The organism is uncultured Duncaniella sp., from assembly GCF_910578445.1.
Classification (GTDB): Bacteria; Bacteroidota; Bacteroidia; order Bacteroidales; family Muribaculaceae; genus Duncaniella.
In genome coordinates this window covers 1-113994 of sequence record NZ_CAJTQC010000007.1, presented here as the reverse complement: position 1 = coordinate 113994, position 113994 = coordinate 1, and the positions used below count along the sequence as shown (strand labels likewise).

General features: G+C 48.8%; 65 protein-coding genes and 1 pseudogene. 53 read left to right on the top strand and 13 right to left on the bottom strand.

Translation table 11 applies throughout. The features are described from left to right. Window positions 1-494 precede the first annotated feature (494 nt). From QZ311_RS05050 to QZ311_RS05040, 3 genes are read left to right on the top strand one after another with little or no spacing between them, the layout of a single operon-like run. Window positions 495-797 (top strand): nucleotidyltransferase domain-containing protein, encoded by a 303-nt coding sequence (locus tag QZ311_RS05050; protein WP_297064854.1) that lies wholly within the window; start codon window positions 495-497, stop codon window positions 795-797. A gap of 46 nt (window positions 798-843) precedes the next feature. Then, window positions 844-1125: a HepT-like ribonuclease domain-containing protein gene (locus QZ311_RS05045; RefSeq protein ID WP_363323599.1), complete on the top strand. Its 282-nt coding sequence runs from the start codon at window positions 844-846 to the stop codon at window positions 1123-1125. A 21-nt stretch (window positions 1126-1146) separates the two neighbouring features. Next, window positions 1147-1641, top strand: coding sequence for a hypothetical protein (locus tag QZ311_RS05040; protein ID WP_297064852.1), 495 nt, complete (start codon window positions 1147-1149; stop codon window positions 1639-1641). 334 nt (window positions 1642-1975) lie between these two features. On the opposite strand, the gene QZ311_RS05035 is transcribed toward QZ311_RS05040, so the two are convergent. Next, entirely contained in the window at window positions 1976-5950 is a 3975-nt protein-coding gene (locus tag QZ311_RS05035; protein WP_297064850.1) for a helix-turn-helix domain-containing protein, read from the bottom strand. A gap of 246 nt (window positions 5951-6196) precedes the next feature. Between QZ311_RS05035 and QZ311_RS05030 the strand changes: the two genes are divergently transcribed. The 16 genes and pseudogenes from QZ311_RS05030 to QZ311_RS04955 all read left to right on the top strand — a co-directional run bounded on the left by QZ311_RS05030 (window position 6197) and on the right by QZ311_RS04955 (window position 35325). Beyond that, window positions 6197-7792 (top strand): glycoside hydrolase 43 family protein, encoded by a 1596-nt coding sequence (locus QZ311_RS05030; protein WP_297064847.1) that lies wholly within the window; start codon window positions 6197-6199, stop codon window positions 7790-7792. A gap of 446 nt (window positions 7793-8238) precedes the next feature. Next, on the top strand, window positions 8239-9915 hold the full coding sequence (locus QZ311_RS05025; RefSeq protein ID WP_297064870.1) for a glycoside hydrolase family 43 protein: 1677 nt from the start codon (window positions 8239-8241) through the stop codon (window positions 9913-9915). Window positions 9916-10008: 93 nt separating this feature from the next. Continuing rightward, complete coding sequence (locus QZ311_RS05020) at window positions 10009-13146, top strand: TonB-dependent receptor (RefSeq protein WP_297064844.1); 3138 nt, start codon at window positions 10009-10011, stop codon at window positions 13144-13146. 14 nt (window positions 13147-13160) lie between these two features. Further along, a complete protein-coding gene (locus QZ311_RS05015) occupies window positions 13161-15032 on the top strand; it encodes a RagB/SusD family nutrient uptake outer membrane protein (protein ID WP_297064841.1) in 1872 nt (623 codons plus the stop codon). A gap of 21 nt (window positions 15033-15053) precedes the next feature. Continuing rightward, the gene (locus tag QZ311_RS05010; RefSeq protein ID WP_297064838.1) at window positions 15054-17855 is read left to right on the top strand and encodes a SusC/RagA family TonB-linked outer membrane protein; all 2802 of its coding nucleotides are present in this window, start codon (window positions 15054-15056) and stop codon (window positions 17853-17855) included. A gap of 19 nt (window positions 17856-17874) precedes the next feature. After that, a complete protein-coding gene (locus tag QZ311_RS05005; RefSeq protein ID WP_297064835.1) occupies window positions 17875-19632 on the top strand; it encodes a RagB/SusD family nutrient uptake outer membrane protein in 1758 nt (585 codons plus the stop codon). A gap of 31 nt (window positions 19633-19663) precedes the next feature. Further along, entirely contained in the window at window positions 19664-20740 is a 1077-nt protein-coding gene (locus QZ311_RS05000) for a DUF5627 domain-containing protein (protein ID WP_297064833.1), read from the top strand. A gap of 22 nt (window positions 20741-20762) precedes the next feature. Further along, complete coding sequence (locus QZ311_RS04995) at window positions 20763-22892, top strand: endo-1,4-beta-xylanase (protein ID WP_297064830.1); 2130 nt, start codon at window positions 20763-20765, stop codon at window positions 22890-22892. A gap of 159 nt (window positions 22893-23051) precedes the next feature. Then, the gene (locus QZ311_RS04990; protein WP_297064827.1) at window positions 23052-25523 is read left to right on the top strand and encodes a TIM-barrel domain-containing protein; all 2472 of its coding nucleotides are present in this window, start codon (window positions 23052-23054) and stop codon (window positions 25521-25523) included. Window positions 25524-25534: 11 nt separating this feature from the next. Further along, window positions 25535-26860 (top strand): glycoside hydrolase family 43 protein, encoded by a 1326-nt coding sequence (locus QZ311_RS04985; protein WP_297064824.1) that lies wholly within the window; start codon window positions 25535-25537, stop codon window positions 26858-26860. Between the two features lie 5 nt (window positions 26861-26865). Beyond that, window positions 26866-28038, top strand: a complete 1173-nt coding sequence (locus QZ311_RS04980) for an alpha/beta hydrolase-fold protein (RefSeq protein ID WP_297064821.1) — start codon at window positions 26866-26868, stop codon at window positions 28036-28038. After that, window positions 28028-29401: a glycoside hydrolase family 43 protein gene (locus tag QZ311_RS04975; protein ID WP_297064818.1), complete on the top strand. Its 1374-nt coding sequence runs from the start codon at window positions 28028-28030 to the stop codon at window positions 29399-29401. The genes QZ311_RS04980 and QZ311_RS04975 overlap by 11 nt, the downstream gene beginning before the upstream one ends. 12 nt (window positions 29402-29413) lie before the next feature. Next, window positions 29414-31459 (top strand): cellulase family glycosylhydrolase, encoded by a 2046-nt coding sequence (locus QZ311_RS04970; protein WP_297064815.1) that lies wholly within the window; start codon window positions 29414-29416, stop codon window positions 31457-31459. Between the two features lie 16 nt (window positions 31460-31475). Further along, a pseudogene (locus QZ311_RS04965) lies at window positions 31476-33416 on the top strand (glycoside hydrolase family 97 catalytic domain-containing protein); the annotation flags it as partial. Then, window positions 33408-34187, top strand: coding sequence for a sialate O-acetylesterase (locus QZ311_RS04960; RefSeq protein WP_297064867.1), 780 nt, complete (start codon window positions 33408-33410; stop codon window positions 34185-34187). The pseudogene QZ311_RS04965 and the gene QZ311_RS04960, both read left to right, overlap by 9 nt. 280 nt (window positions 34188-34467) lie before the next feature. Further along, window positions 34468-35325, top strand: a complete 858-nt coding sequence (locus QZ311_RS04955) for a carboxymuconolactone decarboxylase family protein (protein WP_297064812.1) — start codon at window positions 34468-34470, stop codon at window positions 35323-35325. 133 nt (window positions 35326-35458) lie between these two features. On the opposite strand, the gene QZ311_RS04950 is transcribed toward QZ311_RS04955, so the two are convergent. Continuing rightward, window positions 35459-36688: a DUF4861 domain-containing protein gene (locus tag QZ311_RS04950; protein ID WP_297064806.1), complete on the bottom strand. Its 1230-nt coding sequence runs from the start codon at window positions 36686-36688 to the stop codon at window positions 35459-35461. A gap of 305 nt (window positions 36689-36993) precedes the next feature. Between QZ311_RS04950 and QZ311_RS04945 the strand changes: the two genes are divergently transcribed. The 29 genes from QZ311_RS04945 (at window position 36994) to QZ311_RS04805 (ending at window position 92714) form a co-directional block, all read left to right on the top strand. Then, the gene (locus QZ311_RS04945; RefSeq protein ID WP_297064803.1) at window positions 36994-41100 is read left to right on the top strand and encodes a two-component regulator propeller domain-containing protein; all 4107 of its coding nucleotides are present in this window, start codon (window positions 36994-36996) and stop codon (window positions 41098-41100) included. 157 nt (window positions 41101-41257) lie between these two features. Next, window positions 41258-43279, top strand: coding sequence for a glycoside hydrolase family 88 protein (locus tag QZ311_RS04940; protein ID WP_297064800.1), 2022 nt, complete (start codon window positions 41258-41260; stop codon window positions 43277-43279). Window positions 43280-43413: 134 nt separating this feature from the next. Then, window positions 43414-44646, top strand: coding sequence for a glycoside hydrolase family 88 protein (locus QZ311_RS04935; RefSeq protein ID WP_297064797.1), 1233 nt, complete (start codon window positions 43414-43416; stop codon window positions 44644-44646). A 165-nt stretch (window positions 44647-44811) separates the two neighbouring features. Then, window positions 44812-47166: a glycoside hydrolase family 2 TIM barrel-domain containing protein gene (locus QZ311_RS04930; RefSeq protein WP_297064794.1), complete on the top strand. Its 2355-nt coding sequence runs from the start codon at window positions 44812-44814 to the stop codon at window positions 47164-47166. A 2-nt stretch (window positions 47167-47168) separates the two neighbouring features. Next, a complete protein-coding gene (locus tag QZ311_RS04925; RefSeq protein ID WP_297064792.1) occupies window positions 47169-48341 on the top strand; it encodes an alginate lyase family protein in 1173 nt (390 codons plus the stop codon). A 45-nt stretch (window positions 48342-48386) separates the two neighbouring features. Continuing rightward, a complete protein-coding gene (locus tag QZ311_RS04920) occupies window positions 48387-49682 on the top strand; it encodes a glycoside hydrolase family 88 protein (protein ID WP_297064790.1) in 1296 nt (431 codons plus the stop codon). Between the two features lie 27 nt (window positions 49683-49709). Beyond that, window positions 49710-51575, top strand: coding sequence for a TonB-dependent receptor (locus QZ311_RS04915; protein ID WP_297064787.1), 1866 nt, complete (start codon window positions 49710-49712; stop codon window positions 51573-51575). A 100-nt stretch (window positions 51576-51675) separates the two neighbouring features. Beyond that, window positions 51676-53205, top strand: a complete 1530-nt coding sequence (locus tag QZ311_RS04910) for a hypothetical protein (RefSeq protein WP_297064864.1) — start codon at window positions 51676-51678, stop codon at window positions 53203-53205. 10 nt (window positions 53206-53215) lie between these two features. Further along, on the top strand, window positions 53216-54652 hold the full coding sequence (locus tag QZ311_RS04905) for an alpha-L-fucosidase (protein WP_297064784.1): 1437 nt from the start codon (window positions 53216-53218) through the stop codon (window positions 54650-54652). A 61-nt stretch (window positions 54653-54713) separates the two neighbouring features. Next, window positions 54714-57257, top strand: a complete 2544-nt coding sequence (locus QZ311_RS04900) for a glycoside hydrolase family 95 protein (RefSeq protein ID WP_297064781.1) — start codon at window positions 54714-54716, stop codon at window positions 57255-57257. Window positions 57258-57276: 19 nt separating this feature from the next. Beyond that, entirely contained in the window at window positions 57277-61299 is a 4023-nt protein-coding gene (locus QZ311_RS04895) for a DUF362 domain-containing protein (RefSeq protein ID WP_297064778.1), read from the top strand. A gap of 225 nt (window positions 61300-61524) precedes the next feature. Continuing rightward, the gene (locus QZ311_RS04890; RefSeq protein ID WP_297064775.1) at window positions 61525-63375 is read left to right on the top strand and encodes a DUF362 domain-containing protein; all 1851 of its coding nucleotides are present in this window, start codon (window positions 61525-61527) and stop codon (window positions 63373-63375) included. 64 nt (window positions 63376-63439) lie between these two features. Beyond that, entirely contained in the window at window positions 63440-64810 is a 1371-nt protein-coding gene (locus QZ311_RS04885; RefSeq protein WP_297064773.1) for a glycoside hydrolase family 28 protein, read from the top strand. A gap of 88 nt (window positions 64811-64898) precedes the next feature. Beyond that, window positions 64899-66782, top strand: coding sequence for a glycoside hydrolase family 97 protein (locus QZ311_RS04880; protein WP_297064862.1), 1884 nt, complete (start codon window positions 64899-64901; stop codon window positions 66780-66782). A 42-nt stretch (window positions 66783-66824) separates the two neighbouring features. Beyond that, window positions 66825-68975 (top strand): TIM-barrel domain-containing protein, encoded by a 2151-nt coding sequence (locus tag QZ311_RS04875; protein WP_297064769.1) that lies wholly within the window; start codon window positions 66825-66827, stop codon window positions 68973-68975. A gap of 58 nt (window positions 68976-69033) precedes the next feature. Further along, window positions 69034-71202 carry an alpha-galactosidase gene (locus tag QZ311_RS04870; protein ID WP_297064766.1) on the top strand — a complete coding sequence of 723 codons (2169 nt, stop codon included), beginning with the start codon at window positions 69034-69036 and terminating at the stop codon, window positions 71200-71202. A 25-nt stretch (window positions 71203-71227) separates the two neighbouring features. Then, on the top strand, window positions 71228-73258 hold the full coding sequence (locus QZ311_RS04865; RefSeq protein WP_297064764.1) for a hypothetical protein: 2031 nt from the start codon (window positions 71228-71230) through the stop codon (window positions 73256-73258). 99 nt (window positions 73259-73357) lie between these two features. Continuing rightward, window positions 73358-75394: a polysaccharide lyase family 8 super-sandwich domain-containing protein gene (locus QZ311_RS04860; protein WP_297064761.1), complete on the top strand. Its 2037-nt coding sequence runs from the start codon at window positions 73358-73360 to the stop codon at window positions 75392-75394. A gap of 53 nt (window positions 75395-75447) precedes the next feature. Continuing rightward, window positions 75448-76452, top strand: coding sequence for an SMP-30/gluconolactonase/LRE family protein (locus QZ311_RS04855; protein ID WP_297064860.1), 1005 nt, complete (start codon window positions 75448-75450; stop codon window positions 76450-76452). Between the two features lie 42 nt (window positions 76453-76494). After that, window positions 76495-77631 carry a glycoside hydrolase family 88 protein gene (locus QZ311_RS04850; protein WP_297064758.1) on the top strand — a complete coding sequence of 379 codons (1137 nt, stop codon included), beginning with the start codon at window positions 76495-76497 and terminating at the stop codon, window positions 77629-77631. A gap of 15 nt (window positions 77632-77646) precedes the next feature. After that, window positions 77647-78939, top strand: a complete 1293-nt coding sequence (locus QZ311_RS04845) for a BNR-4 repeat-containing protein (protein WP_297064753.1) — start codon at window positions 77647-77649, stop codon at window positions 78937-78939. A gap of 9 nt (window positions 78940-78948) precedes the next feature. Next, window positions 78949-80361, top strand: coding sequence for a polysaccharide lyase 6 family protein (locus QZ311_RS04840; RefSeq protein WP_297064751.1), 1413 nt, complete (start codon window positions 78949-78951; stop codon window positions 80359-80361). A 162-nt stretch (window positions 80362-80523) separates the two neighbouring features. Further along, window positions 80524-83616: a TonB-dependent receptor gene (locus tag QZ311_RS04835; RefSeq protein WP_297064749.1), complete on the top strand. Its 3093-nt coding sequence runs from the start codon at window positions 80524-80526 to the stop codon at window positions 83614-83616. Between the two features lie 29 nt (window positions 83617-83645). Then, window positions 83646-85112, top strand: a complete 1467-nt coding sequence (locus QZ311_RS04830) for a RagB/SusD family nutrient uptake outer membrane protein (protein WP_297064746.1) — start codon at window positions 83646-83648, stop codon at window positions 85110-85112. A gap of 325 nt (window positions 85113-85437) precedes the next feature. Then, entirely contained in the window at window positions 85438-88608 is a 3171-nt protein-coding gene (locus QZ311_RS04825) for a TonB-dependent receptor (protein WP_297064743.1), read from the top strand. Between the two features lie 12 nt (window positions 88609-88620). Beyond that, window positions 88621-90189 carry a RagB/SusD family nutrient uptake outer membrane protein gene (locus tag QZ311_RS04820; RefSeq protein ID WP_297064740.1) on the top strand — a complete coding sequence of 523 codons (1569 nt, stop codon included), beginning with the start codon at window positions 88621-88623 and terminating at the stop codon, window positions 90187-90189. A 30-nt stretch (window positions 90190-90219) separates the two neighbouring features. Further along, window positions 90220-90906: a fasciclin domain-containing protein gene (locus QZ311_RS04815; protein ID WP_297064738.1), complete on the top strand. Its 687-nt coding sequence runs from the start codon at window positions 90220-90222 to the stop codon at window positions 90904-90906. Between the two features lie 24 nt (window positions 90907-90930). Then, window positions 90931-92019: a hypothetical protein gene (locus QZ311_RS04810; protein ID WP_297064735.1), complete on the top strand. Its 1089-nt coding sequence runs from the start codon at window positions 90931-90933 to the stop codon at window positions 92017-92019. After that, window positions 92016-92714, top strand: coding sequence for a TonB-dependent receptor plug domain-containing protein (locus QZ311_RS04805; RefSeq protein WP_297064732.1), 699 nt, complete (start codon window positions 92016-92018; stop codon window positions 92712-92714). The genes QZ311_RS04810 and QZ311_RS04805 overlap by 4 nt, the downstream gene beginning before the upstream one ends. Window positions 92715-92996: 282 nt before the next feature. Here the strand turns inward: QZ311_RS04805 and QZ311_RS04800 are convergent, their stop codons facing one another. Continuing rightward, on the bottom strand, window positions 92997-95156 hold the full coding sequence (locus tag QZ311_RS04800; RefSeq protein ID WP_297064729.1) for an elongation factor G: 2160 nt from the start codon (window positions 95154-95156) through the stop codon (window positions 92997-92999). Window positions 95157-95414: 258 nt separating this feature from the next. Between QZ311_RS04800 and QZ311_RS04795 the strand changes: the two genes are divergently transcribed. From QZ311_RS04795 to QZ311_RS04785, 3 genes are all read left to right on the top strand, one after another. After that, window positions 95415-95837 (top strand): FdtA/QdtA family cupin domain-containing protein, encoded by a 423-nt coding sequence (locus QZ311_RS04795; RefSeq protein WP_297064726.1) that lies wholly within the window; start codon window positions 95415-95417, stop codon window positions 95835-95837. After that, window positions 95834-96973: a DegT/DnrJ/EryC1/StrS family aminotransferase gene (locus QZ311_RS04790; protein WP_297064722.1), complete on the top strand. Its 1140-nt coding sequence runs from the start codon at window positions 95834-95836 to the stop codon at window positions 96971-96973. Before QZ311_RS04795 ends, QZ311_RS04790 begins: the two co-directional genes overlap by 4 nt. An 80-nt stretch (window positions 96974-97053) precedes the next feature. Beyond that, entirely contained in the window at window positions 97054-97935 is an 882-nt protein-coding gene (locus QZ311_RS04785) for a DNA/RNA non-specific endonuclease (protein WP_297064720.1), read from the top strand. Between the two features lie 136 nt (window positions 97936-98071). Here QZ311_RS04785 and QZ311_RS04780 read toward each other — a convergent pair whose 3' ends face one another. From QZ311_RS04780 to QZ311_RS04760, 5 genes are all read right to left on the bottom strand, one after another. Further along, window positions 98072-99367, bottom strand: a complete 1296-nt coding sequence (locus tag QZ311_RS04780) for a TolC family protein (protein WP_297064717.1) — start codon at window positions 99365-99367, stop codon at window positions 98072-98074. Window positions 99368-99385: 18 nt separating this feature from the next. Continuing rightward, on the bottom strand, window positions 99386-100483 hold the full coding sequence (locus QZ311_RS04775) for an efflux RND transporter periplasmic adaptor subunit (protein ID WP_297064714.1): 1098 nt from the start codon (window positions 100481-100483) through the stop codon (window positions 99386-99388). Between the two features lie 62 nt (window positions 100484-100545). Next, the gene (locus QZ311_RS04770; protein ID WP_297064711.1) at window positions 100546-101790 is read right to left on the bottom strand and encodes an ABC transporter permease; all 1245 of its coding nucleotides are present in this window, start codon (window positions 101788-101790) and stop codon (window positions 100546-100548) included. A gap of 31 nt (window positions 101791-101821) precedes the next feature. Beyond that, on the bottom strand, window positions 101822-103048 hold the full coding sequence (locus QZ311_RS04765) for an ABC transporter permease (RefSeq protein ID WP_297064708.1): 1227 nt from the start codon (window positions 103046-103048) through the stop codon (window positions 101822-101824). Between the two features lie 62 nt (window positions 103049-103110). After that, window positions 103111-103767, bottom strand: a complete 657-nt coding sequence (locus tag QZ311_RS04760; RefSeq protein WP_297064857.1) for an ABC transporter ATP-binding protein — start codon at window positions 103765-103767, stop codon at window positions 103111-103113. Between the two features lie 220 nt (window positions 103768-103987). On the opposite strand from QZ311_RS04760, the gene QZ311_RS04755 reads away from it, so the two are divergent. Beyond that, entirely contained in the window at window positions 103988-104740 is a 753-nt protein-coding gene (locus QZ311_RS04755; RefSeq protein WP_297064707.1) for an exodeoxyribonuclease III, read from the top strand. 113 nt (window positions 104741-104853) lie between these two features. On the opposite strand, the gene xyl3A is transcribed toward QZ311_RS04755, so the two are convergent. Then, the gene (gene xyl3A / locus QZ311_RS04750; RefSeq protein ID WP_297064704.1) at window positions 104854-107421 is read right to left on the bottom strand and encodes a xylan 1,4-beta-xylosidase; all 2568 of its coding nucleotides are present in this window, start codon (window positions 107419-107421) and stop codon (window positions 104854-104856) included. A 169-nt stretch (window positions 107422-107590) separates the two neighbouring features. On the opposite strand from xyl3A, the gene QZ311_RS04745 reads away from it, so the two are divergent. After that, window positions 107591-108904 carry a glycoside hydrolase family 88 protein gene (locus tag QZ311_RS04745; RefSeq protein ID WP_297064701.1) on the top strand — a complete coding sequence of 438 codons (1314 nt, stop codon included), beginning with the start codon at window positions 107591-107593 and terminating at the stop codon, window positions 108902-108904. Between the two features lie 348 nt (window positions 108905-109252). Here QZ311_RS04745 and alaS read toward each other — a convergent pair whose 3' ends face one another. The 4 genes from alaS to QZ311_RS04725 form a co-directional block, all read right to left on the bottom strand. Further along, window positions 109253-111874 carry an alanine--tRNA ligase gene (gene alaS / locus QZ311_RS04740; RefSeq protein WP_297064698.1) on the bottom strand — a complete coding sequence of 874 codons (2622 nt, stop codon included), beginning with the start codon at window positions 111872-111874 and terminating at the stop codon, window positions 109253-109255. Between the two features lie 178 nt (window positions 111875-112052). Continuing rightward, window positions 112053-112652 carry a bifunctional phosphoribosyl-AMP cyclohydrolase/phosphoribosyl-ATP diphosphatase HisIE gene (hisIE, locus tag QZ311_RS04735; protein ID WP_297064694.1) on the bottom strand — a complete coding sequence of 200 codons (600 nt, stop codon included), beginning with the start codon at window positions 112650-112652 and terminating at the stop codon, window positions 112053-112055. Between the two features lie 26 nt (window positions 112653-112678). Then, a complete protein-coding gene (hisF, locus tag QZ311_RS04730) occupies window positions 112679-113443 on the bottom strand; it encodes an imidazole glycerol phosphate synthase subunit HisF (RefSeq protein WP_297064691.1) in 765 nt (254 codons plus the stop codon). Between the two features lie 217 nt (window positions 113444-113660). Then, window positions 113661-113994: transposase (locus tag QZ311_RS04725; protein WP_297064688.1), on the bottom strand; the 334-nt coding region annotated here is incomplete at its 5' end.

The following is a 113994-nucleotide window of genomic DNA, read 5'->3' as shown; positions in this document are numbered from 1 at the left end:
CGAACAGATACAGACATTAAGGGACAACCTCGCCGACAAGGACGAGCTGATCCAAGTATATAAACAATCAAAATAGAATAGCCCATGAAATAAGAAACTGTAGTTGAACTGCAAGGTTAACGATTCCAATGCGGTTCAGTTGCGAGAGATAAATCCTCCTTCCCGATAATAAGGCTTGAAGTCCGCTTAGACCCTGCTTAGATAGTGTTTCTAAACCTTCTGAAATGAAGTTCTAAATTATAGCGGCGCAAGCAGCCATCGAGGACTAAGCTGCCTAAACACCAGCAAACCACCAATCAAACAAAAAAGTGCTTAGAGAGCGCTTAGATCGTTCATTCAAACACTTGATATTATGCGATTGTTGTTTGCGGCGCAGGCTGCCATCGAGGAGTAATTCTCTTCGAGATTAACGACTGAATAAGAAGGGCTGTGAAGTCTTGTCACAATCATGGATTGAGACTTCACAGCCTTTATTTTTAACAAACCAAACGGGTATGCATCTGATCACCGACAATCTCCAGAAGATTATTGCCTTATGCAAAAAGTATAAGGTCAAGACGCTGTATGTATTCGGTTCAATTCTGACTCCTCGCTTCAATGAGAATAGCGATGTTGATTTTTCCGCTACTTTTCATCCGGAAGAAGACCCGCTGGTCGCCGGAGAGAACAGAATCCAATTTTATATCGGATTACAAGATTTAATGGGACGAAAAATAGATCTCGTCGATGAGGATTGTATTCGGAATCCATATTTTAAAGAAGAATTAGAGGAAACCAAACAACTCATCTATGGATAGGACAATCAAGAAATATCTCCACGATATTCTTTTGGCAATAGAATAGATTGAGTTTTTTATTAGTCAAAGACCACGTCAATATCAGGTTTATCTTGATGACCTCATGTTCAAAAGAGCCATCGAGAGGAATATTGGCATTATCGGCGAAGCAATGTCTAAGATTCTTCAATTAGATGCAGACATAGCAATAACTAACGCAAAAAACATCAAAGGCACTCGCAATTATGTCGTTCACGCCTACGACACCCTCGAGCCTCACATCATCTGGAATATCGTCATCAACGACCTTCCTAAACTGAAAGAAGAGGTGATTCTATTGTTAAAATGAAAGGGAAAAATAAGGAGAAGAATGGCTAAGGATATAAAAGAAACGCTACAATCTTTCTTAGGATTGATTGCGTTTATTGCAATATTTGGCTTCGGAATATATTCCTTGATAACAGAAGGTCATTGGATAATTCTAAGCATTATCGCTTTGGGTATAATTTTAACTGTCATTTTCTTCATTCTTGTTTTAGTTCCAGGCTTGGAAGCTGGTTTTAGAAATAGATTTCCATTGGATTATTTAATTCATATAAACGCTGAAATCGATTTCTTTACGAGTAGTGGTTTTACTGTGAAGGAATATTTAGATTCTGGTTCTGAAAATCCGGGAGTAGTTTTAGAAAATAATGGCAAAGTAATTGTAATTAAATTAGATGCTCCTGTAAATGCATCTAAGTACACAATACAGATTACATCTCCTACTGGTGAATTAGATACTTTGGAATATGATACTTCTACGGAAGAGTCTGAAAAAGCAAGCAAATTAATACGATTCTACGAAGAATTGATTTCGGCATAGGAATAGGAATTTAAAGTTTAATTGATTAATGATTAACTTTGTCCTTAGAACAGAGATTACGACAGATTTCACCAGATTGCTTTTGTTTAGAAATAAAGTATGCTACTAATACTCTGACTATCTGAATGAAATTACTGTGGTGCAGGCTGCCATCTAGGAGTAAGATAAGACATACTAATCGCTAAAATAGGCGATAACTCACTGTAACAAGGTGGGTTATCGCCTATTATATTATCGGGCTATAATTATCGGACTATACCGGTTATCATTCTCTACGGAGCATCCTATATCTGAGCAACCATGTGTGGTTCTGGTCTATAGTTGCGCAAAGGTGTCAGACGGCTGATGTCGAATTTCTCTGGCGGTATTCAGTCGGGGATATTCCTGTGAAACGCTTGAATGCGGTCGAGAAGTGTGGTTGCGATGAGAAGCCGACGCTGTAGGCAATCTGTGATATATCTACATCCGGCTGGCGTAGAAGTTCGCATGCCTTTCTCAGACGTACGTTCCTTATAAACTCGCTCGGTGTCAGTCCGAAAAGTTCTTTCATTTTGCGGTTGAGATGCGCACGGCTCAGGCCGACTTCCTGACAGAGTTTCTCGACATTAAGATTTGGGTCGTCGAGATGACTGTCTATCTCGCTGACAATCTTGTCGATAAGTACTTTGTCATTGCCTTTGAGGTCGGGCGTTTCAATCTTGCCGTCCTGCTGCTGTGTGCCGGAGAATTTTCCTTTTAGCCTCAGACGGTTGTCAATGAGATTGTCGACCATCGCCTGAAGTTCTTCGACGATAAAAGGTTTACCGATATATCCGTCAGCGCCTTTATCCCAGCCGGCCATACGGTCGGCGACATCGTTTTTAGAGCTTAGGAGTATTACCGGGATATGGTTGGTATCGACATTACTCTTAAGTGTTTTCAAAAGAGTGAGGCCGTCCATACATGGCATCACGACATCAGAGATTATGAGATCGGGCATTGATTCCATGATGCTCCTCATAGCTTCCTCTCCGTTGATAGCCTCTGTCACTTTTCCGAATCCTGAAAGAATATCGTTGAGGAAAGAGCGGATTTCAGCGTCGTCGTCAACCACCAGTATTCTCAGCGATGAGTTTTTAGTATTCCTTTTGGCTTCAGCGGGCAGAATATGGCTCACGGATGGTGTGATGTTGCGGTCGGTAGCCGTCTGTTCAGTTTCGGCTGCAGTCTCGTCAGTGTCCATACATCTTATGGGGATGCGTACGGTGAAACAGCTGCCCTTGCAATCCGTGCGGTTTTCGGCAGTGATGACTCCGTTGTGTAGTTCGACGAGTTGACGGCACAGATCAAGCCCGATTCCGAATCCGAGTGGAATGTCACCATGATTGAATTTGCCCTGATAGAAACGGTCAAACAATCTGTCGATGTTTTTCTCGTTGAGACCAATGCCTGTGTCAAGCACTTGGATTTCAACACATTTGACCCCCCCTAATTCTTTTGCAACACACTGGCTGACAGAAACTTGGATGTTGCCTCCTGACGGTGTGTATTTTATGGCGTTCGATATGAGATTGACAAGGACCTTGTCGAAATTATTCCTGTCAATCCACACTGTCAGGTGAGTCAGAGACGGATCGTCGGTGACAAATCTGAGTGTCAGGCCTTTTTCTTCGGCCTGAGGTTTGAAGATTTCGACAAGCTCGCGTGTGAAACTGATAAACTCTGTTTCCGAACGCCTGATTTGCATTTTGCCCTTATCAATCTTTCTGATGTCAAGCAGCTGGTTGATGAGGCCGAGAATCCTGTTGGCATTGCGGTGGATGGCATTCAGGTTTTTAGTTGTTTCAGGGTCATGCTCCTTTTTCATGATCCGTTCGAGCGGACTGATTATCAGAGTCAGAGGCGAGCGGATTTCATGTGAGATATTTATGAAGAACTTGATTTTTTCTTCATTGACGCGTTCTGTGTTTTTATGTTTCATGGCCCTCCATGCGAGGATTATGAAGCAGCAAATCAATATCAGATATATGATTTTGGCCGGGATAGATAGATACCATGGATATGAAACGGATATGTTGACGGTCTTTATTTCGGAGTAAAGTCCGTTTTCAGTTGCGCGGAGTTCCAGCCTGTGGTTGCCTGATTGCAGGTGGGGCAGCACTATGATTCCACTGCCGGGAGTGGTCGAGGCCCAATGGTCGACAAATCCCGGAATGCGCCATTGGAATACCAGATTGTCTGTGTCGCTGAAATCCTTGGTCGACATGCGGAGAACCAAAGAATTGTCTTTGAACGAGAGACGAAGATTGTCGGGATTAGATTTCATATTGGTCATCACCTTCTCTCCTGACGCATTAAGGGTGGTGCTGTTTATTCTTGTGCCGTTGAGGTCTATGCCTGATATGAAAATATCACGTTCGAACATCGGCTTTTTCAACTTTGCTGGTTCAAGGATTGTGATGCCTTTTTCACCGCTGAAGAGTAGTTTTGATTTGTCAGACGAAGCCGTCGCGGAGAAATAGTCGCTGTCCGACATGTCGTTCTTGCCATAGAACGGAATGACGTTGAAGTCGCGGTCTATCTGGTTGAGGCCGTCGTGAGTTCCGGCCCATGCATAGCCGTCGGCATCGAATACGATTGTCGATACATTGATGTCTGATAGCCCTTCGTTGGGGGTCAGTCGTTCATATGTCAGATTGTCGGGGTTGATGATGAAAAGGCCTATGCTTGTCGCATCCCAGATGTTGCCGTCGGAATCTTCGGCTATATTGTTGTGTACGCCTTTAATCATCTGTTGATGTTTTTCACTAAGATATGTCAGTTTCCCCGTTGCATTGTCGTAGATAGACAGCGCACCAAACATTCCGATCCAAATTCTGTTGCGAGAATCGCAGAAAAGCGAAGAGGTCCAGCGGAATTTATTGTTGCCGGCATTGTCGTGAAGCCAGTTTGTTTCACCGGTGTCAGGGTTTACCTTCACAACTCCTTCACCGACTATTCCGAGATAGAGATTTCCTTGTTGGTCTTCTGTAAGCGCGTTTGCCAGATAGTTTCCTTTGACTTTGATAAGCTGGCGCATAGCTCCTGTCACGGGATTCAGTTCATATAGGCCGTGGTTGTCAACCCCGAGATATAGTTTGCCTGTGTCAGAGGCTTTCATTGAACTGATGCCTCCGCCCAAGCGGTATCTTGAGTGTAGTTTGCCATATTCATCCACTGAGATGAGACGTCCGTCGTCAAGGCCTATCCAGATGTCGTCTGAATCGGGAAACATGGCGATATTTGTTTTCCCTCCTGAATAATCAGTAATAGCGCGAGAGATATTGACGAAATTAGATGGGATTGGTTTCTGAGGGACCATGAGTACGCCCTGATGCGAACAGCCCATCCACAGATTTCCTATGGAATCTTCATAAATGGTTGAAATGCGCGTTTTGTTGAGATTTGTAATCGGGTTGTTGAACTCATTGTTTGGCCGGAGTTCGTTTGTGGCTTTATCAAGATAGAACACACCGTTGCCTATGGTCCCGATAAGTATATTGCCGTTTTTGTCCTGCACCGCACATTGCAACACAGGTTTTATATTGTCAGGCATGCTGACCGGTATAAATTCGTCAGTCTTGGTGTTCCAGCGCCATGCCTCGGTTGTAGTTGATACAAAAAAATATCCATCGTTGTCACGGAGCACAATTCGGATATATGAATCTGTTACTTTGTAGATATTTGACTGTCCGTTGGACGATATTTTTATTATGTCGCCGGCGTGGTTGCCGCAGACGAGTTCTCCTTTTTCGGTCACACCGAGAGTGTTGACAGTATTGGTTATCTCAATCTGTGGCATGAATCTGACTGCAATCGGTTTCTCCGACGAAAAATCAAGAATGTAGAGTCCGAATCCGGAGGCCATGAAGATTATATCGCCGTTTGGCAGCTGGCATATATCACAGATATAGCCATAAAGGTTAAGACTGGGAAGTGTAATGCGGGTGAAACTGTCGGTGTGCGGGTCATATAGATTAAGACCCTCGCATGTCGCCACCCACATCCGGTCTTCGTTGTCATAAAGGATTTTCAAGATTCGGTTATCGCTGAGCGAGGTTTCTGAATTTTCATCGTGGAGATACCTGTCGATATTGATACCATCGAAACGCAGGAGTCCGTATTGCGTGCCTATCCATAGATATCCGTCTTTATCCAGGCAGAACCCTCCATAGTTTGATGAGACAAATTCCTTTGAGTTAAATAGCCGTGTGTTCTGTATGGCATCCATGCTGAAGACGGATGCCAGTAGCAATAAAAAAAATGTCAGGATTCGTTTAATGTTGTTCATGGCAAAATTTCTTACACACAAAAATAGACAAAAACAGTGACAGCAGAAATAAAAACAGATATAAATTTGAATGGTGCGACAAATTTGTATGGAAATAACACAAATGGACAAGTGGTGTTGTCATGGACTTATCTTGATGATTTGTAGCATAATTGCGCATACGTAATATAATTGTAATTTTGCAACTGTTAAATCGGACGGCGTTGCAGGCCGTTGCCGACATTTTCAACTTAAAAATCAGATTCCATGATCAAGACAGTAAAAATTTCACTAATAGCAATGCTTGCGTCACTTGCATTGCCGGCTGTTGCCTCAGGTGATTCAGTCGACGGATTCTCCAATCCTGTCATTTGGGCGGATGTCCCCGATCCCGATGTGATCAGGGTCGGTGATGATTTTTATATGGTCAGCACGACCATGCATCTGATGCCGGGATGTCCGGTCATGAAATCGAAAGACCTTGTAAACTGGGAGACCATCGGATATGTGTTCGACACGCTCAACGACACTCCCAGCTATGACCTTGAGGGTGGCACAGTCTATGGGAAAGGACAGTGGGCCACATCGCTCCGTTATCATGACGGGCGTTTCTACGTGCTTTTTTCGCCTAACGACGCTCCTTATAAATCATATATATATTCAGCGGAAGATCCCGCCGGAAAGTGGGAACTCGTCAGCCGTACCGACCATTTCCATGATTCGTCGCTTCTGTTTGACGATGATGGCCGTGTGTATGTGTTCTATGGCGGAGGTCAGATCCGTCTCCGAGAGCTTAACCCCGACCTTTCAGGCGTAAAGGAGGGAGGAGTTGACACGGCCGTGATTTTCCCTGACGCCACAGAGACCGGGCTTCACGAAGGAAGTCGCGTTGTGAAACACAACGGCAAGTATTATGCACTTGTCATTTCATGGCCTGCCGGCAAACCTCGTCGCCAGCTGTGCTACCGTGCCGATAACATATGCGGACCATACGAAAAAAAGGTCATACTTGAGTCGGAATTCGGTGGTTTCCCGTATGTCGGTCAAGGATGTATAGTTGATGATTCCGAAGGCGGCTGGTGGGGAATGATATTTCAGGACCGTGGCGGAGTGGGGCGCATACTCACGCTTAATCCATGCCGGTGGGTCGACGGATGGCCTATGCTTGGCGATGAAAACGGAAAAGTGCCTGATTTCATAGCCAAGACAACAGTCGGAGTGGATGGCGACGGAATTGTTGCTGCCGATGAATTTTCCGACGGTAGAAAATCGTTGCTGTGGGAATGGAATCACAATCCGGTTGATTCCGCATGGTCGCTTACGGCACGGCCGGGGCATCTGAGGCTTTCAACTTCGCGGATTGTCGGAAATATTTTTGAAGCGCCTAACACGATTACCCAACGCATGGAAGGCCCGGTGTGTGAAGGCATCGTGAAGATGGACATCTCGAACATGAAGGATGGCGATGTTGCCGGATTTGCGGCTATCAACGGTGATTCCGGTTTGCTGTCTGTGTCGCGTGAGGGTGGTCGCAGGTGGCTGTCGGCAGTGGCTTCATCTGTGAGCCTCGGGAAGCATCACGAAGTTGTCGCTGTCAATGACCGGGAGATGGAGCGTGTCGCCCTTACCTCCGATGACATCTACCTGAAGATAAATGCCGATTTCAATCCCGGCCGCGACATAGCCACATTTGCCTATAGCACTGACGGTGTAAACTGGACTCCGATCGGCTCGGAATTCAAGATGGTGTTTGACTATCGCAGGTTCTTTATGGGGACGCGATTTGCAATCTATAATTATGCCACCGCTACTCTCGGAGGCCACGTAGATATCGATTTTTTCAGATACAGTAAAGGCTTTTGATGTCTTTCGATTATATTACAATAGGTGATAGGTATTCTAAGCTCTATTTAGATGATTGTTTTTTGGTTTTTGGAAGCACTTAGATTTCTTTATTCTTTTTTCACAATCAAAACAAGTTTTTTCACACCTTTGGTCTTAATTGATTAATAAGTTTCAACACACTTATCTGTCTAAGGGAAGCCGCGCGCGGAGCGTAGCTTCCCTTTATTTGTAAACGATTGATATTCAGTGTTGACGAATTGTCGATAGATTCAAATATTAACGAAAATGAGACATCTGTGAATGTCTCATGTGATAAATATGAATCTCTTGGAGCCACCGTTAAATGCCTGTCTTGTTGCAATGAGATAAATTTGCAATGTTTAACCATTTATTACAATCATTACCGAATCAAAACTAAGTTCATGAAAACAAAACTAACCTTAATGGCAGTTTCGGCAGGATTTATGACACTTTTCGGCAGTTGTGCGGCAACGTCGGGCAAGAACATAGAACCACAGAAATCTGTAGCGATTTTTGACTCGTTTACCTACGATGGTAATGACGACTATTACGCGGCAAATCCGCTTGCCGATGAAAGCTCGTTTTACAATCCGATTCTTCCCGGATGGTATTCCGACCCGACAATCTGTACAAATGGGGACGGAGATTATTTTCTGGCCACATCGACTTTCACCTATTTCCCCGGTGTGCCTCTGTTCCACAGTCGTGACCTTGTCAATTGGAAGCAGGTCGGGCATGTCCTTTCACGTCCCTCACAGCTGCAGAACATGGAGAAGCAGCATGTCAGCGGCGGTATCTTTGCTCCGGACATAGCCTACAATCCGGCAAACAAGACCTACTATATGATTACGACCAATGTCGGTGCGGGAAATTTCTTTGTCAAGACTCAGGACCCGTTTGGTGAGTGGTCAGACCCCATCATGCTCCCCGACGTGCATGGCATCGACCCGGCTTTCTTTTTTGACGAGGATGGCAAGGGCTATATTGTCAACAACGATGACGCTCCCGACGGCAAGCCCGAATATCCCGGCCACCGTACGGTGCGCGTGGTTGAGTTCGACACTGCTTCCGACAAGTGTGTGGGCGAACGCAAGATTGTTGTCAACAAGGGCTGTCGTCCGGAGGAGAAACCGATCTGGTGCGAAGGCCCTCATATATATAAGGTCAACGGACAGTACTATCTCATGACTGCCGAGGGTGGCACAAGCACATGGCACAGCGAGGTCATCTATCGTGGTCCGTCGCCTTTCGGACCGTTCACACCGTGGGAAGGCAATCCTATCCTCACACAGCGTACGCTCGACAAATCGCGTGAGAATCCTATCACCTGTGCCGGACATGCCGACCTTGTGCAGACCAAGGAAGGCGACTGGTGGAGTGTGTTTCTTGCATGTCGACCTGTCAGCAACGACATGGAAAATCTCGGTCGCGAGACTTTCATGATGCCTGTCAAGTGGACTGACGACGGTTGGCCTTACATGACTCGTGAAGGAGAGACCGTCCCGATGCAGTTGCGTCGCGAGGGTGTCAAGCGAGAGGCCGACGTTACATTCGGCAATTTCAGCCGCCGTGACGAATTCTCTGATTCGGTGCTCGGTATGGACTGGATGACATTGCGAGGCACTGCCGCTGATCTCTATTCGCTCACTACCAACCCCGGCTATCTCACCATCAAGTGTGCTGATGTGACATCGGCTGACAAGGCTGTGATACCGTATGTCGGCCGTCGTGTCCATCACCACAATTATACGGCCACTACCAATGTCACTTTCGATCCTGAACACGAAAAGCAGTGTGCCGGCATGCTTCTGATGAAAGACGAGACTCATCAGTATCTTCTCGCCAAGACACGCAATGGCGAAGGTCACAGTGTGGTACTCCGCAAGATAACTGAAAACGGTCATGAAGACATCGCTTCGAAACCGATTGCCGACGGGACACACCATCTCGGCCTTAAAGTCGAATCGAAGGGGCTTGACCTCAGCTTCTCGTATTCCGCCGACGGTGGAAAGACTTGGGAAGAAGTCGCAACGGGTATAGACGGAGGATTCACTTCGACAGCCAAAGCGGGCGGATTTACAGGAACTACTATCGGACTCTACGCATCAAACAGCATTTAACCTGCTCTCTATGCACTCATGCAGTAACAATCTGCTTCCCTATGCACTCACGCAGTGACAATCTATCAATTATATTACTTTAAATTAATAACAATGGAAAATGTAAAGAAACTATTTCGATGCATTTCACTCCTGATGCTTCTTGTGGGCTTTGGTCCAGCTTGGGCATATGCCGATACGGTCAGGGGTACGGTGGTTGACGATACAGGTGAACCACTCGTGGGGGTTTCAGTAATCCTCAAAGGCTCTTCACAAGGTGTGGCTACTGACATCGACGGTCAGTATTCGCTCAATGTTCCTAATCTGAAAAATGCCGTTCTGGAATTTTCCTATGTCGGCATGATTTCTCAGAGTGTCAAGGTCAACGGCCGTACGGTGGTTGATGTGACCCTTACGACTGACACTGAAATGCTCGATGAAGTTGTGGTGGTCGGCTATGGCCAGCAGAAAAAGGCTTCTGTTGTCGGTGCGATTACCCAGACCACCGGCGAGACTCTCGAGCGTGCCGGAGGTGTCAGCAATGTCGGTGCGGCTCTCACTGGTAATCTTCCCGGTGTCGTGACATCTTCGTCGACCGGTATGCCCGGTGATGAAGACCCGCAGATTATCATCCGCAGCGCAAGCTCTTGGAACAATTCGCAGCCTCTTGTGCTTGTCGATGGAATCGAGCGTCCGATGAGCTCGGTCGACATCAGCTCTGTCAAGACAATCTCGGTTCTCAAGGACGCATCGGCCACTGCCGTTTACGGTGTGAAAGGTGCTAACGGTGTCATCCTTATCACCACCAAACGCGGTGAAGAGGGTCGCGCCAAGATTTCTGTCGGCATGAATGTCACAGCCAAGGTCGTTTCGAAACTTCCCGACACATTCGGTTCGGCCGATGCTATCCGTGTGCGCAACCGCGCTATCGAACGCGAACTTGGTCTCTATCCTGATTCGTGGAATGACATCTATCCTGAAGAGGTGATCCAGAAATACATCAACCCCGGTGACGAGTGGGAACGTTATGTTGATGTTGACTGGCAGAAAGAACTCTTCAAGGACTATGCGATGGCCTACAATCCTAACATCAATGTGGCCGGCGGTACAAAGAATGTGAAATACTTCGCCGCTGTCGATTTCCTTCATGAAGGTGACCTTTTCCGCGAGTGGGATAACGGGCGCGGATATAAATCAGGTTATGGATATAACCGTGTGAATGTCCGCTCGAATCTTGACTTCCAGATTACTCCGACAACCGTTTTCAAGGTCAATCTTTTCGGTATGAGCGGCGAGAAAAAGCGTCCATGGAACATGAAAGACTCCGACTGGGATACGACACAGCTCTGGCAGGCCGCTTACAGCGCACCTCACGACACATTCCTTCCTCGTTATTCCGACGGAACATGGGGCTACTATCCTCTTGACACACAGGGCTCGCCAAACTCTGTCACAAATCTCGCTCTGGCTGGTGCGGAGAAGGTCACTACAACCCGTATCAATACAGACTTCACTCTTGAACAGGATCTAAGCTTCCTTCTTAAAGGACTCCGTGCATCGGCACTCGTGTCGTGGGACAATGTGTTTGTCGAGACCGGCCGCGGCATCAATGACCTCTACAACGCCTATCAGCAGAAATGGATCAATCCTCTCACTGGTGAGGTGACCTATTCGCAGGTCGGCGACACCAAGACCGGCTTTGACTTCAACGAGGGCATCAAGTGGAAAACCAATGGCGGTGCGGTCGACAACAATCAGACTGTCCGCAACCTCTTCTATCAGGGTCAGCTCTACTGGGCAGGAAAATTCGGACAGAATGAGGTCTCGGCAATGGGTGTGTTCAACCGTACAGAAAACACCTACGGCTCACAGTTCACCAACTATCGTGAGGACTGGGCTTTCCGTGCCACATATAACTATGCCGACAAATATTTTGCCGAATACAACGGTGCTTACAACGGTTCGGAACGCTTCGGCCGTAAAAACCGTTTCGCATTCTTCAACTCCGGCGCTGTGGGCTGGATGATTTCACAGGAAAATTTCATGAAATTCTCCCGCGGATGGCTTGATCTTCTTAAAGTCCGTTACTCTTACGGTGAGGTCGGCGACGACTATGTGCCCGCACGCTGGCTCTATGCGACACAGATGGGCTACGGTCCGATCAACGATTCAAACGGACAGTCGTTCCAGGGCATCAACCGTCAGGTGGACTCACCCTATGTATGGTATTACGAGAAGGCCGTCGGCAACGCTGATGTTCACTGGGAAAAGGCCATCAAGCAGAACCTCGGTATCGACTACTCGTTCTTCAACCATTTCGCAGCCGGTAGCCTCGAGTTCTTCCGCGACAAGCGCAGCGATATCCTTATCACAGGTAATAACCGCGCCGTCCCCAGCTATTACGGAACTACCGCTCCCACCGCCAACCTCGGCCGTGTGCGCACATCAGGTTTCGAACTTGAACTGCGTCTCAACTACACCTTCAACAACAATCTCCATCTCTGGGGTAATTTCAACATGACCCATGCGACCAATAAGGTGCTTTCATACGATGATCCCGAACTGACTCCCGCCTATCAGAAGAGCACAGGTTTTGCCATCGGTCAGGACCATGCCACCTATACCGCAGGTATCGCCCAAGACTGGAACGAGGTTATCGGTATGACCCAGCATAACACCAACAACAATCATAAGCTTCCCGGTCAGTTCATTTCGGTCGACTATAACGGCGACGGTGTCATCGACACCAATGACAATGCTCCCTATGGCTACACAGGCACTCCGCAGAACACCTACAATGCCACTATCGGTTTCGAATGGAAAGGCTTCTCGGCATTCGTGCAGTTCTATGGCGTGACCAATGTCAGCCGCTATGTCGGTTTCAAGTCGCTCAACAACCACCTCAACAATGTTTTCGATGAGGGCGCTTACTGGTCGGCTTCCAACCCTCATGCCGAAGTGCCGCTGCCGCGCTGGAGCTCGACTCCGTCCTACTATGAAGGTACGCGCTATCACTACGACGGCTCATACATCCGTCTGAAGAACGCGGAGATTGCCTATACATGGACAGGCGGTTGGGTCAAGAAACTCGGCATGAGCATGTTTAAGCTTTATCTCAATGGCAACAACCTCTGGCTCTGGTCTCGCATGCCTGACGACCGCGAGTCGAACTTTGCCGGAACAGGTCTTGCCTCTCAGGGCGCTTATCCGACAGTGCGCCGTTTCAATCTTGGTTTTAAGTTTGACATCTAACCGACTGACTTATCATGAAAAAATATGTAACATATATAAAAGCGGCATGTCTGGGCACAGCTCTTATGCTTGGCGCGACTGCATGCTCCGATTATCTTGACAAATCGGAAGAATCAGACATTTCTGCTAACGAACCTTACAAGAATTTTACCAACTTCCAAGGTTTTGTGGAGTTGCTCTACAACAACATCCCCCTCTTCGACAAGGGCTACTGGACCAACTCCTTCAACTGGGGTGATGACGAGGTGACAAGCGCCAACATCAACTACCACATGGTCTACAAGATTGACCAGGGTGACTTCTGGGGATGGCAGAAGGAGTTCGACGGCTGGGGAACCGGCTGGCTCGACCGCGGGGCCTTCGACGCATACAAGAAGGACCGTTTCAACAAGGGTCTCTGGCCATGCGCATGGTGGGGCATCCGCCAGTGCAACATGGGTCTTGAAAATCTTCACCTCCTCACCGACGCGACTTCCGAACAGAAGAAGGCCATCGAAGGCCAGCTCCTCTTCTTCCGCGGATGGTATCACTTCATGCTGATGAACTATTTCGGCGGTCTTCCCTATATCGACGAGGTTATGAACGCAAACGGTCAGCTTACACGTCCGCGTCTCTCCTACAGTGAATGTGCCGACAAGGCAGCCGCCGATTTCCGTCGCGCAGCCGACCTCCTTCCCATTGACTGGGATAAGACTTCAATCAGCGTCATAACCAACGGTAACAACCAGCGCCGTATCAACAAGGTGATGGCTCTCGCTTATTTAGGCAAGAACTATCTCTGGGCAGCCTCGCCACTGATGAACTATGAGTCAACCGGTTCTCGTGAATATAACCGCGACTATGCACAGAAGGCTGCCGATGCGTTCGGAGAGCTTCTGGACCTTATCGAGAGAGGTGCGACGCAGTATGAGCTTGTCAGCTATGACAAGATAGGTGAGGTCTTCTACTCCTACGGACAGAATGGCCGTATGCCCGGACTGACCGAGGTCATCTTCCGCGGACCGGAATGGGATCCGTGGCAGAACACGCGCTATGGTCTGGCTCTGCAGTATGTTCCGACTCCCTACCATCCCGACGGTGGTGGCAATAATCTCAGCCCCTGCGCCAATTATGTCAACAACTACGGTATGGCCAACGGCCTTCCCCTTGACGATCCGCAATCAGGCTGGGACAAGACCCATCCTTGGAAGGACCGCGACCCGCGTTTCTACAATGACATCGTGTTTGACGGCTGTCTGATTACAGACAATTATCAGAATCCGCTCCCCAACATCGAGCTGTTCACCTCAGGCGCTTCACGCGACATCAATACGGCTTCGCGTACAGGCTATGCACTCAAGAAATTCCTGCATCCCACATGTAACCGCTACGATGACGGCTGGGGTTACTCTCCACAGTTCACAATCGGCATCAGCTATCTGCGCCTCGCGGATGTCTATCTGATGTATGCTGAAGCTGTCGCTCAGGCAACTGGAACTCCTTCGGGCAAGGTGTCTGCCTGTCAGCTCTCTGCTCTCGATGCGGTCAACAAAATTCGTGAGCGCGCCGGCGTGGAGGGTGTGAATGCCAAATTTACAGGCAATCTCGATTCGTTTATGAGCGAGGTGCGCCGCGAGCGTGCAGTCGAGCTTTCATATGAAGGCCATCGCTTCAACGACCTGCGCCGCTGGATGCTCATCGACAAGCCTGAGTATGCCGACAAGACTTCCGTTGAATTTACACGTAGCGGTGACTTTGACCCTGCACATCCTGAAAACAACGCTGTCAGCGGTTATCATGAAGAAGTCATCGTCACTCGCAATTATACCGAGAAACACTACTGGATGCCTCTCAAGAAGTCTGACTGCAACATGTCGGCAGAGTTCAAACAGAACCCCGGTTGGTAATAACCTTATAATTAAAATCTCATGAAACAGATATATAAATTTGTAACTATAGGAGCATTCGCGTTGCTGTCGGCCGGGATTTCGAGAGCCGACGAGCTTCTCGACTCCACAAAAGTCCATGTGGCTTTCCGCACGGTCGAGGATATGAATCTTCTCGGCGGTGTCTCGGCTGTGGATGTCGAAAAACTGATGGAGAAAGACTACTCGACTTATAGTCTGTCTGACATGCAGGCATTGGTCGGAGGTTACAACGGCCAGCTCTGGAATCAGGGAAGTGCGCTTGTGCTTGTCGATGGTGTCCCTCGCGAAGCTACCAATATCCTGCCTTCTGAAATAGCTCAGATCACATTTCTGAAAAGCGCGCAGGCTGTGGTGCTCTATGGTAGCCGCGGAGCTCACGGTGTCATCCTCATTACCACCAAACGCGGTAATGAAAAGGGCCTGCAGGTGAGTGTCAGAGGCAATGCGCAGCTCTACGTCCCCAAGAGCTATCCCAAATATCTCGGTTCGGCCGAATATGCCACTCTCTACAACGAAGCGCTTGCCAATGACGGAATCGAGATTCCGGCTTTCTCGCAGGAGGACATCTACAACTACTCGACCGGTAACAATCCTTTCCGCTATCCCGACATCAACTTCTTCTCGGATGAATATCTTAAGAAGAACTATATGCGCTATGATGCGACGGCTGAGTTCCGCGGAGGCGGCAAGTTTGCCAAATATTATGCCAACGTCGGTCTTTACAACAATTCCGACCTGATTAAATTCGGCGAAGGCAAGAACAATCACACCACACGCCTGCATGTGCGCGGTAACATTGACCTTAAGCTCAATGACTGGATCAGCGGCTGGGTAAACACCAGTGCATCATTCTACGATGACCGGAAGGACCGCTCCAATTTCTGGGCTGAATCGGCCAAACTCCGTCCGACGAATCCCGGCGCAGATCCTCTTGTTCCTCTGATTCCAATCTCGGCCATTGACCCGACCGACCAGAGCTCTTGGGCTTATATCAACAACAGCAACTATATCGTAGACGGCAAATATCTGCTTGGCGGCACACAGCAGTATGCCACCAACCCGTTTGCAGGAATGTATGCTGCCGGCCACAATACCTACACCAGCCGTCAGTTCCAGTTTGACCTCGGTGTTGACATTGACCTTGCACGCGTGCTTCCGGGCCTGTCGTTCCGCGCACAGTATGCAGTTGACTATGCCACATCCTACAACACTGCCATTATCAACGATTATGCCACCTACCGGGCTTCATGGGACAATGCTCTTGGCTATGACATGATTTCGGGGCTTACCAAGTATAATCTTGACAAGAGCACAGCAACTCAGACCGTATCTGACAGCCGTGATGTGCAGACCATTGCGTTCAATGCCAATTTCAACTATAACCGTACATTCGGTGATGGCCATAAATTCCATGCAATGCTTCTTGCAAACGGTTATCAGGTGACGACATCGGGCGAATATCACCGTGTCAGCAATGCAAACCTTGGCCTGAACCTTGAGTATGACTACATGAACAAGTATTATGCCCAGTTCAGCGGTGCGGCCATCCATTCGGCCAAGCTTGCTCCGGGTCACCGCAATGCTTTCTCGCCCACGGCTACGCTCGGCTGGCGTCTCTCTCAGGAAGACTGGCTCAACGATGTCGACTGGCTCAACGACCTTAAGCTCACAGCGTCCTACGGTATTGTCAATCAGGATATAGATATTGAGAAATACTATATGTATGCCGATATCTTCACCTCGACAGGTACTTGGTGGGGATGGAGCGAGACAAACAATTCGATGCAGACCACCGATTCGCAGCGTGGAGGAAACCCGAATCTCGGTTTTGTGAAGCGCAAGGAGTTCAACGCAGGTCTCAACACAGTCCTTTTCAACGGGCTGCTCCGTGTCAATGCCAACTTCTTCAACATTGATACCAATGACCAGCTTACCATCGCATCGAGCACCTATCCCAACTATTTCCAGACCTACTGGCCTGTTTCCGACCTTCGTCCCTACATCAACTATAACAATCAGCGTCGCACCGGTTTTGACTTTGGTGTAAACATAGCCAAGGAAGTAGGGGATTTCGGTCTTGCACTCGGAGTCAACGGTATGTATAACAAGACCAAGAATATCCGTATCAACGAAACAGTCGAGTATGACTGGCTGCGTCAGACAGGTGCTCCGATTGATGCTCTTCGCGGTTACGAGTGTCTCGGATTTTTCACTGATGAAAACGACGTGGCTACTTCAGCAAAGATCAACAACAATACCCGTCCCGGTGATCTCAAATATAAGGACCAGAACGGTGACGGCGTGATTGACTCGAAGGACATGGTTGTTCTCGGCAAATGGGGCGCACCTTTCTGCATGGGTCTCAACTTCACGGCCAAGTGGAAAAACTTCACTCTCTTCGTTGCCGGCACAGGTGCTTTCGGTGGCATGGGTGTCAAGAACGATACATACAACTGGGTCTATGGCGACCGCAAGTATTCGGAGGTTGTCCGCGGACGCTGGACTCCCGAAACAGCGGCGACTGCCACTTATCCGCGTCTGACCACACAGGGTGGCGAGCTCAATTTCGTGACTTCCGATTTCTGGACATATTCGACTGATGCTTTCTATCTTGACAAAGTGCAGCTTACCTACGACCTCCCAAGCTCGCTCTTCCGCGACAAGTTCGTCAAGGGGCTTCAGGTCTATGTCAACGGAAACTCTCTCGCAACCATCTCCAAGGAACGCAAACAGCTTGAAAGAGCTGTCGGTGCTGCTCCCCAGTGTCGCGTCTACACCCTTGGCGTCAAAGTAGATTTCTAATCCTGAAAACAACGGAATCATGAAAAAATTCTTATTCTTCATACCATTGGCCGCGATGTTAGTCAGCTGTGACGACCTTTTCGAACCGGCCATAGAAAACAACCTCGGCATTGACCATATGTATAACAATGCCAACTACGCCGAAGGTATCCTTGCCAACGGTTACACCCGTATTCCCATCGGGTCATATCCGTTCAGCGAGGTTGCGACCGACGATGCCGTGTCAAACGATGTCGACAACTCTTATCGTAAGGTTGCAGCCGGTTCATGGACTTCAGACAACAATCCTTTCGACCGTTGGACAAGCTGTAAATCCGGCATCCAGTATCTCAACATGTTCCTCGAAAGATGCGACAAGGTTCACTGGGCTGACGATGAGATTGTATCGCAGATGTTCTGTGACCGCGAAAAGGCTGAGGCATATGCTCTCAGGGCAATGTTCAACTATTATCTTCTTGAAGCTCACGGAGGCTATACTTCTGACGGAACTCTTCTCGGAGTGCCCATTCTTGAGGTTGCCGAAAGTCAGGCATCGAATTTCAATATTCCGCGCAATTCATTTGTAGAGTGTGTCGAGGCTATCCGTGCCGATGCCGCCCGTGCGCTTGAAGTGCTTCCGTGGGAATATGGTGACTCGGAGTCAATGACCAAGTTGCAGGCCCGCTATTCCAACGCTGCGATGAGCCAGATCAACCGTGTGTTCGGCAACAATTTCTGCGGACGTATTTCAGGCCGTGTTGTCGAGGCTTTCCTCGCAAAACTCAATCTGCTTGGAGCCAGCCCCGCATATGCCGAGGCGTCAGGCATAAGCTGGACTGAGGCTGCCGATGCCGGTGCGAAGGTGCTTGATCATATCGGTGGTGTCAACGGTCTTGACCCTACAGGCAACACTTGGTATTGCAACAAGACTGACATCGACAACATTTCTGCGTCGTCAATCCCTGCCGAAGTGCTTTGGATGAGCGAGCGCTCAAAGTCCAACAGTCTTGAAAAAGACAACTATCCTCCTTCGCTCTATGGCAGCGGCCGCATCAACCCGACACAGAACTTCGTCGATGCTTTCCCGATGGCCAACGGTTATCCTATCTCTAATGTCAAAGGAGAGTATGACGCAGCAAATCCATATGCAGACCGTGACCCGCGTCTCGCAGCCTATGTCACCTACAACGGCATGACCTCAGGTCTGTCAAACGGCACTGTGACCACCGCCGTGGACGGTACGAACAATGACGCGCTTAACAAGCTCACAGGCTCATCGACCCGTACAGGCTATTATCTGCGCAAATTGCTCCGTCAGGACATCAGCCTCGATCCAAACGGAACTACCGAAGAGTATCACTACACTCCACGTATCCGCTACACTGAAATGTTCCTTCTTTATGCTGAAGCAGCAAACGAAGCTTGGGGGCCGACCGGCAGCGGTTCACACGGCTATTCTGCCTATGACGTGATTAAAGCAATCCGCCAGCGTGCAGGTATCGGCATTGAGAATGGCGACGAATATCTCGAATCAATCAAGGGTGATAAGGATAAGATGCGTGAACTTATCCGCAACGAGCGCCGTATCGAACTCTCATTCGAAGGCCACCGTTTCTGGGATCTGCGCCGCTGGAAATCCGAGCTCAATGAAACTGCAAAAGGCATGAGCATCTCCGGCAGCACCTATAGCGTCATCGATGTCGAGACCCGTAACTACAAGGATTATATGTTCTATGGCCCGATTCCTTATTCAGAGGTGCTTAAATTCAGCGAACTCATTCAGAACAAGGGCTGGTAACGCAACAATTCTAACACTCAAATCAGAAATCATGAAAAAAGTAATATTTTCATTGGTCGGCATGGCTCTTGTGCTCTCTTCTTGCAAAAATGACAGCCAGGAATTTCCCGATTACATATACCAGACCATCTCTTTCGCTGATCAGACTCCTATCCGCACTCTGACTCTTGGCGAGGATGGTGAATTTGACACATCACTTGACAATCAGCATATCTTCCGTATCTGTCCGGTCCTCGGAGGTGTCAACACCAACAAGAAAAACCGCTGGGTACAGTGTGAGGTTGACCCATCGCTCATTCAGGGCATGAGTTTCTCGGACGGATCAGAAGTGAAACTTCTCCCGCAGTCACACTACACCTTCATCAGCGACGAGCGTGTGACTATCAAGAAGGGCAAAGTGCTCGGCTATCTCGACGTGAAACTTGAGGATGCTTTCTTTGCTGATCCGGAAGCAGTCAATACATGCTACGTGCTTCCAGTGCGCCTCACTTCGGCCTCTGACTCTATTCTCGAAGGCACACCGAAGGTGGCAGGTTCTTCTCCGAGTGTTGTCATGAACGACCAGTGGTCGGTTCTTCCCAAGAACTATACCCTGTATGCCATCAAGTATAAGAACAAATGGGCCGGTGCATGGCTGAGCAAGTCTAAAGTCAGCGGTGAGAACAATGGTGTGGCTTTCACATCCGAGAGCAACGCGGCCAACTGGGAGAAGGCCGATGTCAAGTCAATCAGCTCTAAGTCTCTGACCGAATCGCACTATGTGATGAGTCACTCGGTGGCTTATGTCAACGGAAATGGTGGAAGCGCCGAGAAAAATATCGTCTGCGACCTCATAATCAGGATTGATGACAACGGCAACGTGACAGTGTCTACCGAGACTCCCGGATGCACCGCGTCGGGTAGTGGAAAGTACACATATCATGGCGCAATAAAGGCGTGGAACAATACTGACCGTGACCTCATTGAGCTTACCTACAGCTATACGATTCCTTATGTGGTCAACGAGCAGACCGGTGCGACAGCTGAATATAAGGCCAACGTCACCGAGACTCTCGTAGCCCGCGACCGTCAGAATAAATACGAGTCGTTCAGCTATACTATCCGTTAACCTACTCAAAAATTGATACTGAATGAAAACTAACCATAAGATATGGCTTTCGCTTCTTGCCGGTGCATCCCTCACGGGATGTGCCGACCAGAACATCGACAACATTTATGTCGAGAAGCCTGAAAGCATCGCGCAATATGAATATCTGAATGCCTACGGAAATCTAAAGGATTATCTGAGTCAGAGAGCGGGAATAAATCCTGATTTCAAGCTCGGAGTCGGTGTCAGTGCGCCCGATTATAATAAGTTCGGTCAGGTCTACCGTATCACCAACGCTAACTTCCATCAGATTACCGCCGGAAATGCCATGAAGTATGCCTCGATTGTCGGTGATGACGGTTCGATGGATTTCAGCACTGTCACAGCCTTTGTCGATGCGGCTTCAAAGGCAGGTGTCGAGGTTTATGGCCACACTCTCTGCTGGCACGAGCAGCAGAATGTCAAGTGGCTCAACAGTCTTATCGCCGACAAGGAACTTGATATCGACCCCAATGAGAAACTCGAAGTGGAGGACGCTATCCACGAGTTCAAGAATGATGCGAAATTCCCTTTCTATGTGATGGGCTATGAACCACAGATTGTCGACGGAATTCTAACTGTCCCTGAATATCCGGGAGAATGGTATCAGTTCTTTGTTATGGACGGCCTCTCCACCGTGCCGGGCCGAACATACAAGGTTACGGCAAAGGTGAAGGGTAGCAAGGCTGGTTCTATGAACGTGCAATTAGGCAACTGGGGTGCGACGCTCGAGAAACAAATGGAATTTTCTGATGACTGGGCTGAATGTTCGGTCACGATAGACGGAGTAACGACAGAGAGCAGTTTTGTGATTTTCCAGCCCGGCACCTACGACGGCAAACTTGAAATCGAGTGGGTTAAGCTGTCACATCATGAAAGTCCTGCCGTCGAGGTGGAGAGTGAGGTCACCTTCAAGACCTATACCGACGGTCCCTTCCCCTTCTTTGCGATGGGTTGCGAGCCTCCGGTTATCAATGGTTGCATCCACTTTGTCCCGACAGGCGACTGGTCGCAGTTCTTTATCCTTCCTGGTGGTGAGAATCCTCTGACCGAGGGTGACTATGTGCTCTATCTCGATATCACGGCGTCCAAGAATGCCGAGGGTGTCGAGCTCACAATGCAGAACGGATGGGGCGACGATGCTCAGAATCTCTCTGTGCCTGTTCCCATTTCTGCTGGAGACAATGTTGTCCGTCTGAAATTCTCGGGCGTCACCGGAGGCAACTATGACGTGATTCTCAAGCCTCAGACCACCGACGCTACCCTTGATGTTCGTTCCGTAAAAGTATGCAAGGTGGAGAAACTCAACAAGATTCCCGTAACTCCCGAAGAGAAGGCTGAAATCCTCACTGCAGAGATGGAACGCTGGATCAAGGGTATGATGGAGGCTACAGCCGGTCAGGTAAAGGCCTGGGACGTTGTCAACGAGGCTATCTCGGGCGGTCCGTGGGGTCAGCGCTACGATCTTCAGCATGCCGCTACCGGATCTGGCGACCAGTCCAACAAGTTCTACTGGCAGGATTATCTGGGAGATAATTTCGTCCGCATTCCGGTGAAGTTTGCCCGTAAGTATTTTGCAGAGAACGGTGGTAACCCCGAAGAACTCAAGCTTTTCATCAACGACTATAACCTTGAATCAGACTGGGACGACAACCAGAAGCTCAAGAGCCTCATCCAGTGGATTGAGCAATGGGAATCGGACGGCGAGACGAAGATTGACGGCATCGGGTCGCAGATGCACATCAAATGCTATATGAATCCTGAGACTCAGGCAAGCAATGAACAACATGTGGTCAAGATGTTTGAGCTTATGGCCGCAACAGGCAAGCTTGTGCGTATCACAGAACTTGACATGGGACTCTGTGACGAGAACGGCAACACTGTCAAGACAGAAGATGTTACTTTCGAACAGCATCAGGCAATGGCCAAGTTCTATAAGTTCGTAATCGACAAATATTTCGAAATAGTCCCGCTCTCACAGCAGTATGGTATCTGTCAGTGGGCTCAGACCGACAGCCCTGAAGGTTCAGGATGGCGTCCGGGAGAACCTATCGGACTTTGGGATCTGAACTATAGCCGCAAGCCGGCCTATGGAGGTTTTGCCGACGGACTTGCTGGAAAAAGTCAGGACTAAATTTTCGGACAGTTTCCGACATTGTACATAATTAGGTAGAAGGGACCAATATTTATTTGGTCGATTCACCGTCGGGAGGCTCTGTGCACTTCCCTCCCGACGGTGAATTTTTAGTTAAAACGTTTTCTTATAGTTTCCAATCATTAATAATCGAATATCATGTCAATGAACTATCGCAATGTCATTACTACAATCTTGTCGACATTTGTTTCGGTCGGAGCATCAGTATGTGTTGCTTCTGATTTTACTATTGAAAACCACGGAATTGCAACAGAAGTGAACGGAAATGAAATATCACTGCAATTCTACACGCCATCTACGGTTCGCGTAATAAAAAATTCGGTTGGCACTAAGGTGGAAAAACAGAGCCTTAGCGTGGTGTCGACCCCCGGCAATGTAAAATTCAATGCCCGCCAATCGGGAAAATATATAACAGTCAAGTCCGATTCCATAACTGTAACTATTGACACTGCTTCCGGCAAGATCTCATTCCTTTCCCCGGACGGCAAGAAGTTGCTTCGGGAGGGTGATAATGTAAGTTTTACTCCTGTCGATGATGCCGGTGAGGCATCGTTCAAGGTTCGTCAGGATTTCTGTCTTGATGCCGATGAACCTATCTACGGATTCGGCAATCTTGAAAACGGACGGCTGTCACAGCGAGGCTTGAAACGCACGCTTATGCCCGGAAATATAGAGGATGGTATACCTGTCTTTGTTTCGGTGAAGGGCTACGGTGTGTATTGGGACAATTATTCACCGACAACATTTGTCGATGACAAGGATGTGTCATATTTCGAATCGGAAGTCGGCGACTGTGTCGATTACTATTTCATGTATGGGAAAAATGCCGACGGTGTTATTGGTGAGATGAGAAGGCTTTCAGGAGAAGTCCCGATGTTTCCGCTGTGGACCTACGGATTCTGGCAGAGCCGTGAGCGCTATAAGAGTCAGGATGAAATCGTGGAGGTCGTAAACAAATATCGTGCGCTTGGTGTGCCTCTCGACGGTATAATTCAGGACTGGCAATACTGGGGTAACAACTATCTGTGGAACGCTATGGAGTTTATGAATCCGGAGTTCAACAATGCTCGTAAAATGGTCGATGACATTCATGCGAATAATGCCAAGGTGATAATCTCGATATGGTCATCGTTCGGGCCATCCACACGTCCCTATAAGGAGCTTGATTCAAAAAACATGCTGTTCAATTTCTCTACATGGCCTCAGTCGGGCATCGCGGAGCAGTGGCCTCCCCGCATGGACTATCCTTCGGGCGTGAGAGTGTATGACGCATATCATCCTGAGGCACGCGATATTTATTGGAATCATCTCAAGCGCCTTTATGATCATGACATGGATGGCTGGTGGATGGACTCTACCGAACCTGACCACCTTGATTTCAAGCCGGAGGATATGGATACGAAGACCCATCTCGGATCGTTCCGCAAAGTGCGCTGCGCTTATCCATTGCTGACAGTCGGCGGAGTCTATGACCATCAGCGCGAGGAGTCCGACAAGAAGCGTGTGTTTATCCTTACGCGTTCTGGTTTTTTTGGCCAGCAGCGCTATGGATGTAATGTGTGGACCGGTGACGTTGCTTCGACTTGGGAGACACTGCGCAACCAGATTCCGGCTCTTCTCAATTTCACAATGACTGGAAACCCGAATTCGAATTCCGATATAGGCGGATTCTTTGCTGGAGCTTATAACAAGAGCTATGGCGATAACTCGGCTGTGAAGAATCCACAGTTTCAGGAACTGTATGTGAGATGGATGCAGTTTGGTGCATTTACGCCCATGATGCGTTCACACGGTGCTGACATCAAGCGTGAAATCTACTATTTCGGAAACCGTGGAGAGAACATATTTGATGCGGTCGAGGATGCGATAAAACTTCGCTACAGGCTGCTTCCATACATCTACTCTACGTCATGGAACGTGAGCAGACATAACTCAAGCTTCATGCGTCCGCTTATGATGGATTTCCCAAAAGACAAAAAAGGCTGGGAGTGTGGCGACCAGTTCATGTTCGGCCGCAATATCCTTGTAGCTCCGGTCGTAAAAGCCAACTATACACCCGAGAAGATAATCAAGATTGATGAAAACACCGGCTGGAACCGTCAGGAAAACACCGAAGGTGATGTCATTGCCGATGTTGATTTCATGAGTCCTGTCAATACCGACATATATCTTCCGGTCGGGAGTTCATGGTGGGATTTTGAAACCAATGAATTCCATAAAGGCGGACGGGAAATCGTAAAGCCCACGACTATCAAGACTCTGCCTCTTTTCGTAAAGGCAGGCTCTATACTGCCGATTGGTCCTGATGTCCAGTATGCGACTGAAAAGTCATGGGACAATCTTGAAATCCGTGTTTATCCCGGTGCAGACGGTGAGTTCACTCTCTATGAAGATGAGTTTGATAACTATAACTATGAAAAGGGAGCTTATTCGACTATCAGGTTTGCGTGGAATGACAAGACCCGTACATTGACCATTGCCGACCGTCAGGGTGAATATCCGGGAATGTTGGCCAACCGTAAGTTCAAGCTTGTGGTTGCTGATAAGAAATCATCGGGAGTGCCGGTCGAAGTTCCCTATGACGGCTCAAAGAAAACAGTGAAGCTTTAAATTTATGCTTTATGAAAAAATTACTATCAATATCATTTTTGTCTTTCGGACTGATGGCCGGTGCGATTGAGCAGCTGCCTATAATACAGACCAAATATAATGCAGACCCTGCGCCGATGGTTCATAATGACACAATATTCCTCTATACCTCACACGATGAGGATGACGCGGAGGGATATGGTTTTAAGATGCAGGATTGGCTGCTATACACTTCGACCGACATGGTCAACTGGACCGAACACGGTGCGGTTGCCTCGCTGAAGGACTTTAAGTGGTTTAATCGGGACAATGGCGCATGGGCCATTCAGGTTGTGGAGAGGAATGGCAAGTTCTACATGTATTGTCCGATTCACGGCAACGGTATCGGCGTGCTTGTGGCTGATTCGCCCTATGGCCCGTTCAAAGATCCGATAGGCAAACCTCTCGTGTGGCAGAAGGAGCATTGGAATGACATAGATCCGACGGTTTTCATCGACGATGACGGACAGGCCTATATGTATTGGGGCAATCCTGAGCTTTATTATGTGAAGCTTAATGAGGATATGGTGTCATATTCGGGTGAGATACATAAGTTTGACAGAGCTCCGCAACACTATCAGGAAGGTCCGTGGTTCTATAAGCGCGATGGCCGTTACTACCTTGCCTTTGCCTCGACATGTTGTCCTGAGGGAATCGGCTATGCAATGAGCGACAATGCCACCGGCCCATGGGAAACAAAAGGCTACATCATGAGACCGACAGAGCGCACGCGAGGCAATCATCCGGGAATTGCCGATTATAAGGGGAAGACATATCTGTTTGGACACAGCTATGACATACTCCGTCTTGAAACTGCCGATCATCATGAACGTCGTTCGGTCAATGCGGCCGAGATGGAATATAACTCTGACGGAACAATCAAGGAAGTCCCTTACTGGAAAGATATCGAGCTTAAACAGATAGAGCCGTTCAATCCGTTCCGTCGGGTTGAAGCCGAGACAATGGCGTGGGGATTCGGTCTTAAGACCCGGCCTCATGGAGTCCGTAATATGGTTGTTACGGATATTGACAACGGTGAATATCTCTGTCTGCGTGGTGTCGATTTCGGAAAGAAAGGCGCAAAGAAACTGTCTGTCTGTGTGGCTTCATCGAAAAACGGTTCGTGTATTAAAGTCAGGATTGATGCCAAAGATGGCGCTGTGATCGGCACACTGCCGGTTGATTCAACAGGTTCGGATGACAGCTATTCATTGCTTTCATGTAAACTTGAAAAGGTCAAGGGCATACATGATCTCTATTTTACCTTTGAGGGTGACGGAGAGGATTTGTTTAATTTTGATTATTGGGAATTAAAATAGAATTTATGAAGACAATCATTTCAGCATTTTTGCTTTTCGTATTTGGAGCGTCCGCAATGCCGGCCTATGGACATGATTCCGATACGTTCATTGCACAGACCAATATTCCACAGGCATCTTATCCGAGGGTTGACCGGCAGAATTGTGCGCACTTCAGGATATATGCTCCTGAGGCAAATGATGTCAAAGTTGATATATGCGGACATAAATATGACATGAAACGTGGTGAAGACGGCCATTGGACTGCTGTTACGATGCCTCTTGTTGTCGGTTTCCACTACTATTTCATCGTGGTTGACGGTGTGAGCGTAATTGACCCTTCGAGTGAGGCTTTCTATGGATGTGGACGTATGGCGGGAGGTATAGAAATACCTGAAGATGAATCTGTCGCCGCTTATTATACGTTTGACAGGAATATCCCTCATGGTCAGGTGCGCGAATGCCGCTACTATTCAGAAATAGAAAATTCTGACCGCCGTTGTTTTGTCTACACTCCTGCGGAGTATGAGACAGATTCGTCACGGCGTTATCCGGTGCTTTATCTCCAGCATGGAATGGGGGAGGATGAGCGCGGATGGCATCAGCAGGGAAAGATGGCTAATATTATGGACAACCAGATTGCTTCGGGAAAATGTGTCCCTATGATTGTCGTGATGGACTATGGCAATTGTGGCTATATTTTCGGAGCGCGTCCGGGCGAGACCCGCGACGAGTTCGGCGCATCGTTCACGCCCATAATGCTCAATGAGCTTATTCCATTTGTCGAAAGTACATTCCGTACGTTTACCGACCGCGACAACCGTGCAATGGCCGGACTTTCGTGGGGCGGTCATGAGACGTTTCAGACCACTCTTCATAATCTTGACAAATTTGCCCATATCGGTTCATTCAGCGGAGCACTCTTTTTCCTTGCCAACGGGCTTGAGAATGCTTATGGAGGTATATTTACAGATGCCGCTTCATTTAATTCGAAAGTCCACACATTCTTTCTCGGAATGGGCACGGAAGAGAATTTCGGAAGCGATAAAATCAGTAAAGCTCTGACCGATGCCGGAATCAGGCATACATATTATTCATCGGAGGGGACTCACCACGAATGGCTTACATGGCGCAGATGTCTCAATGAATTCCTTCCACTATTGTTTAAACAGAACACAAACATTGCTTATGAAAAGTAAATTCACATTACCGCTTGCATTTATATTGTCGTTACCGCTGACAACTCAGGCTATAAACCCGATAATACAGACTAATTTCACCACCGATCCGGCCCCGATGGTCCACAATGATACTCTCTATGTCTATACAGGTCATGATGAGGATGGCGCTGATTTCTTCTGGATGCAGGAATGGCGTGTCTATTCGACCACCGACATGGTAAACTGGACCGATCATGGGTCACCGCTCGCAATCGAGGATTTCGAGTGGGCCGATGACCGTGCATGGGCTCCGCAGTGCATTGAGCGCGACGGTAAGTTTTATTTCTACGTGCCTCTCCATTCCAAGCTGACAGGTGCTATGGCCATAGGCGTGGCTGTAGGCGACTCGCCTGTAGGACCGTTTAAGGATGCCATTGGACGGCCGCTCGTCGATGGAAGCTGGGATTATATTGATCCTACCGTATTTATCGATGATGACGGACAGGCATATCTCTATTGGGGCAATCCTGAAATCTATTATGTGAAACTTAATAAGGATATGACATCATTTGACGGTGATGTCCATAAGGTTGAGCAGTCGGTCGACGGCTTCGGTGCTCCCGGTCCGAAAGAGCGTGTGAAGGATGCGAAATACAAGGACAACTATACCGAAGGCCCGTGGTTCTATAAACGTAACGGTAATTATTATCTGCTTTATGCTGCGGGAGGAGTCCCGGAACATATCGCTTATTCGATGAGTGACACTCCTGTCGGACCGTGGAAGTATATGGGTGAGATTATGCCGCTTTGCGACACCGGTTCTTTTACCAATCATTGCGGTGTCGCTGACTACAAGGGCAAATCATATTTCTTTTATCATACCGGCAAGTTGTCAGGTGGTGGAGGCTTTGCCCGCAGTGTGGCTGTGGAGGAATTCAAATATAATAAAGACGGCACTATCCCGACCATCATGCCTACCGACGAAGGACCTGCGCCTGTCGGTGTGCTCAATCCTTACAGACGTGTTGAGGCCGAGACTATGGCGTGGTCAAAAGGTGTCAGGGTAGAGCAGAACTCAAAGACCGGAGTCTATGTATCGGATATTCATAATGGTGACTACATCCGTGTCGGGAATGTGGATTTTGGCAAGAAAGGTCCGAAATCGTTTGTAGCGGACATTGCGAGCGCCCTCCGTGGCGGAACTATTGAGGTGCGTCTTGACAAGGAAGATGGCGAGCTAATCGCTTCGCTCAATGTCCCGGGGACAGGCGGTTGGGAGGACTGGAAATCTATTGAGACCTCTGTAGTCGCTAAGGCAACCGGTATCCACGATGTCTATTTCGTGTTTAAAGGCCGTAAAGGTCCGAAGCTGTTCAATTTCGATTATTGGCAATTCAAATAAAATGGTCATGGTATGATTACACTACGTAAATTTTTCGCCACAGTGGCACTGGCCTGTGGAATGTCAGCTATGGCCTGGCCGGGGATGGATATGCCGGCTCTGCATGTCGACGGGCGTTACCTCAAGGACGATAAAGGCAACATCGTGAATCTCCACGGTTTTGCCCAGACCTACAGCCCGTGGTTCAACGAGCGCGGAACTAAGTGGACCAACTATGATGTCAACGGCTGTCTCAACTACAACAAGAAAAAAATCGACGAGATGCTCGATGCCGGATGGAAAATGAACTTTATCCGTCTGCACATGGACCCCTATTGGTCAAATACTCCGGGAGTGAGCACTACCGGTGAAAACGATATTTCGGCTTTCGATTTCAACCGATTCCGCACTTATCTCTCACAGGTGTTTATCCCGATGGCTGAATATGCGATATCAAAGGGGCTCTACGTGGTTATGCGTCCGCCGGGCGTGTGTCCTGAGAACATCGAAATCGGAGATGCCTACCACAAATATCTCAAACGCGTGTGGGGTTATGTCTCCACTCAGCCCAAACTCAAGAACAATCCCTATGTCATGTTCGAGCTGGCCAACGAACCGGTTCATATTAAGGGGACTGACGGACAGTTCGGAGCTAACACTGACGGATGCAATAAAAACCTGACGACCTATTTTCAGGAGATTGTCGATCTGATGCGTGGCAATGGATGCGACAACATCCTCTGGATTCCCGGCACAGGCTATCAGTCGCAATATGCCGGATTTGCAAAATATCCGATTGTAGGCGACAATATCGGCTATGCTGTCCATGTCTATCCCGGATGGTATGGCAGCGATGCCATTGAACCGAGCCATGAGTTGGGCGGAAGCTATGGAGGCGGTTTCAGTGCGTTTGCTGCCGGATGGTCATCTCAGATAAAACCTGTGGCTGATTTTGCTCCGGTGATGGTGACAGAGATGGACTGGGCCCCTTCGAAGTATGATGCTTCGTGGGGAAAGAGTATCACCGGCAAAATGTTTGGCGAAGGCTTCGGCGCAAATTTTAAACTTCTTGCCGACAATACAGGCAATGTGAGCTGGCTCATATTCACAGGCTGTGAATTGCTTGCCGCATTTAAGGATGAGCCGGGCGAACGTAATACGGTGTTTAATGATCCTGAAGCATGTCTGTGGCCCGTGTATCATTGGTATAAAGATTATGCCGGAGATACGGATACGATTCATGATTTCCATCCTGAGCTGTCGGTCAGACAGGTCGGAGATGAGTATGTCATCATGCCCGGAAGTTCAATATTCATGTCGCTTATTTCTGATTCCGGCAATGGATACCAGATGAACCGTCATGGAGAATTTGATGTGACAGTCGAGGATTCTTCGGTCGTTTCATGGTCTGACGGCATGTTTACAGCTCATTCTCCCGGTTTGACGACTTCTGAAATCGCCTATACCACAGAGGGAAAGACCGAGTCAATAACAGTGAAGTTCAATTCCACATTTTTCCCGTTTATAAATGGCTATCTTAATCCGTCGATATGGGAACAGGGGACTTTTGACGAAGATACCCATGCAATCAAGACCGGCAAATATGGTTTTGCCGGATGGAAATATCCTTCAGGGATTGACCTGTCGTCATATCGCTATCTGATTGCGGAAATGGAAGGTGGCAATCAGGCGGCTGTGTCTTTTAGACTGTTTGATCAGGACAATTACTGGAGTGATCCTGCGTTTTCAGATTTCGGTAGTGGCACTAAGGCTGTTTTTGATCTTGCGAATCTGAAATCTGAAAATGGACGCATACTCGATCCGTCGCATATTTTTATCGTTGGATTCTGGTCGCTTGGCAACTCACCCTTCACAATAACAAAAGTCTATCTCAGTGACAATCCTGACGGAGAGTCCGCTCTTGACGAAATTGTGGTTTCTCCTATGGAGCGCTTGGTCGATGTCTACAATCTGCAAGGGGTGAGACTTCGGGCAAAAGTCTGTATCAATGATGCTGTAGAAGGTCTGCCGGGAGGAATTTATATAGTAGATGGAAAGAAGATGGTTGTAAAACAGTGAAAATTGAAAAAATACAATGAAACATAATCTGATTATATGCTCGCTGCTGATGATGACTCCGGTCATGTCAATTGCAGCTGAGTATTCGATAGCAAGTCCTGATGGAAAAACGGTTGTCGAAGTTAATGACAATGGCGGTCATCCGGCCTATTCCGTTACATTTGACGGCAAGCCCTTCATTTTGTCCTCTCCGCTTGGTCTAAGAACCAATCTCGGAGATTACACCGAAAATTTGTCTTTGAGTTCCGTAACAGGAATCAATAGTATTGTCGATTCATATTCCTTGCCCAACATCAAGAAAAGCCATGTTGATTACAGGGCAAACAGGCAGGAATTCATGTTCTCCCGGGACGACAAGCGGATATTCGATGTGATTTTTGAGGTAAGTGACAACAATGTGGCGTTCCGCTACCGTCTTCATCCGCAGGGTGAGACTCTTTGTGCAATCATCGAGTCAGAGGCAACCGGTTTCAGGATGCCTGATGGCACTACGACTTTCCTCTGTCCGCAGAGCGGTCCGATGGGCGGTTTTGCTCGCACGTCGCCGAGCTATGAGACACCTTATACAGTTGACGATACAGTCGGCAAGAATGGGTGGGGAGAGGGCTACACTTTCCCCTGCCTGTTCCGCAACGGCGACAACGGATGGACGCTCGTATCTGAAACCGGCATTGCTGGTGACTACTGTGGGTCACACCTTGCGTGGAATTCCGACGGACATTATTCTGTGGCCTATCCACAGCAGGGCGAAATGAATGGCTGGGGCTCTACATCTGCGTCAGTCGCCCTTCCGGGTCTGACTCCGTGGCGCACTGTCACCGTAGGGAATGACCTTGGAGCGATAGTCGAAACGACTATTCCGTTTGATGTTGTAAGGCCTCTCTATGAACCTTCGAAAAAATATGAGTATAGCCGTGGTACATGGAGCTGGATTATCAAGATGGATCCAAGCTGTAATTTTGATGAGCAGAAACGCTACATCGATTTCTCGGCAGCGATGGGCTATGAGACTGTGCTGGTCGATGCTCTTTGGGATGCTCAGATTGGCTATGACCGCATAGAAGAACTTGCCCGTTATGGTAAGTCGAAAGGCGTTGACCTTTATCTGTGGTATAATTCAAACGGACACTGGAATGACGCTCCTCAAGGACCTCGCGGAGTGATGAACGACATCGTGAAGCGCCGCAGGGACATGGCTTGGATGCAGAAAATAGGCATCCGGGGCATAAAGGTGGACTTCTTTGCGGGTGACAAACAGGAGACCATGCGTCTCTACCATGATATTCTTGCCGATGCCAATGACTATGGGCTGCTTGTGGTGTTCCATGGTTGTACGCTTCCTCGCGGATGGGAACGCATGTATCCAAACTATGCCGCAAGCGAGGCTGTACTTGCCAGCGAGAATCTTCATTTCTCGCAGGGCAGCTGCGATGCGGAAGCTTTCAATGCGTGTATGCATCCGTTTATCCGCAACACGGTCGGCAGTATGGACTTTGGCGGAAGCGCACTCAACAAGTATTACAATGCCAACAATGAGGCAAAGGGCTCTCGTCGTGTCACATCCGATGTCTTTGCACTTGCCACAGCAGTCCTGTTCCAGAGTCCGGTGCAACATTTTGCGCTTGCGCCAAACAATCTTGATGATGCGCCGGACTGGGCGATTGAATTCATGAAGAATGTGCCTGTGACATGGGACGAGACCCGTTTCATCGATGGCTACCCCGGAAAGTATGTTGTCATGGGCCGTAGACATGGTGACACATGGTATATTGTTGGCGTGAATGCTGGTGATGAGAAGCAGAAATTGACCGTTGAACTCCCGGAGAGTATGCGTCGGATACCGTTGACGCTCTACAGCGATAACGATAATCTTTCAGGCACGAAACAGGATGTGCGACCTGATAAAAATGGTAAGGTAAAGGTTTTGATTCCGCAAAACGGAGGATTCGTGATTACCGGCCGTCCTGACCCTGATTTTCATGTCTATCTTTGTTTTGGTCAGTCGAACATGGAAGGTGCTGCACCTTATGAACCTCAGGATACGGTCGGTGTCGATTCGAGATTTTTGATGATGTCGGCAGTCGACATGCCGGAGAGGTCAAGGTTGAAAGGACAATGGAGTCAGGCTTTGCCGCCGCTTGCCAGAAGCACCACAGGGCTTACGCCGGTCGATTATTTCGGTCGCGAGATGGCAAAGGCGCTCCCGAAGAAAATAAAAATAGGTGTGGTCAATGTAGCTGTAGGTGGATGCAGGATTGAACTGTTTGATACAGATTCGTGTGCGTCACATATCGCGTCGCAGCCTGACTGGCTGAAAAATACAGTGAAAGCATATGACAACAACCCTTATAAACGGCTTGTTGCAATGGCCCGTGAGGCTCAAAGGGCAGGAGTCATAAAAGGAGTGCTTATCCATCAGGGTGAATCAAATACCAATGACAGGGAATGGCCTTTGAAGGTAAGAAAAATCTATGAGAGACTTATTGCTGATCTCGGACTTGACAAGGATAAAATGGTATTGGTCGCAGGCGAAATGCTTTCGGAAGAGGAAGGCGGAAAATGCTCCTCTATGAATGCGATTGTCAATACTTTGCCCGATGTGATTCCGAACAGTCGTGTTGTATCGTCAAAAGGCTGTAAAGGAGCTCCAGACGGACTCCATTTCACTGCGGAAGGTTATCGCGAATTAGGCCGCCGATATGCAGAGGCTGTGTTGTCAAAGCAATGAGTATTATTTGACTGACTTATTTACAGGATAAGATAGCTCGGATTTTATCTTTGTGACAAAATCATACTAAAAATTGGAGCAGGTCTATTCGGGTAAAATCCGGATAGACCTGCTTTTACATTTGTCATAAGTCTATCTATAATTATGGTATGTTTGTCGGAAATTTTGGTATCGTCAACGTGGCTTATTCATATTAATTTTGCATTATGATTCAATTCAAGGTGAATCATAACAGTTAATTGCATTGTCTTCAGCTGTAGAGAAGTACATAGTTGTAAAAATGAAAGGAATAACAATAATTCTGCTGGTTATATCAGCAATGACATCAAATTTTATTATGGCACAGCAAAAAATAGACGAGCCTTCAATTCGAGGAACTAAGGTCACACAAACGGCAGGCCGCAAACAACTTGGGAATTTTGCCCCGGAATTTGCCCGTCTGAACGATGATGTTCTTTTCGGAGAGGTATGGAGTCGGAATGACCTTCTTTCTCTTCGCGACCGCAGTCTTGTGACCGTCACATCGCTTATCTCGCAGGGAATCACAGACAGCTCGTTGACCTATCATCTTCAGGAGGCGAAAAAGAATGGTATAACACGCATCGAAATATCCGAAATCATCACTCATATAGCTTTTTATGCAGGCTGGCCAAAAGCTTGGGGTGCATTTAATCTTGCGAAAAACGTGTGGAACGATGACATTGCCGGAGAAAGTGCGAAAGCTGCTTTTCAGCGTGAAATGATATTCCCGATTGGAGAGCCTAACACCGGATACGCCAAGTATTTCACAGGCAACAGCTATCTCGCTCAGATTTCCGACGTTCAGATACCGTTTGCAAATGTTACGTTTGAGCCGGGATGTCGCAATAACTGGCACATTCACAAGGCTGCCAATGGAGGAGGTCAGATGCTTGTCGGTGTAGCCGGGCGAGGTTGGTATCAGGAAGAAGGTAAACCGGCTGTCGAAATACTCCCCGGCACGGTAATTCACATTCCGGCAAATGTGAAGCACTGGCATGGTGCAGCCAAAGACTCATGGTTTGCACATCTGGCGTTCAGCGTGCCCGGTGAAAAAACTGAAAACATCTGGCTTGAGCCTGTGAGTGATGAGGAATATGATAAACTCGATGTCGAATGAGATTCAAATAAGATTAGGACTGTTATAATTGAACGGTTCTGATAAAAAAGAGCAGTGCGCCATGAAAGTTAAATCCAACTTTTGTGGCGCACTTTAGGTATATTAAATTAAAGACTTGATTGCAGATTCGTTTTTAGTGGACTACGCGGTATTTTAGCGGGTTGCGCAGTGTTTCTGATGAACGGGTGGCTATGTTTACCCATTCATTGAAACTGTCAATTCCGGCTTTGCTCCATCCCGAGCCCCACCAATAGACATAGGGCGACTGTGGCTTACAGGGTGTTGCCGTAAGGACATGTCCGATAGCATCGCCCTGTTGCTCCATCGGTTGCATAATGGTGGCACATGGGGCTTCAGGCGCAATCACACCTATATATATTACTCCGTTTCCACGGTCAGCATGGTCGGTAGAGTCTGCGTAGGCAACGAAACCGTGATCGGGATTGAGATGATAGCCATCAGGATTCTGACGATGAACGACGATGCCCGACGCGACGGGACGAGTGCGCGTCAGTCCATCGTAACTGATTTCGCATCGGTTGAAATAGCTGCCAGCGTCAAGTGAAAGCAGGCGCGTTTCGGCAACGGAATCTCCGTCAACTTCTACAGGGTCGAATTTCAGACGGACAGTGAAACGGTATGGGCCGTTGTCAAGGATTTCAAAATCGGTGTAGCAGTATGGGTAAGCAAGCGAAAGATTATTGCGCAGGAGTGCGGCACATCCTGCTCCGAGTGTAGGCCCGACAGTATAGACATCCATACCTGTGCCACTGTCGATGTGGTAAGAGATGATACGGTAGATGCTGTCGGCTTTTTCTTTTTCTCCGGCTTCGCGCAGACGCCTGATTTCAGCCCTGATTTCCTGATTGCATTCAAGTTCGTAACGTTCGCGGAGAACCGGAGCTGTAGTCGCCCGCTTGGTGAAAATGTCGTAGCCGTAGAGCTTGTCGCCACGGCGCTGGATGGCCGGTCCATATAGTCGATAGCCTGATTTATCGTTTTCCCATGCTATGTCGTCAAGACGGTAAGTGTAGAGCGCTCCGCAGCTGATTGTGTCTGCGCTGATGGTCGGCTGTCCGGCCTTGGCCGTATATATTGTGGATGAAGATGCCGCAACGCTTGCGGGGAAAATGACTTTACGGTCATGTGTGATCTGATAGCCGATTTCCTTATTGTCAGAATCGGTGATGAGAAATTTCTGTCCGGCTGAAATGGAAAGGCTGTCAAGCGGAATTTCCACTATTTCATTCTGACGGTCAAAACTTAGTGGATTGCTGATAACGATACTTTTTGTATCAATTGCAGATGCTGTCGGGATAGTGCCGATTAATGCAAGTGCGTGAATTATATATTTGCGAATCATGATTTGATATGATTATATGAATCATGGTTTGATACATGCAAATTTAGTAAAAATAATCTTCTATTCCACCGGGTGGTAAGTTAGGAGGTAAATGACTGTTTGACTCAATGTGTTTATTTATAATGATATAGCGAAAATCGCACGGCGTGCTTATGTGTGGATTTGGAACGATGTTTAAATAAAAAAGCACGATAATTATAAATGCTGATTCCGTGTCGTTGTAACTTTGTGAAAAATCTTTTAACTTTGTGTTTAGGATTAACCATGAAAAATAGATGTCACACATGAACTCGTGTTTCAAAAGATTGTTATGTTTATCATGCGCTCTTATCCTGTGGTTTGGGAGCGCGGTTTCTGCGAATTCGGAAATAGCGGAATCAAGTGGTTTTACTAACCTTGATTTGAGTTCCGGACTGTCGCAGATGTCGGTCATGAATATATTTCAGGATTCCAAAGGTTATATGTGGTTCGGTACACGTAACGGACTGAACAAATATGACGGAGCCGGCATGAAAGTCTATAAAGCGGCTGTCGGCGACGGAAAGGCCGGACTGGTCAACCGTCAGATTACCGCAATAGCCGAGGACCGTCACGGTAATCTGTGGATTGGCACGTCGCAGGGATTAAGTCGCCTTGATATGGATAAGGACGAAATCATTTCGTATGGCGCGCCCGAATATCCATGGCTTGATACACATATCGACGATATATTCATTGATTCGCAGGAACGTGTATGGCTCGGTACAGCTAAAGGCCTTTGGCTTTTTGTCCCTCAGTCAGAGACCGGGCAGCCTCTCAAACTCAATGGCGAACTTGATAACGTGGCTGTCACTGTGGTCAGAGAGACATCTGACGGACGTTTTGTTGTCGGTACGCAGCAAAAGGGTGTCTACATCTGCGATTCATCTTTCAAGAAGTATATAAATTATTCAACGGACAATATTCTGCCTGACAATAAGGTGTCCGACATTCTGATTGACGACAAAAGCAATTCTCTGTGGGTGGCGATTGCTGAGAGCGGAATAGTAAGGATAGATATGGCAACGGGCGATGTAAGGCGGTATGATAGCTCCAATTCGTCTCTTTCGACTAATACAATAAGGTGTTTTGCACGTAATGACCGGCAGATTTTCGTCGGGACATTCGATGGCCTGTATGTCATTGACATTGCCTCAGGCAATCTGACTCTCCATTCACGCGCCGATAAAGGCCGTGGCACTCTCAGCCATTTTTCGATATATTCGCTTTGTATTGACCGTAGCGGAGGTGTGTGGGTTGGCACATATTCCGGTGGCGCGGACTATTTCAGCCGCTACAACAACCGTTTCACCCTTCATGAACCGACTGACAGCCGCGGTGTGATTTCTGGCATTTACGGTCCGATGGCCGATGGTGGTTCCGGCCCTGTCTATGTGGCGACAGAGGGTGGGGGACTTATGGAATATGACATGACCGACGGACGATCGGCAAATTATCTCTACGACACCCGGAATGTCCCTTCCTACAGTCACAACATTGTGAAGTCTGTCTTGCAGGAATCTGACACTATATGGTGTGGAACTTCGCAGGGCACTGTCTTTGCTTTTGACCGCAAGCGTCGCCAATTTTCTCTGAAATACCGTCTGCCCAACGCAGCATCGGTCTATTCGCTTATCCGTGCGTCCGACGGATGTATGTGGGTCGCGACGTCGAAACCATCGATGAGTCTTGTTAAAATCAGCCCTGACGGGACGATGAAGGACCGTTTTGAGGTTGCCGACACTCTATGGCGTCCGGGTAGTTCTCGGTGTTTGTTCGAACTCCGTCCGGGTGTGATGCTTATCGGTTCGCGTAATCATGGCTTATACAAATATGATGAGAAATCTCGCAAATGCGTCATATACAGTATTTATGGCGATGGCAGTGAGCATCTGCCGTCGAACTACGTCACCTCTATTCTCCGTGACTCGAAAGGTCGCGTCTGGGTCAGCACTTTTGGCGGTGGGCTTAGTCTGTATGACGAGGCAAAGGGAATTGTCAAGACCGTCAACACTGCTTCCGGCCTCCGTGACGATGACATTTGTGTGGCTGTCGAGGACCGTAATGGCCTCATCTGGCTTAGTGCCACAGATTGTATCATGCGATATAATCCGGCCGATGGTTCAGTGCAGAACTATATTGTCGGCAACGATATCGGTGCTCAGGCGTTTACTCCACATTGCGGCCGTCTGATGCGTAACGGCGACATCTGTTTCAGTGTGAGCAAGGGCTTTGTCACATTCAGTCCAAGCAATCTGTTAATGAATACTTATCGTCCGCCGGTCGTGTTTACCGAGCTGGAGGTAAATAACGATAAGATTGTTCCCTCGGAAGGAGAAATACTCACTGTCGAGCTTGATAACACAGAGACTGTTGAACTCGCCTATAATCAGAATAACATTACTATAAGTTATGCCGCCCTTAATTTTGTCAATCCCGACCAGAACACCTATGCCATCAGGCTACGTGGACACGACGATGAGTGGCACAATGTCGGCAACCGCCGCTCGGCATACTACACGAATCTGAAGCCGGGCGAATATGTCTTTGATGTCAAAGCCGCCAACAACGACGGCGTATGGAACGAGGATGCCCGTTCGATTAGGATAGTGGTTCATCCACCAGTATGGGCTACATGGTATGCCTACCTTTTCTATGCGGTGCTGTTTTTTGGCACATGTTTTCTCATCGGCTATTATATAGTAAAGAAGAAGGCTCTTGAGCAGCGTGTTCACTATCAGCGTCTGGAGCAGGAACGCTCTGAGGAATTCCACAGGACTAAACTTCAGATGTTTACCAACTTCTCCCACGAGTTGCGCACGCCTCTTACCCTCATTCTCTCTCCGCTTGAAGAACTCTTGCACCGCACTGATTTCAATCATGGGGTAAAAAACAAACTGAGTCTCATCTACAACAATTCGCAGCGCATGCTCATCCTTGTCAATCAGCTCATGGATTTGCGAAAGACTCAATCAGGAAAGATGAAGCTCAAGGTGTCGAAGGATGATATGTGTTCGTTCATGCAGGAGATGTATTGTGCCTTCAATCATCTTGCGGTTGGAAAAGAGATAAATTTTGAATACAGCAGCGACGAAGAGCGTCTGCCTGCATGGTTTGACAAATCCGTATGTGATAAAGTGATTTTCAACCTGCTTTCGAATGCGTTCAAGTTCACCAGTCCCGGTGACCGCATAGTCATGTCGTTGAGCCGGGCGACTGAAGGTCTGAAAGTTCCTGAGGGTTTCGGATTGAGACAATTGATGGCGGAGGGGCATGATTTCGTACATCTCTCGGTGTGTGATACCGGTCGAGGCATTCCTCCGGAAGATCTGGTGAAGATTTTCGATGCCTTTTATCAGGTCGAGGCCGGACAGTCAAAAGAGGCCGCAGGTACAGGAATCGGTTTGAGCCTGACACGATTGATTGTCGAACTCCACCATGGAATCATCTGGGCCGAGAATAATCCCGGAGGAGGAGCGGTGTTCCATGTCATTCTTCCGATTGACCGGGGAACGTACACTGACGAGGAGATGGACAGCGATGCGGCCGAACGTGTTGTGGTCGATGTGATACCGTCCGAAAAGCCGGAGGCAATAAAGCTTGACCGTCGCTACACGGTTCTGCTTGTCGAGGATACGGACGAAGTGAGGACTTATGTCCGCGATTGTCTGACTCCGTATTTTGATGTGATTGAGGCTGACAACGGGGAGACTGCCTTTGAATTGGCTGTCGAGAAATATCCCGACATAATTGTCAGCGACATCATGATGCCACGTAAAAACGGACTTGAACTTTGTGAGCAGATAAAAGAGGATTTACGCACTGAGCACATTCCTGTCATACTCATGACGGCACGTTGCATGGTCATGCATATAAAGGAAGGTTTCTCGTCGGGTGCTGACGATTATATTGTCAAACCGTTCAGTATGGATGTGCTGATTTACCGTATAAGAAACATCCTTTCCTCACGTGAGAAGCTCAAGAAGCTCTACGGCAAGAAATTCTCACTCGAATCAATGGGCATAAAGATTGTTTCGGCTGAAGACAAGTTCACACAGAAATTCTTTGAGGTAATCGAGAAAAATATTGCCAACCCCGATTTAAACATCGACATGATTTGTCGCGAAGTCGGGCTTAGTCGCACCAATCTCTATCGAAAACTTAAGGCTATCACAGATCTCTCGCCCATAGAGCTTATCAGAAACAAACGCCTTGAGGTGGCGACGAGATTGCTGCGCGAGTCGGACTATACCGTTTCAGAAATCTCTACATATGTCGGATTCAACAGCCATGCATATTTCACACAGTGTTTCAAGGCAGCCTATGGTTGCTCTCCTTCTGAATATCTCGCCAAAGAACGTGTCTCGGTCGATACCGAGGTCATGGTCGAGTGACGGGCCGTGTAATTTTTCCGGTTGTAGGTAGTGAAGTGTATTCGACTGGCTGTGAATCGATAATTTAAACAATTGAGACATTATTTAAAACTCTCCACGATGATATTGGCTATCTTCGTGGAGTTTTTAATTATACATATAATAAACAATGTCTCAGATGATTAAAAAAATAGTGATTTTTACTCTTCTTGCAATGTCTTTTGTCGGTATTCGGGCTGAATTGCCGGGGGCTGCTCCTCGGAAATGGTCTGAAGGGATTGCCAGGACGGTCATGACCCGCTATCCGTCGGCGTTGACAATACCATTCAAACCATGGTGTTATCCACAGGGCTATTTCCTTACCGGCCTTGGGAAACTGTGGACTACGACAGGCGACCGTCAGTATTATGACTATATTATGAGCTGGGCCGAAAGTGTGGTTGCCGATGACGGCACTCCTCTTTATTTCCGTGGACGTAGCATGGACGATATGATGGCCGGTACGGTTATAGTCTGGGCCTATCGGCAGACCGGTAAAGAGAAATTCCGAAAAGCGGCTGAAGTGATCCGTCGCAGCTATGATGACTATCCGCGCACATCCGACGGAATTTTCTGGCACGGACGCGGAACGGTCGGACAGATTTGGGTCGACGGTGTGTTCATGGGACAGATGTTTCTGATTAACTATGGAAAATACATAGCCGATACCGATTATTGCTTCGATGAAGCGGTAAAGCAGCTCAAGGGCATGTATGACCATCTTCATAAAGGAGATTCCGGACTGCTGCTTCATGGCTGGGATGAGGATAAAGATGCCCGCTGGGCCGATCCGGCAACAGGCTTTGCGCCGGAAGTGTGGAGCGAGGGACTCGGCTGGTATGCTCTGATATTGGTCGAAGCTTTGGAGATATTTCCTAAACAGCACAGCGGCTATAAAACGCTTCTGGACATCACGCGCCGTCTTATGGCCGGACTGAAAAATACTCAGGATAAGAAAACAGGCTTGTGGTATCAGGTCGTAGATAAGGGTGGCGAACCCGGCAACTGGCACGAGACCTCGGGCAGCGCGATGTATGTTTATGCTATACAGCGCGCTATTGATCTCGGCATAGTTAAGGCGACAGATTATTCACAGTGTGTCGTTGACGGTTACTGCGGATTGCTGTCAAAAGCTAAAATAAGCCATGATGACGGACTTATTGACCTTTATGATGCCAACGACGGGCTTGGAATCCAGAAAGATTATGAGACATATGTCAGTCGTCCGCGCAAAAAGAACGGTCAGGAGGTCATATCGTCTTTCCTTTGGGCCACATGGCTTGTCGAGAACCGTTATCCGGAGCTTAAATCATTAGCTGAAAAGCGGTCATGGCCATCAATGTTTGTGTGTACCGACTATTCAGGTGGGCGTGTGATGCTTTACGATAATGATAATATAGTGTGGCAGCATGAAGCTCCGCTGAGCAATGATGTATGGCCGCTTGAAAACGGTAATATCCTTTTTACAGCCGGTAATGCAGTGCTTGAGACAACTCTCGCCAATGATACTGTTTTTTATTACAATGGTGGGGATAATCATATTTTCGCCTGTCAGCGTCTTCGCAACGGTAACACATTTGTGGGTGAGTGTGAGAGTGGCCGTCTGCTCGAAATAAGCCTTGCTGGTGAGATTGTCAGTGAGGTCTGCATTCTTCCCGAGGGCGATAAAAGGCGTAAATCATTCATCAGGAATGCGCGCAGGCTTGACAATGGTCACTATCTCGTGGCTCACTATGGAGGGAAAAAGGTGGTTGAATATGACACCGACGGAAAGAATGTCTGGGAAGTGCCGGTGTCGGGTGGAGCTCATTCGGTGATTAGACTTCCAAATGGAAATACTCTTGTGGCAGTGGCGGATGCGGATAAAAACGCACGTATAGTCGAGTTCAATCCGCGCAAACAGATAGTATGGCAGCTTACCAATGATGATTTCCCGGAAAGCCGGCCGTTTAAATTCCTTACAGGCATGCAATATGTCCCGGAAAGAGATGGAATTCTCATCACCAACTGGCAGGGACACGGAGTAAAGGAGAAAGTGCCTCACATGTTCTTTATAACCCGCGATAAGCAAATTTTGTACACATTCGGCCATCGCGACGGCATTGAGACGCTTTCATCGGTCTGCACGGTGGATTGTAATAGCAAAAATGCACTCCATTAGCATGTTGGGATAATATTTGAAGCATTTGAAATAATCCTGAAAAACGATTTTGTTATTAGATTATACCTTTGCATTGTCAATCGACAACAACTTTAACCGAAAAAAACAATTTTAAGAATATAAAGAAAACATCCATGAAACTACAGTTAGGACTTCTCTCAACCGCACTTTTGTTTGCATCGTGTGCAACCAAGTCAACTGCCGAACAGGATATAGTAAGTGAAAACTTTGAATTTTCAGCTTCTCAGCTCAAGCATGCTTTTACTGAAATCGACAGTGCAAGAGCCCATCTCACCGAGAAGCAGATTGCCAACAATGTTTTTGCTCCTCGCAACATCGAGCCTGACGGTTCGCTCCGGCTTGTCGCATCGCGGGACTGGTGTAGCGGATTTTTTCCCGGAGAACTATGGTATATGTATGAATATACCGGTGATGATTTCTGGAAAGAGAAGGCGATTGAATTCACTGCCCCGGTAGAGCGGGAGAAAACCAATGGCGGAACTCACGATATGGGGTTCAAAGTCTACTGTAGTTTCGGCAACGGTTATCGTCTCACCGGCGACTCGACTTACCGCGACATCATGCTCGAATCAGCCTCCACGCTGATTACCCGCTACAAGGACAAAGTCGGCTGTATCCGCTCGTGGGACCACAACAAGGACAAGTGGCAGTGCCCGGTCATCATCGACAACATGATGAATCTCGAACTGCTGTTCTGGGCGGCAAAGGAGTCGGGCGATTCCATCTATCGCGATATTGCCGTGAACCATGCGCTCACAACGATTAAGAATCATTTCCGTGATGACTATAGCTCATATCACGTGGTCGATTATGACACGATTACAGGTGATGTACTCCATAAACACACCCATCAGGGCTACTCGCATGAATCGGCATGGTCGCGTGGACAGGCATGGGGACTCTATGGCTACACGATGTGTTATCGCGAGACCGGCCGTGAGGAATTTCTCGATCAGGCAAAACACATAGCCGGTTATATATTCAACAGTCCCACGCTGCCTGAGGATCTCGTGCCTTACTGGGACTACAATGCTCCAAATATTCCTGATGAGCCTCGCGATGTTTCGGCTGCTGCAGTGACGGCATGTGCTCTCTACGAACTCTCGATGTATGACAAGGAGAACGCCACTATCCACAAGGACCGGGCCGACCGCATCATTGAGAGCCTTACAAAGAACTATCGTGCGAGCCTCAACAACGACCGCGGCTTCCTGCTTCTCCATAGCGTAGGTTCAGGCAACAGCAACTCCGAAGTGGATGTCCCAATTATCTATGCGGACTATTACTTCCTCGAAGCTCTGCTTAAAAAAGCCAAGCTTGAAAAAGAGGGCACAGCTCTGCTCTGAAACAGGAATGGAGTAGCACGACTTGAATTAACGGTTAAGAAGGTGAACATAATTTCATAAGAAATTTCATTTAGGTTATAATAAGATTAAGTTGGATTAGATATTGATAGATTGAGACTACTTACTATGGTAAAAAGATTGTTTGTACTTAACGTCGCCTTCTTTATGTTGTGCGGGACCCTTCTCGGGAAGGTTCCCGTACAACATAAAAACCGTCTTAACGACAACTGGTCATTCCTGCGTCAGGATATTGGAAATATATGGGAAGCCGTGCGTCCTGTAAAGGCCGGTCAGCCCGAAGAGTCGCCCATCTGGCAGACAGTCACGCTGCCTCACTGCTTCAATGCCGAGGATTGCGTTGACCCTGATTTGAATTATTATCAGGGCCCGGGTTGGTATAAGACTCAGCTTGAGATAGCCAACCCTTACAAGAACGGACGGGTTGTGCTCGAATTCGAGGGCGCAGGCCAGAAAACCGATGTTTATGTCTATACTACAAAGGTCGGGAGTCATGTCGGCGGTTACGACAGCTGGAATGTCGACATCACGGATGCCGTGACGGCTTTTCTTAGTTCGGAAGACGCCGACCGCTTCGGAGGCAAAGTCCCTTTAAGTGTACGTTGCGACAATAGCCGAGATGCCGAGATGATTCCATCAGATCTTTCGGATTTCAATATATATGGCGGTCTATACCGCTATCTTAACCTTGTCTATCTTCCGGCTGTCAGTGTCATGGAGCTTGGAATCCAGCCTGAACTTGCCGATGATCTGCGTAAGGCCACACTCAAAGTAACAGGTGAGTATTATAATCCTTCTGATGTCAGGTCAGCAGATGTCCGCGTGACTGTCAAGTCGCCGGAAGGGAAGGTTATAGCTACCCGTGAGCATAAGGGCATCACTCCGCTTGGCCGACAGCTTCTGCTCGACATCGCTGTTGACCGTCCTGAATTGTGGGATGTGGATTCGCCCAAAAGATATACATGTGAAGTGACCGTGTCGGCCGATGATAATGAAATTACTTCGACTGAGCGTTTCGGCTTTCGCAATTTCAAGTTTATAGAAAAAGGACCGTTTCATCTCAACGGCCGTCGTCTGTTGCTTCGCGGTTCTCACCGTCATGAGGACCATGCCGGCGTTGCAGCTGCCATGACCGAGGAGATGATGCGACAGGAGATGGGGATGATGAAGGAGATGGGTGTCAACTTTATCCGTCTTGGCCACTATCAGCAGTCGGAAATCATCCTTGACCTTTGTGATGAGCTTGGTATACTCGTGTGGGAGGAGATTCCTTGGTGTCGCGGAGGTGTAGGCGGTGAGCTTTACCGTTCACAGGGCCGAAGGATGCTCACCAATATGATTGCGCAGCATTTCAATCATCCTTCGGTCATTATATGGGGTCTCGGCAATGAGAACGACTGGCCTAATGACTTCCCGACGTATGAGCAGAGTGAGATACGCGCTTTCATGAGCGAACTCAACACTCTTGCCCACAGTCTCGACCCGTCGCGCAAGACTGCGATCAGACGTTGTGATTTCTGCAGTGATATAGTCGACGTTTATTCTCCCACAATCTGGGCAGGATGGTATCGAGGCAATTTTTCGGAATATCAGAAATTCTCGCGTGAGGCATTCGACAAAGTCAAGCATTTCCTCCATGTGGAGTGGGGCGGCGACAGCCATCCCGGCCGTCATGTCGAGGATGCCGAGCCGACAAAAAAGGATTGGTCGGAGACCTACGTAATAAAGCTTATTGACTGGCATCTTAAGGAACAGGAAAATATGCCGTGGCTCACCGGTGCGGCCTACTGGCCGTTCAAGGACTTCTCGACCCCTGTCCGTCCTGAGAACCCCGTGCCCTATGTCAATCAGAAGGGTGTGATAGAGCGCGATTTCACCAAGAAGGAGAGCTACTATGTATTCCAGTCTTATTGGACAGACGCGCCTATGGTTCATGTCCTCGGTCATTCACAGCCTGTAAGATGGGGTGAGGAAAATGAAGAGAAGGAGGTGCTTGTCTACTCCAACTGTCCGCAGGTCGAACTCTTTGTCAACGGGCAGAGTCAGGGTGTCAGGAAACGCGACAGTCAGAACTATCCTGCCGCCGGTCTCCGCTGGAATGTGAAGTTGCGTCCCGGTGACAACGATATCAGAGCCGTGGCGACAGGGCGTGATAAGAATAAATATGAAGATAACCTTTCATGGTTCTACCAGACTGAAAAATGGGGTGAAGCAACCCGGCTGGCCGTAGTAAGCTCTCCGATGGGCGACGGTTATGAAAAAATTGAAGTCTGCATGGTTGATGATAAAGGCCGTATCTGTCTCGACTCGCGCAAATTCGTGCGTTTCGAACTCGTCGGTGACGGAGAGCTGATCAAGAATCAGGGCACGGCAGGTGGCTCGGCAAAAGTCGAGCTGGCAAACGGCCGGGCTTCGATAAGGATGAAAAAGGGTAATGGAAAATCGGTCGTGGCTGTAAAGTCCGACGGCCTTGCTACCCAGTTTATAACTATAAATCAATAGTGATGAAACGCTTATATCTCGGTTTTACGTTAATAGGGCTGCTTGTGGTGCTGTCATGTGTCACTTTGTCATCGCCCGGTGTAGCAAAGGAAGTGGCGACACCGCTTCGAAACAGGATTCTTGAGCAGGCTAAGGCCGATATGGAGGCCGAACCGGTTACGGTCACTGCATTCATTGCTGAACGTAGCGCCGGAACAAACCATGATTTTTATTCCGAAGGTGACTACTGGTGGCCCGACTCGCTCAATCCTGACGGCCCTTACGTCAGACGTGACGGTCTGACAAATCCCGATAACTTCGTTCAACACCGTCATGCCATGATCCGCTTCAGCCGTATAATCGGTAATCTGACGTCAGCCTATCTCCTGACAGGAGACAAGGACTATGTCAAGCCGGTGCTGAGACACACCCGTGCGTGGTTCATGGATGATTCCACCCGCATGAATCCGAGTCTTGCCTATGCTCAGGCTATCAAGGGTGTAGCCACAGGACGCGGAATCGGAATTATCGACACGATTCATCTGATAGAGGTGGTGCAGTCGCTTTTGCGTCTGCGTGAAGAAGGATTGGTTCCCGATGATGTCGATTCAGGAGTGAAGCGATGGCTCGGTGAATATCTGGAATGGCTAATGACGCATCCCTATGGCCAGCAAGAGATGAATGCAACCAACAATCATGGTACATGCTGGGCAATGCAGGCTGCCATGTTCGCCAAATATCTTGACAATAAAGAGGTGATGAAATTCTGTGCTGACAGATTCAGAAAAATCTTCATTGTCGATCAGATGGCTGCCGACGGTTCTTTCCCTCAGGAACGTGCACGCACTAAACCTTATGGCTATTCGCTTTTTAATCTCGATGCGATGGCGACACTGTGTCAGATACTCTCGACTGATGAAGACAACCTGTGGGACTACACAACGGCTGATGGCCGTAATATGCGTAAAGCGGTAGACTACATGTGTCCCTATATCGGCGACAAATCAACTTGGGATCTTGACCCCGATGTGATGTATTGGGACGAATGGCCAGTCGCTCATCCGGCGCTCCTGTTTGCATGGAATCACTGGGGTGACGACAAATATCTTGAGCTTTGGGACAAATATGAACACTTCCCCGAAAATGAGGAGGTTATCCGCAATCTGCCTATTCGCAATCCGCTTATCTGGCTCTGAAATTATTAATAACAACTGCCTTAAATATAAAGAATACATACAGCTATGAAATATAGAACTTTCTCATCCATGCTTTTAGTCCCGGTGGCATTGGTTTCCGCATTGCAGCTTGATGCGCAGACGAGCTACACTACCACCGGCTATGTGACGAATGCTGACAATGTGACCATGAAAGTGACACAGCAAACATCGACGCGCATGCGGCGTACTACTTCGCAGGGCAATCCTGACGCAAGGCTCGGATATGTTCCCGGTGATGCGCCGTCGCGTCTGGCACTACCGCTTGCCGAATCGGTGATGGCGCGCTATCCTGACTATCGCACCGCATATTGGAAAGATTACACATATGTACAGGGATATATGTTTGAGGCTATGGACCGTCTCGGGCAGCTGACCGGCGATACGTCCTATACCGACTATATGAAGCGCTATATAGATAATTTTGTGGACGCCGACGGTAACTATACCGGAGGTGCGCTTACTAATCTTGACAATTTCATGACCGGTTCGGCATTCTGTACTCTATATGCCCGCACAGGTGACGAGCGATATAAGAAAGCGGCGCTTCAGATTCTCAAAGGTGTCGGGACTTACCCGAGTTCCGACGGCCAGTTCTGGCATGGAAATAAGTCGCCCAACATGTGGGTCGACGGTGTGTTCATGATGCAGATGTTTCTCATTCGCTGCGGTCAGCTGGTGGGAGAGACAGATTACTGCTACGACATAGCATGTCGCAACATCAAGGCGGCTGCAAAACACTTGCAGCGCCCCGACGGTCTGATGCTTCACGCATGGACCACAGAGCCATCTAAAGCCGAATGGGCCAATGCCGACGGGCTTTCACCGGAAGTGTGGAGCGAGGGTATGGGATGGTATTCGCTTGTTGTACCCGAGTTGCTTGCCGTTCTTCCGGAATCGCATCCCGACTATAAGGAGATTAAGGAAATCTATTTGAAAATGTCAAAGGGACTTAAAGAGTGGCAGGACAAGAATACAGGCGGATGGTTCATGGTTGTCGACAAGGGTACTAATCCTCTTAATTTCATCGACCCGTCGGGGACTGCCATGTTTGTATATTCAATCCGTCGTGGCATTGATCTGGGTCTGCTTAAGGAGAAGGATTATGCACAGGTGGCTCAACGCGGATATGAATCACTGTTCCCATTCGTAAGAGTCAACAACCGCGGTCTGCTTGATGTGATAGGAGCTTGCGACGGTGTGACAATCAAAAAGGATTTTGTCACATATGTGACACTCGACAAGGTGCTAAATGCCAAGGAGGCTGTAGCCGGAGTCCTTTGGGCTGCCGTGATTATGGAAAAAGATAGTCTGAAAAAATAATAACCATCGGTCATAAGTCACGTAATCATGAAATCACAGGTCATACTATCGGCGGCGCTGATGCTTGCATCGTCGGTTTCGGCTTCAGTTATTGAGAAAAACGACACGACCAATGTTCTCGGCGAAGTCGTCGTGCTTGAGACATCGGCGAAAGCACCGGTGGCACTCCTTCCGCTCGATGTGAAAATCGTAGGAGCTGACATTATCGACAACAGTACAGAAACCAATCTCCTCCCCGTGCTTCAAAATCGTATTCCGGGCATGTTTGTCACAGAGCGCGGTCTGGCAGGCTATGGTGTTAGCGGCGGAGCTGCCGGGACGGTAAATATTCGAGGTGTAGGCGGTGGAAATAAAGTATTGTTTCTAATCGACGGTCAGCCACAGTGGGCCGGAGTGTTCGGCCACTCGCTGCCTGACACATACGTGACCAACGATGTGCAGAAGGTCGAGGTGGTAAGCGGTCCGTCATCATTGCTCTACGGCTCGGGTGCGATGGGCGGTTCTGTCAACCTGATTACACGTCGGGCCATGCACGACGGTCTCGAAGGCTCTGTCCGCGCTATGGGTGGAAGCTACGGGACGCAGAAATATGGGGTGAAGGCCGGTTATCGGCATGGTGCTTGGAATGCATTCGCAGCCGCAAGCTATGAGTCGACTGACGGCAACCGACGTGGAATGGACTATTGGCTGTCGAACCAATACGCTTCACTGGGTTATACATCCTCCCGTCATTGGGAGGTCGGAGCAAATGTGATGTTGACAGAGACCAAGGCCGATAATCCGGGCTCTGTGGATCTCGCCATGCCGATTGAAATGTGGGCCAAGATGTTCCGTACCACGACATCGCTATTTATAAAGAATAATTATGATATATCTTCGGGCGGTGTGCAGGCTTACTACAATTGGGGTAAGCACAAAATTGACGATGGGTTGAAAAACGGTAAGCCACGTGACTATCTGTTCAATTCCAAAGACTATAATATTGGTGTCACAGCCTTTCAAACCATTCGCCCGTGGGACGGTAATGACCTGAGCGTAGGAGTCGACTTCAAACATTGGGGCGGTGAGGCATGGAATTCAGCCAAAGCCGATGGCAAAGAGAGTCCGATTACAGACAGGCATGTCAATGAAATCGGTGCTTATGCCATGATGCAGCAGGCCTTTTTCAATAACCGACTTAGCCTCAATGCCGGTGCGCGTATCGAGCATTCGTCGCAGTTCGGCAATGAATGGATTCCGCAGGCCGGGTTCATCTATCGTCCATGGTCGGCGTCGCGCATGAAGTTCAGCTATGGCAAGGGTTTCCGTTCGCCGAATATCCGAGAACTTTACATGTATGCTCCGCGTAATCCTGAGCTGATGCCGGAATCGATGGATAATTTTGAGGTTGAACTCCGCCATTGGTTTTTAGACAGCCGTCTGAACACAGGTCTGGCTCTCTACTACATCAACGGTGACAATATGATACAGTCGGTCATGGTTGACGGTGTCGCAAAGAATATGAATACAGGTAAATTCATCAATAAGGGATTTGAACTTGACGCATCCTTCGCCATAAACAGCGAGTGGAATGTGACAGCCAACTATGCCTATCTTCACACCTCGACCGATATTCTGGCCGCTCCTGAGCACAAGGTGTTCGGCGAAGTTGCATACTCTCCCGGCAACTGGCAGTTTACTCTCGATGCAATGGGAGTATGGGGTCTGAAGACAGAGAAAACAACCGAACACTACACGCTGCTCAACGCGCGTGTTGCCTATACATTCACGTTCAATAAACCCCTGACTCTGTTTGTCAAGGGTGAGAATCTGACAGCCGCAGACTATCAGATTAATTATGGCTTCCCGATGCCGCGTGCCACTGTGATGGCCGGTCTGGAATGGAAGTTCTGAGCAAATATCTAAGAGTAGCTATTCCGCGAATGGTCACTCAAATCTACAATTGTTTTATTTAACATTCTGAATCATGAAAACTCCGAAACTGTTTGGCGCTATGTTTTTAGCGTTTATGGCAATCGGCACGTTGACGGCTGATGCCCAGACCAAGATGCCGGCAGCATGGCAGTCATCGTTGGTGAAAATAACCGCCGACGGCAAGCTTGAATATATACCTGATGAGGAAGGCAACATCATTCCCGATTTCAGCCGCGTGGGCTATCATCACGGCGACAAAGGACTTCCTCATTTCTCGCCGGTAATCACCATTTCTCCTGTGGAGGGCGACAATCTTGCCCACATACAGGCTGCTGTCGACAAGATTTCACAGAGGATGCCTGATGCCAATGGTCACAGGGGTGTGGTGATGCTCAAACGTGGTGTCTATCCTATTTCCGGCTCTATCGTCGTCAGTGCAAGCGGTGTGGTGATTCAGGGTGAGGGAAGTAATATTGACGAGACACGTCTGATAGCGACCGCCCGTCAGCGACATCCGTTAATCAGGGTGTCGGGCGAAGGTAAGAGAGAGGAGATTCCGGGCACGCGTGTGCACATTACTGACTCGTTTGTCCCTGTCGGCACACATTCATTTCAGGTATCGGATGCAAGCGGTTTCCGTCCCGGTGACAGAGTCATCGTCTATCGTCCCGGCACTCAGGAGTGGATTCATGACATAAAAATGGATCAGATTGTGGAGCGTAAGGGCACTCGCCAATGGACTCCGAGAGAATATAATCTCGCCTTCGAGCGTGAGATAACGAAAGTGGAAGGCAACCGGGTTTATATCGACAATCCAATCGTCATGCAGATGTCGCACAAATATGGCGGTGGAGAGATTTATAAATATACTTTCGACGGACGTATTTCAGAAGTCGGAGTAATGGATATCTGTCTCGACTCTGAGTTTGAGGACTATGAGGATACGCAACACGGATGGATTGGCGTGCAGATCGACAAGGCGGAGAATTGCTGGGTAGACAATGTGACCGGTTTTCATCTCGGCTATGCCTGTGTAAGCTGCGAACGCAATGCAAAGAACGTTACAGTCAGGAACTGTCGCAGCTTGTCGCCGAAGTCGGTGATTACAGGTGGTCTGCGTTATGCCTTCAACAATATAGGCCAGCAGAATCTTTTCATAAATTGTCAGAGCCGTGAAGGTCGTCATGACTACGTGACCGGTTCGCAGGTTTGCGGTCCGAATGTTTTCCATAACTGCACCGCTACCCAGAGTTATGCCGACATAGGTCCGCATCACCGTTGGGCCGTCGGTACGCTGTATGACAATATTGTCACCGATGGAGAAATAAACGTGCAGGACCGAGGCAAAATGGGCAGCGGTCACGGATGGGCCGGAGTGACACAGGTGTTATGGAATTGCCATGCCGGACGTGTTGCCGTACAGAGTCCGTGGGCTTCAGGTAAGAATTATAGCATAGGAACAAAAGCCGAACGTTATTCAGGAGTATTTACCGACCGTCTTGACGGTGAGTGGGAGGGCGAAAATGAAACAAATGTTTTCCCGCGCTCGCTATATCTTGCTCAGCTTTTGGCACGCAAGAACGGTGATTTGTCAAACCTTATCAAATAGAAGATTCATCATGAAAAAATTATCATTCATATTAGCTATATTAACGATTTTGACTTCATTCTCCTGCAGGGCGGAGACTAAAATTTCGCAGGAGGAAAAAATGCAATGGTGGCAGGATGCCAAGTTCGGCATGTTTGTCCACTGGGGGCCTTACTGCCTCTACGGCGGTGTCTACAACGGGCATAATCAGCGCCGTGGTGGCGCGGAATGGATTATGAACCGTTGTAAGATACCCGTGCGTGAGTATCGCGCCAAAGCAAGTACGTTCAATCCTGTACGTTTCAATGCCGATAGTCTTGTGCTGACGGCTAAAAATGCAGGCATGAAATATCTTGTGTTTACTACCAAGCATCACGACGGTTTTGCAATGTTCGGAAGCAAGGCGAGCAATTTCAACATTGTCGACTATACTCCTTTCGGACGCGACATAGTCGATGAGGTAGTGGATGCATGCCGTCGTCACGGACTGAAAATCGGGTTCTACTATTCGCAGTCGCAGGACTGGTGTAATCCCGGTGGAAGCACGGCCCGAAAGGAGATGAAAGAGGGCTGGGCCAACCGCGACTCTGTCGAAATCGACGAATATACGCGTATTCATCATGGTGCATGGGATGAACTACAGACAATAAAATCGTTTAATGAATATTTCTATGACGTTTCTTTACCTCAGATAAAAGAACTGCTCGAGCGTTATGGCAACGATCTGGGTGTGATTTTCTTTGACACGCCTCAGGCAATCACCAAGGAGCAGGCTTCAGACATGATGAAGGAACTGTCGAAATATCCCAAGGTGATTGTCAACGACCGTCTGCGCCGTCCTGACTTTCCCGGAGACTATAAGACACCGGAAGGAAGAGTCCCGAAAGCCGAGGATATCGAGGGCATCTATTGGGAGACATGTATGAATATCGGTAGTTCGTGGGGCTATAAGAGCTGGGATAAGGCATGGAAATCATCTCAGACGATTCTGCGCAATCTGCTTACCATATCGTCGATGGGTGGAAACTATCTGCTTAATGTTGGTCCTGATCCGTATGGAGAGATTCCTGCCGAGGCACGCCAGTGTCTTGACGAAGTTGGACGATGGCTTGCAGCAAACGGTGAGGCTGTCTATGGCACTCGCCGCAGCAATATCGCTACAGAATGGGGCGCATGTATCCGTAAGGACAACGGCCGTAACACCACGTTGTATCTCTGCGTTTTTGACCGTCCCGAATCAGGCAAAATCTCGCTCAACACATCGCTCGGAGGCCGACGCGCCACCATGCTTGCCGATGGCTCCCCTCTTAAATTCTCTTCGCGCAAGGGTGTGACAGAGATTGTGCTTCCTGAAAAACTGACCGATTCGGTGGCTACTGTGATAAAACTTGAACTTAAAGGCCGATTGCCACAGGAAAAACTGGTGTCAAATTCTGAAAAAGTCTTTAAGATTGTCGATGCCGACTGACCGGGATTGTAAGTGATTTCATAAAGTGTAGAAACGCTTGTTTTATTAGGACTCTATGGATTTGAAAAAGAGATTTGTTCTCCTCCCGATATATGTAGCAATGGTTTCCTGTTCTACCACTGCGGATAGTGAAGGATTGAAACTATGGTATGAATCTCCTGCCTCCAAATGGGAGGAGGCTCTGCCTTTGGGCAACGGCCGCATCGGTGCTATGGTGTTTGGCAATCCTCTTGAGGAACTTTATCAGCTCAACGAGGAAACGTTATGGTCAGGAGAACCGACTGACCGAAATAATCCTAAAGCAAAGGCAGCACTTCCTGCAATCCGCAAGGCTGTCAATGACGGGGACTATGCTTTGGCACGTCAATTGTGGAAGGATAATGGGCAAGGCCCTTATACAGCACGCTATCTTCCGATGGCCGACATGCGTATTTCAATGCGTCCGACAGGCGAACCGGTCGATGTCTACAGGGAACTTGATTTATCCACAGCCACAGCTACGGTAAGTTATCAGGTTGATGGTGTAAGGTTCAAACGCACATCGTTTATCTCTTATCCTGATCAGGTAATGGTGGTGCGTGTCAATTCCGACCGTCCCGAATCAGTATCTCTCGACCTCTCGATGAGCAGTCAGCTGCATTATAGTTTCAGTAATGCCGGTGGCGAGTTTCTCTCTCTCGTAGGTAAAGCACCAATCTATGTCGCCAACCGCGATTATGACCCACGACAGGTTGTGTATGACGAAAGCGGTGACTCGGGCATGAATTTTGAGGCCCGTGTGAAGGCTTATGTCGATGGTGGCCGTGTGACTTATGGCGACTCGACCATTACGGTGACAAATGCCGACGCAGTGACGTTTGTTATGTCTGCATCCACTGACTATGCCGGATTCAATAAGAAACCCGGAGCAGACGGAATCACACCGACAAAGCGAAATGACGAAATTTTCAATAAAATTTCAGGCAGAACCTACGATAGTCTTCTGGCTGCGCACATTGCCGACTATCGCAATCTTTTCGACCGTGTTAGCCTTACGCTCGGTAAAGGCGACAGTCGATATGAATCATTGCCGACCGATGAGCGTCTGCGTCGCTTTGCCTCCGATGACTCTGACACCGGTCTGGTGGAACTCTATTATCAGTATGGCCGTTATCTGACCATTGCCTCATCGCGTGCCGGAGGGCTGCCGTCGAATCTTCAGGGAATATGGAATCGTCATGTCCAGCCGCCGTGGGGTTCGAATTATACGGTAAATATCAATACTGAAATGAACTATTGGCCTGTTGAATGCACCGGGCTCTCGGAGTGTTTTGCACCTTTATCTGATTTCATATCCGCTCTGTCTGTAAACGGGGCAGAGACGGCTCGCACGAACTATGGTATTGATTCCGGTTGGCTGGCACATCATAATTCCGACGCATGGGCTCAGACATCGCCGACAGGTGGCTATGCCGATGACCGGAAAGGTGCGCCGAGATGGTCATGCTGGCCTATGGCCGGGGCTTGGTTCTGTCAGCACCTTTGGGAGCATTATGCTTTTACGGGCGATGAAAAATATCTGCGTCAGACAGCCTTCCCGCTGATGGAAGGTGCTGTGAAGTTTATGCTTGAATGGCTGCAGAAAGATGAATCAGGCTATCTTGTGACCAATCCGTCGACATCTCCTGAAAACAGGTTTATATATACCGATTCAGAGGGAGTCAGAAAGGAAGGGGAAGTGGCCAAGGCCTCGACGATGGATATGGCCATAATCCGCGATTTGTTTACCAACTATCTTCAGGCTTCATCAATTCTTGGTCTGGATGGCGTCGGAGGTGATGTCAGAAAAGTGCTGTCGTCGCTCTATCCTTTCCATGAAGGTCGAGAAGGGCAGTTGCAGGAGTGGCATGCCGATTTCGAGGATCAGGACCCGGAGCACCGCCATGCGTCGCATCTGTTCGGCCTTCATCCGGCCAAGCAGATTCTGCCACGGCGCGATGAGCAGCTCGCTGCGGCTGTCAAACGTTCGTTGCAGCTTCGTGGCGACGGTGGCACGGGCTGGGCAATGGCATGGAAAATCAATTTCTGGGCTCGTCTTGAGGATGGAAATCATGCCTATGAAATGTTGAAAAACGGGTTGAAATATGCCGATGAAACCGAAGTGGCCACAAAAGGCGGCGGAACATATGCAAACCTTTTTGATGCCCATCCGCCGTTTCAGATCGACGGTAATTTCGGAGGCACAGCCGGAATAACCGAGATGCTTCTCCAGAGCCACGGCGGTGAGCTGTTCCTCTTGCCGGCTCTTCCCGATAAATGGAAGTCGGGTTCTGTCAGAGGGCTTCGCGCACGTGGTGGATTCATTGTCGATATTGACTGGAATGACGGTGAGCTGACCCATGTCAGGATTCATTCGACGCTTGGTGGTAACTGCCGTGTCAAGAGCCGGAAAAAGTTGAAAGGTAAGCAGGCAACAGGTATAAACCCGAATCCGCTCATGTTTGTTCCGGAATCTCCTGAATTTATAATCAACAGCGAGGCTGATGGCAAACGGGCTACACTTGATTTAAAAAAGACATACACGATAGACATAGCAACTGAAAAGGGAATGACTTATGAATGGTAAGCACTGTATATCTCTGTTTATGGCATTCGGCCTGTCGGCGCTTGCTTCTCATGCCGTCGACGGACGAGCTTGGCGATTTTCATCTGATTCATTGTTCGTGGCGCAGGGCACGACTTACAGATACACCGTCGACACGCCTGAAGGAGAGGGACTGACGACGACAACACCGAATATCGGTGAGCTTCTGTCGGGAATCAAGACAGACAGAGGCAATAAATATCGTATTGTTGACAGAGAGGGCAATCCGCGTCTGACATCTGCACTGCCGGTCAAAGGAGACCGCTTGCAGGAGCTTACACCGGCTGGTAAAGTTGTCAGGGAATATGGCATAGGTCTGAAAAGCGAGGCGCTTTCGTCACGTATGGTTCTTCACAGCGACAGTCTGCGTGTGGGGGTGACATCTGATGTGACACTTGATTTTTTTGCCGGGCAGCGTTCGCCAGATGTTACGGTTGAAATTCTGTTTCCGCCAGAACTGTCCGTGACTCTTGACAATATGACGGTTGATGTGATAGGTCGTGGCCCGGTAGTTGTGCGGAATCTTCCGCAGCAGTCAGTCGGCCGGACCGGTACTGCATATAAATATAAACAGGTCGGTGAGTCCGAATTGATTCAGTGTGGGAAGGAAGGCACGTTGCTACGGTTGATGGGGCTTGACTTTCGTCCTGAAAACGGACCGGATTTGCGACTCGTGGTCAAGGGACTGAAAATCGACAGGGTTGGGAAGTATGAAATCAAGGCTTCTTACATAGCGTCGCAGCCTGAAAAACTTGCGAGTCCGGTAGTGTCGGCCACATTGTCGGGTGTGAAAACCGTAGCCGATTTCGCTCGTCAGCCAATGCGTCGCGGAGGTTACTGCGGGAATACAGACTTTTCATGGACGGTGTTTTCGTGGAGTCCTGTTGATACTAAGGGTACAATCAAGGTTATGTGTTCGACAGACAAGGGTCGCACATGGAATGAATGGGCCGACAAGCGTCTTGAGGCTGAGGATGGCGAAGTGCTCGTCAACCGGCTTGCACCTGATAAATTGTATGCCTTTAAACTTATCATACCTGATGGGCCGTCCGAAGGAGAATCAAATATTGCGTGGTTCTACTCCGGCGCGTTCAATCCCAAGGCATTCGGAGCTAATGGGGATGGCGTGAGTGACGACACCGATGCGCTCAACCGTCTCATAAGCTATGCAGGAGAACTGGGCGGAGGTGTGGTAAGGTTTTCGGATGGTACATTTCCTGTGCGCACACTGCATTTACAGAGTAATGTGTGGCTTCATGTCGACAGCAGTGCCGTCATCAGTGCCCTTCCCGGAGCAGACGCTCCCGAAACAACATGGTTCAGTGACCGCGCTTACAGATCGGGGCTTTCACCGACAGACCCGCGTCCTTACGCCGATCCGGAGAACTATATGACCAAGCAGGATGTAGGCCACACGTATTTCCATAATTCAATGTTTTTCGGTGAGCGCATTGAGAATGTAAAGATTATCGGTACAGGACGCATTACAGGCGCAGGCAACATTGTGACCGGCGACAAGGTGATGAACAATGCTCCTGAAAAGCGCTGCGACAAGATGTTTACCTTCAAGCTCTGCAAGGATATTGAAATCGGCGGAGTGGAGACCGGTCGCGATATGTGGTATGACGAAAAGCTCGACCTGCCATATTATATCGAGGGCGACCGTCATGTCTATGAGGATACTGCGATGCTGCATATCGACCAAGGAGGCCATTTTGTGCTTCTGGCCACAGGAACTGACGGAATCTATGTCCACGACACATGGTTTGGAAAACACTGCGTCGCCAATGCCCGCGACATTTATGATTTCATGGCCTGCAATGATGTGCGCGTCACAAATATCTATTCAAAAGTAAGTTCCGATGACATCGTGAAGCCCGGTTCGGACTGTTCGCTCGGTTTCACCCGTCCGGTGTCAAATTATATGGTGAGAAATATCGTCGGTGATACCAATTGTAACCTGTTTCAGATTGGTTCGGAGACAGCCGACGATATAAAGGACCTCTACATTGATAATATCTATGTGCTTGGTGCAAACAAGGCCGGATTTTCGATTTCGACCAACGATGGCGGACATGTGGCAAATGTCTATCTCAACAGCGGAAAGACAGGGCCGATTCACTCGCGCTCGGTGATGAAACGCACTCGTGCACCGTTTTTCATATCTATATCCAATCGTGGACGCGTACTCGGCGCGGAAGTGAAAAAATTTAGCTTCATGGAGAATGGTGTGGAGCGCAACGAGCTGCTTGTGACCAATTCGAATATCGGCCGTGTTGAAAACATCAACATCAGAGGTGTTGACATTTCGGAAGTCTATGGCGGATCATCATTCCGCAATGAGCGTTGGAAAGATTATGACGGTTCTCAGAACGAGGCAGCCGCAATCATTGCAGGGTTCAAGCTCCCTGACGATGAGGCGGTGAACGGTGGACTTGGTTTCCGTATGCCTGACGGCCGGCATACCGGCTATGTTAAGGATGTGGCATTTTCGGATGTGAATCTCACGGTCAAAGGTGGCCATTCGAAGGACGATGCCGAGGCCGTCCCGCCGGAAATAGGTGTTGGCCGTTATAATGTAGGCGATTTAAAGATACAGCCCGCCTACGGATTCTGGTTCAGGCATGTCGACGGAGTGAAAATGGAAAACATTTCTGTAAAGGCTGAGAAAAATGATGGCCGTTATCCGGTATATTTCGACGATGTTGCCAATGCTGATGTCTGTGGACTTGAAGTGATAGGCAATGCCAACCGTCGCGAACCGGTGGGGGTTGTCAGGAGTCGTGATATCAATGTCAGCGTAGCTGGACAGTCCGGGCCACGTATGGCGTGGAGTGCCAATCATCCGATAGGCGATGCAGTCGGCATACATCCCGGCAGAGTTGTGTGGAGTCACCGACCCGGAGCAGCCACTTGGAAGAAAGGCGAAGGCCGGTGGTCGGACGACACATGCAACAGTCAGGAGTCGACTGACGCGATGATTACCGACGTGCTGACATCGCTGACCGGCGAGGCTGACGAGGCTATGGCATGGAAAGCTCTGTTCAGATATTTCAATCAGACTCACGGCCGTGGAAAGCGTGAATACAAGAAAGGTGAGAAAATTGCAGTTAAACTTAATCTGAATAATACCTTCGAGTATTCCGACAACGAACAGCTCAACGCATCTCCCCATCTGACTCTCTCTCTTCTCCGAAGCATGGTCAACGAGGCCGGAATTCCGCAGGAGTGCATCACGCTGTTCGACGCAAGCCGTTTCATGACCGATGCGCTTTTCAACAAGTGTCATAATGAATTTCCCAATGTCCATTATGTCGACAACGAAGGTACACAAGGCCGTGAGAAAGCGACCTATACGGCCGATGCGATTCCATATTCGGCAGACAATGGACGGCTTGCCCGCGGTCTGGCTGACTGTGCTATCGAAGCCGACTATCTCATAAACGTGGCACTCCTTAAGGGACATGGCGGACAGGGAGTGACGCTATGCGCCAAAAACTGGTATGGGGCGACTGACATCAACCGCAATTTCCGAAAGAATCAGCACAACAATTTCAATCAGGACCGCGGTGGCAAACCGCGCTACATGACCTTTACCGATTTCATGGGTCACAAAGATCTTGGTGGAAAGACAATGCTTTTCCTGATTGACGGGCTATACGGGTCGATGGATGTAAATGGCGCTCCCTCCGGAAAATGGAAAATGCCACCGTTCAACAACGACTGGCCGTGTTCGCTCTTCGCCTCGCAGGACGGTGTGGCTATTGATGCAGTGGGACTCGATTTCCTGACTTCTGAATTTCCGTCGATGCCCGATGTTGATTATTGTGACATGTATCTCGTCGAGGCTGCGCTTGCCGACTGTCCACCGTCAGGTACGGTCTATGATCCCGAGCGCGACGGAACGCGACTCAAAAGTCTCGGAGTATTCGAACACTGGAACAATCCTGTCGAGAAACTCTACAGCCGGAATATGGGGCGCGACTATGGGATAGAACTTATATATGTAAACAGCGATAAATAATCTGTGTCACAATGGCTTGAATTTGGTAATGCTCAAATTCAAGCCATTGTGACATAATAGTTGAAGTATTTGGAATAATCCTTAAACAAGGACGGGTATTATTGATTTTATCTTTGCATTATCAATCGTGGCAAGTTCACAGATTCTAATTGTAATCAGATAATAAAATCAATAAGCGTGGAAAAAATAAATTTATTCAAGACACTTGCATTATCGCTGGCCTTTATGGCAGCATCACCTGTCGTGGCACAGCAGACTCAGCAAGACGACCTCGGAACAGACATGGGGCTTTTCGCTCCGACAGATCTTCCCAACACTCCGATGGGTGTGGCTCAGGGCATTCATCCCGGACGTGTCGCATGGGCCTATGACTGCAAAGCAGCAGCATGGGACGGTAAAAAAGGGCTTTACTCAGATGCAGAAAATAATAGTCAGACTCGTGTGGACGACATGATGGAAGGAGTTATTATGGCTCTTTCCACCATGTCCACTCCAAAGGAGGCATGGAATCAGCTGTTCTGCACATTTAACGAAAAGAAAGGCCGTGGCTACATAGGCTATAAGCCCGGTGAAAAGGTCGCTGTAAAAATCAATCTCAACGACAACGGCGGCTCTAACATCATAGATGCCACTCCGCAGTCAGTGCTGGCGCTTCTCCATCAGCTTGTCGATGTGGCAGGAGTGCCGCAGGAATGTATCACAATCTACGATGCCCAGCGCAGAGGTATTTCTGCTGTCTACACCTATGTCGAACCTCTCTATCCGAATGTGGTCTATCAGAACTGGGGCGGTTTTGTCCCGGATGTGATTACATATTCGAGTGAAATCACCGATGCCGGGGCGCGAAGCCTTGCGAAAGCTGCCTACGATGCCGATTATATGATCAATATGGCTCTCATGAAGCGCCATTCGCAGCCAACCGACAAATGGCGTGACGGCGCCGGTCAGACAGGCATAACCTGCACAGGCAAGAACCAGTTCGGTTCAATCGGAAATGTTCCGCCGCTCCACTTCTCAATCCGCGACTGGTCGGCCAAGCGTGGAATGGGTACTTATAACAGCATCGTTGACCTTATGGCTCATGAACGTATAGGCGGAAACACCCTGCTCTATATTGTCGATGCCATGTATGTCAATCCAAAACACAACGGCAAGGCTGTGAAATTTCAGCGTGCTCCGTTCAACAATGGCTGGACTTCGAGTTTCCTTGCGTCGAACGACGCGGTTGCTGTCGAGTCGGTGGTGCTTGATTTTATCTTCTCTGAATTGCCTCTGGCTGCAAATGCCGACAATTTTCTTCACGAGGCAGCCAACATCGGCAATCCGCCTTCAGGAATCAAATATGTAGACAGTAATCTGAAGAGCCTTGGTGTTCATGAACACTGGAATAATCCCGACGACCGTCAGTATAGCCGTAACCTCGGCACTGGCGACGGCATAGAACTCTACCGTGTGGCGCTCGACGAAAAGCGTCCCGCCATCGAGGCTTTTTATGCTGACCGCAACGTTATCGAGAAGAAGGGTAGTGCCGTCATCAGCTGGAACACTTCAAACGGCTCAAAGGTGACACTCAATGGGAAAAAAGTCGATCCGAAGGGCGAAATGACCGTGAAACCGGGCAAGACCACAGCCTATCATCTCGCTGTGACCGGCACTGACGGCCGCACAGCGACTCAGGATATGGTGGTCAAGGTTGTCGAGCAGATGAGCTCTTACAGTCCGGATCAAGCCAAGATAGAGGGAACGTTTATTCTTAACGAAAATGGACACCTTGCTCTTTCGGGAGAGCGCAGTAAGGCGCGCAACATCGCCACATGGAATGTCACCGTCCCCAAAAGCGGTACATATCTTCTCAAATCGGTCTATACCGGAAGTGACCCTGCACCGGCCTATATATTTGTCAATGGCGATAAGGTGACCGAAAACTACGGATGGCTCATATCCCTCGGAAAAACACCTCGCGAATATTATTTCCCGGTCTACTTCGAAAAGGGTACGTCAGTGCTACAGCTTGAAATGCCCGGACGCCGAGGAAATGCAATTCACAGCATTGGCATAGTGAAAGAGCTGAAATAATATTCTTTCACTCATCAACATCTCAACATCTGAAAAACTTATCTCAATCAGACCACGGGAAACAATGAAAAAGCTAATATCAGTAATATTTTCACTCCTGATTTCCATAGGATTTAGTGCGGATGCAGCCACATTCAATGTCAGGAAATATGGAGCGAAGGGCAATGGAAAACGTCTCGACACGACAGCTATTCAGAAAGCGATTGATGCTTGTACGGCTGCAGGTGGAGGCACGGTCATAGTTCCGGCCGGCACATATCTGTCGGCAACCATTGAGCTGAAAGACAATGTCAATCTTCATCTCGAAAAGGGGGCTGTGATACTCGGCACGACAGACTATAAGGCATATAGAAATCTTGACCCGTTCACCGAGGGGCTTGGTATTGATGTCGGAACGGCGCTTATGGTGGCTGTCGATGCGAAAAACGTTTCGCTGACAGGCGAAGGCGTGATTGACGGTCAGGGTTCAGCGCTTAAGGAACGTCACATCAAGGAGGATACCCGCCCCGAAGGTCAGCGCTGGGGCATGCGTCCATTCCTGTTGCGCTGGGTCCGTTGCAATGATGTCACAGTCAAGGATGTGACATTGAAGTTTGCCGGAGCATGGACCTCGCACTATTTCCGCTGCAACGACGTGACGATTGATAATGTGACTATCCGCAGTTTCGGAGTGGCTCACAATGACGGAATCAATATTGACGGTTGCAGCCGTGTGCGCATCAGCAACTGCGATATCGTCAGCGGTGACGATGCTCTCTGTTTCAAGACAACCTCGGCTCAATCAGGTTGTAATGATATTGTGGTCACCAATATGCGCTTAAAGTCAAATCAGGCCGGAATAAAGATGGGCACAGAGTCAATGGCGGCGTTTGAGAACATAAAGATTTCCAACTGTCATATCTATGATACGAAAAACGGTGGCATAAAACTTTTTTCGGTCGACGGAGCGAAACTCCGGAACGTCGAAATCAGCGACATCACGATGGAGGAGGTCAGGACTCCGATGCTGTTCCGTCTCGGTTCGCGCCTGAGCGTGTTCCGCAAACACGAGGATGAGCGTCAGCCTATAGGGCTGTTTGAAAATGTCGTCATACGTAATGTCAACGCTGTCGCTGCCGACAATGCCCAGCTCGACCCGCCTTCAGGAATACTTATCACAGGTATCCCGGGGCATTACATAACCAATCTTACGCTTGAGAACATACACATACGTCTTCTTGGGACCGGAACTGCTCAGGACGCGCTCTGCAAAGTGCCCGAAGCGGAAGACCAGTATCCGGAAGTCAAGACTTTCGGACCGAAAATACCGGCCTACGGTGTATGGGCACGTCACGTGCGTGGTCTGAAACTTAAAAATGTGACTTTTGACCTCAAGAATCCTGATGCGCGTCCTGAAATAATCTGTGAGGACGGAGATATGGAAATTTATAGATAATCAACGTGAGAACACCATTGTAATAGACATGAAAATATATTCAGATATAAGAACTTTAAGTCTTGTTGGCGCTATGGTGGCAGGGATTATGACGCTCTCTGCCGAGAGGCGTGAAACAATGTCGCCTGATGGTAAGGTGAGATTTGTGACTGAAGTTACAGACGGCGGTCAGTTGCAGTATTCAATCGTTCATGACGGTGTGGAGATCATGCAGCCGTCTAAACTTGGAATCGTCAGACATGGCGTGAATCTCGGTGCTGATGTAAGGCTGACAGGTGAGAAAAAAGAGTCGGTCGACACGCCTTACATTCTGAAATCAGGAAAACGGCTTGATACGCGTGACAGATGTGAACAGACCACCTATAGTTTCACCACTTCATCCGACGATAAGTTTAACCTTATTGTCAGGGTTTACGATGACGGAGCAGCTTTCCGTTACCGTCTTCACGGTCCGGTAGGTGTGAGCGATACACTGCAGGCTGAGCTTACGGAATTTTCAGTTCCCACCGATGGCTATGCGTGGATTCACCCATATGACTGGAACGAGCGCCACAAACCGAGTTATGAGCAGTATAGCAAAAATCATATAGACATCAATACCCCGTCGCCTCATGACAGAGGCTGGGCTTTCCCGATGCTTTTCGAACTCAATGCCGGAAAGTGGATGATGATTACTGAAGCGGCTATCGACGGCACGTATCCTCCGACACATGTCGATAACTCGGGAGCAGCCGGATGCTACAAAATTCGCTATCCCGAAGCTGATGAACCGGTCATTACCGATGACAATCGTCCTGTTTCGAAATATCCTTGGTTGACGCCCTGGAGGGCTGTGATTCTGGGTGATGAGCTGAATGATGTGTTCTCCACACAGATGGTCGCCCATCTTAATCCGCCGTCGGTAATCGGTGAGGATTCGTGGGTCAAAGCCGGACGTGCGGCATGGAGCTGGTGGTATGATGGACGATCGGTTCGAAGTTACGATACCCAGATTCAATATGTGGATTTCTGCCGTGATATGGGCTGGGAATACTCGCTCATTGATGCCGGCTGGCAGTCAATGGATAAGGATGGAGTCGAAGGGGTGGTCAAATATGCCAATAAAAACGGAGTCGGCATCTGGCTTTGGTATCATTCAGGTGCAGGACGTGGCGATGAGACTCCTGTCCATCACCGTCTGATGTCTGACAGCAAGCTCCGTCGGGCAGAGCTTGAACGTATCAGCCGCATGGGTGTCAAGGGTATAAAGGTTGACTTCTTTGACACAGACAAGCAGCGCATTTCGGCTCTATATCCGCAGATTCTTAAGGATGCGGCTGATTTTCATCTTCTTGTTGACCTTCATGGCGCGACACTTCCTCGCGGTTTTGAAAGGACATATCCCAATCTGATGACCACCGAAGCCATACGCGGAGCAGAGACCCTCGGCCGTCAGGAACGCTGTGAACGGGCTGCCGAACACAATGCGACCGTACCTTTCACGCGCAACGTGGTCGGTTCGATGGACTATACGCCTGTGACATTTTCTAATAAAATCCGTCAGGGAGTCCCGGCAATACGCCGCACTTCGATGGCTCATCAGCTGGCTCTGGCAGTGGTGTTCGAATCAGGTTTCCATTGCTTCGCTGACAGGGCTGAGGCATATAAGGAACTGCCGAAACTACCGAAGGAATTCCTGAAAAAAGTGCCTGCCGCTTGGGATGAGAGCCGCCTGCTTGCCGGTTATCCGTCGGAATATGCAGTAGTCGCACGACGTGTCGGCACTGCTTGGTACATCGGAGGCATCAACGGCAAGAATGAGGCAAGGGAAGTTTCGTTCAGACTTCCGGAAGATTGCGTCGGTAAGAAATTCACTCTGATTACCGACGGCGCTGACATCAATTCGTTCGGCTACCGGACGGTTAAAAAGTCGGGAACGGAGCTTTCTGTCAGGATGCTTGGCAACGGTGGATTTGCCGTGGTGATTGAATGATACTTCATAAAAGAATTACCAAATATAAAATATAGTAACGATATGAATATAAAGAGATTGTTGGTCTGGACTGTGTGTATGGCCGGAATACTTTCGCTCAAAGCGGGAATAAACTGGACCGAGGTTGAGCCGGGAGTATGGAAAGGAATTGTCGGCACGCCCGAAGACTATTCGCTGCTTTCGGCTGCCGGCTGCGAGCCGTCGCACGACGGATTCACCCGGATGCCGGATGTCGATATGCCTGAGCTGGCCGACCGGATTGTCGGTGAGGTGACCGACGGAAAGACCAGTCTGAGAATACCTCTGACAAAGAAAGAACAGCTCTATGGTTTTGGACTTAATTTTCAGACAGTCCATCAGCGTGGCAAGATTCTCAACCTCCATGTCGACCACTATGGTGGCAAGGATACAGGACGAACTCACGCGCCTGTGCCGTTCTATATTTCGAGCGCAGGATATGGAGTGTTTATCAATTCCGCCCGCTACCTCACGGTCTATGCCGGATCCGGCGCTCGTAAGGACAGCCCTGATGCTCCTGTCGCAAAGGATAGGAATACCGATAAAACATGGGCTTCACGTCCATACTCCGATGCTGTTTCCGTGATGATTCCGGCCGGAGGTGTCGAGGTCTATCTTATCGCCGGCCCTACACCGATGGATGTTGTACGCCGTTACAATCTTCTTTGCGGAGGTGGCACTTTGCCTCCACGCTGGGGACTCGGTTTTACCCAGCGCACACAGAAACTCTATGACGCAGCGCAGGTCGAGCACGAAGCCGACGAATTTGAACGCATGGGCTATCCGCTCGATTTCATAGGTCTTGAGCCGGGATGGCAGAGCAAGGCTTATCCGTGTACATTTGAATGGGACAAAACCCGCTTCCCGGATGCTTCGGCCTTCGTTAAGCGTATGCTTGACAAGAAAGTGCGCATCAATCTCTGGACAAATCCCTATGTGTCGCCCGAATCTGATATTTACGGAAAGATGTATCCCGTGAGCGGCTCACACACGGTCTGGTGTGGTATTGTGCCGGACTTTGCCGACAGCCGTGCGCAGGAGATATGGAACGACAAACTTGAACGCGAGCACATCAATATTGGTGTCAGCGGATATAAGATTGACGAGGTTGACGGCTATGATTTCTATATCTGGCCTGATGTGGCCACATTCCCCTCGGGAGTGAGCGCCGAACAGATGAGACAGACCTGCGGACTGTGGGTGCAGCGCACTACGGCCGATTTGTATAAGAAACGTAATCAGCGCACGTTTGGACTTGTCAGAGCCTCTAATGCCGGAGGCAGCTCACTCCCATATGTGCTCTACAATGACTACTACAGTCATCAGGATTTCATCACGGCGCTTATCAATTCCGGATTCAGCGGAGTGCTTTGGACTCCGGAGGTCAGAGGCTCGAAGTCGGGCGAAGAGTGGCTGCGCCGTTTCCAGTCGGTAGTATTCTCACCAATGGCGATGATCAATGCGTGGGCGAGTGGCACTAAACCGTGGTCATTCCCCGAAGTTGCCGAGCAGGTCAAGGAATATTCCATGCTTAGAATGCAGATGATGCCTTATTGGTACACGGAATTTGCCCGCTATCACTACGATGGCATTCCTCCTTTCCGCGCCATGAATCTTGAATCCGGTTTCAATCCTGACGATGCAATCAAAACCGAGCTGACATCCGGAAATCTCGAAGATAATCCTTATCTCGAAGCTGTCACCAAAGAAATCAAGGACCAGTATATGGCCGGTGAATACCTGCTTGTAGCTCCGATGTTTGTGGGACAGACTTCGCGCAAGGTCGTGCTGCCCAAAGGCGACTGGTTTGATTTCTATACCGGCCGATATGCAGGCAACGGTGAGACAATTGAAGTGACACCGGGGCTTGACCGCATACCGGTGTATGTCAAGGACGGCGGTATAATCCCGATGATGTCACCGCGGCTTCATGCTCCCGCAGCCGGTGAGAAGGTTGATATTGAAATCCGTCATTACGGCAATGCCGACGGTGCATACCGACTTTATGACGACGACGGCGAGACATTCAACTATGAGAAGGGCGAGTTTTCATGGCGCGACATAAAGGTGGAGCGTCAGAAAAACGGAAAATTTAAAGGCTCGATTTCAAAAGCCGTGCGCGGTAAGCCTGATTCGGTAGGCAAAGTGTCGTGGAAATTCATGACTGCCGAATGATGTGGCTATCTGAGCAGATTAAAGATGATAAACCAATAACCATGATAAATTATTTACAATGAATAGATTTTTTACACTGCTTGCTTCCACTTTTGTGTTTGCGACAGCTTCGGCTCATTCGGTCCCGGAGTCTCAGAGCAGGACCATAGAAATGGTGGCCGATAATTTAAAATTGACACTCATGGTGGGCGACGACAATCGTCTCTACCAGCTTGGATTCGGAGATGCGGATAAAACGGTCGCTATTCCCGATAAAACGCCTGCGCGTGAGATGGAGTTTCTTCCGGCTTATGGCAACGGAGTCATTACAGAACCTGCCATTCAGGCTACACACACGGATGGTAATACGTCGACCGACCTTCACTACGTGTCGCATAAGTGCGACACTCTCTCGAACGATGTTACCCAGACAGTGATTTCACTGCGTGATCCGGCCTACAATTTCTTTGTTGATGTCTATGTGAAATGCTATGCCGGTTCGGGCATGATGGAGATATGGAACACACTCCGTCATGACGAGCGTGGTGGCAAGGTGGTGCTCTACCGCTATGCTTCAGCATCGCCTTTGCTGAAGTCAAAGGAGTACTGGCTGACACAGTTCAACGGCAAGTACAAACGCGAGGCCACACTCGAAGAGGAACGTCTCGGAGAAGGCATAAAGATTCTTGATTCAAAACTCGGCGTACGCGCTTCGCAATATCGCATACCTTCATTCATGCTTGCCTTTGACCATGCCGCGCGTGAGCGCGAGGGCGAGGTGTTTGCCGCCTCCCTCAGATGGTCGGGCAGTTTTCAGCTTGCATTTGATATGGATTGGAACAAGTCGCTGCGTGTGATTACAGGCATCAATCCTCTCGGTTCGCAATATTATCTTGAACGCGGAGCTACATTCACCACTCCTGCCGTGCTCTGGACCTACAGCCGTAACGGTAAGGGTGAGGCCAGCCGACGTTTTCATCGCTGGGCTAACGACTATGCCGTAAGGGATGCCGCAAAGGCGCGTCCGGTGCTTCTCAACAACTGGGAGGCGACTCACTGCGATTTTGACGAAGAGCGTCTTGTCGGGCTTTTTGACGGAGCACGGGAAATCGGTGCTGAACTTTTCCTCCTTGATGACGGATGGTTTGGAAACGGCGAATTTTCACGTGATGACGACAAACATGGCCTCGGTGACTGGGAAATTTCGACCAAAAAGCTTCCGCGCGGACTTTCATATCTGGCCAAGGAAGCATCGAAACGCAAAATCGGTTTCGGTATATGGCTTGAACCTGAAATGGTCAATCCCAACAGCGAGCTCTACAACCGTCATCCCGAATGGATTATCACCCAGCAGAAACGCGAACCGATTCTCGGCCGTCATCAGGAGATTCTCGATCTGACCCGTCCTGAAGTGCAGCATTTCGAATGGCAGGTGATTGACAATACGCTCCGTCCCAACCCCGGTGTGTCATATGTCAAATGGGATTGCAACCGCTACGTGACACAGCCCGGTTCTCAGTATCTTCCCGCACACGAACAGAGCCATCTGCTTGTCGACTATAACAATGCGCTCTATCGTCTGATGGACCGTTTTGCCAAGAATTATCCCGATGTCACAGCTATGCTTTGTGCCGGTGGCGGCGGCCGTGTCGATTACGGCGCGTTGCAGTATTTCCATTCGTTCTGGCCGAGCGACAACACCGACCCGCTCGGACGAATCAAAATCCAGTGGGGATTCGGCCACTTTTTCCCTGCAAGCACTATTGCAGCCCACGTGACACGCATGGGCAAACGTCACCTTAAAATGGCGATTGACGTTGCTCTCAGCGGAACTTTCGGAATTGACCTCGCTCTCGATAAGGCAACACCTGAGGAACGCAGACAGCTGGCCGATGGCGTGAAACTCTATAAGAACGGCATCTGTGACCTCGTGATGTATGGTGAACTTTACCGACTTGTGTCGCCCTACGAGACACCGCTCGCGGCGATGAGCTATGTATCGAAGGATAAGAAAAAAGGTGTGGTCTATCTCTATCAGACCGAGGACGGCAATGTCCCGGTTGTCAAAATGGACGGTTTGAATCCTGATTCACGCTATAAGGTGAAGGAAGTCAATCTGCCTGCCGGAACAGCACCGCGTTTTGCCGATGCCACCCTTACAGGCAAGGAACTTATGGAAAAAGGCCTTTCAAATCCGCTGACAGCGCAGTTTGACAGCGCAGTGCTTCAGCTCGAAAATATTGATTAATAATTATCCCTGTGAAAATAATACGATGAAACGAAAATTTATACTGGTGGCATTATGTCTTGGACTGATGTCGTCGCTTTCGGCCGGAGCAGCTTCCGACCGCTGGAAGATAGGAAATGACGGTGCGATAAACTGGTCGATTAAGGCAAATGATGCCCATTCAGACCATCTGGAAATGAGCGGACAGAAAATTTCGGTTGTGTTGCGCTATGGTGTTGATGCCGACGGTGCGTTCTCGCTTAACCGCAGTCTCGTATTCCCGATGCTGCGAATGAAGCCCAACAAGACGCAGAATAACCTCAAACAGCGTTTTGATGTCAATATTCCCGGACTTGTGACAATAGATGACCTCAATATGACCGACGAGAAGGTCAGCAATATAAAATTTGACGGCATCATGACCGTCGAGAGCTCTTTCAGCCACGTCTACCGTCGAAAGAAAGTCGACAACGCCGTGTCGCTCCGTCGTGTGCTCTATCCGTCGGTCAACGGAGCATACTACTGTGAAGAATACACCTTCACAAACAATATGCAGAATCCGATAACTCTCCGTGTGCCAGAATGGAGTGTGAAATACACCACTCCTGAAGAGGCCGGAGTCTATGGGTCATACATTATCGAGGCATCGCTGTCGAAAAACGGACTTTTCACCCTCAAGCCGGGTGAGAAATTTGAGCTGAACGCCATCTATTCGGCACGCAAGGCTTCTGACGATGCGCTCAAGCGTGTGAATACCGATGCACAGCGCGACGGCCGAAAGGCTCTTATCTCGGGATGGTGGGGCAACCTTGTGCTCGACACTCCCGACGAGGTTCTGAACACAATGTTTTCATTTGCCAAACTTCGCGGTGCGGAGAGCATCTACAATACGAAAGGTGGTCTGATGCATGGTCCCGGAGGAGAGGCATATTATGCAGCTGTGTGGGCTAATGATCAGGCTGAATATATTAATCCGTTTTTCCCTTATCTCGGTTATGAAATCGGCAATCAGTCGGCGCTGAATTCATTCCGCCATTTTGCACGCTACATGAACGATGACTATCGTCCGATACCAAGTTCGATAATCTCGGAGGGTGTAGGTTTCTGGCATGGAGCGAAAGACCGTGGCGACGGTGCGATGATTGCCTATGGAGCTGCACGCTATGCGCTTGCACGCGCCGATAAGGAAGAGGCCCGGCAGCTATGGCCTTTGATTGAATGGTGTCTTGAATACTGTCATCGCAAGCTCAATGCCGGGGGAGTGGTCGCGTCCGATTCCGATGAACTTGAAAACCGTTTCCCATCCGGAGATGCCAACCTTTGCACTTCTTCGCTCTATTATGATGCGCTTATTTCCGCGTCATATCTCGGCAAGGAACTCGGCATCCAGTCTGCCAAGCTTAAAGACTACACAAAGCGTGCAACTGAGCTCCGCAAGGCTATCGAATCGCATTTCGGATATGAGATAGAAGGTTACCACAGCTATCGGTATTACGACGGCAACGATGTGCTTCGCGCATGGATCTGCATGCCGCTGACGGTCGGAATCAACGAACGTGCCAAAGGGACAATCGATGCGCTATTTTCTCCGCGTCTATGGACCGACGACGGTTTGTTGACTCAAGCCGGAACGGAAACGTTCTGGGACCGTTCGACCCTCTACGCCCTGCGTGGCACTATCGCTGCCGGTGAGGTGGAGAAGGGTATAGATTTCCTGAAGCGCTATTCACGCCGCCGTCTGCTTGGCGACCACGTGCCATATGCTATCGAGGCTTGGCCTGAGGGTGATCAGCGTCATCTCTCAGCCGAAAGCGGTCTTTACTGCCGCATCTTCACAGAGGGTCTTTTCGGTATCCGCCCGACAGGTTTCCGCTCGTTTGAAATGACTCCGCGTCTTCCGGCCGACTGGAGCTACGCCAATCTCGACAAGGTTCGTGCTTTCGGTTCGGATTTCGACATTAAGGTCTCACGCGCGGGCGACAAACTGAATGTGAAAATCATGCACGGAGGCAAGTGTCTTGTTGACAAGAAGATTAAAGACGGAGCTACTGTGAAGATTGATTTGCCGAAGAAATAATAATTATAGTTTTTGGTAAAAATGTGAAATATAGGCTGGAGTGATTCAGCCTATATTTGTATCCGTAAATTAGTGACACTATTCTAACCTTTTACCAAGATGAACAGATTGATTTCAATACCATTGATAGCCTTATTTCTGATAAGCTCCATCACGGCTTTTGGTCACGGCCTTCGGAATCTGGAGATTGAGAAGATTAAGTCGAACTATCGTTCTATCCTTGTCCCGCCACTGTCGGCGACGGACTCACTGACGGCCGGGCTGATGACCATCTCGCCCGAGACAGAAATGTCTGATCAGGTCGTCATCGAGCTTCATGAGCGCTATCCGTTTGACATGGCCAAGGTCGAGACATATCTGTCGGATTTACGCGCCGACGGTTCGTGGGCAGACATTAACTATGCCGACACTCGCCGTTCGGGCTGGGATCCGAAACGCCATGCCGACCGTGTGCTTGAAATGGTGAAAATCTACAAGACCCCGGGCACTCGTATGTATGGGTCGGTGGATTTGAAGGAGAAGATACACCGTGCGCTTGGTTTCTGGTTTAAGGAAAAGCCGAAATGTCTCAACTGGTGGCAGAATGAAATAGGTGTGCCTAAGACGCTCGGCCCTGCATGTATAATCATGGAAGATGAATTGTCGGAATCGGAAAAGGAAGGTATAATAGATGTTGTTTCGGCAGCGCGTTTCAAGATGACAGGTCAGAACAAAGTGTGGCTTGCAGGCAACGTGCTTATCCGGGGGCTTCTGCAGGAAGATGCGCAACTCGTCAAAATGGCACGCGACACAATCATGTCGGAAATTGCAGTGGGACGAGCCGAAGGCATAAAATCAGACTGGAGTTTTCACCAGCACGGGCCTCAGCAGCAGTTCGGCAATTATGGACTTGCCTATCTGTCGGGCATGGGATTCTACCACAAGCTTTTCGACGGCACAGCCTGTCGGTTTGATGATGAGCAGGAGTCGATACTCCGCTCTTTTATCAATGAGGGCTACAAGTGGGTGATATGGAATCGATATATGGATGTGAGCGCGCTCGGCCGACAACTGTTTCACAACGCGCAACTCCACAAGGGTTATGCACTTGCTTTTACAGCTGCCGGATTCGGCATAGGCGGTTTTCCTGTGTCGGGCAATCCGCTGGTCGGCCACAAGCATTTCTATGAGTCTGACTATACGGTCCACCGCTCGGCTGACTGGATGGCTTCGCTCAAGATGTCGTCAAGCCGTGTGACGGGTACTGAGGTTGTCAACGAGGATAATCTTCTTGGCTACTATCTCGGCGACGGTGCTACGTTTTACTATGTGCGTGGCGACGAGTATTGCAACGTGTTCCCTTTCTGGGACTGGCGTAAGATTCCCGGCGTGACGGCCTATGAGGACGATGCCCCGATACCCAATATCAGAAAAAATAAGTCAAAAAATGTAAGCCCTCTCGTCGGCGGTGTCGACTACGGCAGTGGTGGTGTGAGCGTCATGACTCTTGAACGCGACAGACTTAAAGCGCGAAAGACGTGGTTTTTCACGGATGATTTTGTGTTTTGCCTCGCTTCCGGCATCAGTTCCGACAGTCTGCCGGAAGTAACCACTTCGATTGACTCGCGGTTTAAGCGTGGTGATTTGTCAGTGTTTGTATCCGGTCGTTGGCGTAAAGTCGATGGAGAGGAGCGTTTCAATTCCCGAATGATGCGGTTTCATCACGACAGCATAGGCTATGTCGTGATGCCGACAGCCCCGCTTGTAGCTTTTGCCGGTACAAAGACCGGCGACTGGAGCGATTTCATGAAGATGTATGCTCCCGCAAGAGTTGAGGGAGATGTCGTGTCGCTCCATCTTCGCCACGGCTCGCGTCCTGACGGTGCATCATACCGATATTTTGTGCTGCCGGCATGTCGGAAAGAGACAGTCGCTCGGTTTGATCCGGCAAAGCAGGTGAAGATTCATCGCGACGACGATGACGCACAGATTGTAGAACTTCTTTTGCCGGAACGGCAGATGTGGGTGATTTCCTATACGGGAGAGCCGGTCAAAGTGAAAGGGAAGCCCTTCACTCCGGGACAGCCGGGCATATATCTTGTAGAAAAAGGAGCTGATGGTCTGATATCGAATATATTTACACAGTTTGCAATATGAATAAATCAATATTATCACTGATTGGTGCGTTAGCCGCTTTTTCGTCGTGCAGTATGAATGAAAGCGGTATGAAAGAAAGTTCGCTTTTTGTCGAGTTGCCCGATATTTGTCCCACTCCTGATGGAATGGCTGTGGATAGAGATGGCAATCTGATACTCGCATGTCCGAATTTCGCGGATACAAGCAAACCTGCTGTCATAATGCGCATAACACCCGAAGGTGGCATTTCGAAATGGATTGATGTGCCGGTGCTTGATACCGCCGGTCTTGCTGCCCCGATGGGGATTGCCTTTAATGACAAGGGTGAGCTATATGTCTGCGACAATCAGGGCTGGTCAGGGTCGGAAGCCGGAAGGAATCAGGGCCGTCTGCTCCGGTTGTCATTTGACGGGGATGGAAATCTTACAGAGACAGTTACCATCGCTTCGGGCATGGAGCATCCCAATGGTGTCCGTGTCAGAGACGGTCAGGTCTATGTTACGCAGAGCATCCTTACTCCTCTGTCGTCCGACCGGACTGTCAGCGGTGTCTATCGCTTTTCTGAGAATGACAGGGATGTGGCTGTCACCAATAGCGAAGCTGACCCGAATCTGCTCTTCACGGTTGTCACTGAAAATCCGGAAGTCAGATATGGCCTCGACGGACTTGACTTCGACAGTGATGGAAATCTCTATGTCGGTAATTTCGGCGATGCGTCGATAATAAAAGTATCGTTTGACACCGATGGCAGAGTCTCTGAAAAAACTATATGGGCGCAGGACACCACACAGCTTACGAGTGTTGACGGAATCTGCATCGACCGTGCTACAGGTAACATGTATGTGGCCGATTTCTCTGCCAATGCCATTGCCTGTGTCACGCCCGACGGCAAGGTGAGACGCATAGCGCAGAGTCCTGACTGTGACGGCAGTGACGGCGGACTCGACCAACCCGGCGAACCGATAGTGTGGGGCGGACGGCTGATTGTTTCGTGTTTCGATGCTGTGACTGACTCAGGAAAGACAAACACCGCGCACGACCGGCCCTATACTCTCGCACAAATCGACATCAATGAATAGAAAATACATCTGAAAATCAATAATACTTATCGAATAATCATCATGAAATTAAAAAATTACGCATTGTCTTTAATTGCATTGCTGCTTGCATGTGGCAGCGGTAGCGCAAAGAATGTCTCGCTTAAAGATTTTCCGGCGGAAGCAGATCCGGTCAACGTCGGCTCACGAATAGTCAACAAATTTTTAGTGACCCCACATACCCGTTTCGGCAATCCGCGGGCGGAGAAAGCGCCCAACTATGTGACCTATCCTGATGCGTGTACATGGCTCGGCGCACTTTGGTTTGCTAAAGCTACCGACAACACTGCGATGACCGACGGTCTTGTGAAGCGTTTCGAACCTCTCTTCGGCGAAGAAAATCATATGTTGCCAAAAATGGTTCATGTCGACTACAATGTGGTGGGTTCTGTCCCGTTGGAAATCTACATGCAGCGTGGCGACAAGCGTTGCTATGACCTCGGCATGCGGTATGCCGACTCGCAGTGGGAGACTCCCGACGATGCCAAACAGGAGCAGAAGGCTCATGCCGAAAAAGGATATTCATGGCAGACCCGAGTGTGGATTGATGACATGTTCATGATTACGACCATCCAGTCGCAGGCTTACAAAGCCACAGGCGACCGCAAGTATATCGACCGCGCAGCTAACGAGATGGTGATGTATCTCGACGCTATCCAGCGTCCCAACGGTCTTTTCTTCCACTCTCCCGAAGCACCATTCTTCTGGGCGCGCGGCAACGGATGGATGGCAGCCGGCATGGCGGAGCTTCTGTCTGCTCTCCCGAAAGATAATCCCAACTACGGTCGCATCATGAAGGCATATCGCACAATGATGGCCACTCTTAAGAAATATCAGGGCAAGGAGGGCCTGTGGCATCAGCTGATTGACGGTGACGATACGTGGAACGAGACTTCCGGCACAGCCATGTTTACCTACGCCATGATTGTCGGGGTGAAAAACGGCTGGCTCAAAGCCAAGGATTATGCACCTGTAGCCCGCAAGGGATGGCTCGGACTCGTTAGTCGCATTAACTCCGACGATGAAGTGGTTGATGTGTGCGAGGGAACAAATATCAAGAATGACCGCAACCACTATGTCAACCGCAAGCGCATTGTCGGCGACCTCCACGCCCATGCCCCTCTCCTCTGGTGCGCGACAGAGCTTGTAACCATGAAATAATAAAATACTGAAGTGATGAATCGAAAATCAATCTATGCTTTGACTCTTTTCGGTATGTTTGCCGCCACAGCGACCTCACAGACACCGGAAGTGAAACTTGTGGAAGAGCGCACCAACATCCGCTCCGACCGCCGTCCCATACCAGTGGGCTATTATGATGAGAAGGCCGACAAGACATTCGTCTGCTGGATGAGTGCCAACAGCCATCCGGCAGTGAAGGCCTATGACCATGCTTCAGGTAAGTGGAGCGAGACCAAGATTGTAGCCCAGTCACCTTTTGCCGACAAACACAACTATCCCTCCATCCTCAGAGGAAAGGACGATAGAATATATATGTTCTACGGCTGTCACAACTCGACATTGAAAATGGCTGTGTCGCCTGCACCCAACAGCATTGACGGTGAATGGAGCGATATTTACATCGCTGAGGCTGAAAGAGCGTCGTATCCCGCGCCGGTGTTGACCGACGACAATGAATTTTATGTATTCTATCGCGACACACGCAAAACAAACGGCCATACTGACGACCGTCCATATCAGTTTGTGAAGTCGGCCGACGGTGGCAAGACATGGTCGCGTCAGCTCGTGATTGACCCGTATCCGCGCACGACCGACAGCATGACCGAGGTCTATAACGGACAGGTAGCCTACCAGAGCAGAGGTGCTGTCGGTAAGGGGCGCATCCATCTTGCTTGGACAGTGTGTGGCGAAAAGGCAGGCCGTCACGCCCATGCAACCTATGGCCGTAACGTGTACTACGCATATCTCGATCTGTCGGACGACCACATGTATAATATCGAAGGTCGCGACTTAGGAACTACAATCGACAATGTGGAGGCCGACAAATATTGCCTCGCACTGGAAACACCCATACCCGAACGTGGCCACTCGGCCGGATTGCAGGTATCGGTCAGCTACCGCGACAATGGTTCGCCTCTGATTCACTACAGCTATCCATCGGAGAATGGCGGACGGCTTGCGACATGGACAGGCAAGGAGTGGACACACACTTCGTTTGCCGCAACAGGCGAGCCGAGAGGCATAGAAAAACTCGGCCCTGAGAAATTCCGCATCTATTCGACAATGGGTAAGGGTGTGGTGACACATGTGACGGCCGACGGAGGTCTCACGGTCACACGCGAGAAGGAGATTGCAACTCCTGTGAGCCTTTCCCGCTGCTATGTGATTGCCGACGCGCGACCGGAATTGAAATTGCTGCTGTTTTCCAATCCGGTTGTGGAGGGACGCGAGACTCTGCGCGAGGGAACACGCAACATGTACACTGTAAATGACATTTTTGAGAAATAAACATTGTCTATGAAACATTGGAAATCTATAATAGCATCCTTACTTCTGCTCTCATCGGGAACAGGAATTGTAAATGCGAGGCAATATCATTTTTCTCCTGACAAGACTGACGAGTTGAAACGACTCGTCAGTTCAGGCTCTTTAGCCCCCGGCGATGAGGTGATATTGGCCGACGGAGTATATCGGCCGGGTGATTTCAATTTTTTTGCTGAAGGAACGTCGGCCGACACCATTACGCTTCGTGCCCTGAATCCCGGAAAGGCAATCGTGTCAGGGCCTGTGAAGATGCGTATCTACGGTTCATATCTTAAAGTCGACGGCCTGTTTTTCAACAAGGCGTGGGCTTCGGGCTTCAGCATGATCGAGTTTAGGAAGGACAAGGGGGTGAATGCCCGACACTGTCGCCTGACAAACTGTGTGATTGACGACTGCAATGATCCTGAAAAGAGCGAGAAACCTGCTCCTCCCGGTCATCTGCCGATGTCGGTGGCCGAATACTGGGTGGGTCTTTACGGCGAGAACCACCGTGTGGACCATTGCTATTTCGCCAACAAGCGAATCGGAGGTCTTGTGTTGCAGCTCTGGCTTGACGAAAACAGCCATATCAACAACCATCAGATAGATCACAATCTGTTCGGCTTCCGCCAGCCCTATGGCGGCAACGGTGCGGAGATTATCCGCGTAGGCCACTCTTGGTCATCGCAGTTGGAATCGCATGCGATAATAGAAAACAATGTCTTTCTCCACTGCGACGGAGAAAACGAAATCATATCTGTCAAATCGTGCAACAACATCCTGCGGCGTAATCTGTTTTTCGAGTCTCGTGGCGGTCTTGTGTGCCGTCACGGTCACTATAACGTGATTGAAGGAAACACGATAGTCGGAAATCACCTGAAAGGCACTTGCGGCATCCGTATCATAAACCAAGGTCATACGGTCTATGACAATCTCGTATGCCGGACAGATGGCTGGGGATTGCTCGTGAGGGTAGGGGTGTTCGAGCGACCGACCCCCGAAACCGACATAAAGGCAGAACCACTGACATCCTATCACCGTGCGGAGAATGTCGACATAGCATACAATGATTTTATTGACTGCCGTTCGATGGAGCTTGGTTCAGGAAAAGGTGAAAAAATGCCACGCAATGTCAGGTTTGCCTACAATAATATATATGGAGACAGTTTCGATATGAAAGTTTCGCGACCCGAACACACTCTTGGCGGATTCTATTTCCTTGACAACAGTTACGGGTTCAGCGATGGTAAGACCATCCCTATGACCGGTTTTGTCCGGACATCAGTGCCGTCAGACCATTTTACCAATGAGCGTAACCGCGTTCTGGGACTGCTTACGGATATAGGTGCTGCATGGTATGCCGACAACAATGCAGAACTTGCATATATAAGTAACAAGTATAAGTAGAATTTGAGATGAATTTGATATAAAATGGCATTATTTTTTTGATATGTACCGCAAAAAGATGTTAAATTTGCTATGGAGATAAATATTCGGTCTCGGTATAGAACTGTAAAATAAATAGCCAACAATATCACATAACAACATTAATTAAAATCCAATTGCTGAATGAAAAACTGTATTAAATTTAATGCTTTCCGGCAGCTGGTGATGCGATATTTGCTTTCGCTCATTACATTGAGTTTCGGTGTCACTCTCGCTGCCGCTGATTTACAGATAAAAGGTCTCGTGACCGACAGCCACGACGAGCCGTTGATCGGAGTCTCGGTAATGCTTGAAGGGACAACAGTCGGAACAGCTACAGATGTGGATGGTAACTTTGTCCTGACAGTTCCCGAAGATGGTATGATTGTCTTTTCTTACATAGGATATCAGACAGTAAAACTTAAGGCGCAGTCAGACATGACAGTGGTCATGAGAGAGGACAATCAGCAGCTTGACGAAGTCGTAGTGGTTGGTTATGGCTCACAGAAAAAGGTGAATCTTACAGGTGCTGTTGCCAGTGTTGATGGTGATGAACTGACAACTCGTGTTGCGCCAAACGCATCATCTCTGCTACAGGGCCGCGTTGCCGGTTTGCAGATTGTCCAGAACTCTGCCAATCCCGGTGCGGAAAACTCGTCCATCCAGATTCGTGGTCAGGGCACTTTTTCCAGTGCCGGAAGCAATCCGCTTGTGCTCATTGATGGTGTGGAAGGTGATATGAATAAGCTTAACCCCAACATGATTGAGAACATTGCAGTCCTTAAGGATGCGGCTTCAGCCTCAATATATGGCGCGCGTGCTGCGAATGGTGTCATCCTTATCACGACCAAGAACGGTAATGAGGGTCGGCTTAATGTCGACTATAGCTATAATTATGCTTGGCAGTCTCCGACAACAAAACAGGAGCGCATAATAAATTCTGCGGAATACATGACTCTTTACAACAAGGCTCTTGTCCATACCGGCGGCGATGTGGCCACCCGTGGCTACAAGCAGGAATGGATTGATGCTTATGCGAATGCTGCGCCCGGTGACCCGGAATATCCTAATCATGACTGGTATGACGATGTCATAAAGACAGCTCCGATGCAACAGCATTTTCTGAGTGTTAACGGCGGAAAAGGAGGCACGACATATAATATCGGTTTCGGCTATCTCGATCAGAAAGGTATGGTCATAAAGACCGGGTTCAAGCGCTATGATGCACAGGTCAATCTGCGGAGCACCTATGGACGTGTCACATTCGGAACTAATATCAATCTGTCGAAATCAGAACGTCGGTCGACGGCCTATACCGCAGGCAACAGTCTGACGACCAACGAAACAGAAGACCTTATTTTGTGTACGTTCACTCAAGGTCCATACTATACTCCATATCTTCCTGACGGCCGTTTCGTTTCGAGCGGTTACGCAGGCAGGGGGCACAATAAAGCGCCTCTTGCAATTGCCAACAGTGGAGGTGGCAAGAGATGGAACACAAACTATGTGCTTGCAAGTGCCTACGCTCGTGTAAATATTCTTGACGGACTTGATGCTGAGGTTAAAGGATCTGTCAAATATGACCAGACTTTGGCAAAATGTCTCACCGTCTCGTGTTCGGCCTATACTTTTCATCCTGACGAATACGGGAATCATCAGGAGAGCATCTACAACAGTGACAAAAACACTCTTACCGTACAGCAGACCACTACAAATCAATACACTCTCTACGGAACTCTTAACTATAAGAAATCATTTAATGCCCAGCATAATATGAATGTCATGCTCGGCTACAATCAGGAAAATTACAGATATGACATGCTTGGCGCGTATCGAAATGATGTGCCGACCAATAGCCTATGGGAACTCAACACGGCTGAGACTGCCGGTCAGACTAATCAGGGTAGCGCATATGAATGGGCCATACAGTCGCTTTTCGGACGTGTCAACTACGATTTCGAAGGCCGCTATCTGTTTGAGGCAAGTTTTCGTTATGACGGGACATCTCGTCTCGCCAAAGATAAGCGCTGGGGTGTGTTTCCTGCATTTTCGGCTGGCTGGCGTCTGTCGGAAGAAGCGTTCATGCGTGATATCCAATGGCTTTATAACTTAAAGATTCGAGCTTCATGGGGTAAGCTCGGTAATCAGAACATCGGTAACTATCCGTATCAGGATACTCTTTCGGCTGTCAAATATAATTTCGGCGGTACTGTTTATCAGGGTTTTACACAGAGCTCTCTTACTAATACAGAAATAATGTGGGAGACCACAACATCCACTAATATAGGTGTTGACTTCGGTCTGCTCGATAATCGTCTATATGGCACAGCCGAATATTATAAGAAACGCACCAAGGATATTCTCCGTACACTTCAGGTTCCTTCGCATGTTGGCGTGACTGCTCCGACTGTGAATGACGGTGTTATGGACAATTGGGGCTGGGAATTTTCTCTTGGCTACAGAGACCGTATCGGAGATTTCGACTACAGTATCTCAGCGAATCTTGAGACATATAGGAATAAACTTGTGAAATTCGGCGCACGCCAGATAAATACGAATGGAACTATTAGACAGGAAGGTCTTCCATGGGACACATACTACATGTATGTTTTTGACGGCATTTATCAGAACGAAGACGAACTGAAAGCGCTCAAACCGTTAAGCAATCTTGCAAAGCCCGGCGATATGAAATTTAAGGATATCAATGGCGATGGAAAAATTACGCCTGAAGACCGTGTTGTGGTCGTAGGAGCATTCCCGAAATTCAACTATGGTTTTACGGTCACAGCCGCTTGGAAGGGCATCGATCTTTCTGTTTTCTTTCAGGGGGTTCATGGAAAGAAGACCTATCTGAAAGACTGGGGCATCTCTCCGTTCCGTCAGGGCTCTGTTCCGGCTACGTTTTGGCGTGGCGCGTGGGATGGCGAGGGCACTTCGAATACAATTCCACATATATTTAATGATAATTATGAGCCTAATATGGCGATATCGACATGGTATCTTCAGGATGCTTCATATCTGCGAATGAAGAATTTCCAGATTGGCTACACTTTCCCGAAAGAATGGATGACGAAAATACGTTTTCAGGATCTCAGAGTCTATTTCTCAGGTGATAATCTTCTGACATGGACAAAGATGTTCCAAGGTATCGATCCCGAACGTACGGCGCGTAATTCACGAGCTGTCATCTATCCTCAGGCCAAAGTCGTGTCGTTCGGTATAAAGGTTAGTCTGTAAAAAATATTACTTTCAAAAGCATGATTATTATGAAGAAACATATATTGATAGGACTTGCAGCAGTTATTCTGGGAGGTTCGATGGTGTCGTGTGAGGATTTTCTTGAAAAGCAACCCCTTGATTCGGTGAGCACTTCTAATTTCTGGCATACCAAGAAGGATGCGGAAAAAGCATTGACCGCTGTTTACTCATCGTTCCGTAACAGTACATTCTCTGCCGTTCCTGCAGGCGGTCCATGCACGGAGCAGGAAGTATTGTCAGACAACGCCGTGACACGCGCCGCTCACTCCGCTATTCAGCAGGGAGGCATCACCCCATCGACAGGCGGGATTCTCAATGATATGTGGACTGATTCCTATAAGGGAATCGCTGCGGCAAATTATTATCTTGATAATTGTGAGAGGGTCCGTGATCTTTATACCGAGTCTGAATTCAACAAAATGAAGGCTGAGGCGCTCTTTGTGCGGGCATTTTTTTATAATGAATTGGTGGTGCATTACGGAGATGTGCCTCTCATGCTCCATGTGGCTAAGGTCGGCGATGGTTTCGACGTGATGCCACGTACGGAGAGGGCGCAAGTGGTAAGGCAGATTATGGAGGATATTGATTTTGCAATGGAATGGCTTCCGGATATAGCCTATACCGATGGACATGCCGTTTTTGGGTCGGCTCTTATGCTCAAGTGCCGTGTGCTCCTAAATGACCGGAAATATGCCGAGGTTGCCGAGCTTGCCGGAGAGTATATTCATTCCGGATCAAATCCATTCAGGCTTGCCGATGACTATGCCGGAATTTTCTTCGGAAAGCAGATTGGGAATCCTGAAATAATGTTTTCAATACAGTTTACAGCTCCTGATGATTTCCATGCACTCGACCAGATGGTCGGAAGCCGTATGACAGTTTTCCCGAGTTATAATCTGCGTGCCGCTTACGAAGATGGAGACCCGCGCATAAAGATGACAATGTATGAGCTTGGCGATCCGTGGGTCAATAATGATAAGAGCGGTAAATTCGAGGACGATGGCAATCGTGCCGAAGGTCTTGTGCCGTTTACAGGAATGGCATTCAAGAAATATCTTGACACGAACTGTTTTGTTCCAAAGGCTTCTACTCTGAGTGACCAGCACATAGTCAAGATGCGTTATGCGGATTTGCTTCTGATGTATGCCGAGGCCATGTTCGAATCAGGTCACGGGGCTGATCCTCGCGCTCTGAAGGCGCTCAATGATGTGAGGCAGCGTCCCGGTGTTGAGATGCCAGCCAAGACAGAGCTTACGCGTGAGATTATTAGGAACGAACGCCGTGTCGAACTCGCTTATGAAGGCATCCGTTACTACGACATCATACGTTGGGACATCGCGAAGGATGTCATACCGACAGTGCAGTATGATGTTGCCGGCTCGAAGCGAAAATTTGATGGCAATCTGTGGCCTGTACCGCAGGCACAGATGGATATAATGGGAGATATATGGACCCAGAACGCTCCATGGAACTAAGATAATTTTAAATCATCATCCTTATAAGAGGCTGTCATGACCGATGTCGTGATGGCCTTTTTTGTTGGCAAATTTTTAAAAATCTGAATAAGTGTAAAATCTACAACAATTGAAAAATCAGCCTATTCAGGTGTAAAAATTCGGTTTTAGCATCTGTTGCAACAAATACTCGCATATTTGGAATAATATTTCAAGTCCGTCAGTTCAAATGTCGATACTTTTGCAATGTCCTCAATGATAGAATTGTAATATATCCGACCAATTTATAAAATCATATCATGGATTCGGTAAAATAAATAAAATCTTAAATTTAATAGTAATCTTGATGGAAAAAAAGAAGATCGAGTATTGGCTGTCGCATTGGCGTCTGTTGTTGGTGGCCCTGTTCGTAGGGTTGTCGGCAAGCGCTTGGGGACAGGAGATAACTCAAAACGGTGTGATTGTCGATCAGGAGGGAGAGCCGATTATCGGCGCGTCCGTAATGGTCAAAGGTAGTAATATCGGAGTGGCTACCGACATTGACGGAAAGTTTACTCTGAAGTGTAAAAACGGGAGCATGCTCCACATTACGTCTATCGGCTATAAGCCGCTGGATGTAAAAGCGAGTGGAAGCCCGCTTGAACTTGTCATGCAGGAAGACACCGAGGTGCTCGACGAAGTTGTGGTTGTCGGTTACGGTACGATGAGCAAGAAGCATATTGCAGGCTCGATGTCGTCGGTCGACGAGAAGACAATCGAACAGAAAAGCCCTGTGTCTGTCCTCGACGCTCTTCAGGGTGCTGCCCCCGGTCTGCAGATTATAAGTAACTCAGGTGCGCCCGGAGCTTCGAGCTTCGTGTCGATGCGCGGTGCGTCGACATTCAGTGACGAGGGTGTGACTCCGCTGTTCGTTGTCGACGGTGTCGTTGTCGAGACAATCGACGATATTTCACCTAACGACATCAAGCGTATTGACGTGATGCGCGATGCCGCCTCGGCTGCCATCTATGGTGCGCGTGCTGCCAACGGTGTGATTTTCATCACTACCAAATCAGGCGAGCAGGGCAAACCGCGTGTCGATGCCAAGTATCAGCGTTCATATTATACAGCGAGCAACAAGCTTCCGCAGGTCAACGCCTTCGAGAGCCGTCTGAGCATGTCGGCTTCGGATCTCAACAATGCCTCGAAGACTCTTGAGAAGTTTGGAGAACGCACTGACTCCGTTGGTCTCCAGTATAGCACCAACTACTACTATCAGGATCTTCTGCTCCACACAGCTCCCCGCGACGAGGCTACACTTCAGGTGAGCGGTGGCAACAATGAATTCCTCTATCGCATCTCGCTTGGTTATATCGGTCAGGAAGGTATTATCCGCACATCATACAACGACCGCTATACCGCCAACCTTAACGTCGAATACAATCCGTGGAAGAACATCAGGTTCATCACCCGTGTACGCCTTGGCTATAATAAGCGCAACAATATCAAGGAGACAGTATTTCAGGATGCCATGCGCCGTGACCCGGACATGATTATCTGGTATCCCGACGGTGAACTCATTCCTTACTATTCGTCAGGCGGTCGCCGCAACCCGATTGCGGAGCTTACTGAAAAGCTCGACGAGACCAGCCGCTACGAAGGCCAGTTCTATCAGGGGCTTGCATGGACTTTCACTCCTTGGCTGAAGCTTGATGCCAACATCTCGGCCAACTATAACACAAACCGACGTGTCGTTTTCTCATCGAAGACACTCGAAGGTAGCGACAACGGTAAGAATACAGGTAGCGAACGCAATCAGCAGCAGTGGAAATATGCCGGCGAGGCTTTCCTTACGTTCAACAAAACATTTGGCGAGGACCATCAGCTGACAGCCGTTGCCGGAGCAAGTTTCGAGACCACACGCCAGCATGAGACCATGATTGGCGGCAGCTACTTCCTCTCTGAATCGATTCACTATATGAACATGGCGACTGTCTATGATCTTCAGAACGTCTACACCTCAGGCTGGGATGAGTCTATGATGGGTCTCTTCGCCCGTGCGGTCTACAGCTGGAAAGGTCGCTACACACTCACCGGCGTAGTCCGTCGCGACGGTTCATCGCGTTTCGGCAAGAATAACCGCTGGGGTGTCTTCCCCTCTGTGTCGGCAGCATGGCGTTTCTCCGACGAATCATGGATGCGCTGGTCGTCCGACGTCCTCTCCGATGCCAAACTCCGTGCGAGCTACGGTGTCACCGGTAATGACCGCATCGGCCGCTATGAATCACTCACGATGTTTAACTCAGGCATGACCTACAATGGTGTCGGCAGCGTCGTCCCCGGTTCGAAATATGGTAATCCGAATCTTAAGTGGGAAGAAACAAAACAGACCAACTTCGGTATCGACCTCAGTTTCTGGGGTGGTCGCGGAGTGTTCACTGCAGATTATTATATAAAGAAGACATCTGACCTCCTCGCTGACCAGAATCTCCCTTACACCACAGGCTACAATACAATCCGCCTCAATCTTGCCGGAATCGAAAACAAGGGTATAGAGCTTTCACTGACAGCTATTCCTGTCCGTAACCGTGATTTCAACTGGTCGACCACAGTCAACTGGTGGAAGAACAACAACAAGATTACAAAACTCGCCCGCGAAGACTATATCCACGACACTGCATGGTGGGTCGGCGTAGGTCAGCCCGCAGGCCAGTGGTATGGATACAAAAACCTCGGTGTCTATGAATATGACGCAAGCAACGCATACACTCCCGACTACGCTACACGTCTCACTCCGGTGTTCCAGCGCGACGAGGACAACAACGTGATTATCGGTCTCAACGGCCAGCCCACGCTTCTCAAATATCTCATGCCCGACGGATCGGAATATGACGGAGAGGTGGCACGCATGAAAACAAACGGTGTCGTTGTCGGCGGTGGCGACGTCATCTGGTACAACAAGCCCGATGAGAACGGCAACTATGATGGTGAAATCAACTCCAACGACCAGATTCTTCTCGGCAAGGCTACTCCCGACTGGTATGGTTCATGGTACAACACATTCCAGTATAAGAACTTCTCGCTCAGCGTCAACTTCTACGTGAGCTGGGGTGGCAAGGTTTGGAACGACCTGAAACGCTACTATTCTTCATGGGGTGGCAACACTCACAAGCAGACTCCCGAATACATCCTGCAGGGCTGGAAGTATCCCGGTGAAATAACCGAATGGTATGCGCTCAATTCACGTGCACGCTCAACCAACAACCACTCGATGAGCCTCAGCAGCCAGTTCCTTGAGGATGCGACATTCATCCGTCTGCAGAATCTCCGTCTCAGCTATAATCTTGAGAAAAAGATTATCGAAAAGACTCCTTTCCGCAACGTTCAGGCCTACGTCTATGGCAACAATCTCATGACATGGACCAACTATACGGGCTTTGACCCTGAAGTCAGCGGAAGTGTGCTGACTCCCGGTAAAGACAGCTCGAAATATCCTCACAGCCGTGAAATCGGATTTGGTATCAATGTGGGACTTTAAAAAATAGAAATCATGAAAAATAGAAATATCATATTACTACTTTTAGGTCTGGTGCTTTCAAGCTGCGCAGATATGCTCGACAAGCAGCCGCTCTCGGAGCTCGCACCCGGAACATTCTTCAAGGACAAGAGCGAAATGGCCAACTGGAACGCGGGTATCTACGTGGCATTCCAGAGCGCCCTGTCACAGAAGCAGGTGCTCTATGGCGATGTGCGCTCTGACAATGTGCAGACCACCGGCTATGCACAGGACTGGATTCTGATGAACTCGATCACTCCTCAGCGTGCCGAATCGAGCTGGCAAGCCTTCTATCAGGCAATCACCCGCGCCAATGTGGGTATTGAGAAATATCCCACAATTCCCAATGTGCTTGAATCAGAAATTGCTCCCTATATGGGACAGTGCTACGGCATGCGCGCACTTATGTATTTCTGGGGCACGCGTACATGGGGCAAGATGCCGATTGTTACCACTGAGTGGGATGGCGAAATGTCGTCTGTCAACGTTCCCCGCAGCTCTCTCGAAGATGTGCGCGACCTTATCTACAGCGACATCCAGAAAGCTATCGAGTATTTCTCTATTACGAATACTTCGAGCAAGTTTTATCTTGGTCTTGCTGCGATGTATGAGCTTAAGGTCGAAGTCGACATGTGGTATCACCGCTATGAGGACGCATTGACAGCTTCGGAATATTTTGTAGGCAATTCAAACAATTATCTTGTCGACGGCGAGCAGGCATGGAAAAAGATGTTTGAAAGTCCTGACTCTTCACCTGAGGTGATTTTCGCCATGAACTGGGATTTTTCGGCCAACGGAGTCAACAGTGGCTGGCCCGGTCAGCTCGGAGCGACTAACACCAATAATCCGTGGCAGATGAGTGAACCTATTTTCCAAGAATTCGTCAACCGTCTGCGAATGGATGAGGACAAGGCCGAGGACGATCCGAATGTCTATGGCGCTGACAGCCGTTTCTGGAACACAGTGGACACTGTGAGACTCTTCTACAACAACCAGCGTCTTCCGATTACTTACGCGACTTACACAGCTGAGGGCATCCAGAAATGTATCAAATATAGCGAGATTGATCCTGCCCGCGAATATGATGCCGCCAATCAGATCTACAAGTCGTATTACGGAGTGCTCAATACAATTGACAGCCAGCACAAACTCGTGATAATGCGAGTGGCCAATCCGCTTATGCTCCGCGCCGAGGCTCTCAACAAGCTTGGCCGTGGTGACGAGGCTCTCGAAATCATCAATCAGATCCGTAACCGTTCGGGCTACTTCCGCGACGCGAAGACTGAAGTCGATGTCAACGACAAGGATGCCGTAGAGTCGCTCATTCTCCTCGAACGTCAGCTTGAATTCTTCGGTGAGGGACAGCGTTGGTTTGACCTTATGCGTACCGACCGACTGATTGAAGTGATGGACCCGGTGTTCTCCGAGCGTCAGTCATTAGCCGGTGTCACTGTAACAGGCTTTGGTGACGAAGGTCGCAAATACTGGCCCGTCTACTACCGCGAATTCGAATCTAATTCCGCCCTCAAGGGTGACCAGAACTATCCTTATACCGAAAGATAAAAAAGTTAACCTTAAAGAACTGTCATTAACATGAAATATCAGACAATTAAATCGGCTCTGTGGTCAGTTGGCATTGCCCTGCTGGTGTCAAGCTGCGAGCTTTTCGGCCTCGATTATCAGAAGCCCTACGATTTTGACTACGACGAAGGTATCCCGAGCAATAAGGTGAATATGTCGACATGGGATTTCATAAAGTCGCGTCCCGATCTCTTCTCGCTTCTGGAGGAAGCTGTCGAGTACGTCGGTCTTGAGGAAGAATTCAAGCAGTCGGGCTGCACCTATCTTCTCCCGACCAATCCGGCGTTCAATTCAGAGACTGAGGCCGACAAGAGTTATTTCCAGCTTCATCAGCTCAGCTATTTTGATGAAGAACTCGGCGAAGAGGTTTCATATGCTCCAAACTCCATGACCGTCTATCCCAAGGAGCAGGTTAAAGAGTTTCTTCTCTACCACATTGTGAAAGGTCTTTATACCCATACGAATCTTCCGGCAGAACCGACATGGTATAATACATGTGCTTCGGCTGACACTGCGATGATCAATATGTATATTATCAAGGACCGTAATCCGAACATCACGTTCAATAATTTTGACGGTCACTACAAATCGGAAATCAAGCCTCGTACATCGAATCTCTTTTCATCCGACGGATCTTATATCCACGTGATAGCAAGCTGGATGGACAGACCGACTCGTGAGCAGCTCAACATTAAGTAACACCTACGAAAAGAAATGAATATTATGAAATACTTATATAGATTAATCCTGCTTTTCTGCTTCGCGCCATTCCTCGCTTCATGCGGTGATGACGATTTCATTGAGATTGACTCTCTGAGCGCCGACGGCGATGAGTTTTATTGCAATCAGAAAGTGAAAGTGTGGATGTGTGTACGTTCGAGCGACCTCTGGCACACAGATTATCAGTGGAGTTGCGACGGTGGTACTCTCACACAGCCTCAGGGTCTCAACGAGATGACTTGGAAAGCTCCCGACACTCCGGGTATCTATACAATTACCTGTAAGGCTACCGTAGGAGGCAAGTCCGAGACCCGCCAGCACAAGATGTATGTCTCAAGCTACTATTTCGACAAGTTCGAGAAGGCGGCTCATTCATTCACACTCCAGAGCGGCAACAAGAATGCACTCAAGAAGGAGTCAAACGGCAATCAGTATCTTCAGGTGCAGGTCAACTCGGCTTCAGAGGTAAGACGCTATGTGCGTCGCGTGTTTGGCGACAATACCCTTCACATTCCGTTCAGCACCCGTCTTAAGATCGGTTTTGACAGCAATGTCCCCAACACACAGATGGTTAAGTGCGGAAGCAAGGAAGATTATGCCATGCTTGAATATCGCTGGAACATGCGTTCGGATGCTGAAAACAACGGTGCATACATCAGTCAAATCTACATGCGCTGGTATCCATCAGATGTGATTGACGGCTATCCCGCAGTTCCTGAGGAAGTGGGGACATCAGTAGAGGGTACACCCGATTTCAATGTGCTGCTCACTGTCCAGTATAGAGGTGCAGATGGCAAACAATATTACTATAATGAGCGTCACAAGCTTGACACGTTCAATAAATTCGTCGCAGGCGAATATAAGAATGTCAGCATGGGTGTTGATGAGAACTTCATATTCCATGCCTATATCGATGGTGTGGAGACACTCACAAGCAGCCTTGTGGCAAATGCCAGAAATCTTAACCAGTGCGTTGGAAACATGTTCGTCGATAACTGGGAAATCTACTACATCAACGGAAATGGCGGACGTAACATTCCCGTTATGTACATGGACGATGCCTACGGTTCAAACACTGAAATGCTGAAATGAGACTGAACCTTAACCGTCTAACCGGTCTATTGCTCCTGTCATCGGTGTTTTTTCCTTCGTTCGGAGGCGACCTGAAGGGGGTAGTGCTCAATTCCAAGCACAAACCGCGAAAGGAAGTGAAACTCTGGAGGAAAAACACCATGGACGGGGTGATGACCGACTCCAAAGGACAGTTTCAGATTGCAGGGATAACACCGGCCGATACGATAGTCATCGCTGTTTCCGACAAGCTCGATGCTGTGTTTCCGGTGAAGGACATGACGAATGTAACGGTTACACTCGATAAGAAATACTATATTCTCGACAATGGCGTCACGCAGGATAAGCGTGACTATGTCAAGGTCGCGAAATCGAACTACAATTCGAATGTCCTTGTCCGTGAGCAGATCGTGCGTTCGTCAGCGACTTCAATCTACGAACTTCTCAGAGGTGCGATTGCCGGTGTCAATGTGACATATGGTGACAATGGCCAGATGATTTCGATAAGAGGAGGAAATTCGTTGTCGCTTGATTCCGAACCACTGTTTATCGTCGACGGAGCTCAGTATGAAAGCAGCAGTGATGTTGACGCCGGTGTATCGGTCAATGACATTGTCAGAATCGAGGTGCTCAAGGATGGCTCGGCCTATGGAATGAAAGGAGCAAACGGTGTGATTGTCATCACTACATTAAAAACCAACGGAACCATAAACTGAAAAATTATCAGTTCTATTCCGGAAGCCGGATATAACCGGTTGACGTTAACAATAATAAGTCTCAGCATACAATCAATGCTGAGACTTATTATTGTTATAGCATATAATTTTTAGAGCAAAAATATGTGCTTGGTAAGGATGACCCGGAGAGCGTGAAGCTAATGAATCGGTAATTAAGAATTGAAATTCCGTTAAAAAACAATGAGTGTCGCCGAATTCGCTTCGGTGACACTCATCAATGTGTTTGGTTAGAATTGTGAGTTGTATTGTTGTTTGTTAAGATTATTCGTCAGCTTGTGCTTTTTCTGCATATTCTTTGAGCAGTTTCTCCTGCACGTCGGACGGAACGAGTTCGTAAGAAGCAAATTTCATTGTGAATGCTGAGCGGCCACCTGTAATTGATGAGAGCGCTGTTGAATATGACGACATTTCCTTTAGCGGAACGCGGGCTGAGATTTTCTCGAAGCCATTGTCGCTTGACATGCCCATGATTATCGCACGGCGTCCCTGAAGGTCGCTCATAACATCGCCCATCACATCGCCGGGAACCATTACGTCTACATCATAGACAGGTTCAAGCACTTTTGGATTCGCGTTGCGGAAAGCTTCGCTGAAAGCATTGCGTCCTGCGAGGCGGAATGAGATTTCGTTTGAATCAACCGGGTGCATCTTGCCGTCGTAGATACATACTCTCACATCACGTGCGTAACTTCCGGTGAGCGGGCCTTGCTCCATGCGGTCCATAAGGCCTTTGACGATTGCGGGGATGAAGCGGGCATCAATCGCACCACCGACGATACAGTTGTGCACAACGAGTTTTCCTCCCCATGCCAAAGGTATCTCCTGAGTGTCGCGCACGCTCATCTTGTATTCCTGATTGCCGAACTTATAAGTGTCGGGGGCAGGCATGCCTTCGGTGTAGGGTTCGATTATGAGGTGTACCTCTCCAAACTGTCCTGCACCGCCCGACTGTTTCTTGTGACGGTAGTCGGCGCGTGCGGCCTTGGTGATTGTCTCGCGATAGGGGATGCGCGGTTCATCGAATATGATGGGTAGCTTGTCGTTGTTTTCGACACGCCATTTCAGTGTGCGCAGATGGAATTCTCCCTGACCGGAAAGTATGGTCTGTTTCAGCTCTTTGGACTGTTCGATGACCCAAGTCGGATCTTCCTCGTGCATGCGGGTGAGTATGCCCATGAGTTTTTCGGCGTCGCTTTCGGTCACCGGACGGATTGCACGGCGATATTTGGGCTCGGGGAAACGGATGAAGTCAAAACGGTAGTCGCAGTCTTTGGCATCAAGGGTGTTGCCTGTGCGGACATCTTTCAGTTTCACGGTCGCACCGATATCTCCGGCGCAAAGTTTATCAATCTGAGTCTTGATGTTTCCGCAGACGCAGTAGAGCTGGGCGATGCGTTCGCGAGATCCGCGTGTCACATTTTCGAGGTCGACACCGGGAGTGAGTGTTCCCGACATAACCTTGAAATAGCTGACTTCACCGATATGCGGTTCGACGGTTGTCTTGAAGAAATAGAGCGACAATGGTCCGTTGCTGTCGGGGCTGACCTTGACACCTTCGGTAGTTTCAGGTGCGGGCATTTCTTCAACAAACGGGACGACGTTTCCGAGGAATTCCATCATGCGGCGCACGCCCATGTCTTTGGCTGCGCTCACGCAGAAGACAGGATATATCGAGCGGTCTACCAGACCTTTGCGTATGCCTTCGCGCATTTCGTCTTCACTCAGGTGTCCTTGTTCAAAGAATTTCTCCATGAGAGTCTCGTCGTTTTCGGCAGCGGCCTCGACGAGAGCCTGATGCAGTTCATGTGCTTTTTCTTGTTCTTCTTCAGGAATATCTTCGATAGTCGGAGTTCCGCCTTCTGGGCCCCATGAATATTTCTTCATGAGAAGCACGTCAATCATGGCGTTGAATCCGGAGCCGCATTGGATTGGATATTGAATCGCTACGATTTTCTTTCCGAAATGCTCGCGCATCTGTTCCATGACGTTCTCATAGTCGGCTTTTTCTCCGTCGAGCTGGTTAAGGGCAAAAATCACAGGTTTCTTGAGCGACTGGGTGGTGCGGAATATATTCTGAGTGCCGACTTCAACACCGTATTGTGAATTGATAAGTATCACACCGGTGTCAGTCACATTCAGTGCGGTAATTGCATTGCCTACGAAGTCGTCAGCTCCCGGACAATCAATCACGTTAAGTTTTTTATTGAGAAATTCTGCATAGAAAACCGTCGAGAATACACTGTAGCCATATTCTTTCTCGACGGGAAATGAATCGCTCACGGTGTTTTTTGCTTCGATCGTACCGCGACGTTTTATAACTCCACACTCGTAAAGCATAGCTTCAGCAAGTGTGGTTTTACCAGAGCCTTTGCTACCGAGCAAGGCGATGTTTTTAATCTCGTTAGTTTGGTAGACCTTCATATTAGTTTCGGTTTAGTTTTTAGGTAAGAAGAATGGTTTAATGTTGCGAGGAGAGATTTTTTTGTCGGATTTCGAAGGCTCTTTGTGAGAGTTTTTTGAAATCGACCGCAAAATAGTAATTAATTTTCGTTTTTATGCGTCCAAAACATGTGTTTTACAACATAAGATGCGATTTTCTTGGATTAATGATTTATCACAAGCCATAAATCATTACCTTTGTAACACCATATCACCATAATATATAATACATCTCAACCTATGGATATTGACAGACCTTGTCTGATACAACTTCCTCGGATATATGACCCCCGTGGAAGCCTTACATTTGTGCAGGACAATGACCAGATACCTTTTGAAATTGCCAGATGCTACTGGACTTACGATGTCCCTGCCGGCGAGGCCCGTGGAGGGCATTCCCACAAGGAAGCCAAGTCGCTTCTTGTGGCAGTGAACGGTTGCTTCAATGTGAATCTTTATGACGGTTTTACTTGGATGACTTATACGCTTAACCGTCCGTTTGAAGGACTGTACATTCCACCGGGCTATTGGCGTACGCTCGACAATTTCGCATCGGGAAGCGTGTGTCTTGTAATGACTTCTATCCTTTATGATCCTGATGAATATATCCGAGACTATGAGGAATTCAAACGCCTTGCAGTCGAAAGTGGCAGACGCATATGAATTTGAAGTATCCTTTTCTTGATTTGGGCAGGGTGAATGAACCCTATGCCGACGAGATGGTTGCTGCGGCTGAGCGTGTGATCCGCAGTGGCCGTTACATAGGAGGGCCGGAAATCGAAGCATTTGAAAGCGATTTGTCTTCATATACCGGTGCGCCTTTCGCTGTCGGAGTGAGCAATGGCCTTGATGCGCTCAGGCTGATATTACGGGCGTATAAAGAGATGGGTGTGTTGAGCGACGGTGACGAGGTGATTTATCCGGCAAACACCTACATCGCATCTGTGCTTGCTATTAGCGATGCAGGCCTCACACCCGTGGCTGTTGACATTGACGAGCGCACGATGAATATTGACACAGGCCTTCTTGAACAGGCTCTCACCGAAAGGACGCGTGCGATAATGACGGTCCATCTTTATGGGCGTGTGGCTTGGGATGATACTCTTGTCGATGTAGCCCGTAGGCATGGTCTGAAAGTGATTGAGGATTGTGCGCAGGCTCTCGGTGCGCGGACTCTTTACTCCGGATTTCATGAATCTCATCATGCCGGTGCGCTCGGTGATGCGGCAGGCATAAGTTTCTATCCTACGAAAAATGTAGGCGCGCTCGGTGATGCCGGAGCTGTTTTGACCCACGACGAGGAGCTTGCGCGGACTGTCCGCGCACTTGCCAATTATGGCTCTGACCGCAGGTATCACAACCTCTACCGAGGTTTCAACTGTCGCCTTGACCCGATTCAGGCTGCAATGCTCCGCGTGAAACTCCCGCACCTTAATTCGGAGAATGCAGACCGTTTTGCTCGTGCTTTGGCCTATCGCCGGACAATCGACCGTCGGGATATAGTTCTGCCTCTGATGACAAACGAGGTCAATGATTGTGTATGGCATCAGTATGTCATCAGAGTTCCGGCTGATAGAAGGGAGAGTTTCATGAGACAAATGGAGAATGAGGGAATCGGGACTGACATACACTATGCTGTGCCTCCGCATCGTCAGCTGTGTTATGCTTCGCTTGTTCATGGGCCGCTTCCTGTCACAGAGCGTATTGCGGATGAAATTGTCAGTCTGCCTATCGGTACGGGCATATCTGTGGCCGATGCAGCTGAAATCGGATCTGTTATTAACGGACTGGATTTTTAAACAGCCTCTTAACTGTCCGTCAGCTCCAATCATGGAGGATCGGTCAGTTTCTTGGAGTGTTATAAGAATTTAATTTAACAATGGCAACAAAGAGAAAAAGTAAAAAGAAAAAGTCGTCGACATCAAACTCAACTTCAAATAAGTTATATCGTGCGTTATTAGCAGTGGTTCTTATAGCCGCGTGTACCTATCTCGGTGAGAAACTTGACGGTAAGGAACAGAATGCGGATATCGCTAATGTGGCGCATGGTGAGTATGGCAACCTCATGGCCGTGAAGACAAATCCTTCACTAAAGGAAGTCACCAAGAGCTATAAAGGGATGGACTTGTCGTTCAACCCTCAGTATCATATTCCGAACTGGGTCTCATGGGAACTCACTGCAGATGAGACATCCGGCAATGTGACGCGCTCAAATAAATTTTCAGCCGACCCGGAGATTGAGGGTAGTGCCGAGACATGGGACTACAGCTATTCAGGATATGACCGTGGCCACATGGCGCCGGCCGGAGATATGCGTTGGGATAAGGATGCAATGTCACAGACATTCTATATGACAAATATCTGTCCTCAGGTCAAGACGCTGAATGCCGGCAGCTGGAAGAATCTTGAAGAGAAATGCCGTCAATGGGCTGAGGCCGACAGTGTCATATATATTGTTTGCGGACCGATTATTGATGGCAAGCCGATTGAATATATCGGTGACTCACGTGTCTATGTCCCGCGTAAATTTTTTAAAGTCATCATATCTCCTTATACGACTCCGGCACGTGGCATAGGATTTATAATGCCAAACGGAAAAGTTGAAGGCGGAATGCAGGCCTGTGCTGTCACGATTGATTCGGTCGAAGCTCTTACAGGACATGATTTCTTCGCATCGTTGCCCGACGATATAGAATCGGATGTCGAGTCGCAGTGTGATTTCCACTATTGGTCGACCCACCGTCCTCGAAAGAAGAAATAACCGTCATTCATGTGTGACATTGGTGTTCCCGACACCGGGAATTGCATGTAGCGAAATGTCTGAAAATAATCACGGCTCTTCCGAAATCTGATTAAGCATATATCGGAAGAGCCGTGATCTTGTATGTGGTGAAACGTTATTGCCTGTTGTAGAACTGGAGTACCTTGTTTCTGAGTATAAGTTCATATTTGGCCTGAACCTGCTGCGCGAGAGTGGTAATATAGTCTGATTGAGTCTGTTCCCATTCTGTAGCGTTAGCTTTGCCGTAGGTATATTTTTCGGTCATCGCGTCAAGCGCCGCTTTTGATGCGTCGACTGCGATTTTCCCGGCCTCGTATTTCTTTTCAGCACCTACGGCCTGCTGATAGGCGAGGCGGATTGCGCGATGCAGTTCGCTCTGCTGTTGTTCGAGCTGAAGCTCGGCTGAAAGTTTTCTGACTTTTGCCTGACGTATCTGGTTGCGTGTTGAAAAGGCATCAAAAATCGGAATATTGAGTGAAAAACCAAGGCTTTTTGAGAAATTATCTCTCATCTGAGAGCCAAACTTTTTACTTTCATCTCCCGATACGGTGTAGTAGCTGCTTCCGAGGCCGGCGTTGAAGCTGAGAGTGGGAAGATATCCGCTTTTGGCCAGTGTAATACCGTCGTCAGCGACTTTAATGGCCTGACGTGCGGCCGAGATAGCAGGATAGTTGGCAAGAGCGTTGCGATATACCTCCTCCGCGTTTAAAAGCGACATTGTGTCATCATCGATAGGCATTACGTCGAATCCTTCAAGATTGTCGAGTTCAAGAAGTTTGGCGAGCTCGATGATTGACGTGGTATAGTCGTTTTCGGAATTGACCACCTGCACTTCATTTTGAGCTACCTGCGCATTGGCTTGGATTACGTCTACTTCAGGGACTTTGCCGCCTTCGAGCAATGCCCGCTGGCGTTCGAGCTGTATGTTGGACAGACGGAGCTGTTCGCGGCTCACCTCAAGAATCTCCTTGTTGAAAAGGACTTGCAGATAGGATGTAATGACGCTAAGACGTACTTCATCGCGAGAGGCTTCGGTCTGCATTTCAGCCATGCTGAGGCTCGATTGTGCGTAACGTAGCTGACGGATGTTGCGAAGTCCCTGAAATATCGGCAGTGACATCTGTACGTTCCAAGAAAATGACGAGGTGTTGCGGTTGGCATAAGTGTTTGCCGACGTGAGGCCTCGACCAAAGCTCCAGTTCTGTCCCGCTCCTGCTGAAAGCTGTGGTAGAAATCCGTCTTTTGCTTCCGTGACAGACAGCTCGCTTTGCATGCGGCTGATTTCAGCGCTTCTGACATTGAGATTGTGGCTGAGTGCATAGTTCACGCAGCTGTCGAGACTCCAAGCGTCGGCCATCACTGTCTGTGATAGTCCGGCTGCAAAGAGGAGGGAATATATGATGCGTTTCATCGTCGAATTATTAGGTGGTTATTTTTTTATTGATGAGCCACGTAGTTTCGCATTCTTGTCGATACCGCTGTTGACCTGAATGTTTATGCCGTCAGATGTCCCAGTGGAGATTGCTGTGCGTTCGAACTTCTGTTCGGGCAGACTGTCGGTCATGACATATACAAACGTGCTGTCGCCTTTCCATTCAATCACGCTTTCAGGAATGGTGAGCACATTTTCGGCTTTGCTTAGGCTGACTGTCGCATTGGCGCTGTAGCCGGCACGCAGTTTGTCGCCAGAAGGAACGTTGATTGCGGCTTTGATTTCAAATGTGTTTGCACCGTTGGTTTCTACACCTTTCGGGGCGATGAGTTCGATGACGGCGTCGAGTTTCAAATCGGGAAGCGCTCCAATTGATATTTCCATCGGCTGACCGACAGAAAGAAGTCCGACTTCCGTTTCGTCTACTTTGCCTTCGAAAATGAGGTTGTTCATATCGGCAACGGTTGCAACAGTCGTGCCGTCGTTCATCGTATTTGCCTGAATGACCGAGCTGCCGACTTTGACGGGAACATCGAGGACGAGACCGGTGATTGTCGCGCGCACAAGAGTGTTACTTTCTTTGGCATTGGTTTTCGAGACACCTTCCTTGACGATTGAGTAGGCATCCTCGGCAGCTTCAAGCTCGGCTTTGGCCTGCGAGAGAGTGGTCGACGTATTTTCAAACTCCTCGCGGCTTATCACCTTTTTATCGTAAAGAAGTTTGTTGCGGTCATGTTTGACACGTGCGTCTTCAAGGTTGATTTTCGCAGTCTTTACTCTTGAAAGAGCAGATGAAAGCTGTCCCTCGTCAGGCACAATCTTGATTTTTGCCACTATGTCGCCTGCCTGCACCATGTCTCCTTCCTCGACATTGATTTCGGAGATGATGCCTGACACCTGCGGTTTGATTTCGATTTCGTCGCGAGGTTCAATCTTGCCGGTAAGCACCGTGTTGCGTTCGATTGTTCCTGTCGATGGGCTGACAAGTTCGAATATTTCTTTGTCAGGCTGTGATTTTACGAAAAGATAGACGAAAGTCCCGATAAATATTGCGGCGATCAGACACCACATAAAAATCCGCAAAAACTTCTTCATTGCTTTAATATGATTATGTTTGTTATTATCGTTTATTTCAAGTTGTTGTATATTGATTCCGATTACTTGTCGTTGAGGGCCTCAATCGGTTTTATATTCATAGCCTTGATGGCCGGGATGAGTCCTGCGGCCGTACCGAGCACGAGGAAGGTGACAAGAATGTAGACCGCCTGCATGAACGAGAGTTGGAACGCTATGACACCACGTTCGTCGGCAAACATGTGTTCTGCGATGGCAAGGAGGATGATGGCGAAACTGATGCCTGCTATACCGGCGATAGTCGTCAGGACCATACTCTCCGAGAGAATCTGAATGATGATGTCGCGCGGTTTGGCTCCGATCGCTCGCCGGATGCCGATTTCATGTGTGCGTTCGCGGACGATAATCCACATAATGTTTCCGACACCTATGATTCCCGACAAAAGCGTTCCCGCACCGACCACGAGGGCAAGCAGGGTGATGCCGAGGAATATGTTGTCGACCATTTTGAATTTTTCCGATACATCGAAAAAGTACATTGCGCCTTCATCGTCAGGGGCGACAGGATGGTTTCTGGCTATAAGCCGTCTGACGGTCTTCTCATAGTCACCGGGGGCATATCCGCTTTTGAGTGTCATCATGAACATTCCGACTTTTGTTCCGAGATTGTAGTTGGCACGCATCGAGTTGTAGGGAATGATGACAGATTCATCAAGCTCCGCTCCCATGCTTATTTCCGATGTCTGACCGGCTATGCCGACCACCTTATAATATATGCCGTTGAGTGAGATTTCTTTTCCGAGGCCTGATTCAGTCCCGAAAATTTCGTCGGCGACTTTTTTGCCGACCACACAGACCTTGCGCGAACGGGTGTTGTCGGCTTCGTTTATGAAACGGCCCTCATATATTGTAGGAACGAAAATCTTGTCATAACCGCTTTCGACACCCGTAAGCATTGCGTTTGAACTTTTCTGTCCGTAGAGTGCGTTGGCCCAGAGGTTGTTGACGGCCGAGGAATTTTCGATTTCCGGGATTGCGCGACGGATGTTGATTATGTCCTGCAGGTTGAGTTCGAGTTCCATTCCTTTGTTGAAACCGGCGTATGGCTTTGTTGTGCGGCCCGGAAAGACGATGGCCACGTTAGTTGCGAAGCCTTCGAAGTTTCGGCTCATAAAGCTCTTCAACCCCTTCGATCCTCCGATAAGCATTGCGAGTATCGCCGTACCCCAGAAGATACCGAAAGCAGTCATGAATGTGCGCGTCTTGTTCTGGGCAAGCGTAGTGCCGATTTCGCGCCAGTTTTCTATGTCAAATATAGGATTTTTCATCTGTCTGATCAAAAAGGATATGTGAATTGGCCTATTCGTCGCGAAGGGCTTCTACCGGTTTAATTTTAAGAGACTTCATGGCCGGGAATAGTCCGGCGAGAGCCCCGGCGACAATCAGAACCAGTGTTACCTGAATCGCAATTGCTATGTCGACGGTCGGGTCTTTGATAGGAGAACCGTCTCCTCCCGATTCTGTCAGCATGGCTATTCCCTGCGACACAAGGACTCCGAGGACTATGCCTACATATCCGAACAGTGTGGTTATGGCCACGCTTTCGAGTATAATCTGTTTCAGGATGCTGCGCGGTTTTGCACCGATTGCACGGCGCACGCCTATTTCATGTGTGCGTTCGCGCACGGAGACAAACATTATATTGCTTACACCGACTATGCCCGACAGCATTGTAAGCAAGCCTATGACCCATACGGCCATTCCGATTGCGCCCATTGCTGTCGATGAACGCATATAGTCGGAGAATCTGTTCCATATCCACAGTGATCCGCTGTCATCATCCGCAAAGGAATGTAGACGTCCGAGTGTGGAACGGAAGCCGCTTTCAGCAGCGTCACTTTCTTCGAGGGTCTTGACGTTTTTGAGTTTGACAGTAATATTGTTCACCCTGTCCGAACCACCGCTCATCGAGCGGGCCGTGGAGTAGGGGATGTAGACATCTCGCCGCCATTCCTGTTTGTATGTGCCGACAATGGTAAATGACAGCTCACAGATTTCGACCAGCTGGCCTACAGGGTCTTTTTCACCAAACAATGTTTTTGCCGACTCTTCGTTGATGACCGCTACACGCCTGCGCTGATTTATGTCGTTCTGATTTATGAAACGGCCTTTGACTATGTTGAGGCCGCTGTTGCGTTGTTCAGTTGGATATACGCCTCGGTAGCCTCCTGTCAGATAGTCCTTTGAACTGGTGACTTTTGCCGAGTCGTTTGAGACTTGTGCAGCTACGTCGGCTATGACATTCGCATTCTGCGACTCAAGTACGCCCATGTCGGAATCCTTGAGGCGTATGCGCCTGTTTTCTTTAAGACCTTTAAATGCTTTCTGTGCGTATCCGCCACGGATCGACACAGTCTCTGTGTCACGTTGGGCAAACATCGATTCCATTCCGTTGACAAGCCCGCGCGAGACGCTAAGCAACACGATAAGCAGAAAAATTCCCCATGACACGGCAAAGCCCGTGAGTGCGGTGCGCAATTTATTGTTGCGCAAGGTGGCCATTATTTCATTCGCAAGATCAAACATTTGGATAATTCTATCAACAGAGAAAACCGGGGTTGGATTTTTCTTTTTGGTTTCAGATGGATTTATATTATACGACCGTCGGTGATACGGATTATGCGGTTTGTCTGTTCGCCGACACCGGGGTCGTGGGTAACGATGACGATGGTCATGCCGTCGGCGTTGAGGTCACGGAACACCTGCATCACTTCCTTGGATGTCTTGGAGTCAAGCGCTCCTGTCGGCTCGTCGGCAAGGATTATCGACGGGTTGGTGATGAGTGAGCGCGCTATGGCCACACGCTGTTTCTGTCCTCCTGACAATTCGCTTGGCAGGTGGGTGGCTCGGTCGCCCATCCCCATACGTTCAAGCTGTTCCATTGCGAGTTTGTTGCGCTGACGTCGGGAAACTCCTCGATAAAAAAGCGGTAGCGCCACGTTTTCAAGGGCATTCTTATAGTTGATGAGGTTGAACGACTGGAAAACGAATCCGATCATGTAGTTGCGCAGGTCGGCGGCTTTGTTCTCGCTAAGATTTTTTATCAATACCCCGTCAAGATAATATTCCCCTGAATCATAGTTGTCGAGGATGCCGAGTATGTTTAGAAGGGTTGATTTTCCGGAGCCGGATGCACCCATGATTGAAACCAGTTCACCTTTGTCGATAGTGAGGTTGATATCTTTCAATACGTGAAGGGGGACTACTCCGGGATAAGACTTGTTGATATCCTTTAGGCTTATTATCATAATTATTGAATCGTGAAATCTGATTGTATTGTAGAGCTGATCAATAAATTTTATCCTGATTATAGCTCATTACATCTAATTAGACGCAAAATCATCAGAATAGTTACAGAAAACAATGAAAAAAACATGCAAATAGCTATCTTTGTATGCCGATAAATATAATTGATCGGTTTAATTTATTGAATAATAGTATTATACTTAAATTATAATAATTGTTGTGAAATTTGTATCTTGGAATGTCAATGGCCTTCGGGCGGTTTGTGCGAAAGGTTTCAATGATATTTTCGCGTCGTTAGACGCTGATTTTTTCTGTATTCAGGAGACGAAACTGAGTCCCGGTGCTTTGGACCTTGAATTTGAGGGCTACCGTTCGTATTGGAATCTTGCCGACAGAAAGGGCTATTCGGGTACGGCGATATATACGCGTCATGAGCCGGTGGCTGTCACCTATGGCATAGGTGTTGACGAGCATGATCATGAAGGACGTGTAATCACACTGGATATGGGTGACTATTTCCTCGTGAATGTCTATACCCCGAATTCTCAAGGCGAGCTTGCACGACTGCCTTATAGAATGGTGTGGGAAGAAGCTTTCCGTAAGTATATCGCAGGGCTTGATGCGGAAAAGCCGGTCATTATCTGTGGCGACATGAATGTGGCCCACAAGGAAATTGACCTGAAAAATCCGAAAGCCAACCGTCGCAATGCCGGTTTTACGGATGAAGAACGCGGTGAGTTCACCAAATTGCTCGCCCAAGGTTTCGTTGATACGTTCAGGGCAGTCCATCCCGATCTTGAGGATGCATACACATGGTGGAGCTATCGGGCAAGAGCGCGAGAGAAGAATGTCGGGTGGCGTATTGACTATTTTCTTGTGAGCGAGCGTTTTGCTTCGAGACTTAAAGATGCCAATATCCGTGCTGATATTCTCGGGTCGGACCATTGTCCGGTTGAAATTACCATTTCATAGTCGATTGCGGCTTTAAATTTGGACAATAAAACAACGGACGACAGATTTCCTGATTCCGCTATTCAAGCCGATAAGAAATCTGTCGTCCGTTGTTTTATTGTCTGGCTTCTCGTTTAGATTTTGACTTTGATTGTCTTTAAGTCTTTATCCGCGCTTGAAGAACCGACCATCAGTTCGTAGTCGCCGGGCACTACGCGCATTTCCTGTGTAGCCTCGTCCCAGTTTTCGAAGAGGTTTCGAGGGAAGTCGATTTCGACATTCTTTGCCTCGCCGGGAGCAAGGTCAACACGGGCGTAGCCTCTGAGCGTCTTATTCGGTCCGGCTGTGTCGGCGGGACGACGCATGTAGACCTGAACGATTTCAGTTCCGGCACGTTTGCCGGTGTTTTTCACGCGTACTGTCACCTTGCCGTTGGAATATTTGGGCTTCGATATGTCGAAGGTGGTGTAGCTGAGTCCGTGACCGAACTGATAGAGGGGCGCTTGCTTCAGATAGCGGTAAGTGCGTCCGGCCATCAGATAGTCATCGAAGGCAGGGAGTTGCGAATCATCCTTATAGAAGGTCACGGGCAGTTTTCCGGAAGGATTGTAGTCGCCGAAAATTACGTCGGCTACTGCGTGGCCGCCTTGTTCGCCGGGATACCAAGCCTGAAGAATTGCATCACAGATGTCATTTTCCGGTGTTAAAGCCACGGCGCTGCCGCTACAGTTGATGAAGACGATTTTTTTACCGGCATCGTGGAGTGCGCGAAGTATTTCACGCTGAGGAGCGGGAAGTTCGATTGATGTGCGGTCGCCGTCATCAAATCCCGGTTCTCTGACCTTTGCTTCTTCTCGTTCATAAGCAGGAGAGATGCCTCCGACAAAAATGATGGTTTCGGCATCCTTGGCGGCTGCTACAGCATCGGCCGGTGTCACCTGACGTGTGCGGAGGATGTCGAAATTGAGAGTGGCGTCATCCTCAAGCTGCATGTAGTTGACTTCGATGTCATATTTCTGGCCTTTTTTCACTTTTAATTCACGTTCGCGGAAATTGAGTGGATCGGTTTTCCATCGTTCGTGCACGGTGTCACCGTTTATGATTATGCGCAGTCCGTCATCATTATTATAAATCATGTTGAGTGTTTCGTCACGGTCGGCGACATATGTTCCCTTGATACGGGTTGTGAAGTTGGTGAGATTGACTCCGGGAGCGAAGACTGTGTTGCCTCCGTTGTCGAGCTGTATGGTTGAAGTGTAGTTTGTGACTGCAGCAGGTTCACCGCTCATGGTTGTGTTGTTCCAGTAAGTCGCTTCCATGCCTTGGCGGCCTTTGGAATCGGTGATGTTCTGGAAGACGCTTTCGCGGTCAGTCATTTGTGTTATCGCACACGCCCTGTTGTATGGTAGCTTGCGTCCTGTACGTTCGTTCAGTCCTTCAAGAATTGTCACGGTGTGGCCGGGCTGTCCGTAATAGATGCCCCACATCATGGTGGAGTCTGTTGCGTTTGGACCCATGACCATGACATTTTTTGCGTCCGGAGACAGAGGAAGAATGCCGTTGTTTTTCAGGAGGACCATTTGTTCACGTCCCATCTCACGTGCGAGGTCACGATGTTTTTTTGAACTAACGACACTCATCGGAATCGATGTCCATGAAACGAGCGAGTCGGGATCGAAATCACCGAGTTCAAAACGTCCTTTCAGAAGTCGCTTGACGCTGACATCTATATCTGATTCCTTGATGTCACCGCGCTTCACTGCGCCGGGTAGATTTTTGTAGACTCCGCCACATTCGACGTCAGTTCCGCTGAGAACGCCGAGCGCGGAAGCGGCTTTTGCGTCTTTCGACACTTCATGGCGGCCTTCGCGATAGAAGTCGCCGATAGCACCGCAGTCGCTGACCACAAGTCCGTCGAATCCCCATTTGTAACGGAGGATTGAATTGAGCAGTTTGTCCGATCCGCAGCACGGAGAACCTTCAAACCGCTGATAGGCACACATGACCTGCTGCACATTTCCGTCCTGAACAAGCATTTTGAATGCGGGCAGATAGGTTTCCCAAAGTTCACGTGCCGGGAGGTTTTCAATATCAAAACGGTGGCGTGTCTTTTCCGGTCCGCTGTGGACGGCATAGTGCTTGGCACATGCGTGAAGCTTATAATATTTGTCGCTGCCATCGCCTTGCAGTCCCTTGACAACACGCAGTCCCATGCGTCCGTTCATATACGGATCTTCGCCATATGTTTCCTGTCCGCGTCCCCATCGAGGGTCACGGAATACGTTGATATTTGGTGTCCAGAACGACAGACATTTGTATTTCCCTACTTTGCCCTCCTTGCGTGCCAATGTGTTCTTTGCTCGGGCTTCATCGCTGACCGCTGTGAAGATTTCTTCAATCAGGTCATCGTCAAACGATGCGGCCATTCCGATACAAGAAGGGAACACTGTCGCAAGCCCGTTTCGGCCTACTCCGTGGAGAGCTTCGCTCCACCAGTCGAATGCCGGAATCCCGAGTCGTTCGATTGCCGGCGACGAGTTCATCATCAGAAGCGATTTCTCTTCAAGCGTGAGACGTTTACACAGGTCTTCGGCACGCTCCTCAGCGGAGAGTGAAGGGTTCTGATATGGAAGCAGTTGAGCAGATGTCAGGGCAGGCGCTCCTAAAAGCAGTCCAACTACAAAAAGATGTTTTAGTTTCATGGATTTACAAGAAATGAATAATGGGGTTTATTATTGTCGTTTAATACAAAGATAACATTTAAATTTTTATAATCCAAATAGCCCATTTGATAGTAAATTTGGCAGTTACGACATTTCTTCGTAAATTTGTGGTATCTTAAATACAATATCATCTTATCCAGAACCTGTAATGAAAAAGTTAAAGCTAATGCTTGTAGGCGTGCTTTTGGCCACAATTGGCTCTGCATTCGCCGCAACAGCCCCCGCAAAGAAAGCTTCTGAAACCCCCAAGCACTATTCCGAGTGGCTGACCCGCTCCGAAATGCAGCGAGTACCCGAGAGCTATATGCTCGATTTTTCCAATCGTCCGAAGTGGAGCTATGTGATGGGAATCGAGCTTGAGTCAATGCTCGACACTTATCTTAAATATGGTGGAGACGACATCAAGAATTATTGTATCCAATATACCGACACAATGATTTCGCCCGACGGTGTGATTCGTGGATATAAGCTTCTTGATTATAATCTCGATAATGTGCGCACAGGCCACTTTGTGACCCGTATGTATCAGCATTTCCCTGAAAACAAGAATCTCAAGGCTATGAACACCCTCATGCGTCAGCTCGACGAGCAGCCGCGTACAAATGAAGGTGTGTACTGGCACAAGGCGATATATGCTTATCAGGTATGGCTTGATGGAATTTTCATGGGCTTGCCTTATAGAGTCCTCACCGCAACTACAATCTATACTCCTGAATTGGCCAAGCCTATCTATGACGATGCTGTAGAACAGGTGAAGAGTACATATGACCGCACATTCGACTCCAAAACAGGCCTTAACCGTCACGCATGGGACGAGAGCCGTGAAATGTTCTGGAGCGATAATGAAACCGGCTTGTCGCAGCACTGCTGGGGACGTGCTCAGGGTTGGTATACGATGGCTCTCGTCGAGCTTCTCGACGTGCTGCCCGAAGACTATGAGCGTCGTGGTGAAGTCATTGACCTTCTGACCAAGTGTTTCGACAACATTATCAAATGGCAGGATCCGAAAACCGGAACTTGGTATCAGGTCATGGATTCTCCTGAACGTGAAGGCAACTACCTTGAGTCGACATGTACATCTATGTTTGCCTATTCTCTTCTTAAGGCCGCCCGCAAGGGATGGGTTAAAGATGCCAAATATCGTGAAGCCGGTATCAAGGCTTACGAAGGTATCATCAACAATTTTATCAAGGAAAATCCTGACGGGACTATTTCGCTTACCGACTGTTGTGTAGTGGCCGGCCTTGGCCCGGGCATCAGTGATGCCGTCCTTAAGGCTGCTCCGAAGGTTAAGGAAAATAAACGTCGCGATGGCTCTTATGCCTACTATCTTAGCGAACCTATCCGCGACAATGACGCTAAGGGTGTAGGTCCGTTTATCTGGGCTTCGCTTGAAATGGAGGATCTCGGCTATAATGTCGATTCTTTTAAGAAAGGTAAGAAGACCGGTAAGAAAAAATAATATATCATATTTATAGCATGGTGTAAGTGCTGAAAGAAAAACGCAGATACTTTCAATCATCTTACAAACCTACGAACGACGTTGCCTCGGAATATTCCGAGGCAACGTTTTTTTGATGCGTGCAATTTAGAGGATGAATCAGTGAATTAATAATTCCTCTTTGGAACTCTTTTGAGGATGACAGATTGAACCGTAGCTGTGGCATTAGATGAGTGGGAATGGTGAGAAGATTGAGAGGAGATGTTGAAATAATAAAAGATTCCGGATTTCCTCGTTGTTGAAGAAATCCGGAATCTGTGATTTTGGGGAATTAACCTTGGAAGTATGGGAGGTAAAATGCTGTTATCATTATTTTCTGAAGGCGTTGCTCAGCGATTGGAAAGCTGTTGCAATACCATCCTTGTCTTTTCCGCCTGCTTGGGCAAATCCGGGCTGGCCGCCGCCGCCACCCTTGATGGCCTTAGCTGCCTCGCGGACAATAGCAGAAGCATTGTGTCCTTCTGCCACGACGTCGTCAGTGAGAGCGACAGTGAGGAGCGGTTTGCCTGCCATGTCGACGGTAGCTGCAATGAAAGCAGTCTTTTCAGGTGACAGCTGACGGATTCCGAAAGCTACACCCTTGACAACGTCAGGGACACGTACGCCGGTGAGAGTGACAAGTTTAATTCCGTGTACTGTCTCGGCTTTTTCGAGAGCTTCGCGGGCGATATTGCGGATTCTCTCCTGCATGTATTCTTCCGCTTGTTTGCGCAGCTCGGCATTCTCCTCGATTGATTTGCGAAGAGCCTGAAGCACGTCGGGCGCGTTGTGGAGAAGTTCGCCCACGCTGCGCATGTCGTCTGTGAGCTGGTCTACAAGATTTTCTGCGACCTCGGCTGTCACAGCCTCGATGCGGCGTATGCCTGCGGCGATGCTTGACTCGGAGATGATGCGGATTGTGCCGATATTTCCGGTGTTGGGAACATGTGTGCCACCGCAGAGTTCCACGGAGTCACCGTATTTCACAACGCGGACATCTTCGCCATACTTTTCACCGAAGAGAGCCATTGCACCCATATCGAGGGCCTCGGCAATCAGCATGTGGCGATGTTCGTCAAGAGCTATTGCCTTGCGCACATTTGCGTTGGCGATATGCTCGGCTTTGCGGAGTTCTTCAGGAGTCACTTTCTGGAAGTGAGAGAAGTCGAAGCGGAGCATTCCGGGAGAAACGTATGAGCCTTTTTGCTCGACGTGTGTTCCGAGCACTTCGCGCAGAGCGGCGTGGAGTAGGTGTGTAGCTGTGTGATTGCACTCTGTGGCGCGACGGTTGGCTTCGTTGATTTGCGCGATGAATTCGGCTTCTACGTTTGATGGGAGTTTTTTGCTCAGATGTACAGCCTGTCCGTTTTCGCGCTTAGTGTCATAGATTTCGATTTTTTCATCTCCGTCGATGAGCCAGCCGCTGTCTCCGACCTGACCACCCATTTCTGCATAGAACGGTGTGGTTGAGAGTACAATCTGGTAGAATTCCTTGTTCTTTTGAGTGACCTTACGGTAGCGGAGGATGTGTGTCGGGCATGATGTCGCGTCGTAGCCCACAAACTCAGTCTCGCCTTCGCTCACTGTCACCCAGTCTGTAGCTTCGACTGCGGCTGCATTACGGGCGCGGGTTTTCTGAGCTTCCATTTCTGTGTCAAACCCTTTTTTGTCGAGGGTCATGTCATTTTCCTTGAGGATAAGCTCGGTGAGGTCAAGTGGGAATCCGTATGTGTCGTATAGAACGAAGGCTTCTTTGCCTGAAATCTCGTTCTTGCCCTGTTTCTTGGCATTCTTGATAGCTTCATCGAGGATGGCGATGCCCTTGTCAAGAGTGCGGAGGAAAGAATCTTCCTCTTCCTTGATTACCTTCATGATCAGTTCGCGCTGGGCTGCAATTTCAGGATATGCTTCACCCATAGAGTCAATGAGGGTGTTGACAAGTTTGTACATGAATGCCTGCTTCTGGTCAAGGAAAGTGTAGGCATAACGTACGGCACGGCGGAGGATTCGGCGGATGACATAGCCTGCTTTGGCGTTGCCGGGAAGCTGGCTGTCGGCAATCGAGAATGATATTGTGCGGACATGGTCGGCAATCACTCGCATAGCGACGTCTACTTTGGCGTCCTTTCCGTATTCTTTACCCGACAGTTCGGCGATGCGGCCGATAAGCGGTGTGAACACGTCGGTGTCGTAGTTCGATTTTTTGCCTTGAAGCGCCATGCAGAGACGTTCGAATCCCATGCCGGTGTCGATAACCTTGGCAGGAAGCGGTTCAAGCGAGCCGTCGGCCTTGCGGTTGAACTGCATGAATACGAGGTTCCAGATTTCGATTACAAGCGGGTTGTCTTTGTTGACGAGGCTTGCACCGTCAATTTTTTCACGTTCTTCTTCGCTTCGGAGGTCTATGTGGATTTCAGAGCATGGGCCGCAAGGACCGGTGTCGCCCATTTCCCAAAAATTATCGTGCTTGTTGCCGTTTATTATATGTGAGACGGGGAGATGTTTTTCCCAATATGAAGCCGCTTCGTCGTCACGTGTGAGCCCTTCGTCAGGTGCACCTTCGAACACTGTCGCATAGAGGCGTTCGGGGTCAAGACCGAGGACATCGACAAGATATTCCCAAGCCCAGTCGATGGCTTCTTTTTTGAAATAGTCGCCAAACGACCAGTTGCCGAGCATTTCGAACATGGTGTGGTGGTAGGTATCCATGCCCACTTCCTCAAGGTCGTTGTGCTTGCCCGAAACTCGCAGACATTTCTGCGAGTCGGCCACGCGCTGATATTTTGCGGCCTTGTTGCCTAAGATGATGTCTTTGAATTGATTCATGCCCGCATTGGTAAACATCAGGGTTGGGTCATCTTTGATTACCATCGGAGCTGAAGGGACGATATGGTGTCCCTTGGTGCGGAAAAACTCTTTGAAAGATTCGCGTATTTCCTTGGCTGTCAGCATAATTTATATTGAACTTTTAATTGTTGACTTGATTGGTGGCCGATAATCGGCTTGATGATTGGTAAAATAATTTGCAAATATAGTGATTTTTTGCCAACAACAGCCCCGAAATCCGCTACAAATCGTCGGACTCCGGGGTGGTTGTATCGATAATATTTCATTTAGTTCGTGCCATTTCTTAGCTGTGGCGTTTTAGCAATTCCCGTTCAAGCTCAGGAAGCGAGATGCCCATTTGCTCGACAAGCACGAGAAGATGATAGATGAGGTCGCAGGCTTCATAGGTAAAGCGGTCGCGGTTGCCGTCAACTGCCTCAACTACCGATTCGACAGCCTCCTCGCCAACCTTTTGTGCTATTTTTTTTACGCCTTTTATGAAAAGACGTGTTGTGTAGCTGTCTTCGGGCATTTCGGCATGGCGTCGTTGGATTAATGCCGATAGTGATCTGATGAATCCATCTTCTGCCGGAGTGTCGAAACAGGAGACTGTCCCTCTGTGGCATGTCGGGCCGTGTGGAATCGCCTTTATTAATAAGGTGTCGCAATCACAGTCGGCATACATTTCGACAACATCAAGGAAGTGTCCGCTGGTTTCACCTTTGGTCCAAAGACACGAGCGCGTGCGGCTGTAGAATGTCACATGGCCGGTGGTGCAGGTGAGGTCAAAAGCTTCACGGTTCATATAGCCCATCATCAGCACACGGAGTGTGACGGAGTCCTGTATGATTACCGGCAGGAGTCCGTCGGCGCATTTATCGAGTTTAAAATCGTCGAATGTCATATCGTTAAATGTTTATTTATTCTTTTTCAGACCTGAAGTCTGACAGGGATGTCACGTGATTGAAGTTCTTTTTTCAGGTCGCAGATTGATATTTCTCCATAGTGGAAAATTGATGCGGCAAGGGCGGCGTCCGCCTTGCCGGTCGTGAGTACGTCGGCTATATCATTGACAGAGCCGGCGCCTCCTGATGCGATGATTGGGATGCTTACTTCTTCGGCAAGGCGTGCGAAGGTCTCGCAGGGATAACCGGAACGAGTCCCGTCATGGTTCATGGATGTAAACATGATTTCTCCAGCGCCCATACTCTCGGCTTCTCGTGCCCAGCTGAAAAGCTCACGTTCGCTGAGCCGGCTTCCTCCGTGGGTTGTGACATGCCAGATGTTATCGTCGGTGAGACGGGCATCGATAGCCACAACGACAAACTGGCTGCCGTAGCGGGTGGCGATTTCTGAGATTAGTTTTGGATTGCGGACTGCGGCAGAGTTGACAGTGATTTTGTCAGCTCCTGCATCGAGCAGGCGCGAGGCGTCTTCAAGTGTCGAGATTCCACCACCGACGGTAAACGGGATGTTGAGCCTGTCGGCTATTCGGCCGACGAGTTGTGCGAAAGTGTTACGGCCTTCGAGTGACGCACTGATGTCGAGAAACACGAGCTCGTCAGCTCCTTCTTTTGCGTAGCGCGCACCGAGTTCGACCGGGTCGCCTACATCGGTTAGCCCTACAAAATTCACCCCTTTCACGGTGCGGCCGTTTTTGACGTCAAGACATGGGATTATACGTTTGGCAAGCATAGGTTGGTAATGCTAAAGTATGTGTAGTTATATTAATTAATGTATTGCCAGTGGTGATGTCTGGATAGAGGTGACAAATTTAACACTTTTCCATGAATAATTGAAACAGACGAAAACTAATATCGGTCTTAATGCAATATTGTCCTAAATAATTTTTGAGTGCTACTCAACGTGCAGAGGCATCAGCCTTTGCAAAAATGACATCAGAGTAATCCCCCTAAGGCAAAAACGGCTCTTCGGGAGGCGGTGTGAAGGGTTCGTCAAGCCATTTGTTGAGGTCGATTTTGGTAAAGGTGTTAAGTCGCAGAGAGACAACAAGATTAGCCATTGCCCACTTGTACTTGGCGATGTGTTTCAGCCATGTCAGGATGAGCATGGTTATCAGTGCAGTCCAGATCTGGATTTCCACGGCGTTGCGTGTGGTGCCGATGAAGCTCTTTATGCGCAGAAGCTGCTTTAGATTGCGGAAGAAAATCTCAATATTCCATCTTGCCTTGTAGATTGCGGCTATCGTGGAGGCGGCAAGAGTGAAGTTGTTTGTCAAAAGTTCC

Bases quoted from the DNA above. Each gene is read 5' to 3' on its own strand.
- QZ311_RS05050 (WP_297064854.1), top strand. From the start codon at position 495: ATGCATCTGATCACCGACAATCTCCAGAAGATTATTGCCTTATGCAAA.
- QZ311_RS05040 (WP_297064852.1), top strand. From the start codon at position 1,147: ATGGCTAAGGATATAAAAGAAACGCTACAATCTTTCTTAGGATTGATT.
- QZ311_RS05035 (WP_297064850.1), bottom strand. From the start codon at position 5,950: ATGAACAACATTAAACGAATCCTGACATTTTTTTTATTGCTACTGGCA.
- QZ311_RS05030 (WP_297064847.1), top strand. From the start codon at position 6,197: ATGATCAAGACAGTAAAAATTTCACTAATAGCAATGCTTGCGTCACTT.
- QZ311_RS05025 (WP_297064870.1), top strand. From the start codon at position 8,239: ATGACACTTTTCGGCAGTTGTGCGGCAACGTCGGGCAAGAACATAGAA.
- QZ311_RS05020 (WP_297064844.1), top strand. From the start codon at position 10,009: ATGGAAAATGTAAAGAAACTATTTCGATGCATTTCACTCCTGATGCTT.
- QZ311_RS05015 (WP_297064841.1), top strand. From the start codon at position 13,161: ATGAAAAAATATGTAACATATATAAAAGCGGCATGTCTGGGCACAGCT.
- QZ311_RS05010 (WP_297064838.1), top strand. From the start codon at position 15,054: ATGAAACAGATATATAAATTTGTAACTATAGGAGCATTCGCGTTGCTG.
- QZ311_RS05005 (WP_297064835.1), top strand. From the start codon at position 17,875: ATGAAAAAATTCTTATTCTTCATACCATTGGCCGCGATGTTAGTCAGC.
- QZ311_RS05000 (WP_297064833.1), top strand. From the start codon at position 19,664: ATGAAAAAAGTAATATTTTCATTGGTCGGCATGGCTCTTGTGCTCTCT.
- QZ311_RS04995 (WP_297064830.1), top strand. From the start codon at position 20,763: ATGAAAACTAACCATAAGATATGGCTTTCGCTTCTTGCCGGTGCATCC.
- QZ311_RS04990 (WP_297064827.1), top strand. From the start codon at position 23,052: ATGTCAATGAACTATCGCAATGTCATTACTACAATCTTGTCGACATTT.
- QZ311_RS04985 (WP_297064824.1), top strand. From the start codon at position 25,535: ATGAAAAAATTACTATCAATATCATTTTTGTCTTTCGGACTGATGGCC.
- QZ311_RS04980 (WP_297064821.1), top strand. From the start codon at position 26,866: ATGAAGACAATCATTTCAGCATTTTTGCTTTTCGTATTTGGAGCGTCC.
- QZ311_RS04975 (WP_297064818.1), top strand. From the start codon at position 28,028: ATGAAAAGTAAATTCACATTACCGCTTGCATTTATATTGTCGTTACCG.
- QZ311_RS04970 (WP_297064815.1), top strand. From the start codon at position 29,414: ATGATTACACTACGTAAATTTTTCGCCACAGTGGCACTGGCCTGTGGA.
- QZ311_RS04955 (WP_297064812.1), top strand. From the start codon at position 34,468: ATGAAAGGAATAACAATAATTCTGCTGGTTATATCAGCAATGACATCA.
- QZ311_RS04950 (WP_297064806.1), bottom strand. From the start codon at position 36,688: ATGATTCGCAAATATATAATTCACGCACTTGCATTAATCGGCACTATC.
- QZ311_RS04940 (WP_297064800.1), top strand. From the start codon at position 41,258: ATGATTAAAAAAATAGTGATTTTTACTCTTCTTGCAATGTCTTTTGTC.
- QZ311_RS04935 (WP_297064797.1), top strand. From the start codon at position 43,414: ATGAAACTACAGTTAGGACTTCTCTCAACCGCACTTTTGTTTGCATCG.
- QZ311_RS04930 (WP_297064794.1), top strand. From the start codon at position 44,812: ATGTTGTGCGGGACCCTTCTCGGGAAGGTTCCCGTACAACATAAAAAC.
- QZ311_RS04925 (WP_297064792.1), top strand. From the start codon at position 47,169: ATGAAACGCTTATATCTCGGTTTTACGTTAATAGGGCTGCTTGTGGTG.
- QZ311_RS04920 (WP_297064790.1), top strand. From the start codon at position 48,387: ATGAAATATAGAACTTTCTCATCCATGCTTTTAGTCCCGGTGGCATTG.
- QZ311_RS04915 (WP_297064787.1), top strand. From the start codon at position 49,710: ATGAAATCACAGGTCATACTATCGGCGGCGCTGATGCTTGCATCGTCG.
- QZ311_RS04910 (WP_297064864.1), top strand. From the start codon at position 51,676: ATGTTTTTAGCGTTTATGGCAATCGGCACGTTGACGGCTGATGCCCAG.
- QZ311_RS04905 (WP_297064784.1), top strand. From the start codon at position 53,216: ATGAAAAAATTATCATTCATATTAGCTATATTAACGATTTTGACTTCA.
- QZ311_RS04895 (WP_297064778.1), top strand. From the start codon at position 57,277: ATGGCATTCGGCCTGTCGGCGCTTGCTTCTCATGCCGTCGACGGACGA.
- QZ311_RS04890 (WP_297064775.1), top strand. From the start codon at position 61,525: ATGGCAGCATCACCTGTCGTGGCACAGCAGACTCAGCAAGACGACCTC.
- QZ311_RS04885 (WP_297064773.1), top strand. From the start codon at position 63,440: ATGAAAAAGCTAATATCAGTAATATTTTCACTCCTGATTTCCATAGGA.
- QZ311_RS04880 (WP_297064862.1), top strand. From the start codon at position 64,899: ATGACGCTCTCTGCCGAGAGGCGTGAAACAATGTCGCCTGATGGTAAG.
- QZ311_RS04875 (WP_297064769.1), top strand. From the start codon at position 66,825: ATGAATATAAAGAGATTGTTGGTCTGGACTGTGTGTATGGCCGGAATA.
- QZ311_RS04870 (WP_297064766.1), top strand. From the start codon at position 69,034: ATGAATAGATTTTTTACACTGCTTGCTTCCACTTTTGTGTTTGCGACA.
- QZ311_RS04865 (WP_297064764.1), top strand. From the start codon at position 71,228: ATGAAACGAAAATTTATACTGGTGGCATTATGTCTTGGACTGATGTCG.
- QZ311_RS04860 (WP_297064761.1), top strand. From the start codon at position 73,358: ATGAACAGATTGATTTCAATACCATTGATAGCCTTATTTCTGATAAGC.
- QZ311_RS04855 (WP_297064860.1), top strand. From the start codon at position 75,448: ATGAATGAAAGCGGTATGAAAGAAAGTTCGCTTTTTGTCGAGTTGCCC.
- QZ311_RS04850 (WP_297064758.1), top strand. From the start codon at position 76,495: ATGAAATTAAAAAATTACGCATTGTCTTTAATTGCATTGCTGCTTGCA.
- QZ311_RS04845 (WP_297064753.1), top strand. From the start codon at position 77,647: ATGAATCGAAAATCAATCTATGCTTTGACTCTTTTCGGTATGTTTGCC.
- QZ311_RS04840 (WP_297064751.1), top strand. From the start codon at position 78,949: ATGAAACATTGGAAATCTATAATAGCATCCTTACTTCTGCTCTCATCG.
- QZ311_RS04835 (WP_297064749.1), top strand. From the start codon at position 80,524: ATGAAAAACTGTATTAAATTTAATGCTTTCCGGCAGCTGGTGATGCGA.
- QZ311_RS04830 (WP_297064746.1), top strand. From the start codon at position 83,646: ATGAAGAAACATATATTGATAGGACTTGCAGCAGTTATTCTGGGAGGT.
- QZ311_RS04825 (WP_297064743.1), top strand. From the start codon at position 85,438: ATGGAAAAAAAGAAGATCGAGTATTGGCTGTCGCATTGGCGTCTGTTG.
- QZ311_RS04820 (WP_297064740.1), top strand. From the start codon at position 88,621: ATGAAAAATAGAAATATCATATTACTACTTTTAGGTCTGGTGCTTTCA.
- QZ311_RS04815 (WP_297064738.1), top strand. From the start codon at position 90,220: ATGAAATATCAGACAATTAAATCGGCTCTGTGGTCAGTTGGCATTGCC.
- QZ311_RS04810 (WP_297064735.1), top strand. From the start codon at position 90,931: ATGAAATACTTATATAGATTAATCCTGCTTTTCTGCTTCGCGCCATTC.
- QZ311_RS04805 (WP_297064732.1), top strand. From the start codon at position 92,016: ATGAGACTGAACCTTAACCGTCTAACCGGTCTATTGCTCCTGTCATCG.
- QZ311_RS04800 (WP_297064729.1), bottom strand. From the start codon at position 95,156: ATGAAGGTCTACCAAACTAACGAGATTAAAAACATCGCCTTGCTCGGT.
- QZ311_RS04795 (WP_297064726.1), top strand. From the start codon at position 95,415: ATGGATATTGACAGACCTTGTCTGATACAACTTCCTCGGATATATGAC.
- QZ311_RS04790 (WP_297064722.1), top strand. From the start codon at position 95,834: ATGAATTTGAAGTATCCTTTTCTTGATTTGGGCAGGGTGAATGAACCC.
- QZ311_RS04785 (WP_297064720.1), top strand. From the start codon at position 97,054: ATGGCAACAAAGAGAAAAAGTAAAAAGAAAAAGTCGTCGACATCAAAC.
- QZ311_RS04780 (WP_297064717.1), bottom strand. From the start codon at position 99,367: ATGAAACGCATCATATATTCCCTCCTCTTTGCAGCCGGACTATCACAG.
- QZ311_RS04775 (WP_297064714.1), bottom strand. From the start codon at position 100,483: ATGAAGAAGTTTTTGCGGATTTTTATGTGGTGTCTGATCGCCGCAATA.
- QZ311_RS04770 (WP_297064711.1), bottom strand. From the start codon at position 101,790: ATGAAAAATCCTATATTTGACATAGAAAACTGGCGCGAAATCGGCACT.
- QZ311_RS04765 (WP_297064708.1), bottom strand. From the start codon at position 103,048: ATGTTTGATCTTGCGAATGAAATAATGGCCACCTTGCGCAACAATAAA.
- xyl3A (WP_297064704.1), bottom strand. From the start codon at position 107,421: ATGAAACTAAAACATCTTTTTGTAGTTGGACTGCTTTTAGGAGCGCCT.
- QZ311_RS04745 (WP_297064701.1), top strand. From the start codon at position 107,591: ATGAAAAAGTTAAAGCTAATGCTTGTAGGCGTGCTTTTGGCCACAATT.
- alaS (WP_297064698.1), bottom strand. From the start codon at position 111,874: ATGCTGACAGCCAAGGAAATACGCGAATCTTTCAAAGAGTTTTTCCGC.
- hisIE (WP_297064694.1), bottom strand. From the start codon at position 112,652: ATGACATTCGACGATTTTAAACTCGATAAATGCGCCGACGGACTCCTG.
- hisF (WP_297064691.1), bottom strand. From the start codon at position 113,443: ATGCTTGCCAAACGTATAATCCCATGTCTTGACGTCAAAAACGGCCGC.